This window comes from Paenibacillus sp. J22FR5 (genome assembly GCF_059691975.1).
Genome location: NZ_JCAUAN010000018.1, coordinates 57481 through 140366, shown reverse-complemented (window position 1 = coordinate 140366; position 82886 = coordinate 57481). Strand labels below are relative to the sequence as shown.

The 82886-nt window shown below is 45.9% G+C and carries 76 protein-coding genes, 1 pseudogene, 2 riboswitches and 1 other annotated feature (1 of these 80 running past the window's edge); of the genes and pseudogenes, 47 read left to right on the top strand and 30 right to left on the bottom strand.

The features are described 5' to 3' along the window. Window positions 1–134 precede the first annotated feature (134 nt). The 3 genes from AC58P7_RS21535 to AC58P7_RS21525 are packed head-to-tail and all read right to left on the bottom strand — an operon-like array spanning window position 135 to window position 4049. Window positions 135–1238: a GerAB/ArcD/ProY family transporter gene (locus AC58P7_RS21535; RefSeq protein WP_497346470.1), complete on the bottom strand. Its 1104-nt coding sequence runs from the start codon at window positions 1236–1238 to the stop codon at window positions 135–137. 30 nt (window positions 1239–1268) lie between these two features. Beyond that, window positions 1269–2495 carry a Ger(x)C family spore germination protein gene (locus tag AC58P7_RS21530; RefSeq protein WP_497346468.1) on the bottom strand — a complete coding sequence of 409 codons (1227 nt, stop codon included), beginning with the start codon at window positions 2493–2495 and terminating at the stop codon, window positions 1269–1271. A 24-nt stretch (window positions 2496–2519) separates the two neighbouring features. Further along, window positions 2520–4049: a spore germination protein gene (locus AC58P7_RS21525; RefSeq protein WP_497346466.1), complete on the bottom strand. Its 1530-nt coding sequence runs from the start codon at window positions 4047–4049 to the stop codon at window positions 2520–2522. A gap of 142 nt (window positions 4050–4191) precedes the next feature. After that, window positions 4192–4472, top strand: a binding site (T-box leader). Between the two features lie 96 nt (window positions 4473–4568). Here AC58P7_RS21525 and ilvB point away from each other — a divergent pair. The 19 genes from ilvB to AC58P7_RS21430 all read left to right on the top strand — a co-directional run bounded on the left by ilvB (window position 4569) and on the right by AC58P7_RS21430 (window position 26023). Beyond that, a complete protein-coding gene (gene ilvB, locus AC58P7_RS21520) occupies window positions 4569–6314 on the top strand; it encodes a biosynthetic-type acetolactate synthase large subunit (RefSeq protein WP_497346464.1) in 1746 nt (581 codons plus the stop codon). After that, window positions 6311–6799: an acetolactate synthase small subunit gene (gene ilvN, locus AC58P7_RS21515; RefSeq protein ID WP_056609108.1), complete on the top strand. Its 489-nt coding sequence runs from the start codon at window positions 6311–6313 to the stop codon at window positions 6797–6799. Before ilvB ends, ilvN begins: the two co-directional genes overlap by 4 nt. A 136-nt stretch (window positions 6800–6935) precedes the next feature. Beyond that, window positions 6936–7928 carry a ketol-acid reductoisomerase gene (ilvC, locus tag AC58P7_RS21510; protein ID WP_236291908.1) on the top strand — a complete coding sequence of 331 codons (993 nt, stop codon included), beginning with the start codon at window positions 6936–6938 and terminating at the stop codon, window positions 7926–7928. A gap of 161 nt (window positions 7929–8089) precedes the next feature. Then, complete coding sequence (locus AC58P7_RS21505) at window positions 8090–9637, top strand: 2-isopropylmalate synthase (RefSeq protein ID WP_497346462.1); 1548 nt, start codon at window positions 8090–8092, stop codon at window positions 9635–9637. A gap of 91 nt (window positions 9638–9728) precedes the next feature. Next, window positions 9729–10925: an aminotransferase-like domain-containing protein gene (locus tag AC58P7_RS21500; protein WP_497346460.1), complete on the top strand. Its 1197-nt coding sequence runs from the start codon at window positions 9729–9731 to the stop codon at window positions 10923–10925. 118 nt (window positions 10926–11043) lie between these two features. Continuing rightward, the gene (locus AC58P7_RS21495) at window positions 11044–11499 is read left to right on the top strand and encodes a DUF2269 family protein (RefSeq protein ID WP_497346458.1); all 456 of its coding nucleotides are present in this window, start codon (window positions 11044–11046) and stop codon (window positions 11497–11499) included. Between the two features lie 272 nt (window positions 11500–11771). After that, entirely contained in the window at window positions 11772–13307 is a 1536-nt protein-coding gene (locus AC58P7_RS21490) for a spore germination protein (protein ID WP_497346457.1), read from the top strand. Then, the gene (locus AC58P7_RS21485) at window positions 13304–14404 is read left to right on the top strand and encodes a GerAB/ArcD/ProY family transporter (RefSeq protein ID WP_497346455.1); all 1101 of its coding nucleotides are present in this window, start codon (window positions 13304–13306) and stop codon (window positions 14402–14404) included. The genes AC58P7_RS21490 and AC58P7_RS21485 overlap by 4 nt, the downstream gene beginning before the upstream one ends. Next, a complete protein-coding gene (locus AC58P7_RS21480) occupies window positions 14401–15519 on the top strand; it encodes a Ger(x)C family spore germination protein (RefSeq protein ID WP_497346453.1) in 1119 nt (372 codons plus the stop codon). Before AC58P7_RS21485 ends, AC58P7_RS21480 begins: the two co-directional genes overlap by 4 nt. A 31-nt stretch (window positions 15520–15550) precedes the next feature. Next, window positions 15551–16651, top strand: coding sequence for a GerAB/ArcD/ProY family transporter (locus AC58P7_RS21475; RefSeq protein ID WP_497346451.1), 1101 nt, complete (start codon window positions 15551–15553; stop codon window positions 16649–16651). Continuing rightward, on the top strand, window positions 16648–17766 hold the full coding sequence (locus AC58P7_RS21470) for a Ger(x)C family spore germination protein (RefSeq protein WP_497346449.1): 1119 nt from the start codon (window positions 16648–16650) through the stop codon (window positions 17764–17766). Before AC58P7_RS21475 ends, AC58P7_RS21470 begins: the two co-directional genes overlap by 4 nt. A gap of 149 nt (window positions 17767–17915) precedes the next feature. Beyond that, entirely contained in the window at window positions 17916–18995 is a 1080-nt protein-coding gene (leuB, locus tag AC58P7_RS21465; protein ID WP_497346447.1) for a 3-isopropylmalate dehydrogenase, read from the top strand. Window positions 18996–19212: 217 nt separating this feature from the next. Then, window positions 19213–20241 (top strand): LacI family DNA-binding transcriptional regulator, encoded by a 1029-nt coding sequence (locus AC58P7_RS21460; RefSeq protein WP_497346445.1) that lies wholly within the window; start codon window positions 19213–19215, stop codon window positions 20239–20241. Between the two features lie 214 nt (window positions 20242–20455). Further along, window positions 20456–21733 carry an ABC transporter substrate-binding protein gene (locus AC58P7_RS21455; protein WP_497346443.1) on the top strand — a complete coding sequence of 426 codons (1278 nt, stop codon included), beginning with the start codon at window positions 20456–20458 and terminating at the stop codon, window positions 21731–21733. Between the two features lie 79 nt (window positions 21734–21812). After that, window positions 21813–22682, top strand: coding sequence for a carbohydrate ABC transporter permease (locus AC58P7_RS21450; RefSeq protein ID WP_497346441.1), 870 nt, complete (start codon window positions 21813–21815; stop codon window positions 22680–22682). Then, the gene (locus AC58P7_RS21445) at window positions 22679–23503 is read left to right on the top strand and encodes a carbohydrate ABC transporter permease (RefSeq protein ID WP_497346439.1); all 825 of its coding nucleotides are present in this window, start codon (window positions 22679–22681) and stop codon (window positions 23501–23503) included. Before AC58P7_RS21450 ends, AC58P7_RS21445 begins: the two co-directional genes overlap by 4 nt. A gap of 1 nt (window position 23504) precedes the next feature. After that, the gene (locus tag AC58P7_RS21440) at window positions 23505–24893 is read left to right on the top strand and encodes a glycoside hydrolase family 32 protein (RefSeq protein WP_497346434.1); all 1389 of its coding nucleotides are present in this window, start codon (window positions 23505–23507) and stop codon (window positions 24891–24893) included. Window positions 24894–25085: 192 nt separating this feature from the next. After that, window positions 25086–25634, top strand: coding sequence for a peroxiredoxin (locus AC58P7_RS21435; protein ID WP_028554012.1), 549 nt, complete (start codon window positions 25086–25088; stop codon window positions 25632–25634). A gap of 80 nt (window positions 25635–25714) precedes the next feature. Continuing rightward, the gene (locus tag AC58P7_RS21430; protein ID WP_497346430.1) at window positions 25715–26023 is read left to right on the top strand and encodes a glycine cleavage system protein H; all 309 of its coding nucleotides are present in this window, start codon (window positions 25715–25717) and stop codon (window positions 26021–26023) included. Here the strand turns inward: AC58P7_RS21430 and AC58P7_RS21425 are convergent. The 6 genes and pseudogenes from AC58P7_RS21425 to AC58P7_RS21400 form a co-directional block, all read right to left on the bottom strand. Next, a complete protein-coding gene (locus tag AC58P7_RS21425; protein ID WP_497346428.1) occupies window positions 26020–26307 on the bottom strand; it encodes a hypothetical protein in 288 nt (95 codons plus the stop codon). The two genes, AC58P7_RS21430 and AC58P7_RS21425, sit on opposite strands and share 4 nt — an antisense overlap. Before the next feature lie 165 nt (window positions 26308–26472). Then, a complete protein-coding gene (locus AC58P7_RS21420; RefSeq protein ID WP_497346427.1) occupies window positions 26473–28434 on the bottom strand; it encodes a glycoside hydrolase family 15 protein in 1962 nt (653 codons plus the stop codon). A 179-nt stretch (window positions 28435–28613) separates the two neighbouring features. Then, window positions 28614–30773, bottom strand: a complete 2160-nt coding sequence (locus AC58P7_RS21415; protein ID WP_497346478.1) for a 1,4-alpha-glucan branching protein domain-containing protein — start codon at window positions 30771–30773, stop codon at window positions 28614–28616. Window positions 30774–30905: 132 nt separating this feature from the next. Then, window positions 30906–31601: pseudogene (locus AC58P7_RS21410) on the bottom strand (polysaccharide deacetylase family protein); the annotation flags it as partial. 32 nt (window positions 31602–31633) lie between these two features. Beyond that, the gene (locus tag AC58P7_RS21405) at window positions 31634–32188 is read right to left on the bottom strand and encodes a DUF4912 domain-containing protein (RefSeq protein ID WP_497346425.1); all 555 of its coding nucleotides are present in this window, start codon (window positions 32186–32188) and stop codon (window positions 31634–31636) included. Between the two features lie 168 nt (window positions 32189–32356). Further along, window positions 32357–32569: a hypothetical protein gene (locus AC58P7_RS21400; protein WP_497346476.1), complete on the bottom strand. Its 213-nt coding sequence runs from the start codon at window positions 32567–32569 to the stop codon at window positions 32357–32359. A gap of 193 nt (window positions 32570–32762) precedes the next feature. On the opposite strand from AC58P7_RS21400, the gene AC58P7_RS21395 reads away from it, so the two are divergent. Next, on the top strand, window positions 32763–33185 hold the full coding sequence (locus AC58P7_RS21395; protein ID WP_497346424.1) for a hypothetical protein: 423 nt from the start codon (window positions 32763–32765) through the stop codon (window positions 33183–33185). 145 nt (window positions 33186–33330) lie between these two features. On the opposite strand, the gene AC58P7_RS21390 is transcribed toward AC58P7_RS21395, so the two are convergent. Then, window positions 33331–34104 (bottom strand): LytR/AlgR family response regulator transcription factor, encoded by a 774-nt coding sequence (locus AC58P7_RS21390; protein ID WP_497346422.1) that lies wholly within the window; start codon window positions 34102–34104, stop codon window positions 33331–33333. A 192-nt stretch (window positions 34105–34296) separates the two neighbouring features. Here AC58P7_RS21390 and AC58P7_RS21385 point away from each other — a divergent pair, with 192 nt between their 5' ends. Then, complete coding sequence (locus AC58P7_RS21385) at window positions 34297–34926, top strand: hypothetical protein (protein WP_497346420.1); 630 nt, start codon at window positions 34297–34299, stop codon at window positions 34924–34926. On the opposite strand, the gene AC58P7_RS21380 is transcribed toward AC58P7_RS21385, so the two are convergent. Continuing rightward, a complete protein-coding gene (locus AC58P7_RS21380; protein WP_497346418.1) occupies window positions 34897–35547 on the bottom strand; it encodes a helix-turn-helix domain-containing protein in 651 nt (216 codons plus the stop codon). The two genes, AC58P7_RS21385 and AC58P7_RS21380, sit on opposite strands and share 30 nt — an antisense overlap. A gap of 266 nt (window positions 35548–35813) precedes the next feature. Here AC58P7_RS21380 and sigI point away from each other — a divergent pair, with 266 nt between their 5' ends. From sigI to AC58P7_RS21360, 4 genes are all read left to right on the top strand, one after another. Continuing rightward, a complete protein-coding gene (sigI, locus tag AC58P7_RS21375) occupies window positions 35814–36602 on the top strand; it encodes an RNA polymerase sigma factor SigI (RefSeq protein ID WP_497346416.1) in 789 nt (262 codons plus the stop codon). A 19-nt stretch (window positions 36603–36621) separates the two neighbouring features. Then, window positions 36622–37980, top strand: a complete 1359-nt coding sequence (locus AC58P7_RS21370; RefSeq protein WP_497346414.1) for an anti-sigma factor domain-containing protein — start codon at window positions 36622–36624, stop codon at window positions 37978–37980. 274 nt (window positions 37981–38254) lie between these two features. Then, window positions 38255–39268 (top strand): aldo/keto reductase, encoded by a 1014-nt coding sequence (locus tag AC58P7_RS21365; protein WP_497346412.1) that lies wholly within the window; start codon window positions 38255–38257, stop codon window positions 39266–39268. A gap of 99 nt (window positions 39269–39367) precedes the next feature. Next, the gene (locus AC58P7_RS21360; protein ID WP_497346410.1) at window positions 39368–40876 is read left to right on the top strand and encodes a leucyl aminopeptidase; all 1509 of its coding nucleotides are present in this window, start codon (window positions 39368–39370) and stop codon (window positions 40874–40876) included. Window positions 40877–41026: 150 nt separating this feature from the next. Here AC58P7_RS21360 and AC58P7_RS21355 read toward each other — a convergent pair whose 3' ends face one another. Further along, window positions 41027–41581, bottom strand: a complete 555-nt coding sequence (locus AC58P7_RS21355; protein WP_497346408.1) for a hypothetical protein — start codon at window positions 41579–41581, stop codon at window positions 41027–41029. Between the two features lie 129 nt (window positions 41582–41710). Between AC58P7_RS21355 and AC58P7_RS21350 the strand changes: the two genes are divergently transcribed. From AC58P7_RS21350 to AC58P7_RS21340, 3 genes are all read left to right on the top strand, one after another. Next, a complete protein-coding gene (locus AC58P7_RS21350) occupies window positions 41711–42988 on the top strand; it encodes an MFS transporter (RefSeq protein ID WP_497346406.1) in 1278 nt (425 codons plus the stop codon). A 1-nt stretch (window position 42989) separates the two neighbouring features. Next, complete coding sequence (locus AC58P7_RS21345; RefSeq protein ID WP_497346404.1) at window positions 42990–43913, top strand: Gfo/Idh/MocA family protein; 924 nt, start codon at window positions 42990–42992, stop codon at window positions 43911–43913. A 724-nt stretch (window positions 43914–44637) separates the two neighbouring features. After that, window positions 44638–49059 (top strand): OmpL47-type beta-barrel domain-containing protein, encoded by a 4422-nt coding sequence (locus tag AC58P7_RS21340; protein WP_497346402.1) that lies wholly within the window; start codon window positions 44638–44640, stop codon window positions 49057–49059. Window positions 49060–49166: 107 nt separating this feature from the next. On the opposite strand, the gene gcvPB is transcribed toward AC58P7_RS21340, so the two are convergent. Genes gcvPB through gcvT form a run of 3 tightly spaced genes read right to left on the bottom strand, consistent with a single transcriptional unit; the run spans window position 49167 to window position 53111 of the window. Then, window positions 49167–50624 (bottom strand): aminomethyl-transferring glycine dehydrogenase subunit GcvPB, encoded by a 1458-nt coding sequence (gcvPB, locus tag AC58P7_RS21335; protein ID WP_497346400.1) that lies wholly within the window; start codon window positions 50622–50624, stop codon window positions 49167–49169. Then, window positions 50621–51982, bottom strand: coding sequence for an aminomethyl-transferring glycine dehydrogenase subunit GcvPA (gene gcvPA, locus AC58P7_RS21330; protein ID WP_497346398.1), 1362 nt, complete (start codon window positions 51980–51982; stop codon window positions 50621–50623). Before gcvPA ends, gcvPB begins: the two co-directional genes overlap by 4 nt. 34 nt (window positions 51983–52016) lie before the next feature. Further along, window positions 52017–53111 carry a glycine cleavage system aminomethyltransferase GcvT gene (gene gcvT / locus AC58P7_RS21325; RefSeq protein ID WP_497346474.1) on the bottom strand — a complete coding sequence of 365 codons (1095 nt, stop codon included), beginning with the start codon at window positions 53109–53111 and terminating at the stop codon, window positions 52017–52019. Window positions 53112–53321: 210 nt separating this feature from the next. Beyond that, window positions 53322–53418, bottom strand: a riboswitch (glycine riboswitch). Between the two features lie 165 nt (window positions 53419–53583). Here gcvT and gcvH point away from each other — a divergent pair. The 5 genes from gcvH (at window position 53584) to AC58P7_RS21300 (ending at window position 56000) form a co-directional block, all read left to right on the top strand. Next, window positions 53584–53973, top strand: a complete 390-nt coding sequence (gene gcvH, locus AC58P7_RS21320) for a glycine cleavage system protein GcvH (protein ID WP_497346396.1) — start codon at window positions 53584–53586, stop codon at window positions 53971–53973. A 35-nt stretch (window positions 53974–54008) separates the two neighbouring features. Then, window positions 54009–54605 (top strand): sulfite oxidase-like oxidoreductase, encoded by a 597-nt coding sequence (locus AC58P7_RS21315; protein WP_497346394.1) that lies wholly within the window; start codon window positions 54009–54011, stop codon window positions 54603–54605. A gap of 157 nt (window positions 54606–54762) precedes the next feature. After that, a complete protein-coding gene (locus tag AC58P7_RS21310) occupies window positions 54763–54990 on the top strand; it encodes a spore germination protein (RefSeq protein WP_497346392.1) in 228 nt (75 codons plus the stop codon). Window positions 54991–55117: 127 nt separating this feature from the next. Continuing rightward, window positions 55118–55363 (top strand): hypothetical protein, encoded by a 246-nt coding sequence (locus AC58P7_RS21305; protein WP_497346390.1) that lies wholly within the window; start codon window positions 55118–55120, stop codon window positions 55361–55363. A 109-nt stretch (window positions 55364–55472) separates the two neighbouring features. Then, entirely contained in the window at window positions 55473–56000 is a 528-nt protein-coding gene (locus AC58P7_RS21300; protein WP_497346388.1) for a DinB family protein, read from the top strand. Window positions 56001–56170: 170 nt separating this feature from the next. Here the strand turns inward: AC58P7_RS21300 and AC58P7_RS21295 are convergent, their stop codons facing one another. Beyond that, complete coding sequence (locus AC58P7_RS21295; RefSeq protein WP_497346386.1) at window positions 56171–56599, bottom strand: VOC family protein; 429 nt, start codon at window positions 56597–56599, stop codon at window positions 56171–56173. Between the two features lie 354 nt (window positions 56600–56953). Next, window positions 56954–57097, bottom strand: a complete 144-nt coding sequence (locus AC58P7_RS21290; RefSeq protein WP_497346384.1) for a hypothetical protein — start codon at window positions 57095–57097, stop codon at window positions 56954–56956. A gap of 81 nt (window positions 57098–57178) precedes the next feature. Between AC58P7_RS21290 and sdaAB the strand changes: the two genes are divergently transcribed. Both sdaAB and sdaAA read left to right on the top strand, forming a co-directional pair. Next, window positions 57179–57859 (top strand): L-serine ammonia-lyase, iron-sulfur-dependent subunit beta, encoded by a 681-nt coding sequence (gene sdaAB, locus AC58P7_RS21285; protein ID WP_497346382.1) that lies wholly within the window; start codon window positions 57179–57181, stop codon window positions 57857–57859. Then, complete coding sequence (sdaAA, locus tag AC58P7_RS21280) at window positions 57856–58737, top strand: L-serine ammonia-lyase, iron-sulfur-dependent, subunit alpha (protein ID WP_497346380.1); 882 nt, start codon at window positions 57856–57858, stop codon at window positions 58735–58737. The genes sdaAB and sdaAA overlap by 4 nt, the downstream gene beginning before the upstream one ends. Before the next feature lie 70 nt (window positions 58738–58807). Here sdaAA and AC58P7_RS21275 read toward each other — a convergent pair whose 3' ends face one another. From AC58P7_RS21275 to AC58P7_RS21255, 5 genes are read right to left on the bottom strand one after another with little or no spacing between them, the layout of a single operon-like run. Beyond that, window positions 58808–59740: a TauD/TfdA dioxygenase family protein gene (locus tag AC58P7_RS21275; RefSeq protein ID WP_497346378.1), complete on the bottom strand. Its 933-nt coding sequence runs from the start codon at window positions 59738–59740 to the stop codon at window positions 58808–58810. 24 nt (window positions 59741–59764) lie between these two features. Beyond that, window positions 59765–61108, bottom strand: a complete 1344-nt coding sequence (locus tag AC58P7_RS21270; RefSeq protein ID WP_497346376.1) for an LLM class flavin-dependent oxidoreductase — start codon at window positions 61106–61108, stop codon at window positions 59765–59767. A 26-nt stretch (window positions 61109–61134) separates the two neighbouring features. Further along, complete coding sequence (locus AC58P7_RS21265; RefSeq protein ID WP_497346374.1) at window positions 61135–61971, bottom strand: ABC transporter permease; 837 nt, start codon at window positions 61969–61971, stop codon at window positions 61135–61137. After that, the gene (locus AC58P7_RS21260; RefSeq protein WP_497346372.1) at window positions 61964–62842 is read right to left on the bottom strand and encodes an ABC transporter ATP-binding protein; all 879 of its coding nucleotides are present in this window, start codon (window positions 62840–62842) and stop codon (window positions 61964–61966) included. Before AC58P7_RS21260 ends, AC58P7_RS21265 begins: the two co-directional genes overlap by 8 nt. A gap of 52 nt (window positions 62843–62894) precedes the next feature. Continuing rightward, entirely contained in the window at window positions 62895–63935 is a 1041-nt protein-coding gene (locus AC58P7_RS21255) for an ABC transporter substrate-binding protein (protein WP_497346370.1), read from the bottom strand. Window positions 63936–64115: 180 nt separating this feature from the next. Here AC58P7_RS21255 and AC58P7_RS21250 point away from each other — a divergent pair, with 180 nt between their 5' ends. From AC58P7_RS21250 to AC58P7_RS21240, 3 genes are all read left to right on the top strand, one after another. Continuing rightward, the gene (locus tag AC58P7_RS21250) at window positions 64116–65333 is read left to right on the top strand and encodes a helix-turn-helix domain-containing protein (protein ID WP_497346368.1); all 1218 of its coding nucleotides are present in this window, start codon (window positions 64116–64118) and stop codon (window positions 65331–65333) included. Window positions 65334–65425: 92 nt separating this feature from the next. After that, complete coding sequence (locus tag AC58P7_RS21245) at window positions 65426–67465, top strand: molybdopterin-containing oxidoreductase family protein (RefSeq protein WP_497346366.1); 2040 nt, start codon at window positions 65426–65428, stop codon at window positions 67463–67465. 47 nt (window positions 67466–67512) lie between these two features. Further along, window positions 67513–67755 (top strand): hypothetical protein, encoded by a 243-nt coding sequence (locus tag AC58P7_RS21240; RefSeq protein ID WP_497346364.1) that lies wholly within the window; start codon window positions 67513–67515, stop codon window positions 67753–67755. A gap of 210 nt (window positions 67756–67965) precedes the next feature. On the opposite strand, the gene queF is transcribed toward AC58P7_RS21240, so the two are convergent. Further along, a complete protein-coding gene (gene queF, locus AC58P7_RS21235; protein WP_065858896.1) occupies window positions 67966–68466 on the bottom strand; it encodes a preQ(1) synthase in 501 nt (166 codons plus the stop codon). A gap of 10 nt (window positions 68467–68476) precedes the next feature. Next, window positions 68477–68520, bottom strand: a riboswitch (PreQ1 riboswitch). Between the two features lie 200 nt (window positions 68521–68720). Between queF and AC58P7_RS21230 the strand changes: the two genes are divergently transcribed. Both AC58P7_RS21230 and AC58P7_RS21225 read left to right on the top strand, forming a co-directional pair. Then, window positions 68721–69461: a stalk domain-containing protein gene (locus tag AC58P7_RS21230; protein WP_497346362.1), complete on the top strand. Its 741-nt coding sequence runs from the start codon at window positions 68721–68723 to the stop codon at window positions 69459–69461. A gap of 18 nt (window positions 69462–69479) precedes the next feature. After that, window positions 69480–70262, top strand: coding sequence for an NPCBM/NEW2 domain-containing protein (locus AC58P7_RS21225; protein WP_497346360.1), 783 nt, complete (start codon window positions 69480–69482; stop codon window positions 70260–70262). Window positions 70263–70326: 64 nt separating this feature from the next. Here the strand turns inward: AC58P7_RS21225 and AC58P7_RS21220 are convergent, their stop codons facing one another. Continuing rightward, the gene (locus AC58P7_RS21220; protein ID WP_497346358.1) at window positions 70327–70884 is read right to left on the bottom strand and encodes a DJ-1/PfpI family protein; all 558 of its coding nucleotides are present in this window, start codon (window positions 70882–70884) and stop codon (window positions 70327–70329) included. Window positions 70885–71076: 192 nt separating this feature from the next. Between AC58P7_RS21220 and thyA the strand changes: the two genes are divergently transcribed. Together thyA and AC58P7_RS21210 are read left to right on the top strand one after the other, a co-directional pair. Next, a complete protein-coding gene (gene thyA / locus AC58P7_RS21215; RefSeq protein ID WP_497346357.1) occupies window positions 71077–71871 on the top strand; it encodes a thymidylate synthase in 795 nt (264 codons plus the stop codon). 32 nt (window positions 71872–71903) lie between these two features. Then, window positions 71904–72386, top strand: a complete 483-nt coding sequence (locus AC58P7_RS21210; RefSeq protein ID WP_497346355.1) for a dihydrofolate reductase — start codon at window positions 71904–71906, stop codon at window positions 72384–72386. Window positions 72387–72470: 84 nt separating this feature from the next. Here the strand turns inward: AC58P7_RS21210 and AC58P7_RS21205 are convergent, their stop codons facing one another. The 3 genes from AC58P7_RS21205 to AC58P7_RS21195 form a co-directional block, all read right to left on the bottom strand. After that, window positions 72471–73094 (bottom strand): YcnI family copper-binding membrane protein, encoded by a 624-nt coding sequence (locus AC58P7_RS21205; protein ID WP_497346353.1) that lies wholly within the window; start codon window positions 73092–73094, stop codon window positions 72471–72473. Between the two features lie 195 nt (window positions 73095–73289). Further along, complete coding sequence (locus AC58P7_RS21200; RefSeq protein WP_497346351.1) at window positions 73290–73952, bottom strand: response regulator; 663 nt, start codon at window positions 73950–73952, stop codon at window positions 73290–73292. Further along, complete coding sequence (locus AC58P7_RS21195) at window positions 73952–74761, bottom strand: sensor histidine kinase (protein WP_497346349.1); 810 nt, start codon at window positions 74759–74761, stop codon at window positions 73952–73954. The genes AC58P7_RS21200 and AC58P7_RS21195 overlap by 1 nt, the downstream gene beginning before the upstream one ends. Before the next feature lie 170 nt (window positions 74762–74931). On the opposite strand from AC58P7_RS21195, the gene AC58P7_RS21190 reads away from it, so the two are divergent. The 3 genes from AC58P7_RS21190 (at window position 74932) to phnE (ending at window position 78472) form a co-directional block, all read left to right on the top strand. Further along, window positions 74932–75963 carry a HoxN/HupN/NixA family nickel/cobalt transporter gene (locus AC58P7_RS21190; RefSeq protein WP_497346347.1) on the top strand — a complete coding sequence of 344 codons (1032 nt, stop codon included), beginning with the start codon at window positions 74932–74934 and terminating at the stop codon, window positions 75961–75963. Between the two features lie 164 nt (window positions 75964–76127). Beyond that, on the top strand, window positions 76128–76901 hold the full coding sequence (gene phnC / locus AC58P7_RS21185; RefSeq protein ID WP_497346345.1) for a phosphonate ABC transporter ATP-binding protein: 774 nt from the start codon (window positions 76128–76130) through the stop codon (window positions 76899–76901). Then, window positions 76898–78472, top strand: a complete 1575-nt coding sequence (gene phnE / locus AC58P7_RS21180; protein WP_497346344.1) for a phosphonate ABC transporter, permease protein PhnE — start codon at window positions 76898–76900, stop codon at window positions 78470–78472. The genes phnC and phnE overlap by 4 nt, the downstream gene beginning before the upstream one ends. An 85-nt stretch (window positions 78473–78557) precedes the next feature. On the opposite strand, the gene AC58P7_RS21175 is transcribed toward phnE, so the two are convergent. Both AC58P7_RS21175 and AC58P7_RS21170 read right to left on the bottom strand, forming a co-directional pair. After that, complete coding sequence (locus tag AC58P7_RS21175) at window positions 78558–78809, bottom strand: hypothetical protein (RefSeq protein WP_497346342.1); 252 nt, start codon at window positions 78807–78809, stop codon at window positions 78558–78560. A 214-nt stretch (window positions 78810–79023) separates the two neighbouring features. Continuing rightward, complete coding sequence (locus tag AC58P7_RS21170; RefSeq protein WP_497346340.1) at window positions 79024–80010, bottom strand: phosphate/phosphite/phosphonate ABC transporter substrate-binding protein; 987 nt, start codon at window positions 80008–80010, stop codon at window positions 79024–79026. Window positions 80011–80160: 150 nt separating this feature from the next. On the opposite strand from AC58P7_RS21170, the gene AC58P7_RS21165 reads away from it, so the two are divergent. Continuing rightward, window positions 80161–81756: a bifunctional metallophosphatase/5'-nucleotidase gene (locus tag AC58P7_RS21165; RefSeq protein ID WP_497346338.1), complete on the top strand. Its 1596-nt coding sequence runs from the start codon at window positions 80161–80163 to the stop codon at window positions 81754–81756. 320 nt (window positions 81757–82076) lie between these two features. Here the strand turns inward: AC58P7_RS21165 and AC58P7_RS21160 are convergent, their stop codons facing one another. Next, the gene (locus tag AC58P7_RS21160; protein ID WP_497346337.1) at window positions 82077–82397 is read right to left on the bottom strand and encodes a YbjQ family protein; all 321 of its coding nucleotides are present in this window, start codon (window positions 82395–82397) and stop codon (window positions 82077–82079) included. A 99-nt stretch (window positions 82398–82496) separates the two neighbouring features. On the opposite strand from AC58P7_RS21160, the gene AC58P7_RS21155 reads away from it, so the two are divergent. Continuing rightward, on the top strand, window positions 82497–82886 hold the 5' portion of the coding sequence (locus tag AC58P7_RS21155; protein ID WP_497346335.1) for an alpha/beta hydrolase. It continues 414 nt past the right edge of the window; 390 of the gene's 804 nt are visible here — the first part of the coding sequence; the start codon lies at window positions 82497–82499; its stop codon lies beyond the right edge, outside the window.

Here is an 82886-nt window from a genome sequence, read left to right as displayed (position 1 = left end):
TATAGACATGATGAATATGACCTCATTCGTAGTTGTTATTAGATTAAAACACAAAAACCCGAAAGACGGGCACTTTTTTTCAAAGTGTCTATCTTTCGGGTTACAGTTCACGGGGGGCAGGCTCTTTTTATTTTTTAGATGTCTGAGGAGGTCTGCGGGGCTGGGATCTTTCGAAAGCGGATCACGATAAACATGATAAGTGGAATGATAACCTGGAAGATCGGATAAAGCTTCACGCTGACCTTAAGCCCTAGCCAAACGTGTACCGAATAGTTGGGTTCAAGGAACGAAGTGAAGAAGATAAGGCTGCCCACAATGACAAGCCAAGTGCCTTTCCGCAGGGAAGGGAAAATGCAGGCGAAAGCATACACAGCTCCCCAAAAGAAGGCGGTCATTTTGACAAATAAGCCAAGGAAGAGCAGTAAGGTGACGAGAACGTCCAAACGCTCAAAAATATCACCAACCTCAATGAGCTGCACAGTTTGTAGGAAGGGTAAGGTGCTGTTTGCGGCGAGTGTGGTGCCAAGTACCATAATGTTGATGATATTCATGAAAATCAAGAAAAGGGAGACGATGGTGTAAGCAGTGAGACTTAGCTTCTTCACTTTATTTTGTTCAGGCAACATGTGCCATACCATGAAAAAGATGATCGTCTGGCCGAAGGGGAAAGAAACCATATCAGGAAATGCCGCCTGAAGAACTGGTTTGAAGCCATTTTCCAGGATGGGAAGTACATTATCGAAGTGAATCAATTGTGCGATGCTGATCAGAAAAATAAGTAGACCATAGCTTATGGCTACGATCGGTAGTAGAGCTTCTGTCACTCGAAACAGCGTGTCCACTCCCATCATGATGGCATACGAAGCTAACAGTAGGATAATGAACATGGTAATGTATTTCGGTGTTGTGTTCAGTAAAGTGAGATTCGAGATTTCACCGAAATCACGCACGTTTCTCATGGATTCATAGGCAAAATAAATGGCAAAGAGGACGCCAAGGCAACTTCCGGCGATTTTGCCGAAACAGATCCGAAGGAGTCCAATGATGTCCTGATCAGGTGCTCTTTGTTGAATGGTAACCAACATAAACAGCAAGAGAAATCCAGCCGCTGCTGCAACTAACATGGCAATCCATGAGTCCTGCTTTGCACTGTTGCCTAGCGCGAAAAGCGGAGTGCTCCCGATTTCAAAAAGGATAATCATGACGACAAGTTGATAGTTCGTAATGCGATCTGCCAAGTCCCTCAGCCTCCTTCCTCTGATAACGTATCACTCACCTGAATCTTTGGTCATTTCCTTAAAGGATTTGCCGCTCATGCCGATTCTTGCGATTTTCACCTTGACCTGAGATTCGAATTGAAGCTTAGCAAAATGCTCTTCCCAATCAGGCTTAATCTGCTTCCATAACTTAGGGTCATGCTTATGTATCGAATCTGCGAATTGAAAGACATCTAGATTTTTCTGAACAGCGACCTGAAAGGCATCGGCCATGAGGCGTGTGATTTCGGCGCTTGCGATTTGTTCCAAGGTCTGTAAATCTTTCGGTTGTGTAGGGTCATTCGGACAGGCATTTTCATTGATGGTGCCAACTGCTTCTACATCGACATGCATGATCAGGCTCCCATCACTTGCAAGAATGGGCTTCATTTTACTTTTGCTATGATCGATTCCCAGTGCTACTTTAATATCTTTACTGCCTTTCGTACAACCAAAGTACAAGGTCGTCCGCTTGATTGTATTCCGAATCCAACTGATGCCATATTCTTCTTCGGGTGTAAACCAGCCCGCTAATTTATCTTTTTTGAAAACAGCCATTCTGCCAAGCTTAAGCTTATTGGTGAAGGATGTTTTTTTGAGAGAGGCAATGGTATCGTTTTCTCCTTCTCCAGAGATGATGATTTCGGGGACTAGTGTGAAGGGGGCGTCGCTCGCGATCCCCATCATCATTTGATAAATGGAAACTTGTTTGAAATTAGAGCTATTTTTATCCTCGTTGTGAATCATGTTTTTAATAGCGGCACCTGGCACTTTTTCCAAGGGGACAATTTGTTCCAGAATCTTTCGCCCTTCGCCGCTCGTGACTAATAAGCCGACCGTCTCACGTGAATCTGAATTGCGTAGGTAGACGTCTAATAGCTGAGAAATACCCTCTTTAGCCGCCTTTTCTCCGATGACAACCACACGATTATGAGCAAAAAAAAGTGATCTTGGCATTTCTAAGCTGGATTGCTGAACAGCACCCCGAATCGAACCGCCGCTTGTCGAGAAAACCATAACAGGTGCTTGCTGCCCAGGGCTACCCCCCGTGCTGGAGATGGATTGTGGAATAACAACCTGATACGAAACGGTCCATACTTTCCCATCCCAATCAATGGCCGTTGCCGAGGTAATAGCAAGTTGGTTCAGTTCTTTTCGATCCCAACAACCTGTAAGCAGCAAACCGCATATACTGAGGATCATCAGACACTCCATGCAACGTATGATGTTCTTATTCATGTCGATAACCTCCCAGAGGATGTCTTAGGAACGATCTTTTCTAGGCGGAGAAGGTTTATCATAAGGCACATTTCTTGATGTGTTCGTTCGTGAAAAAGGACGCAAACCAGTTAACCATCTTGGCACACGGATCAGTGTATCCTTAATAGAGCTTACAACCAGTGGAGCGACAGGAGTCAAATAGGGGACGCCAAAGGAACGAAGTGAAGCTAGATGAATCAAGATTGCCATGCAGCCTGTTAAGATGCCGAATAAGCCGAAGGAACCCGCGAGTAACATCAGCCCGAAGCGAATTAATCTGGCAGCAACGGCCATATTCAATGCGGGTGTCACGAAGTTCGAAATCGCTGTGAAGGAAACGATGATAACCATGGCGGCAGAGACTAACCCAGCTTGAACAGACGCTTGACCAAGCACAAGCGCTCCTACGATCGAAATGGCCGATCCGATAACGCGTGGCATGCGTACTCCAGCTTCGCGAAGCACCTCGAAGGTGACTTCCATGAGAAGCGCTTCTAGTAGCGCTGGGAAGGGAACGCCTTCGCGTTGTGCGGCCAAGGAGATGAGCAAGGTAGTCGGCAGCATTTCCTGATGAAACGTCGTGACAGCGATATAGAGGGAGGGGAGCAGCATCGAGACGAAAAAGGATATATACCGAATAGCTCGTATAAACGTCGCGATGTCAAAGCGCTGATAGTAATCCTCACTCGACATCATAAAGCTGAAAAACGTAACTGGTGCCTGTAAAACGAAAGGTGTGCCGTCGACGAGGATCGCAATCTGACCTTCGAGAAGGCCTGCGGCCACCGCATCAGGACGCTCGGAATTCATGATGGTAGGAAAAGGAGAGTAGGTCACATCCTCGATGTATTCCTCAATATAGCCGCTTTCTAAAATGCTGTCCGTATCAATTCGCTCTAATCGCGTTTTGGCTTCCTTCACGACCCGTTCATCGGCGATGCCCGCCAAATAGGAGATGACAACCTCTGTTTGGGTATATCGGCCAATCCGCATGGAAATAAATCGAAGATCTGGTGATCTTATTTTTCTTCGTAATAAAGATGTGTTCGTTCGAATATCTTCTGTAAAGCTTTCTTTGGGACCTCGGACAACGGTTTGCGTTTGCGGTTCATCAATTGCCCTCTTATCCCAGCCTGCGGTGCCAGCAATAATGGCCTCGTCATAGCCATCCGCAATGAGAATGGTATTGCCACCCAGAAGGGCAGTGAGGACGTCAGTTCCTTCACTACTGAAGGATAGTTCACTGATCGTAATTGCTTGACACAGCAAATCATGGAAGCATATATCTTGCTGCCAATATGATTCGTTCTCATGGGCGGTGAGGAGAGGCTTTGAAACATGTTCATTCAAAATATCATATTGGACAAGCCCATCGATGTAAAATAAAGCAACGCTGTTCGTTTCGGGATAAACGCCAATTTCTAATTGTCGATAGTACACATCTGAACTTTGCCCTAATTGATGTTGAAGCCATTTTACGTTGTCTTGTAGAGATGTGGACATGGGGAAAGGGACTTGCAGAGACGGTTTCATTGTAGGCCTCCTCAGAACTTTCCATAGAATTGGTATTATCTTCTCTCAACTCCCATTGTTTTATTCGATCTACCTATTGACTATTGCCCTTCGGATGCATATAATAATCTTTAATCATATTTGATATGGTGAAGCATACGAATGAATCGCTATGAAGAGGAAGAAGTAATAAGGGCACTTATGCGCAGAGAGCGTTGGACTTGCTGAAACCATCGCCTTAATCCCTTACGTACGAAGTCACCTCGGAGCTGTTTTCCTGAAACATGCAGGTTGCCTGTACGTATTAGGGAAAATCGGAAGAGCACACGTTATCGTGCTGAGGGTAATGTTCGTTCATGAACATACCTGCTAAGGTTATGTGCTGTGAGGCATATAGCAAATTTGGGTGGTACCACGGAAGCTTAAACCCCTTTCGTCCCGTTGAACACGCTTTGTGCGTGTGCGGGATGATAGGGGTTTTTCTTATTTTCATGGAAGCTTGACAATGACACGTATTGACTTTTTGAGAGGAGGATCACAATGAATGTTCAAACTGAACCAAAACGCTCTAAAGAAGAACTAATTGAGAAGCTGACGCAGCCAGACCTGATTACAGGCTCCGAAATTTTGCTAAGAAGCTTATTGCTGGAGGGTGTGGATTGCGTCTTTGGATATCCAGGCGGCGCTGTATTGTACATCTATGATGCGATGCATGGTTTTGATGATTTCAATCACTTATTGACTAGACATGAACAAGGCGCAATTCACGCGGCCGACGGCTACGCTCGTTCGACTGGTAAAGTTGGTGTATGTATCGCAACTTCCGGACCGGGGGCTACGAACCTCGTCACAGGTATTGCTACAGCATATATGGATTCTGTTCCTCTGGTTGTTATTACAGGTAACGTAGCGACGAACTTCATCGGTACAGATGCTTTCCAAGAAGCTGACATTACCGGCATTACAATGCCGATTACAAAACACAGCTATTTGGTAAGAGACGTAAATGACCTGCCGCGTATCATTCATGAAGCCTTCCATATTGCGAACTCAGGTCGTAAGGGGCCGGTTCTCATTGACATACCAAAGGATGTCTCCGCTCATAAAACGATATTTAAGCCGGCAAAGGATGTAAGCATTCGTGGTTACAACCCTACGGTTCAGCCTAACAAGCTGCAAGTGGATAAACTGATCAAAGCCATTGAAGAGGCAGAACGTCCGGTTATCATCGCAGGGGGCGGCGTAGTGTATGCGGATGCTTCGAATGAATTGATCGAATTTGTTAATAAAACACGGATTCCTGTCGCAACAACCTTGCTTGGCTTAAGCGGCTTCCCAAGTGCACACGAGCTATGGCTCGGAATGCCGGGAATGCACGGAACGTTTACAGCTAACACAGCGATCCAGAATGCAGATCTGCTTATCTCCATCGGTTCCCGGTTTGATGATCGGGTAACGATGAATTTGAATGGTTTTGCTCCAAGGGTGAAAGTGATCGCTCATATCGATGTGGATCCAGCGGAAATCGGGAAGAACGTGAAGACGGATATCCCTTGCGTAGGCGATGTGAAAGCCGTTCTCGAGTATGCCAATACGAAAGCGAAACCGGCGAATAACGAAGCTTGGATCGCTGAACTGCAAGAAAGCAAAGAGAAGTTCCCGTTGAAATACGGCGAAACAGAGACTGAGCTGAAGCCACAATACGTTATTGAAATGATTAGCGAAACGACCAAAGGTGAAGCGATCATTACAACAGACGTTGGGCAACATCAAATGTGGGCTGCGCAGTTCTACCGCTTCAAAAATCCGCGCTCCTTGGTAACGTCCGGTGGACTTGGCACTATGGGCTTCGGCTTCCCATCCGCGATCGGCGCTCAAATGGGGAACCCGGATAAACTGGTTGTTTCCATCAATGGAGACGGCGGCGTTCAGATGTGTGCGCAAGAGCTTGCGATCTGTGCGATCAACAACATTCCTGTTAAAGTTGTTATTATTAACAACCAAGTGCTTGGGATGGTTCGTCAGTGGCAAGAAATTATTTATGAGAATCGCTATAGTCACATTGATTTGGCAGGAAGCCCTGACTTCGTTAAGCTTGCAGAAGCTTACGGTGTGAAAGGCTTGCGCGCAACGACGAAGGAAGAAGCGAGAAAAGCATGGCAGGAAGCCCTCGATACACCGGGGCCTGTCGTTATTGATTTCGTCGTACCGAAGGGCGAGAACGTGTTCCCAATGGTTAAAGCGGGCGATACAATTAGTGACATGTTAATGGGGGATTCGGAATGACAACTAAACATACAGTTTCCGTACTCGTAAACAATCAGCCTGGTGTCCTGCAACGTGTATCTGGTTTGTTCGGACGCAGAGGCTTTAACATTGAAAGCATCACTGTGGGAGAGTCCGAGGAAAACGGACTTTCCAGGATGGTTATCGTAACCACGGGTGATGACAATACACTGGAGCAAATCTCCAAGCAATTGTACAAGTTGATCGACGTTATCAAGGTTGTTGATCTGAGCTCCAATCCGATGGTAGCCAGAGAACTCGCACTGATTAAAGTAAACGCTGAGCCGATTATGCGTCCTGAAATTCTAGGTATCGTTGAAACGTTCCGCGCAGCAGTTGTTGATATCGGACCTGCTTCATTGATCGTGCAAGTTGTTGGAGATTCAGATAAAATAGATGCTATGGTCGAATTGCTTCGTCCTTATGGCATTCGTGAGCTTTCCCGTACGGGCGTTACCGCGATGATTCGCGGTTCGGTTAAATAAAAGATATACTCATTTTCAACGAGAAGTAAGCTCTCTTTGAGTGGGGGTTTCAGCGGATTACCACGGTAAATCGTTGAAACACCCACTCAAGGGGTAGACAAAACGGATTCATTATATCAAAGGAGGATTTATTCAAATGGCAGTTACTACTTACTATGAAAAAGATGCAGATTTAGCGGTACTTAAAGGTAAAACGATTGCAGTTGTTGGTTATGGTTCCCAAGGGCATGCACAAGCACAAAACTTGCGTGACAGTGGGTTGAACGTTATTATCGGACTTCGTGAAGGACGTTCATGGAACGCAGCTAAAAACGATGGTTTCGAAGTTGTATCTGTAGAAGAAGCAGCACGTCGCGCTGATGTTATCCAAATTTTGATGCCGGATGAAACGCAAGCTCGCGTATACCGTGAGTCCATTCAACCGAACATGAAAAAAGGCGCAGCTATCATGTTCTCCCACGGATTTAACATCCATTTCGGACAAATCGTTGCTCCTGAAGGTACAGATGTATTCCTGGTTGCTCCTAAATCCCCTGGTCACATGGTACGTCGTACGTACGTTGAAGGCTTTGGTGTACCTGGCTTGATCGCAATCGAGAAAGATGCGACTGGCAATGCAAAAGCAATCGGTCTTGCTTATGCAAAAGGTATCGGCTGTACACGTGCAGGCGTTATCGAAACTTCTTTCCGTGAAGAAACAGAAACGGATTTGTTCGGTGAGCAAGCAGTTCTTTGTGGCGGTGCTTCTGAACTGGTTAAAGCTGGTTTCGAAACATTGGTTGAAGCGGGATATGCACCTGAAATGGCTTACTTCGAGTGTTTGCACGAATTGAAATTGATCGTTGATATGATGTATGAAGGCGGACTTGCTTCCATGCGCAGCTCCATCTCCAACACAGCTGAGTACGGTGACTATGTAACTGGACCTCGTATTATCACAGCTGAAACGAAAAAAGCGATGAAAGAAGTTCTTTCCGATATCCAACAAGGTAAATTCGCTCGCGACTTCATCTTGGAAAACCAATCCAACTTTGCATTCATGAACGCAACGCGTCGTAACGAAGCTCAACACCCTATCGAGGTTGTTGGTTCCCAATTGCGCGAAATGATGCACTGGATCAAAAAGTAATCTTTCGGTATTATTAAATCTAATAGCTGTACATTCCACAGGGAGTGATTGAGGAGAATTTCCCAATTGCTCCCTGTGAATACTATAACGACTTGGAAACAAGATCTTAGCAAATGCTTACGAAGCAAGTTTTCTATCGAAAACTTTTAGGAGGTGACATGGTGCGTAAAATTTATATTTTTGATACAACACTTCGTGACGGTGAGCAATCGCCAGGTGTGAACCTGAATACACAGGAGAAGGTCGAGATCGCTTTACAGCTTGAGAAGCTGGGTGTGGATCGGATGGAGGCTGGCTTTCCTGCGGCATCACCAGGGGACTTGGCGGGTGTAAACGCAGTAGCTAGAGCGGTTAAGAATGCTTCTGTCATCGGCTTGTCCCGTTCAAGAGAGAATGATATCGAGGCTGTGCGTGAAGCCCTTCAGGGTGCACAGGATCCTTGTATCCATCTTTTCCTTGCAACGTCTCCGATTCACCGTCAGCATAAGCTGCGGATGGAGAAGCATCAGGTGCTGGAAACGGCTGAAGCGGCGATTAAATATGCGAAGAAATATTTCAGCAAAATCGAGTTCTCTCTTGAAGATGCTGGACGTACGGAGCTGGACTTCATCGCTGAAGTGACAAATATGGCGATTCGCGCCGGTGCTTCTGTCGTGAATATTCCGGATACCGTTGGCTATATGACACCATATGACTACGGTAACATTTTCAAAATGCTGAAGGAAACCGTGCCAGGCATTGAGAAAATCCAACTGAGCGCGCACTGCCATGACGACTTAGGCATGGCTACTGCGAACGCGCTCGCTGCGGTTCTGAATGGTGCTGATCAAATCGAAGGCACCATCAACGGGATTGGCGAGCGAGCAGGGAACACCTCGATCGAGGAAGTCGTCATGGCGCTGGAAACACGCCAAGACTTCTACCAAGCGAAAACTTCGCTTGTGCTGAACGAGATCTACCGCACCAGCCGTCTAGTCAGCAAGCTGACGGGCATGGTGGTTCCAGGCAACAAGGCGATTGTTGGCGCTAACGCCTTCGCGCATGAGTCTGGCATCCATCAGGATGGTATGCTCAAAGAGAAAACGACGTACGAGATTATGTCTCCAGAAACAATCGGCGTTAAGGAAAGTAAGCTCGTTATGGGCAAACACTCCGGACGTCATGCATTCCGTGAGAAGTTAATTGATCTCGGCTACGAGCTCGGCGACGAGCAAGTAAACGTGGCTTTTGCCAAATTTAAGGATTTGGCAGATCGTAAGAAGCAGGTAGAGGACGAAGATATTCGTGCCTTGATCGAAGAGAAATTGATCGAGACGCCGGAAATTTTTGCACTTGGTACGCTTCAAGTTGCATACGGCAACCAAATGACACCAACTGCAACGGTTCACGTTCGCTTCCAGGATGGCAGCGAAGTGGCTGAAAGCGCGGTAGGTAACGGTTCGGTTGACGCCATTTACAACGCGATTGATAAAGCAACGAAGGAAAACGTGGAGCTTGACGACTATTCCATCAAATCCGTTTCGCACGGGAAAGATGCGCTTGGTGAAGTTCACGTGGTGCTGAAGCAGGACACCATTTCTGTGCAAGGACGCGGTATTTCGACTGATATTCTGGAAGCTAGCGCGAAGGCTTATCTGGACGCTGTGAACAGACTGATTGAGAAACGCAAAAACCCTACAAGTAACAGAAGCAACGTTACGTTAATATAATCTCTTAGCGACATGGCAACCCGGATTAGCACCTCACCTCCACGATTAGAGGAGAGGTGCTTTCTACAAATGCGAAAGGATGCGTCCCTGTATGAAATATCGATTTTCTAAATCGTTGGAAGGCTTCTCATCGTCAGCTGTAAGAGAAATTCTTAAGTTGACACAAGGGAGCTCGATTATTTCCTTTGCTGGCGGATTGCCTGCTGAAGAGTTTTTCCCATTAGACGCTGTCAGTGAAGCGTTCACAAGAGTTGTTGGCGGCGGAAAGTCCGCGCTGCAATATGGTTTGACAGAAGGCTATAAGCCTTTGCGCGAATCCCTATGTAAGCGGATGGCTGCGAAAAACATGCTGGTTACACCAGATGAGATGCTGCTCACGACAGGTTCGCAGCAAGCGATCGATCTGTTGACACGCGTGTATATTGATGAAGGCGATGTCATTCTCGTCGAAAGTCCAACGTATTTGGCCGCGATCCAAGTGTTCCAAGCCAAAGGCGCGAAAATCTATTCCGTTAATAGCGACAGCGACGGCATGATTCTTGAGGATTTATCAGCTAAAATTGCTCAGTATAACCCGAAAATGGTATATGTCATTCCAACCTTCTCCAACCCTGCGGGTCGTGCATGGAGCTTGGAACGCCGTCAAGGTTTGCTGGATATTTGCCGCGGCGCTGATGTTCTTATTCTGGAAGATGACCCGTATGGGGAAATCCAGTTTGACGAGAACGAAAGCTACCCGACGATCTACTCGCTAGGTGGTAAAGCGGAGGGCGGAAATGTCGTTTACACGAGCACCTTCTCCAAAACCGTTGCCCCTGCTTTCCGTACAGGTTGGGTGATGGGCGACGAGTCCATCATTCGTCAGGTTGCACGCTTTAAACAATCCGCGGATCTGCATTCCAGTACGATCGATCAGCAAACGCTGTATCATCTGCTTGAGCATTTCGATCTGGACGCTCACATTTCACTCATTCGTGAACAGTACCTGGATCGGATGAAGTTTATGTCAGGTCTGCTCGCTGAGCTGAACTGGCCAGGTCTGAAATGGGAAGAGCCAAAGGGCGGTATGTTCATTTGGGTTGAGCTTCCTGAGCAAATTAACGCCGCGGATTTGTTGAAAATCGCGGTCAAAGAAGGCGTTGCCTTTGTTCCCGGTGCTACCTTTTACGCAGAAAATCCACAGTACAACACGATGCGCCTGAACTACACGCATACCGATCGGGAAACCACGATTCTGGGTATGAAGAAGCTAGCGAAGGCTATGGAATCGTATTTGCAAAACGCATAAGATCGACAACCAGCACTCAATGCCATTGGCTTTGGGTGTTTTTTTGTGCGTAGGCTCGGAAACCGAGCTTAAGTCTTAGCGCCCTGACGATAGGCTCGGATATGCTTACGCGATAGCGTTGACTTGGAATTATTTCATTCATGTTTTATCTGCCATCATCGGGGTTGGCCCAACGTTTTTTGCTCATGTGCTGCTTAGAAAAAATCAAACGTTAGAAGAGCTGCGGATGTCCTTACGCGTGGGAAGTCGGTTGGAGATATTCCCCAAAATCGGCGGCTCCCTTGCCGTACTTACTGGGTTGTTATTGATTTGGTTAGGCGATTACGGATCGTTCATGCAGATCTGGTTGTTCGGTTCACTTGTGGCCTATATCATCATTCAAATTATTGCGATTGGTTTTGCGACGCCTTATCAGAAGAAGCTGGGAGGCTGGGTGCTGGACCCTAGCAATGAAAAGGTGACTGCACTTCCTGGAGAGCAGCTGCTGCAATGGGTGAAGGCGCGTAATTATTTCTATGCGGCTTCGGCTGTCGGTCTCGTTTTATTCGTCTTCATGATTGTAAAACCAAGCTAAGCTCAAGCCCTTCCTTGCCGCAAGGTAAGAGGGGCATTTGTGTATGAGGAAGCTTGCGAAGGAGATGGAAATCGAATTGCAAAACACCTAAAAATAGATTTAAAGCGCCCTAAGCTTATTAGCTTTGGGTGCTTTTTATACCTTGGGTTGAATTATTCTTGAAAATACGATGAGTTCTTTGCATTTGTTTGAAATAAAGTTGGTTGGCGAATAATTTTACCTAAAAGTGGGAAAATATTCTGTACATGTCATATAGGAATGGTGGTGCAAGGATGGTATCGATTCGGAGATGGTTAAAAGGAATAAAATCAGATCCAAGTAAGCAATCCTCCGTTCCTCTACATCAATCGGTTTCAGGAGTCCTTGAACATGACCTCGATACCTTGCAAACATTTTTTACTTTTGCTCCAGATCTTGTTACACGTCAGTTTCAATTAAGAACAGGGGACAATGCCATTCTTGTTTATTTGGAAGGGCTCATTGATAAATCAGCGATCAATAATAACATCTTATACCCTCTTATGTATGAACTCGAGTCGATTAATGATATTTGGAACTCTTCCATTACGATTTCAAAAACAGAAATTATCACCTTATGGACAGATATTGAAAACGCGATTTTTCAAGGTAAAAGCAGCCTAATTATTGAGGGACAGAAGCGTTCACTTATTTTAGATACTCAAGGCTGGCCTCAAAGAGCGATTAAAGAGCCGCAAATCGAATCGACGCTAAAGGGGTCACATCAAGGGTTTGTCGAGACATCGGGGCAGAATATTGCCTTAATCAGACGCTATCTTCCAAATCGCGAACTAAAAATAAAAGAATATTACGTCGGTTCTCGGGGAAATACGCGAGTGTCTATCATGTATCTCGAAGATGTAATACAACCTAATATTGTGAAAGAAATGGAGGATCGATTGTCGCAAATTAATGTGGATGCCATTTTGAATACGGGAGAATTAGCGGAGTTTATTGAAGATCATCCGATAAGCCTATTTCCACAGTTAATTATGACGGAACGTCCGGATTCGGCTGCAGCTCATATTTTGCAAGGGAGAATAGTACTCGTTGTCGACCACTCCCCCAGTGTAATCGTGGCTCCTGTTACCTTCTCGGCGTTCTTTCAAAGTGTTGATGATTACAGCAATCGCTGGCTCATTGCCACTTTCCTACGTTTATTGCGCTTTCTAGCCTTAATTACGACGATCTCTTTATCGGCTATCTATATAGCCATTGTTTCGTTTCATTATGAAGTACTTCCTCTGGCTCTGTTGGTATCGATTGGGGAATCCAGAGCAAAGGTACCTTTTCCTCCGATTGTTGAGGCGTTTCTTATGGAGCTAGCCCTAGAGATGTTAAGGGAAGCAGGATTGCGTCTACCGGGACCCATCGGACAAACGATAGGCGTCGTCGGAGGTATTGTCATCGGCCAGGCGGCTGTGCAAGCAGGAATTGTGAGCAATATAATGGTTATTATCGTTGCCATCACGGCCATTTCCTCTTTTATTATCCCTGATTATGATATGTCCTCCTCACTGCGGTTGCTTCGCTTTCCAATGATGCTTCTGGCTGCTGTGTTCGGTATGGTGGGCATTGTGATTGGACTGATGATTATCGGGGCGCACCTAATTTCAATGGAATCGTTTGGCATCTCCTATGGAAGTCCGGTTGCTCCGATCCGACTGTCTGATTGGAAAGACGTATGGATTCGACTCCCAATGTGGAAAATGAAAAAACGCCCAGTCTCTGCCGATCCAACTCAACTTATAAGACAGGGTACAAACAGAGAAGGTGAAGATCAAGCATGAATAAATATGCGTTTAATCAAATTTCTTTGAACCAATACATTTTGATTCTATTTGAAACGCAAGTCGGGATCGGTGTCTTATCCCTTCCCCGCGATATAGCTAAAACTGCGGGTACGGATGGATGGATATCCATTTTATTGGGTTGGATTTTGTCCATGCTATTAAGTTTAGTCGTCATTCAAATTATGAATAAGAACCCTGGATCTACGGTGTTCGAACTTTTATCTCAATACTTTGGTAAGTGGTTGGGTAAAAGTTTATCTGTTCTTTGGATTCTGTATGCGGCATATGCAGCAAGCGTGGTCATGTTTTCATCGGTCTATATCGTAAAGCTATGGATCGTACCTGATATACGGGAGTTTATCTTGATGATCCTGTTTATCATCCCTGTCTATATCATCACGAAGCATGGGATAAGGGTGATCGGTCTCTTTGCTGAACTCGTTTTTGTTATCTCTTGGTGGATGCCTTTCTTGCTGTTGTATGCATTAAAAGATACCCATTGGTTATTCCTTCTTCCAATCGCTAAAGAAGGCTTGTTTCCCATTCTATCTACCGTAAAATCAACAATCCTTTCTTTCCTTGGGTTTGAAATGGCTTTCATTCTATATCCGTTTCTAAAGGACAAGAAATCCGCGTCGAAAGGAATTATGATTGCAAACTCTTTATCTATGATTGTATTCGTCATGGTGACCGTAATCAGTTTTGTTAGATTTTCTCCAGATGAGATCAAAGATTACACTTATCCCACGCTTAACTTACTGAAGCTGATCCAATTACCGTTTTTAGAACGGTTGGAAATCATTTTTCTTTCCGTATATTTGTTTACGTTGTTTATGACGATCATTCCCTACCTGTATACAGCTGTGCTGGGCGCAAGTCAATTATTTGGCAAGCAGGATCATCGAAATATATTACGAATATGCATGTGCTTATGGCTCCTCTCTTCATTCTTTTTCCTCCCTTCTTCTTCCCAAATAAATCAAATGGGCAGATCGTGGGGGATGGCAGGTACTTATTTCGCGTATGTGCTTCCCATTCTCCTTTGGATCTACGGATGGCTTTTCCATCCCGCTAGAAAGGAACAAAAGCAATGATAAAATGGAGGGGCATTCTTTTGACTTGGGCAGCTTTATCATGTTTAACGGGGTGTGGCAAGGAAGCCTATATAGAGAATCAACGATTTATGTTTGCTGACGGAATAGATGTTGATGAAGATAAGAAGTTGGTCATCTACACAGCTAGTCCTGTCTTCAGTAGAGAAGCCAAGGATAAATATAAAATCACAACCACAACTGCGGATACGCTTCGTATTGGTAAGAAACAGCTCGAGGCGAAAATAAACGGCAGTTTTGGCCCTGGAAAATTGCAAACTATTCTTATAGGAAAAAAATTGCTGCAGCAAACCGATGTATTACCCTACTTAGATGTCTTCTTTCGCGATCCTAAAAATGAAACAAATGCAAATATGATTGTGGTTGATGGGTCTGTGAAAGAGGTGATGTATGCAAATATGAGTGATAAAGGCCAATTGGGAAGCGTGATCAAACAAATGGTAGAAAGCACATATAAAGACAGAATTTCAGTACTAACTACATTGCAGAAATTCCATCAACAAATGATGGATAATGCAATAACGCCAAGCATAACTGAAATGAGAGTAGAGAAGGGTGAACTTGTTATTTCAGGTACCACTCTTCTACATAAAGATGGTACCTACGCTACTTCTTTGAATAATCAAGAAAGTGCTCTACTGTTATTGTTGCAGCGCAATACGAATAATCCCATACCGTTAACGTTTCACCTTCCTCCTGACATATTTCATACGGATGAAGAAATGTCTTATGTGAGTTTTAGTATTAACAAGGTAAAAGTTAACTTCAAGTCAAAATTCGGAGAAAGTCATCTTACAATCGATATCCAGATGAAGGTTCAGATCGATTTAACGGAACGCTTGTTTACTTTAGACATGGAGAAACAGAGAAAACAATTGGAACAAGCAATTGAAGAAGAATTAAAAAAAGAATGCCAGGATGTCATCAAGAAGGCTCAAAAGCATGGAGTCGGCCCCTTTGGTTTTGGGATTTATGTGAGAGCACACGATTATAAAAACTGGAAGAAGATAGAGGATAACTGGGTAAAAACACAATCTGAAGCAACTGTAAATGTTTCTCCTAAAGTTTCTATCAAAAGTATCGGTGTTTCCGAATAAAGCTAAGCCAATAGAAAGGGGAAGATTAACCATGAGCAAATATTCGTTTAATCAAATCTCCTTGCTTCAATATATCCTTATCATATTTGAAACCCAAGTTGGGATCGGGGTCCTATCCCTACCCCGCGATTTAGCTAAAACTGCAGGTACCGACGGATGGATATCGATTATATTGGGGTGGATGGTGTCTACACTGCTAAGCTTAGTCATCATACGAATTATGGAGAAAAATCCTGAGAATACTTTATTCGAACTATTATCTAAATACTTTGGTAAGTGGGTGGGTAAAGGTTTAGCAGCAGTATGGGTTCTGTTTGCGGCATATTCAGCAAGTATAGCTATGTTTGCAACGATTCATATCATGAAAATATGGATCGTTCAGGATATACGGAACTACATCTTAATGATCCTGTTTGTCATTCCCATCTATATGATTACCAAGCAAGGAATAAGAATGATCGGACTCTTCGCTGAGCTTGTTTTGATTGTCACTTTGTGGATACCTATCTTATTGTTATTTGCACTAAAGGATATCCAATGGATGTACCTTTTTCCAATAGGGAAAGTTGGCGTGTTTCCCATTCTGTCTACCGTAAAATCAACCATTTATTCTTTTCTTGGATTTGAACTGGCTTTTATCCTTTATCCTTTTCTTAAGGACAAGAAATCAGCATCCAAGGGAATTGTGATTGCAAATTCATTATCGATGATTGTCTATGTAACGGTTACAATAGCCTGTTTTATTAGATTCTCTCCAACTGAGGTCACAGATTACGTATATCCCGTGCTTAATTTATTAAAGGTTATCCAATTGCCTTTTATGGAACGGCTGGAGATCATTTGCCTGTCCTTTTATTTATTTATGATATTTATGACGATTATTCCTTATCTCTACGCGGCTGTACTAGGAATAAGTCAATTAGTAGGCAAGCAGGATCATCGAAACGCTCTACGAATACTCTTATTCCTTTGGATCTTATTGCCATTCTTTTATATCCCAACTTCTTCCCAAATAACTCAAATGGCCAATTTGTGGGGGATAACAGGTATATATAGCGCCTTCGTATTCCCTATTTTTCTTTGGATTTACGGGTGGATTTTTCATTTCGTAAGAAAGGAACCGAAATCATGAAAAAATTCAAACCTATTTCTTTGACATTGGCTGTTTTAATGTTCGTAGCTGGATGCGGTAAAGCCGTATATATAGAGAATCAACAGTTTATTCTTACGGAGGCTATTGATTTTGATGAGAATAATAAGTTAGTCGTATACACATCAAGTCCTGTTTTCACTAAAGAAGCCAAGGATCGATATAAAATCACGTTCGCAAGGGCTAATACGTTGCGCAAATCAAAAGGGGAAATTAATAGTAAGACGAGCGGTAGCCTTGCTTATGGAAAATCGCAAAATCTTCTCATAGGAAAAAAACTACTGCAGCAAAGAAACCCATTTCCCTATTTAGATGTTCTCTTCCGGGATTCTCGAAATGAGATTAATGCGAATGTGATTGTGATTGATGGGACCGTTAAAGATGTGATGTATACGAACATGAGTGATAAAGGCCGAATCGCCAGCGTGATCAAAGATCTTGTAGAAAGTACTTATAAGAGCAGGGTTACCGTACAAACTTCACTGCAGCAATTTCATCAACAAATAAAGGATAAAGGAATGACACCTGCTTTAACTGAAATGAAACCAGTAAAAAATGAACTCGTCATTTCAGGTTCTGTTCTTTTACATAAGGATGGCACCTACGCGACTTCTTTGAATCCTCAAGAGAGTTCTCTGCTTATCTTATTGCAGGGCAATACGAAAAATAGCATTCCGTTAACGTTTCACCTTCCTCCTGAAATGTTCCATACGAGCAAAGAAATGTCCTTTGTGAGTTTCAATATCAAAAAAGGAAAGCCTAAGATTAAGACGAAATTCGAAGATGATCATTTGACAATCGATATCGAGATGAAGGCTCAGATCGATTTGACGGAGCGATTGTTTGCCTTAGACGTAGAGGAGAAAAAAGAACAGCTAGAACAAGCCATTGAAAAAGAATTGAAAGAAGAATGCCAGGCTCTAATCAAGAAAGCTCAAAAATATCAAATAGATCCCTTTCAGTTTGGCATCCATGTACGTGCACATCAGTATAAAAGTTGGAAGAAGATAGAGGATAATTGGGGAAAAGCCTTATCTGAAGCAACCATAAATGTTTCACCTGAAGTGATCATCAAAAGTATTGGGGTTTTAGAATAGTAATAGAGAAGTGTTAATAGGTGATACCTATAAATGCGATAGCTTTTATATCTAAAGAAGAGAGTCTGCTTATGATACAATGATAACAGGATTGAACGATAAGAATGCTAACGAACAAGGTTTGCTAAAATAAGGAGTGAATGATTGTCATGGCTGATGTAAAAAAAATTGCGGTAATTGCTGGGGACGGTATTGGTCCAGAAGTCGTTGCTGAAGCAGAAAAAGTATTGAAACGTACCGAAGAATTGTTCGGATATCAATTTGAAACAGAACACGCTCTATTTGGCGGAATCGCAATCGATGAGAAAGGTACACCTCTTCCGGAAGAAACATTGAAAGTTTGTCAATCCGCAGATGCTGTACTTCTAGGAGCTGTTGGTGGTCCGAAATGGGACAACAATTCCAAAGAGCTTCGCCCTGAAACAGGTCTTCTAGGTATTCGTAAAGCGCTTGGCTTGTTCTCCAACATTCGTCCTGCATTCATTTTTGATTGCTTGAAAGAAGCTTCCACATTGAAACCGGAAGTTCTAGAAGGTACAGATTTGATCGTTGTTCGTGAGTTGACAGGCGGTATTTACTTCGGTGAGAAATTCCGTCGTGAAACAGCTAACGGTCAAGAAGCGGTTGATACTTGTGCATACAATGTAACTGAAATCGAGCGTATCGCGCGTCAAGCGTTTGACATTGCACGCACGCGTCGTAAGAAGCTTGCTTCCGTTGACAAAGCAAACGTACTTGAAACTTCCCGCCTATGGCGCGAAACGGTTAACCGTATCGCGGTTGACTACCCAGATGTTGAGCTTGAGCACGTATTGGTTGATAATTGTGCGATGCAATTGCTTCGCCGTCCGTCCAGCTTCGATGTTATCGTAACAGAGAACATGTTCGGCGACATCTTGAGCGACGAAGCAGCGATGCTAACTGGCTCCATCGGCATGCTAGCATCCGCTTCCCTAGGCGAAGGCAGCTTCGGCTTGTACGAGCCGGTACACGGCTCTGCACCTGATATCGCAGGTCAAGGTATTTCCAACCCAATCGCAACAATTCTTTCCGTTGCCTTGATGTTCCGTTTGACTTTCGGCTACCACGAAGCAGCAGATTCCATCGAGCGTGCTGTGAAAGAAGTATTGGACGCAGGTCATCGTACAGGCGACATCGCAGTGGATAAGAGCACAGCGATTGGTACGCTTGCAATGGGTCAATTGATTGTAGACGCAATGCGCAAATAAGCAAATTAGCTTGTCCGACGAGGCATTAGATGCTTCGGAGGACAGGCTTTTTTATTTGAAACATGAAAGCGGGAGTGGACATATTTTAGTTGTTAAAACATCTTTGAGGTGAATATTTTTACTTGATAAAAAAATGAAAGGGGTTGCAGAAAAATTTAGAAACTGATATAATTTATTTTAATTAGTAAATAAATTAACTAAATAAGGCGTGATATGAATGGCGACAATTAAAGATATAGCTGAACAAGCCAAAGTATCTTCCGCAACCGTTTCGCGTGTATTAAATAATGACCTCAGTCTTTCTGTGAGTGATGAAACGCGGGATCGTATCTTTCAAGTTGCAGAAGAAATCGGATATAAGCCTAGCCGAGTTAAGCGGTTGAAAAAAGAAAACGAACTATCGAACAAACAGATCGGCTTACTTCTTTGGATCTCATCTGATGATGAGAAGGAGGACCCGTATTTCTCATCCGTGCGACTCAGTGTTGAGAAGCGGTGTGAAGAATTGGGCATCGCCATCGGCAAGGTAGTTAGAGGAAACAATGTAGATCCTTCAGCGTTTCATCAGATGGATGGACTTATCGTTGTGGGTTCTGTGGACATGGAGGATATTGAAAAAATATATCCGAATCGAGCTGCAGTTGTTTTAGTTAATCATTTACTAAATACTTCGAGCTATGACTCCGTCAAACTTGACTTTCAACAAGCAGTGGAAGATGTGCTCGGACATTTGTTTCACTTGGGTCATCAGAAGATCGGAATGATCGGCGGGTTCGAATATGTATATAAACTTGGACCGAACAAAAAAGGACCAACCAATGTTGATATACGACAACTTCATTTTGAACGCGTCATGAAAGATAAAGGATGGTATAACCCGGAGTACATGTATACCGGTGAATGGAATACGGCAAGCGGATACGAATTAATGAAGGAAATGCTGGGCAAATCAGATCGTCCAACCGCCTGTTTTATCAGTAACGATCCGATGGCGATCGGTGCCCTTCGAGCATTACATGAAAACGGGGTGGAAGTGCCAAGTGAAATGGCGATCATTGGATTTGATGATATTGATGTTTCCGCTTACGTGAATCCACCTCTTACTAGTGTGAAAGTATTCCCAGAACAAATTGGCAGATCGGCTGTACAGCTTCTTGTAGAACGATTTGAAGGGCGAGAGCCTGTCCTGCATGTCACGATTGGAACGAGCTTGGTAGTTAGGGAGAGTTGTGGAGGAAAGAAATAATCTTAGCCTTGTTGAACGAGCATTTATATTTTATTAAGGAGGTGATTATGAAAAAGGGACCCTGTCAATTGTCGCACGCAGAACAACGTCGGAAAAAAACAAAAAAAGAACCCAAGCCATAAGGCTATGGGCAAAAAGAAAAACAATTCATTTTAATTGTATCCAAAAGAGAGAGACATTTCAAACAAAATTTGTGAGTTGGGGGATTTATTGAATGAAAAATATTCTTAAAGTTGTTACTGTTTCGTTGACCGCTATTTCTCTCTTGAGTGCTTGCGGGGCGAAAAGTGATACCCAAACTAGTACTTCACCGAATGCAGCGCAGTCCAGCCCGGCTGCCACGGGAAGTGGTAAGAAAGTAGAACTGCAATTCCTTCAATATAAACCTGAAGCGCGTGACACGTTTGATAAATTGATTACAAAATTTGAACAGCAAAATCCGAATATCCATATCGTCCAAGATAACCCGCCTGACGCATCCACTGCTCTCAAAACGAAAGTTGCTGCTGGTGAAGTGCCGGATATCATTGCAAACGGAGGAGACAATGTTTATGCGACTTTAGTGCAAGCTGGCGTCCTAGCTGATTTCACTAACGCTCCTGAACTGAAAAACATTCCTGATGCTTATATCAAGACCCTGCATGACATTTCCAAAACCGATAAGACGTATGCTATTCCTTACGGCGTTAATGCAAACGGCATCATTTATAACAAGAAATTGTTTAAAGAGATGAACTTAACAGTTCCAACAACATGGGACGAATTCGTAGCTCTCTCCAAAAAAATTCAAGATGCCGGTAAACTTCCTTTCTATTTCACTTTCAAAGATTCCTGGACAACGCTGCCGTCCTATAATGCATTTGCTGCAAGTACACAAGGTGACGATTTCTACGCGAAACATGAAGCAAAGCAAGCGAATTACACAAGCAATTATAAAGAGGCTACAGAAAAGTACCTTCAATTTATAACATTTGGCCAAAAAGACACCTTTGGTAAAGCTTACAACGATGGCAATGTTGCTTTTGCGAACGGTGAATCCTTCATGTATGCACAAGGCGTTTGGGCAATCGCGGATATCAAGAAAGCAAATCCAAACGTCGAAGTTGGGGTATTCCCTTACCCAGTCACCAACGATCCGAACAAAAACAAGCTCATTTCTGGCGTAGATCAACTTCTAGCGATGTCGGCGAAAACGAAGTATCCGAATGAATCCAAGAAATTTATTAACTTCCTACTTGATCCTGAAAATGCGAAGGATTATGTCAAGGGTGTCAATACGTTCTCCGCAATCAAAGGGGTTGTGCAGGATGATCCATCTGTAAGCGACCTTAAGCCTATATTCGAAAAGGGCCTGACTGCTGACTTCATCGACCACTATGTGCCAAGCAGCATGAAACTTGATCAATTGCTTCAAGAAGTCATCGTGAAAAAAGACATTCCGGCTTTATTGAAGACGATGGATGACGAGTGGACGAAAGCAAGTAACCGATAATAAGTTAAAGTGATGGGGATGAAATTGAGGGCATTGCTCTTTTCGTTTCATCCCTTTTTCTTTACAAAGGAGCTTTTACATGCGAAAAAATAGGAGTACGTTTTATTGGATGGTCATTCCGGCCGTCATTCTTTTCTTTGCCTTTCATACGTTTCCTGTACTTATGGGTGTATTCTATAGTTTCACTAACTGGAACGGTTTATCACAAACCTATCATTTGGTGGGATTTAAAAATTACGTGAATGTATTTAAAGATAGCAACGTTTATCACGCATACTGGTTTACCTTCAAGTTTGCCATTCTAACAACGATTATCGTGAATATGATCAGCCTTTCGGTGGCTATGGGACTAAATTCTCGCATCAAGCTGAAAAATACATTTCGAGCGGTTTATTTTCTTCCTAATATCCTAAGTATTCTAATTGTTGGTTTTATTTTTAACTACTTTTTTTCCAATATATTGCCGGATATGTTCACTAAAATTGGCATGAGCAACATGGCATTTAATATTTTAGGTCGACAGGAATGGGCTTGGGTGGGGATTGTCATTGTCACAGTTTGGCAAGCGACTGCTTTTAACATTATTTTGTATTTGGCGGGACTGCAGACCATTCCTGCTGATCTATACGAGGCGTCGAGTTTAGACGGTGCGGGAAAATGGAAAGAGTTCTGGCATATTACGTTTCCGATGATTGCACCCTTTTTCACCATCAATATGGTGTTGGCGATGAAAAGTTTTCTGCAGGCTTTCGATCAAATTGTTGCGCTCACCCAAGGTGGTCCAGCAAAGGCGACGATGTCGATCTCATACCTGATTTTCACGGATGGATTTCAAGGCGGTTCCTTTTCTTATCAGTCGGCTAATGCCGTCCTCTATTTTATCGTTATTGTGGTCATTTCGATCATCCAGCTCAAGATTCTGCAAAGAAGGGAGATGAGCTTACAATGAGTGAAAACCGTACAAATTGGACTGTCACTTTCTTAATTGCATTGGGTTCGCTTATTGTCATATTTCCACTATATATGACCATAATGATCGCCGTAAAAAGTCCGCAGCAAATGGCCTCTTCCGTATTGGCATGGCCTACAGAGTGGCATTGGAATAACTTCTCAGAAGCTTACAAGATGACCAACTTCTCACATGCTTTTACGAACAGTGCTATTGTGACGGTAGGTGCAGTAGTTTTTACTCTTCTAACGAATTCATTAGTGGCCTATGCAGTGTCTCGTAATATGGAAAAACGGTTTTTCAAAATGCTTTACTACTATTTCATTAGTGCATTGTTTGTTCCATTTCCCATTATTATGCTGCCAATTGTTAAAGAAATGTCAAAGCTACACTTGAATAATCCATATGGCCTTATCATTTTGTATGTCGTTTACGGTATCTCATTTAATATGTTTTTGTATGTTGGTTATTTAAAGAGTCTCCCAATTGAATTAGAAGAAGCCGCTGTGATGGACGGCGCTAGTATTTGGAGTACGTTCTGGAAAGTCATTTTTCCGCTCCTTAGTCCGATTAATTCGACTGTAGCCATCTTGACTTGTATTTGGGCCTGGAACGACTTTTTGCTGCCGCTTATTATCCTTAGCAAACCATCGATGGCCACTTTGCCGCTGGTTCAATATGTGTTCCAGTCTAAATTCAGTGTGAATTATAACTATGCCTTCGCATCGTATCTCATGGCCTTGCTTCCGATGATTGTCGTATATGTAATTGCGCAGCGTTGGATTATTAGCGGCGTCATTCGAGGAGCAGTGAAATCCTAATATGAATGCATATAAACCAACGTATCATTTCACGGCGAAGAGTGGATGGATCAACGATCCGAATGGGCCTATTCACGTAAATGGGGAGTATCATATGTTTTACCAGCATAACCCGTATGGAGATGAATGGGGGACTATTCATTGGGGGCATTCGAAGAGTAAGGATCTCGTGCATTGGGAGCATATGCCGCTTGCGCTATACCCCTCTCTTGAACAAGGAGAGGAGCATTGCTTTTCAGGATGTACCGTCATGGTTGGAGGTAAGCCTGCAATCCTTTATACCAGCATTGGAGTGGGAGAGCGGAATGCCAGAACAGGTGCTCAGCAATGGTTGGCTTTCGGCAGCGATGATCTCATTCATTGGGAGAAATCCCCGGCTAATCCGATTCTGAAGCCGGAAATTCATGGAGACATGGTTATCGAGGAATGGCGGGATCCTTACGTTTGGGAAATGGACGGATCATGGTTCATGGTCTGCGGAGGAACTCAAAACAACAGAGGATGCGCGGTTCTTTATCGCTCGAACGATTTGTTGTCATGGGAATTCTTAGGCATTATGGCTGATGGACCGGAGAGAGTCTGGGAGTGTCCCAATCTATTTCAACTAGGCAGTAAATGGGTTCTTACTTATTCTCCGGATGAAGAGGATAATCGGGTACGATATAAACTGGGTGTCTTAACAAAGGAGTACCGGTTTATTGAGGAGTACACGGGTATTTTGGACTATGGTGGTCGAGAGGGATTCTATGCCGCGACTACGTGTAAAGACGAAAATGGTAGAAGAATCTTGTTCAGTTGGATGCCGGACAGTGCAAGAGGAAGCAGTAAGGTGATCAGTGGCTGGTCGGGAGTTCATAATATCCCACGATTGTTGTCTTTGAATGAGGAGACCAAACGTCTTCAAATTGAGCCTATCCCAGAACTTCAATCTTTGCATAGTGAGCATTGGTCGCTTGGTTCGGGATGGATTGAAGGCGAAATGGCGATAGGGATCCAAGGAAAAGCGTTGGAGCTTTCCGTTATCATTGATCGACAGCAAAGCAGCGGCATCTTCGGTATGTCTTTATTCGGTTCACCGGATGGCGAGGAAGAAACGTTGCTTGAAATCGACTTCACGAAGTTGATGGTCGTGTTGGACCGTTCAAGATCAAGCAAGGACCCGGATGTACACCGGCATGAATTGACTGCTAACTTTTCTCAGATCAATGGTAATGATCTATTAATACGAGTGTTTGTTGATCATTCAACGATAGAGGTGTTTATTCAGAATGAGATTGCCATGTCTGCACGTGTGTACCCTATACGTGACGATAGTGAGCATGTACGCATATATGCGAATGATGGGACTGTGTATTTAAAATCTTTAGATGCTTGGCAAATGAGATTATAGTCGTCAATAACGGTTGTAAAGTGTCCCAAAAAGCAGGAAGAGAAGCAAATTCAGCGAAGTTCATCAAGCCTTCATATTTTATAATAATTATTACCTAGTATACGATCTAATTATTGACTTTCAAGTAGGGGGATGATACCATTTTATACGGATCATATAGAATTAAGATAGATTTGAGGAGGAATTATACCCATGGCAGAACGTTTAGTTGGTAAACAAGCTCCTGATTTTACAATGGAGACAGCTACAGGTGACGGTACAGCATTTGGTAAAGCATCTTTGTCCGATTACAAAGGAAAATGGTTAGTTCTTTTCTTCTACCCATTGGACTTCACATTCGTATGTCCAACAGAAATCACTGCACTTAGCTATGCAGCTGATCAATTCAAAGCATTGGACACTGAAATCCTTGGTGTTTCCATCGACAGCATCCACACACACAAAGCGTGGATCAACACGCCGGTTAACGACAATGGTCTTGGCAAATTGGCATTCCCACTTGCTGCTGACATTACGAAATCCGTTGCTCGTGACTACGGCGTTCTAATCGAAGAAGAAGGTATCGCGCTTCGCGGTCTTTTCATCATCGATCCAGAAGGCGAATTGAAATACGAAGTTGTTAACCACAACGACGTAGGCCGCAGCGTAGAAGAAACACTTCGTGTACTTCAAGCGCTACAATCTGGCGGATTGTGCCCAATGAACTGGAAACCAGGCGACAAAAACTTGGTTGTTAAATAAGCTTTAACTACATAGAAAGGCCCCTCAGGTTAGCATGCGAATGCGGGTAGAGGGGCCTTTCTTCTTGAAGGAGAACTTACATGGATGTCATAACGACCGAAGATCTTTATTGGGTACGACAAGAGGGGAATGAAGCCGTTATTGGGCTTACCGAACATGCCTTGGAGAAATGGGGTATGATCCTGTTCATTGAGCTGCCAGAGAAAGGTGCCGAGTTAACCAAAGGAGCATTCATGAGCTCACTCGAAACCGCTGTCGATGAGGTTGATCTATTTTCCCCTGTAACAGGGAAAGTGCTTGCTGTGAACATGTTGCTTGAACGTGCCACGATGCTGCTGTATGAGTCGCCGTATGAGAAAGGCTGGCTATTTCGGGTAGCGTTGGCTTAGTCCCCGCCTCCGCCTCCACCATCTCCACCGCCTGAATCTCCGCCACCGCTATCCCCACCACCATCGTTGGAGTGACCATGACTGCCATGATCGCCATGATGGTGGCTTCCGTGATGATGCCCCTTATGAGAAGAGGAATCGCTGCTGAAGCCGCTGAAATTACTAGTTTCGAAATAGTCATCTCGGTGTCTTCGCCGACTCTTCTTGCGAGACTCATGAGACAAGCCCGAAATAAGGAATAAGATGGCTATTGCGAAAATGAAAATAGTGATTAAACTTCCCATGGTACACGCCTCCTTAATAAATAATTCCAGAGAAAATAGATACATGGTTTACATTTAAATGTAGCTGGGTTAATAGTTACAAGTATCGTACCACATGATCTTCCACAAGGAATAGGCAAACACGAATTAAAAAAGCCGCCCTCTATAGAGAACGGCTGACGTGCATTATTTGTTCAGCAATTTATATTTGTTAAGGTATTTGACTACGGTAAGCACATAGGTTGCATGTGACCACGTAAGTGGAGCTACGGATACAGGCTCGCCAGAGAATGGATCCAATTGCTCCGACAATACGCCGCTTTCCATCGCATGCTTGACGACCCACTCCAGTGTCCGGCGAGGCGCTTCAAGATCAGCAATCGTTTTGGCATATTCAATTTCCCATTCAGCGATCCAGAGCGTACAGATAATCCAAGGATTACCCGGTACCTTCTCAATATCGGTGGAGCGTTGGAAGTAATAATCATGATGGTAACGGGCGGAGCCGCCGACTTCGGTTTTGATCATAAGGCCATTTTTGTTAGCTTGCATCGTACTTACCACACGTGGATCGTCAGCAGGCAGCACGCCAAATTCGAAAATGCCATACACGGAGCTTTCCAATGTCATATCCTTAACCCATTCGCCATCTTCCATATACAAGCCACGAACGAATCGTTGTTCACCTTCATCCCAGAGATGCTTCAGGATACCCGATTTTATTTTCTCCGCGGTATGCTTATAGCGATTGCTTCGCTCCTCATCGCCAAACAAATTGCTGAAGTTGGAAGCAGCGATCAACCCGCCATAAACAGCTGAAGCCGTAAAGGTATAAATCCCGTATCGTTCTTCCCATAAATCGTAGCTCGGCTTCGGTAAATTCAATTCTTGATCGATGTAGGTGGACATGAATCTGGCCGCTCTACGGATGAGATTGCGATACAGCGATTGCGCAAATTCGAGGCTACCATTTTTCTGGAAATCCTGCCAGAGGGCAAATAAGACAAGCGCGGTTTCATCTTCCTGAATCGGAAGCTGTACGCGGCCGGAATGAATATAGGGATGCCAACTGGAGCCTACGGTGCCGTCCGGATTGTATTTGTGATGCAAGTAACCTTCGGGTGATAACACGTTCGCACAGAAGTTAAAGAAAGGAATAATCATTCCTTGGTAGCCAGCCATGGACATGGAGTAAGCGATTAACGCGCCATCACGGGGCCACATGTAGCTGTAATGATCGCGGTTGCTTTGCATAATGTCGGAATCGTTCGCTGCAATAATAGCACCGTTCACATCGGTTTGCGTGCGAACGAGCAGGAGGCTTTGTTTAAATAGTCGTTGAACTTCAGGTGTAAGATCGTAATAATCGCGTTCGATTTTGTTCGCCCAACGCTGCCAATACACAGTCACACGATCAAGCAGCTTGCCTGGGTGGCTGTCTTTGACATAGGAATCGAGCTTTTTAACTTCCTCCAGCGTTTTGCCAGCGCCCATCCAGTAGTAGAGCGTTTGGTTTCCGTTAGGCGGGACGAAGAGGCGGAAGGAGATAGTGCTATCAACGGAACCTTGTGCGATGGCATTGCCCATGAGATGGCCATCTTCGGCATCGCGCCATGTGCCCTCGGCGTTATAGAACCGTTTGACACCGGTAGAATATTGATAAATACCCTCCGTACCTGTGCTGCCGTTAAACATGAAGTAACGATCTTTTTTATAATGAAAGACGGTATTTGTTGAAGGGTAGTAAGCGGCTGTATCGCCAACTTCCGTCTCATTGATTAGTAAATCTTGATTGAAGAACATGCGTACTTCACGAACTGTATTCGTGTGATTCGTAATGTGAATCCGTTTCAAATAAATATCCTCACGCTGGTGAACGCCGTCATTCATAAGCAGAGTAACACCGAGGCCGGGATGTGTAGCTGTCACTTCGGTGACAAGGGAATCTTCCACATAGGCGAGCTTGAATTGCCACTCAGGGGCATTCAGCCATGCGAAGTCACCATCTACCCATACACCAACACGGCACTGATAACCGCCAATATGGTTAAGCTGGCCTACGAAAGGATAGTACAGATCTCGCATGTAGGAATGCTGATCGAGGTTAATAAGGAATTTTCCATTTCCGATGACCAGATGTCTTGGCAATACAATCACTTCCCCACTCTTTTGTTTGATCGCGCATTCAGATCAGGCCAGGAGGTCTGAACGATGGAGCACAAGTCTTGCCAATAGGTTACCTAATTATAACAAAGGAATCAATGATTCTTTGAAAAAATTCTGAAAATTCTTACTGGTCACGCTTTCATTTGGTACGGATATCCAAATTACTTGATTATTTCCTTTTGCTGAGGGGAGATACTGGTTGGTGAAGCTAGATTGGAAATAACAGTCTCGTAAATGTCAGTTGTCAAAGATTCGATTTTCGCCCAGTCATACACAGAGTGAACGGTACGTAACGCGGTGGAAGCAAGCTTAGATGCATAGTTCGGTTGTTCTAAAAGCTGACCGATTTGCTGCGCTAGAGCTTCGCTATCGCCTGTGGGAAATGTACACCCGTTGATCCCATGGTTGACGATCTCAACGAGCCCTCCGGTATCAGAGACGATGAGAGGCGTACCGCAGGACATGGCTTCCAAAGCGACCAACCCGAAGGGTTCGTACAGGCTTGGAAATATACATAATTCTGCCGAGTGTAAAAGCAAGCTTTTGTCCGCCTCATCAAGAAAGCCTGTGAAGCGTACCTGATCTCCGAAGACTAAAGCTAGCTCTTCTAATGAGTCACGTTCAGGTCCGGTGCCAGCGATGACCAGTTTGGAGTCAGGGAACCTTGCGAGCACAAGCGGCATCGCAGCAAGAAGGGTGTGCACGCCTTTCTCATAGACAAGTCTCCCGAGGAAGGCTAGGATGCGTTGCGGCGGCTTATCCGTGGTAGAAAGCGCGTCAGCAAGCAGCGGATTCATCGTGGTAAACGATGGATCGGGTTTACGTATAGGTGCAACACCGTTGGGAATGGGTGTTATTTTATGAATAGGGACATGAAAGAGCGTCTTGACCTCCTGCTGCATAGACAGACTGCAAACGATGAGATGTTCGGCGGCTTCTGTTAATTTACTTTCTAGGGTATGAATGCGTTTCTGTAAGGGTGACTCCAGTTTTCCTTGATTTCTCCCCATCTCTGTTGCATGAATCGTAGCCAGAAGAGGAAGTCGAAGTTCTTGCTTGGCGACATGTGCAGCGTAATAGACAAGCCAATCATGCGCATGCACGAGATCGAAAATAAGCCCCTGTCTGGATAACCCAAGTAAAATATCCGCGAAGGCCATGTTCATTTGGAAAACGCGGTCTAGGAAATGAAGGGAATCTGTCGATGGGAGAACCTGCGCACGATGAATATGGACACCTTCTGACACTTCATAGGGAAGACATTCGGGAGACTGGCAGGTAATAACATGCACGGAATGTCCCGAGGAAGCGAGTTGTCGTGATAAGTCGTAGACTGCCCTAGCGAGACCACCAATCACGTATGGCGGATATTCCCAAGCGAGCATGAGAATACACAGTCCAGAACCACGGAGCTGAGAGGCAGTCGTCATTGTTGAGGTGACAGCAACTTCGTTCAAAGGAAAGCCTGTATAAACGTTCGTTGATGAGCGATCTGTAGAGCTTCTATAAGAAGCAGGCTGAAAAAGTTGATAGTGCAGTTCAGGTAAAAAAGGAGAGTTCTTTTCCAAAGAATGGACGAGCGTGGAAAGCTCTTTGTCAGAGCCCCCCTTGTCTAACGTGTTCAAAAGGTTATGAAAGTGGGAAAGATGCGTTTCGATTCGCTTCGTTGCATACGAGGTGACCGTCTCCGCATCCAAAATAAACGTCCAGTCACTGCTTTGCGCAAGCATGAGCTCCCGCGCGGCTTGATTCAGCGCCCGCAGCTGAAGGCTGCTGAGCTGTGCAGGGTCACGGTGCTGTTGCGCCGCCTGCACCATGCGATCCTCCGCCGCGTGCAGCCGCGGCGTGACCCACTGGCTGCGCGGCTGCAGCCAGACCTCGGCATAGCCGCCGCGGCCCCAGCTCGACACCGGAAGCGCAGCAATGGTGGTCGGCGCATGGGCGGCGGCGTAGCCGCCAAGCGTAGTCGTGTTCACGACTACGCTGTCATCGCTGCGCGCGGCTAGGCCGCGCAGCACGGCTTCAAGCCACTGGTGGCCTTCGTACCACCAGTGCCCAAACAGCTCGGCATCGTAGGGACATACGATGACCGAGGGCTCCTTTGGCGCAGATGCAGCTGCTGCGCCGTCAACAGCGCGCCGCTCCGCGAGGCGGCGCACCTGCGCCACCCGGCTAGCGATGAAATGCTCAGCATGCTGCTGAGCTTTCTGAGCGGCGCGCGCCGGGTGGTAGGGCACCTTGGCGTCACCATCGCCGGTGACGCTGTAGTACTTGAAGCCCGTGTTGATGCGTGCGCCGTCCGGCAGCACATAGGGCTTCAAGTAGGCCCACTCGGCCCCGCCGTGGAGGCCGAGGTCGTAGCCGATATCGCGATAATATTCGCGATAGTCGGGGTCGCCGGGGTACCCGGCCTCGGCGCTCCATACGTTGGCGCCGGCCTCGGGATCCCGGGCGAACGCACAGGCGCCGCCTGGCGTGCGCAGCGGCAGACCTGCGATGTCCCTGTCCGAAGCGCCATCGCGGCGCGCTAAGGTGTGCGCGTGTGTGTCAACGACGAAGTAGCGCAGATCAAGCGCTTGCAGATGAGGCTCAAGCGCAGGCGAGTAGCCGCACTCTGGCAGCCAGATGCCAGCGGGAGCAACACCAAAATGTCGGCGGAATTCTTGCACCGCCGCTTCAAGCTGAGCGCGCAGCGTGGCATCGTTCTTTACCAGCGGTAAGAACGCATGCGTTGCCGCGCATGTCATTAATTCTAAGCAGCCTGTTGTGCTGAGGCTGCGAAATTTCGCAATGAGATCGCCGTGCAAGCGATCGTATAAAAGGCTGAGCCGATGATAACGATCAGCATATAATTTAGCAAGGGGGCCGAATGCTTCATCGCCCCATAGGCGAATGACTTCACGCTGTCCCAGCTCGCAAAGCGAGGAGAGGTGTTTGCGAAGTCGCAGATGTAAACGTGAATCCTCCAGCATGGCAAGCAGAGGCGGAGATAAGGACAACGTAAGGCGGAACGGTACTTGATCTTCAAGGAGCCTCTCCATCATGTCGATGAGAGGCAGATACGTATCAACAACTGCTTCGAAAAACCAACGTTCTTCTAACGTAATTTCAGACGCATTATGCCGAACATAGGGGATATGGGCGTGCAAGAGCAAAGCAACATAGCCTTGTACGTTAGTGCTCAATCAGTATCGCCTCCGGATTCCATATCTACAAGGTAAGTGTTCTTCGGGACATACACCGAATAGGCCGAGAAATGCTCATGTGCATCGGGCGTTACTTGCGGTAATAAAATGGTCGTTGGCTGGTAGATGAAAGGCTGATCAGACTCAGCAAAATGACGCTGGATGTTGGATTCTATTGCTGGAATCTGAATGGTATTGGACTGTAGGAGCGGAAAGAAATGACCTTGCTCATTCCGAATACCGAGAGTTGCGAAGTACATTTGGCCGGCGTTTAATCCGCTTAGAAAGCAGGATTCACCGGGGGGAAGTAAAAGCTCTGTGACACGCTCGGCAGGTAGTGTTTGCTTGGTACCAGGCAGATCCCCAACTTCATGAAACCGTAATGTGGGTGTTAATGACCGCCAGTCCTTCAGGAAATGCTCCTGAAGTAGCATTTGCTTACTGGTTGAGAGCTGCCAATAAATAAACTGAACGTGAGGGGACTGTGCCAGTAAATGAAGCCTATCGCAATCGATGGCAAAGTGGTGTGCAGGGATAGGGATCAGACTCACCTTTTCTCAAAAAATCAGAATTCATAGGATTCACGCGATAAGATGGTTATATTTCTTGATAAATAAGAAGGACCTTTTGTGCTAAACCTAAGTTCAATTGTAGCATATGCGCCATATAAACCAAAAATCTCCACCCATAAAGAAAGGGGGGAGATTGCTTGCGTATGCTTACTTGGTTGGAATGTTTCCTTCCATGAACCTACTTTCCGTAAGTCTCATTAGAGAATCATACCGATTCGCCGATGTGAAAACCAAGAGATACTCATCTTGTTTTACATTGGTGTAGGAGGCTCTGAATCCGGTATGATACTGAACTGTCATGCTGGAGGATTGATCGTCATACTGCACAAAGGCAATCTGTCTGGAAACACTCGGAATCATGTTCAACGCCGCTCTCCCCTTCATCTTAAGAATTCGGAAAACACGTAATGTATCGATCATTATTATCATTATGCTTATTCAAACACATTTAGAATGATTTGACATAAGCTAACTCTCTATATGAAAAAGGAATTTCACACATTTGTAACGAATATATTAAAAGAATCCGGTTTGACGATTAGGAGGGAATCCCATGAGTTTTTGCTGTGGAGCCAGTATGATTGGAACAAAAGGTACCTTGAAACACATACGTACACAAATTCACAATGTGCCCATTCTCTTCTGTCCGGTATGTCACCATATTGAGGTTCATTATTTGGTGGAGAACGAGTACGAAATTCTTGCCGAATATGCCCATGGAGATGGGGCTGCAGAAGTCGATTTTGTTGAATACGTAGATGGCAAAGATCATCTGTTGCACGACAACTGTGTCAACCACGAAGGTGAAGAGCCGCTGGATATCGTGCGCTGTCAAATTGACATGGCGTTAGATCTGCTAGGTTTCGCGAAATCCATTGCCGACCTTGAATGGGAAGAGCAGCTCATGAAACGGTTGAAAATGCTTAGCGCGCGTCGTGACAAGCTGAAAAATAAAAAGACCTCTAAGAACTCTTAGAGGTGCCAATAGATGTGGGGCTAATTTGTTGATTTTTTGTTGAATATCCCGATTAAATGGAAAACCTCCCGTTAATTTTCTGGTTTCTGCCACTTTCGCAGAATTACCAGAGATTAGCTGGAGGTTTTCCTGTTATTTTCAACACTCATTTTATTTCCTGCAGCAGTCGGGCAAAATCCTTTTGCAAATCCCGGCTCAATGGAATCTTGATGGAGGTATGCTTCAAATGAATCAAGAATCTGCGAGAGGTAGGAAATCCACTTTCTTTCACAAAGGAGACGACATGACGTAAATTAACCAGAAAACCCTTAAAAGGACTGAACATATGGGGCGTGCTCTGAGCTAGTATCTCAGATAAATTGGAGCTGGATTCCATTTGAGAACCGTTCACCAGATGAATTCTAGATAGACGTTTGTCTTCCTTCTCGACGAAGAGAATGGCGTCCTCGGAGATAGGCAAGTGTGATTTCTGATTTTTAACTGTGATCCAAGTTACTGTGGTTGGCTTTGGTTCTTGCATAGAGCGGCTTCGCTCTAATTGAATTTCGGCTATGGCTTTCTGGATGGCAGCCTTAAATTTCGGGAGCATCACTGGTTTGGAGAGAAAGTAGACAGAATCGAGCTCGTGAAAGGCGGTAAGAATATGTTCCATATTCGTTGTCCCGCTAACCATAATTACTTTCTGGTGATAGCCAGCCTTACGCAAGGATTGAACAACACTGATTCCGTCCAAATTACCTTCAAGGCCAATATCCATGAGCATAATGTCTGGTTGCAGCTGGTCGTAATCTTTAAGAAATTGTTCACCATCTGGAACAATGGAAATGACGTGCAATCCACATTGTTGACAATAGCTTTCAAGTAATTGACCTACCCAATAGTTATCTTCTACAATGGCGACTGTGAAGCGGTGTTCCATTCGTTAAACTCACTCCAATCCTTTCCAAACATGTTAAGTTCTGAAGTCATGTCATCTTATACACAGAAACAGCCAACTTAGTCCACATTGAAGGCAAAAGTACAATTCTCTTGTATACTTCTATATGTGATTATCATAATGTCACGCTGCTCGAAGAATGATGACGGCGGCTAGAAATGAGGGAAAGCGCATTTGTTTACATGGGTGAAATTGATACTTGGCATCATTCATTTTGTTCCCATGCTCTTATTCTCATTATTGCTATTTCGAATTCGAGTTAAGTCGTATTGGAAACAAATATCGCTAGCTGTGCTGGCAGGCTCGATGATCACATTAATAATCGACTCTCCATTAATATTAGTGAGTACGATCTGTGTCTTACTAATGGTCGTTTGGAAATATCGATTCGTACCCGCATTGCTCATTTCACTTTCGGGCTACATTATGCCTGTCCTTGTATCAACGACTGTGATTGTTTGCATAAATTTCACACAAGAAGATGCCTATATAGAAATCAAAGATGACCTAATCATTTCTATTGTAACACGTATTGTTATTTTATTGGCAAAATGTGGAATTCTTCTGATTCTCTACAAACGGAGATTGGGGTTTACTTTTCTCTCGAATTATACGCGTATTCCGTTCGTACGAGAGAATGCAGGCATATACCTATATATAATCGTAGTTCTTATAGGAATGGTCTACCGAGATTCATTTCGCGATAGCGTGTTCAGTGCAGTGATGCCAATTCAGATGTTGAGTATGGCAACCGTTTTATTTATTTGTATCATTCTACGTAAAGAACTTAGCATTCAAAGGTGAGGCGCAGGTAGATGATACGGAAGAGATAGATTCTATAGCGTGTCCATTATTAAAAGCGATGTAATCAAGAATGGTTTGATGGTATTTCTTCTGTGGAATTGCTGCGGCAATGACGAAAGGTGCACTTTCATAGGTATCAAAATAAAGTTTGCCTTCTGAGGAGGCATACTTTTTTATTTTTTTTAGATTTACGAATAAGTGCATATCCAATTTAACAAAGTGATGCTCTGTTAATGTTTCAATGAAGTGAGTGAAGGCTACAAGAGATTCGACCTGTTCTTCCTTCATTCCGTCTTCCGAAACGTAAAGAATCGTTTGAATTCCAAACTCCACGTACCAGACGGTATCTAGATCCACTGAAGCCGGTTTAGACCAGGTGGAAGCTTCTTCTAAATATCCTGCCTTTTTAAGTAAATCTGTATACGGATATTGATACGCTTGCGCCAACTTTCTCAAGGTCTCGGGCGAAGGTTTGATGACATCGTTAGTCGTTCGATTACGACCGAGCTCGAGATCCCTAATATAGGCGTGAGATAAGCCGCTCTTATTAGCTGCTTTACGCAATGATGCTTTGCCTCTTAACGTTTCCAGAAACTTACCAAAGTGATTGCTTGCTTCCATATAAAACACCCCCCTATCTTTCCATTGCAATAATACCTACAGCTCAGCGTGATCGCTCATCCATGAAACGCATTGATATATGTTTTCTTAATATTATAAAGGATTGATAAAGTAATTGAAACCGTAACCAAGGGTTTATTTGCCAGTAGGTGCTCATTTAGAGATCTATGTTATAATGAATCAGCAAATTATTTGTAATTTTAATCATGTGTACCCCCCGAATTGCTATACATAGGGACGAAACTACTATACTGTGAGGTGGAAAGGTGCTACTGGTACTATTCAAAAAGTTTCTGGGAAAGAATGAGTCCCACGGAAAAAATGAACCGCAAGCCTCTTCACTCGAGGTCACTATACATCAAATTCAAGCAGGAGACCTACGACTAAGGAATCAATTTATTGCGGACTATCAGCCATATGTAGCAAAAGTTACGAGCAGGTTTTGCAAACGATTTATAGATCCCGCCAGGGACGATGAATTCAGTATTGCATTAGCCGCTTTTAATGAAGCTATTAACCAATACTCTTCGGTCATGGGAAGGTCTTTCCTAGGTTTCGCAGAGACGGTTATCAGGCGGAGGCTAATTGATTTTATTCGTAAGGAGCAACGCTTCAAAGGGCAGATCCCTTACAGCTCGTTTGATCAGGAAGATGATGAAGATAACCTAATGAATCCAATTGAGGTTCATCAAGCGATTGAAGCCTATGAGAAGCAGAAGGGTTTAGAAGAAAGACGAAGCGAAATTATTGATTTCAATCGCTGTTTAAGTGATTTTGAAATTAATTTCTCAGAGTTGACGGAAGCCTCCCCCAAGCACGACGACTCAAGGCAGATGCTGTTTGGTATTGGCCGCACACTTGCACAGGATTCAGAGCTTATGCGCACTCTGTTGACGAAACGACAGCTACCGATTAAAGAGCTGCTCGAGCAAGTTCAGGTATCTAGAAAAACTTTGGAACGAAATCGTAAGTATATCATTGCAATTGCACTTATTTTTAACGGACCATATCCGTATTTACGGGATTACTTACATATTCGTGATGAAGAAAGTTGAATGAAAGGAAGAACAGCGCATGAACAAGGGGATCGTAATGGAATTAAGCGAGAGCTCCATTATTGTTATGAATTCAGAGGGGCGATTTGATAAGCTGCCAAGGGGGACACGTAGCTGTGAGTTGGGAGAAGAGATTCTTTACGCACCAGTGAAACGTCGATTACGGATACCGCAAATGGCCATCGTTTCAGGTTTAGCTGCAGCGATTGTGGTATGCTTCGTTCTGGTCTCAACGTTGTCAGGAGGCGTACCAAGCAATAGTGTTGTAGCGTACGTGACCATAGACATTAACCCAAGTATTGAAATTGGGATTGATAATAATGAGATTGTTCGTGACCTGCACGGACTAAATACAGACGGAGATAATTTAATTCAATCCTTAGTGTTTGAAGGTAAATCGTTAGAGGACGTAACGTCTGATATTCTGGATAAAGCCGAACAGGGGGCACTGGCTAAGGGGGAAGGGGATATTATCATTTCCTCAACAGTCGTAGGGTCTAAGACAACGGTCAGCGACGAAGCCATCGCAACGAAGCTGAAGGCCCAAGTAAATAAACATATCGAGGAAAGCCACCCGGACCAAGTGAAAAATTATGAGGTTCAAGCCTTCGCTACTCCGCAGGAGGTAAGGCAGGAAGCACAAGCAAGCGGTGTTTCAGCAGGGAAATATGCGATCTATTTAAATGCCATTGATAACGGGGCGAAAGTATCGCTGGATGACATTAAAAGTACTTCGATTCATCAACTTGCGAAGGAAAATGGCGGTATTCAAACATTCGTTAAACCAGACAAACCGATTGATAAGTCTTCCTTGCAAAGACTGCTTGCTGACGAAAAATCTGGGAAGTTCACTGAACGAGTACAACAGGCTCAAAATGAAAAATCCAGTGCAGGTAGTTCATCGAATAAAGATGATGATAAAAATAATAAAAATAACAATGGCAAAGGTAATAATTCGGGGATCAATACGCAAGGCAAAGTGACGAGCAAACCAACACCAACGCCAACCTCGAAAAATGATCGAGACAATAATAGCAAGAATGGCAGTAACGATAGAAATAACGGCAATGATAAAAACAATAAAGATAACAATGATAACAATGATAACAATGATAAGGATGATCAGAAATCGACCCCAAAGTCAGATCGTAAGGATGATGACGACGATGGGAAGAAACCATCCTCTACGAAGAAGCCAACCCCAACACCAAAGGCAACCGCAAAGCCTACAGTGAAGCCGACAAGTACAAGTAAATCTACGGCGAAGCCAAATCAGCAATCCAGGGATGACAGTAAGAGATTCTTTGGACTTCCATGGGGCTGGGGGAACATTGATCGTGATGACAGTGGTAATAACAATGAGGAAAGAGGGCAGTAATCTCTTGTCATTATGGACTGAAGGATTGATTTAGCAGAGCACCTGAGGCGAATGCCTTAGGTGTTTTTGTATGTAAGCATCCTGTTACGCAGCATGGAAAGTGGAACCGAGTTGTATTACAATAGTTGCTAGTGGTAGTTGACGCGTTGGAGCAAGAGTAAGAGCAAGATGAGTGCACAGGAAAAAGTAAGATAAAGAGTAGAAATTGTGGGAGAGTATGTTGAAGTGGAAGTTAATCTGGTAGGATAACAGCAACCTAAGGGGGAAATTGGGCTTGAGATATTCGACGTTTGGGAAATCAGGCTATAAAGTGTCGTCGTTAGGATTCGGCGCAATGAATCTGCCAAGTGTTCCGTTAGAGCAAGCAAGAGAAGCACTTAACTATGCCTTGGATCATGGCATTAACTATATAGATACAGCCGCAGCTTATAGGAACAGCGAAGAAATTATAGGTGAATGTATCTCGCATCGGAGACAGGAGTATTTCCTAGCAACGAAAACAGGTGCACGCGATTATGCAACTGCGAAAGCAGAAATTGAGCGAAGCTTGGTGCGCATGAAGACTGATCATGTTGATTTGCTGCAAATTCATTATGTGAATAATGTGACGGAATACAAGAAGGCCATGGAAGTTGGCGGTGCCTATGAGGCTGCTTTGGAAGCTCAGCGAGAAGGAAAGGTACGATATATCGGCATTTCCGGACATAGGCCAGATTTACTTGTGAAGTGGATTGCGAAGGGGCAATTCTCGCAAATCTTATTTCATCTGAATTTGGCGCAGCCATTCGCACTGGACGAATTGATTCCCAAAGCGTCCGACATGGACTTGATGAGGGTTGCGATGAAACCATTATCGGGTGGATTCATTCAACCCGTGGATCGTGCGATCCGCTATCCGTATAGCCAAGATGTGCATGTGACCATTTCTGGCATGGTTAGCATCAAAGAAGTGCAAGAAAATTTGGCTGCACAAGAGATGGAAGTTGGGCCTGAGGAACGTCAAGAGCTGGAGCAACTGGCTCGCGAGCTGGGTGAGCATGATTGCAGGCGCTGTAACTATTGCTCATGTCCACTGGAAATTTCGATTCCTGATGTGATGATCGCAAGCAAGTTCAGAGAGAAATTTGGGTTGTTGCCGAAGGGTGATGGATTTTTTCAACGGCAAAAGGATAAAATAACAGGCTGTGCAGAGCATGACCCTTGTAAAGTGATTCCGCTTTGCGAAGCGAAATGTCCGTACCAATTACCGATGCAATCTGTGGTGCAGAAGGCAGCGTCGTTTTATTAGGGAAGAACAGTTGGCGACAGCTTAATTAGGTAGATGGAGATCGAAGCTGGGGATCAAAAATAAGACTCGAAATTTGGATGAGGGCAGGGACAAATTCCTATGTTTACAAAAATAACCGACATCACAACGCGTGTTTATACCTCGTTGATGGATAACACGACAGGGGCAGACGCAATTCTCGTCTGCCTCACGGAAGCGGAGCTGCGCCAGGACGGCGTCCTCGGCCAGCCGCAGCTCGACCAGGCCCTTGAGCGCATGCGCGCAAAGGGCCAATTCACGGGCGCCTCAGGCGAGCTCGAGGCGCTGCCGACCCACGGGCTGCTGCCGTACGCGTACGTGCTCGTTGCGGGGCTCGGCCCCGCAGGCACGCGCGATACGCTGCGCGCAGCCGCGGTCTTTGCAGCGCGCCAGATGCTCGCGCTGCAGTTCGAACGCTTGGCGCTGAAGCTGCCAAGCGGCTTGGACAGCCGGTCAGCCGCCTCAGCGCTGACCGAAGGGCTGCTCCTCGGTACGTACCGCATCGCGGCGTACCGCAAGAACGAGCCGGCGCGCGCGGAGCTGCGCCAGGCGGTGTTGCTCACAGAAGCGGCTGCGGATGCAGCGCTTCTGAGTAGTGCGATCGCAGCCGCAGAGGCGGTTGCGGAAGGCACGAACTATGCCCGGGATCTCACGAACCTCCCGGGCAACAGGCTTGTTCCGGCTTCCCTCGCAGAGGAAGCCGTCCAACTCGCCCAGCACTATGGCTTCGCCTGCGAAGTGCTGGATGAGCACGAGATCGCCGCCCGCGGGATGGGCGGCCTCACAGCGGTGGGCGCGGGCAGCGTCCACCCGCCTCGCATGATCACCCTGCGGTACACGGGTGATCCCGATAATGCTGACGTGCTGGGCCTCGTCGGCAAGGGTGTGACCTTCGATACCGGCGGCATCTCGATGAAAAAGCCCGACGGCATGGAAGAAATGATCAGCGATATGGGCGGAGCCGCCACCCTGCTAGGAGCCATGCATGTCGTTGGCCAGTTGAAACCAAAGGTAAATCTCGTTGTCGTGATTCCATCAGCGGAGAATATGACGTCGGGTACGGCGTACCGTCCGGGCGATATTGTCACGATGCTCAGTGGACATTCCGTGGAGGTTCTCAACACGGACGCGGAAGGCCGCATTATTTTGGCAGAGGGAATTACCTACGCGAAAGCGCAAGGAGCGAACCGGCTGATCGACGTAGCCACATTAACGGGCGCGATCCTGATTTCTTTTGCGGATATTGCAACAGGCGCTGTAACGAATGACGACGAGTTCTTGAAGCCATTTCTTCAAGCTGCATCAGCAGCAGGAGAGAAAGTGTGGCAGCTTCCTAACTACCCCGAGTATCGTGCGATGCTGAAGAGTGATGTAGCTGACATCAAAAACGCGACCTCCTCCGACCGCTGGGCAGGAGCGATAACAGCTGGTCTGTTCATCGGCTATTTCGCCGAGGAAACACCGTGGATTCATCTGGATACAGGTGGTACAGCCTGGCTTTGGTCGGCCAAAGGCATTGAGCCCAAAGGTGCAACGGGTGTTATGGTCCGAACGTTAGCCGAGTACTTGTGTTGCGAACAGCTCGTTTAGTCTTTTTCATGAAGAGTTGTTTCCCTTAAAATCTGTTAGTCTTTTCTGAAATCAAAAAAATCACCCACGATTGAGCATCCTCTGTCCTACCTGAGTGCATGTAGGCGGAGAGCTTAAACGTTGGGTGATTTTATACTTTCCAGCTATCTGCTAAGCGCCAACCTGTTGCCCCATGGAGGCAGGTTGTTTAAAATTGTTCTGCTGGAGATCTTGAATATCGGAAATACGAATAATTAGACGGTTTACTTCATTGGTTGTATAAGAGAGCTGTTCCGTGCGCTGCTGCAGTTGAGATAAGGAAATGCCGATCCAATTCTTCTTGCGGCGATGCGTGAGCAGATCATATTTTAAAACGGTAAGCGTTGCCGCATAAGGATCCGGCTTCACGTAGACATCTTTCATTTTATCTGCCAAATTGAAGTAAAGGTTGCCGCCGTTCCATTTGACATAGCCTGGATCAAAAAGAATAACGATAAAGTCGGAATCTCCGCTGTCCTTATTTTCCATCGAAATGAGGCGTACGCCGCCGCTAGCCTTAGGCTTAATATATTGATTAGCGCGTATATCAGGTAGAAACGGAACAACCAGAAGCGGGCAAACACTAGCAATATACAAATAAGTAGTTGACTGAAACATAAGAGAGAGTACAATGAAAGTCAAAAAGAGCAACAAGGTTGCAAGTAGACCCAAAAGTTTAGGTTTCATAAGTTTACGATGATCCCGCCTGACATGATAGATTAGGTTATCCCTACTATTTTACCATAAGCGACCCATAGGTTGTAAACTATTAGATCCTGCTAACCTTGCTAGACAGACAAAAGGAGGTTTATGCCTATGAAATTATTCGATCCGAACGTGCGTAAGCCAAAGAAAAAAATGTCCACGTACCGTAAAAGCTTACTTGTGGCGACATTTGAAGGCTTTCCTGCCGTTATTATTTTCCAACTGTTGGGCGGACCGTTCTTAACAGGTTATTTGATTTACTTGGGAGCAAGCTCAACAGAGATTGGCTTCATTCTAGCGATCACTACCGTCGTAAACATCGTTCAAATTGCAATGGCGGTCGTCATGCAAAAATTCCGAAATCGTAAACGCATGCTGATCATTTTCGGATCCTCTCATCGAATATTATGGGCCTGCGTAGGGTTAATCCCATTTGTCTTACCGCAAGAGTATTGGGTCGTCACGTATATGATATTGTACACGGCCGCTCATCTGGGAAATGCCGCTGGGGGGATTGTATGGACCTCCTTAATCAGTGATGCGGTGCCTGGACCGATTCGCGGACGTTATTTTGGATTGCGCAACACCATACTGGGGGGAGTAAGCTCGCTGGCTCTTTTTGTAGGCGGACAAATACTGGATCAGTACCCTGGTGAACAGGGCTTCAACTACATCTTTATGATCGTCAGTGTATGTGTGGTTTTCAACGTAATGGCGTACTTTATGTATCCGAATCCGCCTTTCGAGCCGTCGACTGCAACGAATCCTGTGGGTATGATCCGGAAGCCATTAATGGACCGTGCGTTTCTAAAAGCAATTATTTTTCTGGCCTGTTTCCTCTTCGTTCAAGGGTTGACGGTACCGCTCTTTTCCTATGTCATGCTCAAGCTGATGAACATTTCCTATGGAACTGTTTCCTATATAACGGTTGTACATACCTTAGTTATGATGGCTAGCTATTATGTTTGGGGAAATTTGAATGCGAGATTCTCTGCTCAAACACTGCTCCTATGGTCCTTGCCGATTATTGCCTTAGCCTGTCTATTATGGGGAGCGATCGCCTTCATTCCGGCAGTCGTAGTGCTGTATGTCGTGCATATTGTACTGGGCATTGGCTTAGGCGGCTTCAATCAAATGGTATTTGCATTTACGATAGGGGATACGCCAAAGAGTGAGCGTCCGATGTATATTGCGACGTACTCGGCGATTACTGGCTTCGCCGCTTTCTTGGGACCTGTTGCAGGTGGGAAGATTTATGCCCTCATTGCTAATCAACCCATGTGGGTGCAGGTGTATGGCGTCTCCACGTTGGTTGGTGCTATTTTGCTCCTACTTGGGTTATGGGTAGGGCGTTTCGTATTACGAACTCAAATTAGGAGTGGCGTTTAACATGTCTAAAAAAAGAATTGGCCTTATCGGCTTAGGAGATATCGCACAGAAAGTATATTTACCGCTGTTGTCAGTGAGTGAGCAAGTGGAACTCGCAGGGATCATGAGCTCTACGCCTGCAACCGTTGAACGAATGAAAATGAAATACCGTATTCCCTTTGGGACGACACAGCTCGAGGAGCTACTGGCGCTAGGATTAGATGCTGTATTTGTACATAGCCCGACGTCGACGCATTTTGATATTGCGATGAAGTGTATGGCTCATGGCGTAGCCGTTTATGTTGATAAGCCGCTCTCGTATGCGTGGGCGGAATCGGTGGAGATGGCTTCGTATGCGGAGCGAAAAGGTGTGCTGCTCGCAGCAGGATTCAACCGTCGCTACGCGCCTCTATATATCGAAGCGAAGCAATGGTTGCAGGAAGCGGGCGGGTTTGATGCAGCCTCGGCTGTGAAGCACCGGACAAAGCTGCAGGGTCATGGTGCCAAAGAAACGCTGTATGACGACTTGATTCACATGCTGGACACTTTGCTTTGGTTGGGTGAGAGTCCTTACGAGGTACGGACTTCTCATCAACAGGTGGATGAGAGTGGGAAGCTGCTCCACGCATCGGGGACGTTGGGATTCGGTTCCGCCATGGGTACCTACAGTATGGTAAGATTAGCTGGCGTTGATTTGGAGAAAGTGGAGCTGCACGGCAGTGGAAGATCCGTCGAGGTTACGAACCTAGAGTCAGCAGTCTTCTATGAGAAAAATGCCGCTCCGCGCCTGCGCACCTTCGGCAGCTGGGACACGGTGCTGGAGCGCAGAGGCTTCGCCGGTGTTGTTCAGCATTTCTTGAACTCGCTGGATGATCCGAATGCTTGCGACATTCGGGGGGATCTCGTGCTGGCTTCGCATCAATTGGTGGAGAAGCTGTCGGTGTAGGGTGTGATGAACCCGACCCCGAACCCAAAATCCCTCCCCCGCCGGCCTCGGCCACATATAACGGAACGTCAGTACGCTATTTGGTCAAATTCGCCTGATTTCAGCTTGAAACGGAACGTAGGTGCGCTATTTCGGCTTTTTACCGCAAAAAGCACATGAAAGCCAAAAAATAGCGCACACACGTTCCGCAACCCGGCCAAATCGTGAGAAATTCTCGAAATAGCGAATCCTCGTTCCGTTAGCGTATGGCATGAGCGGGGTTTTCGGTACAATATCATACACGAAGAAGAAGAGGCAGTTCCCACAAATAGATTCGTCTACTCGGGAACAGCCTTTTTTGGCTATGAGGGAAGGTCTGAACGGCTGACCACATTATGTGCTCGTATCATGAATTTAAGCCCTCATCTTGGTGACGAGATGGGGGCTTTTTGTCATCCTTGCAGGACTTTGGTAGACGGTTTTTCACGACCTCTTTGTGTTTGCAAAAAAGTCCAATGATAGAATCCATGACTAATTTCATAAGGAGGACGAGAGAGTTCATAAATGTTGGTTTTGTTCATCCGACGAAACCAAGGTTTGTTCAGTGTTATACGGTATGTTGACTACACATGGAAGGAATTCACTTCTAAAATTGAAGCTACAGTGATGAAATCAAGTTGCCAAATTCGATGTAAGGGAGGATCCAACTCATCACTCAAGTCAACCATAAAGGAGACGGAAAATGATGCATAAAAAGCACAAACTGTTAGGATGGCTTTTGCTGTTGACTTTCATCATGCTTCTTAATCTTACACATCAAACAATCGTTTCAGCGGCACCTGCAGCACCTGTGGTGTATTTCCAAGATGATTTTACGGATGGAGATTATACGGCGAATCCGACATGGACAGCAACCTCCGGAACATGGAAAGTGGGTACAGATCCGACTGATGCCAGTAATAAAATGTTGAATCAGACGGACGCCGGGGAAGGCATCATAACGGCAGGAGATGCTTCATGGACGGATTCTAGTGTTACCATGCGTTTCTATACAGGTGCTGGCGGAGCTTATCCGGGAATTCTGGCACGTGTTCAGGACTATAGAAATTTTTATTATTTTCAAATGCAAACGACCAATACGTTGGTTCTGTCAAAAAGGATCAACGGTACGGATACGGTTATAAAAAGTCTTACTTATGCCATGAACCCAAACACATGGTATACACTTAAGATGACATTGGTAGGCAATAACATTACCTGCTACATCGTAAACAATGGAAGTGACAAGCTTGTTTTTAGTGCGACGGATACGACTTTCTCAAGTGGCAAAATAGGCATCAGAAATAAATGGCAGTCTGTTTATGTGGATAATGTTAAAGTAACAGACGCGCCGGCTGTAAATACTTCCGTCGTTCAATCTAACGCCCAAACCAATTCTACGATCTCATTAAATTGGTTACCGGTAGATGGAGCAACAAGTTATAATATTTACCGTTCAACGACATCAGGCAGCGGTTATACCTTTGTTTCCAATAGCACAGCCAACAGCTTTGTGGATACGGGGTTACTTTCTGATACTGCTTACTATTATAAAGTAGCATTTGTATATGGCGGACTGACGGAATCACAATGGTCACCTGAACTAAGTATTCGGACTACACCAGCGCCACCTGCAGCACCTACGGGACAAACTGCCCTAGCCGTAAATGCTTCAAAAATCAATTTGAGCTGGACAGCAGCTCTTAAAGCTACCAGTTATAGGGTATATAGGTCAGCTGATGCAGGTCAAACGTTCTCCTTGGTGTATGATGGAGCAGCTTTAAGCTACTCAGACACAGGGTTAACAGCTAACACAGCCTATAAGTATCGTATAACAGCTTATAACACGATTGGAGAATCAACACCAGCGTCTGTACAAGCGACTACCTACCAGTATGATGCTCCTGCAAGCTTTGCAGCTACTTCAGTTTCTGATACATCAGCAGCATTAAGCTGGAACAACGTGGAAGGAACAACAGTTACCTATAAGATTAGTAGATCCTCAAGTTCTACAGGAACCTATAACCAGATTTACAGTGGTACGAATACAGTGTTTGTCGATACGGGCTTAACGCAAGGCACAGGGTACTTTTATAAACTAGTTGCGGTAATAGATGGCATCACATCAGCCTTATCCGATCCACTGGGTGTAGGTACGGTGAGAACTGCGATTACGCCTGATACGGTTTGGGCAGATCGCAGTGGCAATCCGATTGATGCCCATGGATCAGGTATCATGTTTGATCAGCACACGCAGAAATACTACTGGTATGGCGAATACCACAAGGGAGCATGGCCTTCAGCGGGAGTGAGAGTTTACTCTTCTACGGATCTTTACAATTGGACAGATGAAGGTATGGCACTAACGATGGTAAAATCGATGGACGATTTTACGAACGATCCTTTGATTTCCGCGCTTTATACCGGTAGAACCGATACGTTAAACATCTGGGCAGATATAAGAACGGGCAGAATTATTGAAAGACCAAAAGTAATTTATAATGATAAAACCAAGAAGTATGTGATGTGGGCTCATATTGACGGAGATAAAGACCCGTATAATAACAATGCTAACTACGGAAAAGCGCAAGCAGGTTATGCAATAAGTGATTCGCCTACGGGTCCATTCATCTACCAGAAGAGCTATCGAATGGATCAAAGCCCACCGGGTCAAATCGATTATCAACCTGGCAACCCGGGTATGGCACGTGATATGAACGTGTTTAAGGATGATGACGGAACGGCATACCTCATCTATTCCAGCGAAGAAAACTTAACGATCTACATTTCCAAGCTTTTGGATGATTATTCAGACGTTGCTGGTTGGCACAAGGACGGCCATGTAGACGCAAATGGCAATCCTGTCCGCGATACAAGCTATAAGGCCGTTTACGGCGTAGATTATGTAAGAGTATTCCCGGGTACTCAGCGCGAAGCTCCGGCCGTATTCAAATTTAATGGAAAGTATTACCTGTTAACCTCCGGTGCAACAGGATGGTCTCCGAATGAAAATAAATTCAGTGTTGCAGATACGATGTTTGGTCCATGGTCAACACCGGTTAATCCATTTGTCAGAACATCGTCATCGGATCCTGACCCACAGACCGCCTTTAAATCTCAAACGACCGCTGTTATCCCAGTTGACCCTGCGAAAGGAAAATTCATCTATGTAGGGGACGATTGGAATGGCGGGCAATTTACTACAAATGGAGGTGCCAAATATATATGGCTGCCTATTGAATTTGGTCAAGGTACGGATATATCCATAAGATGGTACAGCAGTTGGAACACAGATTTATTAAACAGTATGGGTAAGATGGACATCAATGTTAAATTACCTGAGGTTGTTGCAACTGGATCCCTACTGAATTTACCGAACCAGGTAGACGTTATACCAACTGGTGCTGCAGCTGCAACCACAACATCTGTCACCTGGTCAGTCAATTCACAGCCCATAACGGCGAGTACATTTGCCCTTCCGGGTGTCTATACGTTACAGGCTATACTTCCGCAGTTTAACAACAAAGCGTTACGTTTTAAAATTTATGCCGTTCCTGATAAGACGATCTATTTCGTAAACAGCGGTGGTTATGCGACGAGTGATTATATCCTAATAACCTCGTACCTGCAGGATACACTTATGAATAAGGACGCTGTTGAACAGGCGTATAATTCAGGAGATATAGCTCCTTGGGGTTATGTAGGAACGAATTCAAATCCAGCAGGTTCAGCCAGTGGAGATATGTTCTCAACACTCCGATATCTAAATGGTGGAAATGTAAGTAATTCTCCTGCAGGTACGGACTTGACCTACAAGTTTACGGTGAAAAATGGTTCCTACACGGTGTATACAGGCTTTAATGATATATGGAATAATGCCTCCAGAAAGGCAGACTTATATATCAATGGGGTTAAAAAGAATGCGATCACGTTTATATCCAATACGGTCTATGGCAATTCTGTTGACGTAACGGACGGCACGATCACGATAACGGTGAGAAATACGGCATCACAGGATCCTTTGATCAACTGGATGATGATAGTTGACAATACACAAACGCATGATCCTTTGATGGGGCTGCATATCGTTTCAACAACATCTAATTCTGCTGCGCTATCGTGGAACAAAGCTATCGGAGCTACCTCCTATACGCTGTACAGATCGACTAGTGCAGAGGGAACCTATGCGCCTGTTTATCAGGGGGGAGCAACGACCTTCACGGATAGTGGAATTGACCCGGCAGTAAGATATTTTTATAAGGTCACTTCAACCAGCGTATCCGTAGAATCACCTAAGTCAGATTCCGTCAACATCCTATTAGATCAATCCAAACCGGTAACCGAATTTAGTTTGGCAGGTATGGCTAACAATGGATGGTACACGACGAATATCGTAACGCTGAATGCTGCGGATGATTTATCCGGCGTCGTCAAGACGGAATACACACTAGGGGATACGGCAGATTGGAAGGATTACTCAGGACCGTTTACACTCCCTCAAGATGGAACGTATACAATCCAGTACCACTCAACGGATAGGGCAGGCAATGTTGAAGAAATTAAACAGATGTCATTCCAAGTTGACGCAACACTTCCAAGCTTTAAGCTTATCGTAAATGGTAAAGAGTTAAAGGAGGGAGACTCCTTTGATGACAATCTGCCTTTAACCTTCCAGGTCTCCGATAATCTATCAGGATTAGCTTCTGCACAGATTACAGTTAGCGGTGCTGTCTATGCCCTAGATTTGACAAAGGGATCGAGCGTAGTTATCGATTTAGTGGGAAAGGTTGGCATTTATACAGCAACGATAACAGCTCAAGATATAGCTGGGAATACGCTGCAAAAGAATTTCCAAATCCATGTGACAACCAGCATAGACGCCATGAATCAGTTGCTTAATCGCTATCAAGCTCTATTAAGCAACGCAATAACATCTCAATTGAGCAATGCCCTCAAGCAAGCGCAGCATAAACTGGATATGAACCGACCAGATCAGGCAGCTAAGCATATGCAGGACTTTGTGAAACATTTGAATAATGCAGCTGTGGGAAAAGATGTAGATAGCAGTGTAAAAGCTATTCTTAATGCAGATGCAAATGCCTTGATTGTGCAATGGTCAGGTTTGTGAAAACAAACAGGTACGCTTAAAACGAAATAAAGGCTGATCTCTGAAGTAGAATCTTCTACTTCAGGGACAGCCTTTTCGCATGTCATTGATAAAATCAGATTTACTATTTACCCGCAGGTACAGTTGAGAACAGGCTTCCGTGCAGCCAACGCTTCATCCATACGGCTGACAACCGTTGTGTAAGGGGCATTTTTAACCAGTTCCGGATTCTCTTCCGCTTCTTTAGCGATCGCAATCATCGTGTCGATAAAGCTATCGAGGGTTTGCTTGCTTTCGGTTTCCGTAGGCTCAATCATGATGCATTCTTCCACGCTGAGCGGGAAGTAGATGGTTGGCGGGTGGTAGCCGAAGTCGAGCAATCTTTTGGCAATATCGAGTGTACGAACGCCCAGCTTCTTCTGCCTGTTACCAGACAGCACGAATTCATGCTTACAGAAGCGAGGATGCGGTACATCGAAATAAGGTGTTAACCGAGCCAGCATATAGTTCGCGTTGAGCACGGCATACTCAGATACTTTGCGCAAACCTTCTGGACCAAGGGTACGAATGTACGTGTAGGCACGGACAAGGATGCCGAAGTTGCCGTAGAAGCCTTTGACGCGGCCAATTGACTGCGGATAGTTGTAATCGAAATAGAAGCTGTTATCCTCCCGTTTAGCCACAAGTGGCGTCGGTAGAAAAGGAATCAAGCGTTCTTTGACCCCTACTGGTCCTGCGCCAGGGCCGCCGCCGCCGTGCGGGGTGCTCATCGTTTTGTGCAGGTTAAGATGGACAACATCGAAGCCCATGTCCCCTGGCCGCGTGATGCCCATAATGGCGTTCGCGTTGGCTCCATCATAGTAGAGAAGGCCGCCTGAGGCATGCACGATTTCGGCAATCTCGACGATTTGTTCTTCGAACAAGCCGAGCGTGTTTGGGTTCGTGAGCATGAGCGCAGCGGTATCTGAGCCGACGGCACGGCGCAGCTCGTCAAGATTCACGAGGCCGCGCTCATCGGATTTGATCGTCACAGTTTGGAATCCAGCAACCGTTGCACTGGCTGGATTGGTGCCATGTGCCGAATCTGGACAAATGACTTTGGTGCGGTGCTCGCCGCGGCTTTCGTGGTAAGCGCGGATCATCATAAGCCCGGTCCATTCCCCATGTGCACCAGCCGCAGGCTGCAAGGTGACGCGGTCCATACCAGTGAGAGCTTCAAGATCATGTTGGAGATTGTACAGCAGCTCCATCGCGCCTTGCAGCGATTCTTCCGGCTGATAGGGATGGATATGAGCGAAGCCGGGGAAGCGGGCAACGTCTTCGTTGATTTTGGGATTATATTTCATCGTACAAGAACCGAGCGGATAGAAGCCATTATCCACGCCGAAGTTGCGGCGAGAAAGCGCCGTGTAATGGCGGATGACATCGACTTCATACACTTCTGGTAGATCAGGTTCGACTTGACGGCGGAATTTAGCAGGCAGAAGCTCATTGATGTTCACGTCTGGAACGTCCGATTCTGGTAAGGAATAGGCGACGCGACCTGGATGGCTCATTTCGAAAATGAGTGCTTTGTCGTTGCTCATACAAGTTCCTCCAATGCAGCTGCGAAGGTATCGATATCTTCGCGAGTTCGTTGCTCGGTGACGGCGATTAGCATATGGCCAGCCAGCTCTGGGTAGTCGCGGCCAAGGTCATAGCCGCCGATGATACCTTTATGAAGGAGCTGACGATTCAGCTCCGCGATGTTCGTGCCGTCCGGCAGCTTGACGGCAAATTCATTGAAGTAGCTGCCTGTAAAAGGCAGCTCCAAACGGCCGGACGCGGTGAGACGATTCGCCGCGTAGTGGGCTTTCTGGACGTTAAGCGCGCCAACGTCTTGAATGCCCTGCTTGCCCATCGTGGACAAATACACGGATGCGCAAAGCGCGAGAAGCGCTTGGTTGGAGCAGATGTTCGACGTGGCTTTCTCACGCCTTATATGCTGCTCCCGCGCTTGCAGCGTAAGCACGAAACCGCGCTTGCCATCGCGGTCTACGGTCTGACCCACGATGCGCCCCGGCATGCGGCGCATCCAGCTCTCCGCGACGGCGAAGTAGCCGCAGCTCGGCCCGCCCAGCGCAGCTGGGATGCCGAGCGGCTGGCAATCGCCGACGACGATGTCAGCGCCGAGCTTGCCCGGCGCTTCGAGCAGCCCGAGCGTGAGCGGATTGGCGCTCACGACGAGCAGTGCGCCCGCGCCGTGCGCGAGCGGCTCCACGGCCGCGATATCCTCCAAGCAGCCGAAGAAATTTGGCGATTGGAGGATGACGGCTGCGGCAGGGTCGTCGCTCTCGAGCCCCGCCTTGAGATCGTCCAGATCGGTTACACCTTCTGGTGTAACCGAGATCTCGACGACCTCAAGGTTCAGCCCGCGGGCGGTCGTGCGCAGAACGGCACGCGCCTCCGGGTGCACCGCGCGGGACACAAGCAGACGGCTCCGCTTCGTCGCACCGCTTGCCAAGGCGCCTGCTTCCGCTAGCGCCGTTGCTCCGTCGTACATCGAGGCGTTCGCAACGGCCATGCCGGTGAGCTCACAGATGTACGACTGAAATTCAAAAATCGCCTGCAATTCCCCTTGGCTGATTTCCGGTTGGTAAGGCGTGTACGCGGTGTAGAATTCGGACCGCGAGATCACATGATTGATCACCACCGGAAGGTGATGATCATAGATGCCAGCGCCGAGGAAGCTGGCATAGCGCTGGAAGTCCGCGTTGCGACCCGCTAACTCGCGCATATACCTCAGTAAGCCCTGCTCACTGAGGGCATTCCCCACGTTCAATTCACCTTGAAATCGAACGGATTGCGGTATGTCACTAAACATCTCTTCCATGGAGGAGATGCCGATGGTTTCCAGCATTTCCTTTTGATCCTGTTCCGTAATAGGTAAATAACGATGTTTCATAACAAGGGTGCTCCTTCCAACCCGGATTCGGGAATTATTTCTTTTTATGAAAAGGGGTAGTAACAACTCGGGCTTTCACTTGCGCGCCTCTGATTTCAACATACACGTCCGTGCCCAAGGCGCTGTACGCGGTATCGATCAAAGCCAAGCCTACATTCGTTTTGTACGTTGGAGACTGCGTACCTGTTGTAACTTCACCAATCTGCTTACCCTCGGCGAATATGGCGTAATGCGGACGAGGAATGCCGCGTTCTTGCATTTCAATGCCTACTAGCTTGCGTGGGACGCCGTTTGCCTTTTGCTCCAGCAGGGCATCCCGCCCTATGAAATCACCTTTATCGAGCTTCACAAAATAGGAAAGCCCCGCCTCAAGCGGCGTTATGTCGGCGGATAGCTCCTGCCCATACAGAGGGAGCCTAGCTTCAAAGCGCAGCGTATCCCGAGCACCTAGTCCAGTGGGAATGAGCCCATGCTCCTCACCAGCTTCTAGCAGTTTTTTCCAAAGAGAGATCGCATCCTTCTGATCCACGTAAAGCTCGAAGCCATCTTCACCTGTGTAGCCAGTTCGGGAAAGCAATGTAGTCACGCCAGCGACGTTCACATCGGGGAGGAAATGGAATGTTTTCAATGTTTGAATCGGTGCGTCTGTCAGTTTAGCTAAAATATCAACCGCCCGAGGCCCTTGCAGCGCAAGCATGGCGGTTTCCTCGGAAATGTTGGTCAGTTGAACATCACCTGCGAGGTGCTGTTGTAGCCAAGCGATGTCTTTCTCGATGTTGGAAGCATTGATAACTAGCATATAGTCGTGATCACTCAGTTTGTAAACGAGCAGATCATCCACCACACCGCCACTCGGATAGCATAAGAGGCTGTATTGGCATTGACCTGGTGCCAGTTTGGTAACATCATTCGTCGTGAGACGCTGCAAAAATGCAAAGGCATCCGAGCCTTGGACGCGTACCTCGCCCATATGCGAGACATCAAAAAGCCCCGCCTGCCCCCTGACGGCGTCATGCTCCTTTTGAATGCCAGTGAACTGCACGGGCAGCTCCCAGCCGCCAAAATCAATGATTCGCGCGCCATACTCCGCGTAAATTGGGAAGAGCGGTGTTCGTTTCAACATGCTTATAACCTCACCTTCAATCGTCTTATTGTCCGTTGGCCCATTTCGGAAATGCAAAAAGGAGCAAAAGGTATGCAACACAAACATACCTTTTGCCCCTGTCCTTTATACCTGAGAGTTGCCTAGAACGGTAGAAAATATACATTCAACCGTTAAGTTTCCCCTTGGGTGTCCGATTCGTCGTGATTAACGAGTTCTCGAAGCTCTCCAGAGTCGCGTCCGATACAGGTCCTTTTGCCTGAGAGATTCACCACTATGGGCTTACTCCTTCGGCGCTGCAAACGTGCTCCGCAGTCTCTCCCTGTATCCTCATTCGCCAATATTCAATTAGCATTATTATATTCATTATGCGCCTAAATCGGTGTGAATTGTCAACAGTAACTTTTGGGTCACATCTTCTAGAACGAGCATCTTGACTTTGATGTTCACAGTAGATTAAGCTAAAAGCAAAATTTGTAAGTAAGTGAGGCGTGGACTGATGAGCAACGTACAAGCCAATTTGTTATACACCAAAGAGCACGAGTGGGTAGAGAAGCTATCGGATACAGTGGTTCGCATAGGGATTACAGATTTTGCACAAGATCAATTGGGAGATATTGTATTCGTGGAGCTTCCGAAGGTTGGTGCTTCCGTTACAGCGAACGAGAGCATTGGCAGCGTGGAATCGGTCAAAACGGTTTCCGATATTTTCTGCCCTGTATCAGGCAAAGTGACGGCTGTGAACAGTACATTGGAAGGCTCACCTGAGCTTGTGAATAGTGCGTCCTTCGGTGAAGGCTGGATGGTCGAGGTTGAAATCTCAGGGCCAGAAGCCTTGGAAGGCTTGTTGACCGCAGCGGAATACGGATCTTACATCGGTAACGACTAGGGTTCGATGAAGGTAGAACGGATGGAGGGTTTCTCATGCAATTTGGGCAAAAGCAGCCCCAAGAGCCAAATGATCGTGTTCCTCCTGGGCAAACGCTGACGCAAGGCTGGCCTGTGCTGCACTATGGGTCCGTGCCCTACTATAACGACATGGGCAAATGGGATTTGCGTTTGTTCGGTTTGGTGGAGGAAGAGTTCACCATTTCGTACAAGGATTTTATGGCGCTGCCTCGCAAGGAATTCGCGAATGACATTCACTGCGTGACCACGTGGTCCAAGCTGGATAATGTGTGGGAAGGCATTGCGGTATCTGAGCTTATGAGCAAAGTGAAGTTGAAGCCAGAGGCAACCCATGTGATGCTGCATGCCGAGCATGGTTGGACGACGAATCTTCCACTGGAAGATTTCCTGTTGGAGACGTCATTTCTGGGCATTAGACATAATGGCGTGCTGCTAACACCAGATCATGGAGCGCCTGTGCGGATGGTTGTGCCGCATCTGTATTTCTGGAAAAGCGCCAAATGGTTACGGGGCATTGAGTTTATGGCGAAGGATAAGCCTGGCTTTTGGGAGCGGAATGGCTACCATATGTATGGAAATCCCTGGAAAGAAGAACGCTACGATTTCGACTAAGTATTTCAGAAATAAGTCTAACGAAAGCTCACTCATCGTCATTTGAGTGGGCTTTTTGCGTTGAAGTCACGCCCACCAACTGCCATCTCATCTATAAGTGACCAATAGGCACTTGAACACATACAATGGTTTAGAGTTGGAAGGGAGTGGCTGGAGCGTGCCTGCAATTATTAATGGTGGTATCAAAATCCTCAACGTCGCTCAGGGCTCCAATGTCCAGATAGGCGACACCTTTGCTATTAACCTAACAAGCAGCTCCAAAATCTTTGCGGGAGCCAACTCGTTTTCGCCTGGAGATAGCTTTGGAAGTATTCAGAACGTGCTCAATGGAAGCACTAATACAGTTGATCCCGATATCGTGGATACGCCGAATACGACGATCTAATTTTGGGTTGTCCATTTCCATAAATTGGACGAAAATTGAGACGGAGTTGACGGTCCTAAAGTGAAATAGCGCTGCGAAAGCTATACGGAGTATGAAACCATTTCAGATATATAGGGGATAGAATAACTTGTTAAAGCGAAAAGCGATTCGGGTTTATATTGAAAATCTAATGTGGTTCTTCCCAGTTCTGATCTTGATCATGGGTGCCAATCCATCTATAGCAGGCAGTGTATGGTGGAAAGTGATAGGTTTTCTTCTACTGGCAGGAATCGTTGCCGTCTGCGTGAGTTCATGGAAGCAAGTAACTCGTGAAGAACGTGAAGTTGAGGAAAAAAAACACTTTGACTCTGTTGCACTTCGCCAGTTTTACTAATACAAATAGCAAAGGAAATACCCTGACATAATGCTGTCAGGGTATTTTCTTTATTATCAGGATATAACTGGAAATGGTCACTTTTATGATAAAGGGAGAGATGATATGTATGACACAAACTGCGAAACGCATGTATGACTTTCACGTATGGGCCAATCAAACCCTGCTTAATCGATTGAAGGAGCTTCCACAGGAGGTATTTAGGCAAGAGATCCAGAGTGTCTTTCCGACGATATCGAAGGTCATTGCTCATATCTACCTCACGGATGCCTGTTGGCTCGACATTCTTGGAGGGCGGAGCATGAAGGCTGCCATGGCAGCCTCCACGCAAATTACAGCAGCGATAGAGAGCAAAAGCCTAGATGAATTAGTGACGATGTATAACGAGTTGTCGCAGCGGTTTAAAGCTTTTTTGAATGAGCAGGAGGATCTGGAGGTGAAAATCGTACTCGATAATCCGTATGCGGGAATCAGGGAAACGAGTCTCGCAGAGATGGTCTTGCAGGTTGTCAATCACGCTACGTACCATCGTGGGAATGTAACAGCCATGCTGCGTCAAATGGGCTATGCCTCGGTCATGACGGAATTTGCACTGTTCTGGTATGCTGGCGCAGAAGAGGCGTCGACAACTTTATAGCGTCGAAGCTTCGTTTCACAAGCACAATCGCTTGCTCACGAGTTGTATTCCCTAACGATCGACTTTGTTATCGCCAAACCCCTTCATAATGCCGTCCCAAAGGGAGTCTAGTTTCTCAAAAAAACGGCCCTGTCGCACAAACTGCGAACAGAGCCGTTTTTCATGTTTACTTACATCGTAGCCCCTTCTGTGAACAGATGGAATGTCACGCCAAACTTATCCTTCACTTGTCCGTAAGCAGGGCTGAAGAATGTTTCATGCAGGTCCAGAATAACCGTACCGCCCTCTTTGAGCGCATTGAAAAATTGCTTGGATAGGGTAGCATCCTTCGTTGTAATACAAATCGTCACGTGATCTCCCTGTTGAATCGGTTGACCTGGGAACGTGTCCGAGAACATCAGTTGACTTTCACCTACTTGCAGCATAGCATGCCCAACGAGCCCTTTATGTTCATCAGCTAGTGGAAAGTTAGGGTCTGAAGGCATCTCACCAAAGGTTTGTTTAAATAGAACTTGCGCATCCAACGCTTTCTCATAAAATTGAATTGCTTCACCAGCAGTGCCGGGCAGAACTAGATAGGGGGTTAAACGTACAGACATGAATAAACAGCTCCTTAGAAAGAATTAGTTAGATGTGAAAAGATCCACATCTTATTATTACCACATTTATCCGAAAAAATAAAGAACGTATGTTCTATTTTAAAATGAAATAGTAAGAAAATTGCCCTCCATCTTGAATTTTCCCGACCCCGACCCCGACCCCGACCCCGACCCCGACCCCGACCCCGACCCCCGCCACCGGCTAACGGACATAGGAGACGCTATTTCTTTGTAATCAGGGTTTTTGAAAAGCTAACGGACACAGGAGCCGCTATTCACCTGAATTTAGGCATCAATTGGCTCAATATGCCACAATAACGACTATGGGGTCCGTTAGATTCCGATAAGAGCTTTTCAGGCAGAAATAACGTCCGTGGTGTCCGTTAGGGGATGTAATCTTCCGACTAGCAACCAGACAATAAGCAGCAAAATGGCAATCGTTTTTCTAAATACAGCATCCTCACTAGAACTCCGAAATAATATCTCTATATCGTCCATTTAAAGACTTGTCTTTTATAGATCCCCTTCATACAATAGGATAAGATAGTAAGTAAGACCTCAGGATTGGAGCGCTGTGTGATGCGTTTTAAAGATGTGTTTTCCATCATCGGTCCCTCGATGATCGGTCCCTCCTCCTCGCATACCGCCGGTGCGATTCGCTTAGGCCGTGTCGCTAGACAGCTGCTGGGCGAACTGCCGCATAAAGCGGAGATCACGCTATACGGTTCCTTCGCGGATACATATCGGGGGCATGGCACGGATCTCGCACTGATCGGCGGGCTTTTGGATTATGAAACGGACGATCCACGTATTCCTCGTGCGGCCGAAGAAGCGGAAGCGCTAGGAGTAGCCATAGCTTTTCACATAAGTAAAGATAAAGCAGACCATCCAAACACTGTGGGCATTGTACTTACCTCAGAAAAGCGGCAAGTTAGCATGAAGGGGGCTTCAATCGGTGGTGGCAATGTTGAAATTATGAATGTGGATCAATTTGATGTGAAATTCACTGCGAATTATCCGACATTAGTTATTTCACATCATGATCGTCCAGGGATGATCGCGGATATTACAACACTTTTAGGCAGCAACCTGATCAATATCGGATTCATGGATTTGGACCGGAAGGGGCGCAATCAAGAAGCCATGACGGTCATTGAGACGGATGCAGCGATCCCAGATTCGCTAGTTGAACAAATGTTGAGTTTAAGTATGATCACCGGCGTTAGAAAAGTGGATCTTGCGGAAAGAGGCGACGAATGAGATTCCGGACATTAAAGCAGTTAGAAGAACTGTGTACGTCGGAGGGCTTAACCATCGCGGAAGTCATGCTAGCTGATCAGAGCCATGAGTCAGGAAAACCGCCAGAGTATGTGTTTGATAAAATGCGTGCCTATTATCAGATCATGAAAGAAGCTGTGACCAAAGGACTGACCGAGGACACGACTTCTCGGAGCGGGTTAACGGGGAAGGACGCGCAACGCGTGGCCAGTTATATAACAACGACAGAAGCCTCACTCGGTGAAGAGGCTTGTAAAGCGATGGCCTATGCCTTAGCGGTCTCGGAAGTCAACGCCTCGATGGGACGCATCATCGCTACGCCAACGGCGGGTTCTTGCGGGATTATTCCAGGTGTTTTTATCAGCTCTCAGCAGCGTTTTGGCTGGGAGGATGATCATTTAGTGAACGGATTGCTATGTGCAGGGGCGATCGGGTATGTGATCGCCAACAATTCTTTCGTTTCTGGCGCAGAAGGCGGATGCCAGGCTGAAGTCGGCTCTGCCATCGGGATGGCGGCAGGAGCACTCGTCGAGCTGCGCGGCGGGACGCCGGAGCAAGCGATGCATGCGGTAGGGCTTGCACTTAAGAACACCCTGGGACTTATCTGTGATCCTGTCGGTGGTTTAGTTGAAATACCGTGCATCGTTCGCAACGGATTCGGAGCAGTAAACGCCATGGCAGCAGCCGATATGGCATTGGCTGGCGTTAGATCGGTCATCCCTTCGGACGAGGTCGTCCAAGTGATGTATGAAGTGGGCACGGCGATGCCGGAGAAGCATCGGGAGACGGCCAAAGGCGGCTTGGCTCAGACACCTACGGGACGCAAAATTATGAAAGAACTTAACCTCAGTAAGAAGTGATAGAAGAAGTACAAAACAAACGACCCCTCATGGCTTCAATGCCAGAAACGGGGTCGTTTATTATTTTTTACTAAGCCCCTGCTTGGGCGATGGATTCATTAGGCTGCTTTTTGCGTGTTACGCTTTGTCGACCATCAATGCTAACTGGGATATCCCCATCTACAGTAACACGACGCACAATGCGATGTTGATCTCCATAGTCATTAATGGCATAATGCTGCGTTGCGCGATTATCCCAAATAACGACATCGCCGGCAGCCCAGCGCCAACGAACGGTATTTTCTAACTTGGTGATATGTCCCTGAAGAAGAGATATTAATTGCGCGGAATCCGCGGAAGAAAGACCTAGTATTTTCTTTGCAAAATGTCCAAGAACTAGCGTGCGTTCACCTGTCTCTGGATGAACACGAACGAGAGGGTGTTCTGTTTCATACACCGTGGAGGCAAACACTTCCCGATGATGTCGTTTCGCATCTGGAGAAACTTGTGGACGATGTGCAGCATAGTCGTAATCGTTGCTATGAAGCGCCCATAGCTGATCAACCAGATTGCGGAGCTCAGCAGGCAGGTGCTCATACGCGGCAGCAGTATTTGCCCAGACTGTGTCCCCGCCAGAGAGTGGAACAACGACGGCGCGGAGGACGGATGCTTGCGGATAAGCATCAACGAAGGTCACATCCGTATGCCATGAATCAGCTCTACCCCCATGATTGGAGTCCAGCTCGAGCACATAGTCGGTACCTGATTTAATCGGAACCGTGGGATGTGCTACAGGCGTACCTAACAGACGGGCGAAGGCTTCCTGTCCGGCATCATCCAGTTGATGCTGATCACGAAAGAAGATGACTTTATGCTGCAATAAGGCTTCTCGAATCGTTGCTACCGACTGAGTGTCTAACTCAGCATGAAGGCTTAGCCCTTTAATTTCTGCGCCAATTCTTCCACCAATCGGCAATACCTCAATTTCCCCAGCTTCTCGGTTAATTTGCTCATTTTTACTCATCGTCATGACCTCCAAAGGATATAGTTATGCGCCTTCTACGGCAACAGTCGCATACTGATTAACGGGTCTTGCTAATCCCAGATGTCCGCGTAGTGTGGATCCCGAATATTCGGTTCGGAACAAGCCTCTGCGCTGCAGTTCGGGTATTACGAACTCGGCGAATTCTTCGATACCTGCGGGTAAATACGGCGGCATCACATTAAAGCCGTCACTGCCCCCATGAAGGAACCATTCTTCGAGTTGATCGGCAATTTGGATAGGGGTACCTGCGAATGTGCGATGTCCACGACCGCCAGCGAGACGGTGAAGCAGGGCGCGAATGGTTAAATTCTCGCGTTTTGCAAGGTCAACTACAAGCTGAAAGCGGCTTTTATTGCCGTTGATGTCTGACAGGCTTGGTAACTCAGGTAAAGGACCATCCAAGGGATACGAGAATAGATCAACATTTAACATCGCTGACAGCTGATTGAGCCCATATTCAGGAACGGTTAATTCGTTTAGTTCTTGTTCTTTCTCTTTGGCTTCCGACTCAGTTCTACCGATGATGGGGCAGATGCCTGGGAGTATTTTCAACTGCTCAGGAGAGCGGCCATACTTCACTAATCTAGCTTTGACATCGGAGTAAAATTGCTGGGCTTCAAGGAGGGTTTGCTGTGCGGTAAATATCGCCTCCGCATACTGGGCTGCGAATTCTTTGCCATCCTCGGAGGATCCGGCCTGAACGAGTACAGGATATCCCTGTGGAGATCTTGGAATGTTCAAGGGACCACGAACTTTGAACGTATCGCCGATATGATTGATTTCACGGACTTTACTACGATCAGCGAAAGTGCCAGACGCACGATCGATGATGAGTGCTTCATCCTCCCAGCTATCCCACAAGCTTGTTGTTACATCTAGGAATTCTTTCGCGCGCTCATAGCGCTTGCTATGCTCTAAATGCGTATCTTTGCTGAAATTGCTGGCCTCGAAGGAGCTGCCGGACGTAACGATATTCCATCCAGCGCGACCTTTGCTGATATGATCCAACGAAGCGAATTTGCGAGCGACATGAAAAGGTTCGTTATACGTCGTCGAGACGGTACCAATCAGTCCAATATGCTCTGTAACGGCGGCCAATGCCGAAAGTAGCGTAAAAGGCTCGAGGCCTACAAACGCGCCATGCTTAATATTTTGACTGACGGCCAACCCATCTGCGAGAAAGAGAGAGTCGAACTTGGCCTTCTCCGCAATTTGGGCGATGCGCTGAAAATAACGAATATCCGTAATGTTCTCAGGCTCCGTATTTTGGTGTCGCCATGAAGCTTCATGATGTCCGGTGTTCATTAGAAAAACATTTAAATGCAGCTGTCTCTTGGATTGACTCATGGTCATTCACGCCACCTTTTTTTATATTATTCACTGTACGTTTGCTTCCAGCCTGTCAATCTTTTCTCAAGCGTAACGAGAAGATAATTGATAATGACACCGATCACGGAAATTGAAATAATACCTGCGTACATATTCGTAATCTGAAAGCTAAATTGTGTATATTGAATTAAGTAACCAAGTCCTGATTTGGCGCCGACCATTTCAGCGGCTACGAGCACGAGAATAGAGCTAGCACCTGCCTGCCGAATACCTACGAAAATCGTGGGAATTGCAGCGGGGATGATGACCTTGCGAAATAGCTGTATAGAAGACAGACCCATAGAACGTGCCGATTTGATTAAAAGAGGCTCCACATTTTTCACTCCGCTAATGGTGTTCAAGAGAAGCGGGAAGGCACATGCATAGAGTACGATGGCGATTTTAGAGGTCTCACCTAGACCTAATAAGAGGATGAATACGGGAAGAATAGCCAGCGCTGCGGTATTCCGAAGCAACTCAAGCAAAGGATTGAGATATTCGGATACTGGCTTCCACCAGCCAATCGCAAGGCCGAGAGGAATACTGAACAAGATAGCTAATACAAATCCGCCGAGTGAGCGCGATAGGCTTGCTGTCGTATGCTCAGCTAGATCACCGGAGAGTAGCAGCTGCCACCAGGCCGCAGCGATTTCGGAGATCGGAGGGAAGAATGTGGAATCGACGAGTCCGAGGCGTGGTGCAAATTCCCATAAGAACAGTAAGGCGAGAATGACCACGGATTTTTTAAAAGCTTTTCGCAGCTTTGTTATCAGCCAACCAATGGCATCAAAGCTTTCTTTTCTACGCAGGATCAAGGCTTTACCGGCATTCACACTAGCCATTTATAACGCCCCCTTTTATTACTGATTTATTAGGCTCAAAGCTATCCAAGCTCTTGCTTTTTTCTTGTTCCTGTGCTTTGCTCACTTCATCTTTGAGTAAATCCCATATTTCATGACGCAGCTTGACGAAATCAGGGTGGGCTCTCAAATCCTCTTCACTTCTCCGCGATTCAAAAGGAATATCAAGCACCTTCTTGATGCGCCCGGGACGCGAGGTCATGACAGCGACTCTCTGCCCCAAATAAACCGCTTCTTCGATGCCGTGCGTGATGAAAATGATCGTTTTCTTCGTGGCTTCCCAAATGCGCAATAGCTCGCTTTGCAGTGTTTCCCGCGTTTGTGCATCTAGCGCTGCAAAAGGCTCATCCATCAGCAGCACTTCAGGGTCGTAAGCTAAGCTTCTTGCGATCGCAACGCGCTGCTTCATGCCGCCGGAAATCTCGTGGGGGTACCTGTTTTCAAAGCCGGATAGGCCTACTAAATGTATAAATTCTAAGGCAATTTTACGTCGTTCCTTACGAGGTACGCCTTTCGCTTCCAAGCCAAATTCCACATTGGCAAGCGTTGTTTTCCAAGGAAATAGCGCATACTGCTGGAAAACAATCCCCCGATCTAGATTAGGCCCTGTAATGGGCTTCCCATCTAACAGAATTTGTCCGCTGCTAGGTTTCGTTAATCCTGCGAGAAGATCCAACAGTGTTGATTTACCGCAGCCGCTGGGTCCGACGATGACCATAAATTCTCCTTGTTTCACCTCCAAATTAATATCCTGTAAGGCGGAGATAGGCTGTGAATCTTCCTTCAGGTGTCCCAGATTCCGCTTTATTCGAAAAGATTTCTGCACATGCTGAATGCTGATTTTAGCGGTCATTCGACGTTGCCTCCTTCACGTTATAGTAGACCTTTGGCAGTGAGCGAAATGCTTAACTTTTCTCATTGACATATGGGTTGAATTCATTAGTATATAAGCCTTTAACCTTCAACTGCCCCTCTTTGATGACACCTTCGTTGACAAGCCAATGGATCCAAGTGTCGAATTCTTTGTCAGAAATCAGCCCACCTTTACCTGCAATTCCAGTACTTTTCCAAAACTTAACGGTAGAGGCGTCTTCCTTGCGACCGCGTTCATTGATGATTTTCTCATAACGAGCCACGACTTGTGCCTGCGGTGTTGTACGAGCCCATTCAATGGCTTTGGCTGTCGCTTCAACAAATTTATGTGAGGCATTCGGATTGTTCTTGATGAATTTGTCTGTCAGTACATAGCTTCCAGCACTAAAAATGCCAAACAAATCTTTATCCTTGAATAAAGGATGAATACCGCCTCGTTCTTCAGCTTTATCACGTAGAACTCCGCCCAATGCAGCTACATCAATCTGTGCAGCGCGCAAGGTCTGTTCAGTCGTAACGGGAGGCACGACAACGAGGGTTACTTGCTTGATTTCATCTGCGGTAAGACCAGCTCTGTGCAAATATTCCTTGATCACGAATTCATGATGTGCGCCTAAGGTATTTACCGCAATTTTTTTGCCGATAAGATCTTTTGCTGTTTTAATTGGACTGCCATCCAGAACGTAATATCCCGTCCACGTATTATCATCAACACCATAATAAGCAATGACAGGCTTAATAGGTGCCTTGGCAGCGATCAGCTTCACGATGGCACCATTGAATGCTCCGCCAAAATCCGTATCGCCGGTTACAACAGATTGAATATCTTGAGGGCCGCTTATGGTGTTGCCGATAAACTTCAACTTCAAGGGTGCGAGGTATCCTAAATCTTCAGCTAATTCGGGATACGTAACGGAACCAACGCTACCTTGGTAGCGAAGCTCTGTCACTTCAGGGACACTCTCTTTTGCAGAAACAGCCTGATTTTTGGTGCCGCAAGCGGTTACGACTAAGGATGAGGCAAGAACGAAAGATAAAGCTGTAAGATAACTTCTTTTCACTGGTATAGTCATTTTCCAAGTCCCCCTTAATGATAAATCCCTAATCTTAAACTTATAATTCCTATAGACTTACTGTGTATTAGTTTCTATAATGAAATATACGATTAGCCCCATTATCTGTCAATAAATTGGCGACACGTGAACAGGAATGACGATGAATGACCATTTTGAACCCATTCGGAGGTGATTTTGATGTCCATGCAGCGATTTAATCTCATTACTTTGCAGGAAGCGATTGATTTGCTCGGTATAAGTCGATCGACCTTCGACAGATGGCGTAAATTAAAGCAACTCCCATTTTTGAAAATTGGCAAAGAAATATTAATTGATAAGAAGGAATTAGAGCAATGGGTGCGTCATCATGCGGTTAGTCTTCAGAATCCTGTATTTACAGCAGGAGCGGCATTTACGGTTTCTTCAGAAGCACAGTCTACAATAACCGTTGGGTATCAGAGCGGAACAGCTCATATGTGGACATCACTGATCATGAAAGAGCTGGGTTGGTTGGAAGAAGAGCTCGCCTTAGCCAATCCAAGTCGTGTGGTTCATGTGAAATGGTTTGATGGTGCTAACGGTACGGTGCTTCTGCAAGGGATGATTGGCGGCAGCATTCAGATTGCTTCGTTGGGAGACTATCCGATTGTCCTATGTGCATCGCTGCGTCAGACGTTCCCCGCTTTTAGTCCTGTACTTTTAGCTTTCGATGGTAAAACGTCCGGTGGGCAAGGGATTTCTCTGATTTTGCGCAAAGGGCTGGAGCTCAATGATATTTCGGAAATTTGCGGGTGGTCACTCGCATCGGCCGCACAATCAAGTGCGGGTCGGCGGTTATCGAAGCTAATCCAATCACTCGGCGGCCATGAAGGGCAGGTTATACATCAAGAGATGGATGAAAGTATGGCGGGGATTGTGAAACGAAAGCTTGCAGGCTGTGCCATGTGGGAGCCCTATATCAGTTTGGTTCACTACCACGGAGTCGGTCGGGTGCTTTTTCCAGAAGGAATTGGCGAAGATTACCTTACTGGTGTAGTCGCTGACGAGAGGTGGGTTCGTCAGCATGAAGGAGACACAGTCGCTTATTTAAAAGCACACCTCCGAGTGCACGCATTTATTCGCAATGATCCAGATGCAGCAGCAGAGCTTATTTCTCGAATTAAAGGAATTCCGGCGGAGATTGCAGTTCGAATTATTACAAAAGTAAGATGGGATGCCTCTTTTTATGTGAAGGATATGAATTCGCTCACGCAGCTTCACCAAGAGAAAGATGCTGCTCACGCAGTCACATTGTCCAAATCACAGGAAATTCGCTTGAATAGTGACTATTTACAGCAAGCGATAAAGGCTTTAAAGCTACCCGATTTCAGTAGTAATCCGTTAGAGGGAGATTGGTCGGCCGAACAATTGTACTAAAAGCCTGAGGTTTCCCTTCCATTCCTTTTCGGTATATAGTTAAAGAAATGATGTATGTGGAAGGGAGCCAGGATGAAGATATGACTACGACAATGACCCAAAAACAACAAGGTATTTTTCCAGCCGTTTGTCCTCTAGACTGTCCAGATCAATGCGGCTTGCTGCTTCATAAGGAAGACGGGAAGATCGTTAAAATAGAAGGAGACCCTGATCACCCTGTGACACAGGGGGCCATTTGTAACAAAGTTCGCAACATGACAGCACGTATTTACGATGATAAAAGATTGCAGTATCCGATGAAACGCATCGGACCTAAAGGTGAAGAGAGCTCTTTCCAAAGGATTACCTGGGAAGAGGCATTGGACACGATCACCACTCGTTGGAAGGAGCTTATCGCCAAGGAAGGCCCAGAATCCATCTTGCCTTACAGCTTTTACGGCAACATGGGGCGAATCGGAACAGAAGGCATGGATCGCCGCTTCTTCCATCGCATGGGCGCGAGCCGTCTGCTGTATTCGATCTGTGAATCAGCGGGCACCGTGGGCTATAAATATACGATGGGCGGCAGCTTTGGAACCGATCCTGAGGATACGGTGCATGCGAAGCTGATCATCATGTGGGGCATCAATGCGGTCAGCACGAATATGCATCAGGTAATGCTCGCGGAGAAAGCCCGCAAAAATGGCGCACAAATTATCGTGATTGATGCGCATAAGAACCAAACAGGCCGCTGGGCGGACTGGTTCATTCCTATTTTGCCTGGAACGGACACGGCTCTGGCGCTTGGCATCATGCACATTTTATTTGCAGAGAATCTGACGGATGAGGCTTTCCTGAAGCAATATTCCGTTGGGCATGAGGAGCTAAGGGAGCATGTCAAGCAATATGACCCTGCTCGGGTATCCGAGATTACAGGGGTGCTTGTGGAGGACATCTATCGCCTCGCCCGCTTATATGGTCAGACGTCCCCATCGTTTATTCGCATCGGGAACGGCATTCAGCATCACGATAACGGCGGCATGTGTGTGCGAACGATCGCATGCTTGCCTGCGCTAACGGGACAATGGCTTCATCAAGGCGGCGGCGCGATTAAAGGAAATGGCGGCCACTTGGAGCATAACATCGAGGCATTGCAGCGCCCTGATTTGCGTTCGAAGGCAGCACGCCAAATCAATATGAACTTGCTTGGCAGCGCCTTGCTTGAGCTGGATCCGCCTATTCATGCGCTGTATGTGTATAATTCCAACCCGGCGTTGGTCGCTCCCCATGCGAATAAAGTGAAAGAGGGGCTGGAGCGGGAGGATTTATTCACCGTCGTGCATGATCTGTTTCTGACAGAGACAGCCAAGTATGCGGATATTGTGCTGCCAGCGACGTCTTCTTTTGAAAATACGGACTTCTATCGCTCATATTGGCACCACTATGTTCATCTTCAGTTACCTGTTATCGAGCCTTATAGCGAAAGTAAAGCGAATGTGGACGTATTCCGTTTGCTTGCAGAGAAGATGGGGTACGAGGATGAATCACTTCGTGACAGTGATGAGGACATGATTCGTCAGGCTTTGAATCATCCGGGAAATCCGGCTTTAGCTGACATATCGTTCAATGCCTTGTTAGATTCCGGATTCATGAAGGCGGAGATTCTACCTTTATTTCCTGGAGAATTGCGGACACCTAGCGGCAAAATCGAACTGTATTCGGCCGAAATGGCGAGTAAAGGGTATCCTGCACTTCCGACGTATGTGCCGCTTGTGGAAGACAGCGATTTGCCTTTTATGTTTATTCCGGCGCCGAATCATAACTTTTTGAACTCAACCTTTGCGCATAATGAGAAGCATGTCCGAATGGAGAAAGTGCCAAAGCTGCATATGCATGATGACGATGCGGCTGCTTTAGGCTTGGTGAGCGGCGATCTCGCACGCGTGTGGAACGAGCGCGGCGAGTGCAAGCTAGTGGTTATGGCAGGGCAAGATGTTCGTCGCGGCGTTGTTGTCAGTCAAGGGCTGTGGGCGGATGCACCAGGGAGCCAAACCCGCGTTAACGTGTTGACGCCAGATCGTGTGGCCGATATGGGCGGAGGGGCAACCTTTTTCTCAGGAAGGGTCGGAGTGGAAAAGTCAAAAGAAGCTTGAACCTTTGGGCGCTTAGCGGCATAGGGTACTTTAGGAGATGATGACCTATGCCCATACAGCAAAAAGCTTACGCCTTCATTGGAAGACCCGTCGGAATATCCTTGATGGATGGTACCGGTGTATCCGGAATTCTATGCAGTGTACAAGGTGGCTCTATCTACGTAATTGAATATTTATACCATACACAATTTGCTACCAAGCACTATACGTTTAATCAAGTGAGAGATATTTTGCCATACCCATATTGTCCGCAGCCGTATCCACCACACCATCCACATCCACTATATTAAGCGAGTGCGAGCGGAACTTAAACCGATCCGATATGGATCGGTTTTTTTTCTGTGAAATCCTAATTTTGTCATACCTTGACCTAAATAAGGACAAAGATCGAAAAGACGAGTAACACAGGAAAGCATACGTGCATCATTTGCCAATCGGCATGAAAAAAAGCTTAGTCAATTCCCAGCAAACTCCTGGGATTGATTAAGCTTTAATCATTGTTACCGGTTATCAATTTTCTCCGGGTACAGATCATGATTCATCAAGCGATGCTCGGCCATAGCTTCGTACTTCGTGCCTGGTTGGCCCCAGTTACAATACGGGTCAATGGAGATGCCGCCGCGAGGCGTGAACTTGCCCCATACTTCGATATAACGGGGATTCATGAGATCGATGAGATCATTCATAATAATATTGACGCAATCCTCGTGGAAATCGCCGTGATTGCGGAAGCTGAATAGGTAAAGCTTCAGGGATTTGCTCTCTACCATTTTGATCGTCGGAATATACGAAATGTAGAGTGTGGCGAAATCCGGCTGTCCTGTTACTGGACATAGGCTGGTGAACTCAGGGAAGTTAAATTTGACGAAGTAAGCGCGGTCCGGATGCTTGTTATCAAATGCTTCTAAGAGCGTAGGGTCATAGTTGAAAATGTACTTCGTGCCTTGATTACCTAGTAAGGTAATCTCTTTCAAATCCTCATTGCTTCTGCCTGCAGACATGGTAAATCCTCATTTCATAGTTTTTTAGAGAGGGAGTTTGCGAACCTCTTCTATAAGCAGGTAGGTGCGCTCATAGAGATGACTTCCTATTTCATGAAAAATGTATCATATTCTGCAGGAAAAAGCATCTTGCAACGAGGTGGCAATTATTACAGTTCTGTGGATAGGTGTTTACAAAGATTTCATAAAGTTACTGACAATAGGTGCAGATTCTTATACTATAGAACTATCTTTTTACAAAATCAGGGGGAATTATGAGAAAACCGACTACTTTAGTACTAACTGGTTTGCTTATTTTCAGTTTTTCGACAGCCGTCTATGCCTCAACGAGCATTAAAGAAGTCTCTGTCTATGTGAACAAAGGAATCAAATTTATGCTCAAAGGGGAAGTTTGGACACCTTATGATGCCAATGGTATCAAACAAGATGCACTTACCTATGAGGGCAGCACCTATTTGCCGCTACGTTCTGTTGCAGAAGCAACAGGATTGAAAGTCGATTGGAATGATGCTACCAAAACAATTGTCATGTCAAAGAAAGAAACGACAAGAGAATTTGATTTGTTAACCACTCGGACGATTAGCCCTTTTCGAGATTCTGATCTTTCAACAGCACTAACGATTGTTAAAACACCTGTCACGATGTTCAATAAACCGTATTCTTCTGGGATTCAAATGTCACTAAGCCCATATACGACGTATGCGCCTGATTGGGATAAATTTGTGAAAAATATGGAGATCGATCTAGGCGGACAGTATCGGAAACTAGAAGCGATTGTCGGTGTAGATGACAGCGCCGCAGCAGATGCCAACTATAGTCTATTTGGCGTTTCAAGTCTGTACGGCACGCTAAACCAGTATAGGATTAAACCAGGAGATAAACCGCGCACTGTGTTTATAGATGTTACAAATGTAGATAAGCTTTTTATATCCTTTAGCAATGGTGCGCACTCACCTCAAAAAATCAATCTACTCGATGCCAAACTTTATCGATAACATTAGGAGGAACATTCAATGAAAAAAATATTAATTTGTGCGGGCCTCCTATTTGTAAGTGTTAGTACAGCCGTTGCAGCACAGTCAAGCTTGGAAGAAATTAAAGGATACTTGAACAGTGATATTCGATTTACCTTAAATGCAGCACCATGGACACCAAAGAGCGCGGATGGCCAAGTGCTGAGCCCTCTAATTGTTGACGGTTCTACCTATTTGCCCGTACGTGCAGTGGCTGAAGCCGTTGGTTTGGAAGTAGGTTGGCTTGAAAAAGAGCAAACCGTCGAGCTTAAGAGAAAAGTAGCTGCCATTGATCCATCTGTTCCCTATAAGGATGCTTCTCAAAATAGTCCTGATATCTTAGCCGACTTTGATTTCACTCAGAAATCAAGCGATCCCAATGGGCCGTATATCTATATGAATGAATCTATCGTCGGGGAAACTCTTCGCGTAGGCACAAGAACAGCTATTCATGGGCTAAGCAGTACCGTTCATGTGCGGAACGGACAAGCGCCGACAGAAGCATCCATTGAATTCAATATACAAGGTGCTTATAAGAAATTAACTGGATTTGTTGGGATGCATAAACGTATTAGTAAGTATCAAGATGGAGAAGTCGGTATCCTTCAAGTTTTTGGAGACTATAAGCTCTTGGCTACTTTTCAAGTGAAAGATGAGCAAGATGCGCAAGATATTACGGTACCAATTGCACAGGTTGAGAAACTTAAACTCGTGTTTACGATGGAAAAAGGGAAAGGCAGCGTAGCTACCATAGACTTTGGTAATGCACTTGTTTCTAAATAAATAATAGGGAAACAACGAGGCTGCCGAATAAGCAGCCTCGTTTCTTTCACTTTATGTAGGCAGATTAGGCCAACAATTTTAAAAACTCGCGCATAAAGCCTGGTAAATCGGGCCAAGCGTGACCGCTGACATGCTTCCAGTCGACATGAAGTGTATCGGTTGTGTACTTGGCTCCCAGTGCTTCAACATCCAAGCGGCAAGCGTTATATGCCGTCATCGTACGGCCTTTAAAGAAAGAATTGTCTTTCAACGCGGCGAAAACTTGCACGCCATGACAAATCGAACCGATGGGTTTATCGGCTTCAAGGAAATGACGAAGAATGCGTGGAACATCCTCATTCGAACGAATGTACTCCGGGGCTCTGCCGCCAGGAATGAGGAGTCCATCAAACTGGCTAGGATCAACATCTGCGAAAGCGATGTGTGATGGCAGCAAATGTCCGGGTTTTTCGGTATACGTCTCCCAGTCCTCAACAAAATCGTGAACCACCGTACGAAGGACTTTCTTCGTAGGTGAAGCAATAACGGCGTCAAATCCTTCCTCTAACACACGGAAATAGGGATAGTACACTTCCAAAACCTCTACAGCATCACCAGTTAGAATTAAGATCCTCTTGGACATGAAATCACTCCTTGGAAATAGATGGTAATCCACAATTAATTATGAACAAACCTGGATTTCTTGTAAACGGGTGGAAATTGGGATGAATTGTCGAATTGGATGTTCAATAATGATGTTCAAGGATAAGGATAATGTTTATAATAGATAAATAAATAACGAAGCGTACTAACGTATGAGGTGAATAATTGAATTATGAAAGCTTATTTAGATCTGCTTAAGGATGTTTTAGATCAAGGCGTACAAAAAGGTGATCGCACGGGTACCGGTACGGTTTCCGTTTTTGGAAGACAGATGCGAATTCCTTTGAAAGAAGGCTTTCCTCTTTTAACAACGAAGAAGCTGCATATCAAATCCATTGTTCATGAACTGCTGTGGTTCTTGAGCGGGAGCACGAATGTTCAATACCTACGCGACAATGGTGTTACGATTTGGGACGAATGGGCAGACGAAAATGGTAATCTTGGCCGCGTGTATGGCGCACAGTGGCGTACATGGCTTGCGCCGAACGGGCAGATCATCGATCAGATCGAGAAACTGATTCACCAAATCAAGACGAATCCCGATTCACGCAGACATTTGGTCAGTGCATGGAACCCTGCTGAGGTGGATAACATGGCTCTGCCGCCATGCCATTATGCGTTTCAATTTTATGTAGCGAACGGCCAATTATCTTGTATGTTCCAAATGAGATCCGTCGATACATTCCTAGGTCTGCCGTTTAATCTGGCGTCGTATGCCCTATTAACGCATATGATTGCCCAGCAGTGTGATCTAGAAGTAGGGGATCTGATCTGGAACGGTGGCGATGTTCATATTTATCAGAATCATGTGGAACAAGTGAACAAGCAGCTGCTGAGGGAGCCGCAAGAGCTGCCAACTCTCCAGATCAAACGGAAGCCAGCTTCCATTTTTGATTATCAATTCGATGATTTTGAGTTTCTTAACTACACGCCACAGCCAGGCATTAAAGCGCCCATAGCGATTTGAGGACAGTGTAGTAACGAAAGGAGAACGCCTAAATGAGTATCTCATTTATATTTGCAATGGATCGCAATCGAGCCATTGGCGTTAATAATAAATTACCGTGGCACCTGCCAGGGGATCTAAAATTTTTTAAAAACGTGACGATGGGGCATCCCATCCTTATGGGACGCAAAACGTACGAGTCCATCGGCAAGCCGCTTCCTGGCCGCCGCAACGTTATTCTTACGCAAAATACCGAGTTCCGTGCAGAAGGCTGCGATGTCATTCATTCGGTGGATGAAGCGCTAGACGTTTTCCGTGATCAGGAGTTGTTTGTTATCGGCGGTGCGGAGGTCTTCAACCTTTTTGCCGGTAGCGTGAATCGCATGTATATCACTTTCATCGAGCACGAGTTCGAAGCCGACACATTTATGTCAAGCTTGGACTTGTCCGCATGGACGCTGGTATCGAGTGAACAAGGTGAACGGAATGAGAAAAATCCGTACGAGTACTATTTCCGGATATACGAAAGAAATTAGTTCATCTACGAAAAAAGCCCTGAGCCCTCTTCTTGTATAGAAGAGAGTGTCTCAGGGCTTTCTCATTCAGGAAAGAAGTACGCTTTATGCGCGTTTTCTAACCAACGAAACGATCAGTGCAAGTGCGCCAAGCACCACACCAACAATAGAGAGGTACAGCGGGGTGTTCGATTCTGAAGCCGCAGCCGCCGCGCCAGCCGTCACATTCCCGTGGCTGTCCGTCGTGGCACCAGCTGCTGCTTTGGCTTTAACTGTTGTCACGGAAGCAGGCTTGTCAGATCCAGCTGCGCCAACCCATTCCACGACAGAGCCGTCCTTGTAGGTTTGGTACGCTTTCCAAACGATTTGAGTAGCTGTATCAGCTACTTTACCCTGCATGCTGAAATTGCCAAATTCGGTTGCTCCTAAACCATCTCCTGTTGCTGTCCAAATCACGCCTGAAATTTTGCCAGCGGCATCCTTCGAGATCTCATACTTCCAACCTGCTTTAGGCTCGAAACGAGAAACAGCTACCGAATCAGTAGGGAATTTAACCTCGACTTTAACAGTTGCGCTATCTTTCTCTGATGGTACACGAACAGTGAATACTTCATATCCGCCTTGTGTGGCTTCTTTCGGATAAACGACTACGTGTGCACTTGCTATTCCTACTAGCAGCATGGAAGCGATCATCATCGAACTTGCCGTTAACATCAACTTCTTGAACATAGAATTATTTTCCCCTTTCAAATTCAACTCTTACCATGTTGTCCATCTTACCTGATAGACAAGCATAAGAGTATGACTCGACTGGGCTATTTTTTCGACTAGTTTTGTCCAAATAGTAGCATTTATGTGTTTCACATTATAAGTAGTCTCTATTTTTGGATAAGCCGTCCTATTAGGACGGCTTATCCAATTATTTCATTTTCGTGTCAGTCCGTGCTTGATGGCGAAAGCGGTGAGCTGGACACGATTCTCCAGTGATAGCTTTACGAGAATATTTTTCATGTGGTTTTTCACGGTATGCTCAGAAATGAGCAGCTTTTCGGCAATCACCCGATTATTATCCCCTTGTGCGACATAGCCGGTAATTTCTTGTTCACGCGAAGTGAGCATATGAGGACTTGGACCTTCTGTATGCGCGCCTACCGGTGAACGGAATCGCCCAAAGAGCTTGTCGGCCATTCCTCTGGCCACCTCCGAATTATCGTCGAGCAGGGCACGAAGATAGGTAAGCCATTCATCGGGATCCATGTTTTTGAGCAAATAGCCTTGTGCGCCGAATTGCAAAGCCGTGAAGAGATCGGCCACATCATCAGATACCGTGAGCATAACAATGCGTATGGAGCCATATGCTTGTTTGATGTGCCGTGTGGCTTGTAATCCATCCATCGGGGACATGTGGATGTCCATGAGGACGACGTCTGGCGCAAGCTCACCGCAAAGTCGAATGGCATCTTCTCCCGTGCTTGCTTCCCCAACAATGAAGAAATCAGCGCATGAGGCCAGCATGCTTTGTATCGCTTTACGAGCTAAGGGATGATCATCAACAATAAGAACGCGAAATGGCATGAGATCGGGCATCAGCTGTTCCCCTTTCTTTCGGCTTGTACGATCAGTTCCGTGCCGGAGCCTTTCTCGCTCTGAAGCGCAAGCGTTGCTCCAAGCTCGGAAGCCCGTTTCTGCATGAGGTCGATGCCATAGGTTGTTCCCTTAGCTTTAGCCTTGGCCGAGCCCAGCTGCAGTCCGCACCCATTGTCTGTAATGTGTAGTCGCCAGCGATCGTGTTCAGCTTCCAAATGAAAGGTAGCATCTGTTGCCATAGAATGCTTGCGAATGTTCGTAAAAGCCTCCTGCATGATGCCGAATAGCTGAACTTCTTCACTGGGTGAGAAGCTGTCTTCTTCGATTTGCACGGTCTCCTGTAGGTCAATGCCTGTTACCAAGCGCCAGTTCTCTAAGAAAGTATGAATGCGTTGCCCAAACAAAGTGCCTTCTTCTGGCGGCGTTCTCAGATTGAAAATAGCCTGACGAAGCGAATTGTCGATCTCGGAAACAGCCGCTTTCGCTTCTTCGATGTCACCTTGCCGCAGCTTGACATTCAGGAAGAAAAGGGTTTGTGCCAAATCGTCATGCAGCTCGCTAGCCAAGCGCTCACGCTCTTCAAAGACCGCTCTGCGGGCTTCACTGCGTAGGATTTTCTCATTGCTGCGTTCAATACTGGTAAACATCCAGGAAGCGAAGAGGTACGAAAGGAACAACGTAATCACCGTAATCGTGAAATTACCGGCTTCCATGGTTAAATAGCGTAGCAAATATTCATGACGGATATATTCAAAACCACCAATAATAAGGACGGGCACCAGCACTGTAAAAAGCTTATACTTACGCATAGACATGCAGCGGATCAGCTCCCTTTCGAAAATTTGGAACGGTTTCTATTATATCAGATCTCATTTAGAATACTGCACAAATAATCGACTCGGGACTTCTCAACTATGCACACGTGTGCTACATTATTAATAAATCGTAACACGAATGGGAAAGGTGTGGATGTACCTACATGTGGAAATCTTTACTGCAAGATAGAAAAAGCTGGGGTGGATATGTAGGCTTCATTATCCTCCTTCATGTACTGGGTCTGATCGGTCTATATACCGTTGCCAAAACATCTCCAGCTTTCTGGGGGATTGGACTCCTGGCGTATACCTTAGGCATGCGTCATGCGTTTGACGTTGATCATATTGCAGCTATCGACAACACTGTTCGGAAGCTTGTTGGGCAAAAGAAAAATCCGCTAGGCGTTGGATTTTATTTTTCGCTGGGTCACTCGTCTGTCGTGTTCATCATGGCGATTGTTACTGCTTTCTCAGTGACATGGGCAGAACGAGAACTTCCTTGGATGCAGCGCTTTGGCGGCGTAATTGGGGCATCCGTTTCCGGGCTATTCCTCGTCATTATCGGAATCATTAATTTGTTAATCCTTATTAGCTTGTATAAAATGTTTCTGAAGTTTCGCGGCGGTAAGTACGACAACAACGAGTTTGAAGAGCTATTAGAGTCACGCGGGTTCATTGCACGACTGATTAAACCGCTATTCTCGTTCATCGGCAAAAGCTGGCATGTATATCCGTTAGGCTTCCTCTTCGGTTTAGGCTTTGATACCGCGAGCGAAATCGCGCTGCTGGCGATTTCCGCGCATGCAGCGAAGAATGCGATTCCTTTTATCGGGGTAATCTCACTCCCGCTCTTGTTCGCAGCTGGGATGAGTCTATTCGATACGGCGGACGGTATGTTCATGACGAAAGCATACAAATGGGCATTTCATACACCTGTCCGCAAGCTTTACTACAATTTGACGGTAACGGCCCTTGCGGTCATCGCCGCATTAATCATCGGTGTGATTGAACTCGGACAGGTGCTTTCCGAAGAATTCAGCATGGAGGGTACGTTCTGGACGTGGCTGCAGGAGATTGATTTTGGTACATTAGGCTTTATTCTGGTTGGGATGTTCGTCATCGCATGGATCATTTCGATTGCCGTTTGGAAGGGCATGAAGATTGAGGAGCGCTGGGGTGCAAAGTACAATTCATAGAAGAAATTGGCCTCTGCGAAAGCAAAAGAGGCCCTTTTTTTGTGATGGTGAACAACGGCATATGAATTTTTTCTAAAGGTAATGATAGAAAAAAGGATTTTTCATCTATTCGTTGAAAGTAGTCAGTCTAGCACTTGAAATTGTGTAAAGAAAGTAGGACGAATATGATTGAGTTTAAACATCTTTCTAAAGTATATCCAAATGGTACTGTTGGCTTAAATGACATTAACCTTACCATACACCCAGGGGAGTTTGTTGTTATCGTAGGTTTATCAGGAGCTGGGAAGTCCACGCTGCTTCGTTCGATTAATCGTCTGCATGAGACAACAAGCGGGGAAATTCGAATCGATGGGAAATCCATTACAACAGCGAACGGCGCACAGCTTCGTCGGATGCGAAGAGACATCGGGATGATTTTCCAAACCTTTAATCTAGTCAAAAGATCCACAGTACTTCGTAATGTCCTTTCCGGTCGCGTAGGGTACCATTCAACACTCCGTACGATGTTCGGTTTGTTCCCTAAAGCGGACATTGACCTTTCACTCAAAGCGCTGGAGCGGGTGAACATTCGGGAAAAAGCGTATTCACGCGCCGATGAATTGTCCGGCGGTCAACAGCAGCGCGTTTCCATTGCAAGAGCGCTCGCGCAAGAAGCCAAAATCATTCTCGCAGATGAGCCGGTAGCATCGCTCGATCCGCTCACAACCCGTCAGGTTATGGATGACCTGAAACGGATTAACAAGGACCTCGGTATAACAACTGTCGTTAACCTTCACTTCATTGACTTAGCTCGTGAGTACGCAACGCGCATCATCGGGCTGCGAGCTGGTAAGGTCGTCTACGATGGACCTGTTGCCGATGCGACGGACGATGTGTTCTCCGAGATTTACGGCCGCGCCATCAAGAAAGATGAACTGCTGGGGGTGCAGGAGGGATGAGTGTAGCAACCGTCAAAAAGCCTCCGCATACGAAGTTTTATATGATCATCGCCATCATGGTATTATTCTTGATTGGCAGCATTTATCAGACGGATGCAACGCTGACAAGATTAGCTTCGGGGACGCCGGAGATCTTGAAATTCATCGCAGAAATGTTTCCGCCAGACTGGCTATTCTTCGCAGACATTTGGAAGCCGATGGCACAAACAATTCAAATGTCTATCTTGGGTACGGTAATTGGAGCCTTGTTCGCGTTTCCGATGGCGTTGCTTGCTGCTCGTAACGTAACAACGTCACCATGGCTGTACTATCCGGCTCGTTTTATTATGAATTTAATTCGAACAATCCCTGATTTGCTCTATGCGGCCTTGTTTGCAGTATTAGTGGGCTTTGGCCCAACAGCAGGTACGTTAGCGTTAATTTTCTTTACTTTCGGTATTATTTCTAAGCTTTCTTTTGAATCTACGGAAGCGATCGATCCAGGTCCGCTTGAGGCGATGACCGCGGTTGGTGCTAATAAGCTGAAGCTGATCCGATTTGGTGTCCTTCCACAGGTTGCACCTACGTATCTGGCGCATTTTCTTTACACCTTTGAAGTCAGTATCCGTGCTTCCGCTATCCTCGGTTTGGTTGGCGCAGGTGGTATCGGATTATTGCTCAAAAATACACTAGATCTATTCCGCTATGATCAGTCTTGTGCCATTGTTATTTATACGTTGCTCATCGTCGTCATTATTGATTTGGTGAGTACACGCTTTCGTACGTATTTGTTAAAAGGTAGTGCCAAGCCGATGACGGCAATACGCGCGAACACGTATAAAATCATTGGTTGGGCAGCTGTGATCGGTTTACTTATATGGGCGTTAACTGGTCTGGAATTAACCGGATTTCAACCGACCACTTGGATTCTGACCAAAGCGATGATCAGTGGATTATTTCACCCAGATTGGGCGTATGTCTATATCCCGGAAGGTGAAGATTTGCTGCGTTCCTTGCTTGAAACCTTGTCCATTTCCTATTTAGGAAACTTCGTCTCAGCGATTGTTTGTCTGCCCTTCGCATTCTGGGCAGCAGCGAATATGAGCCGATACCGCGCTGTTTCTGGCACAGGGAAACTGTTCCTCAGCGTCGTGCGGACAATCCCAGAAATCATTATGGCTCTCATCTTTATTAAAGCAGTTGGACCGAACGCATACGCGGGTGTTATGGCGCTTGGACTTCACTCGGTGGGGATGTTAGGCAAGCTCTATGCCGAGGCCATTGAGAACATGGACATGGGGCCTACAGAGGCCATGACGGCCGTAGGAGCGAACTTCTGGCAGCGGATGTCGTTTGCCGTGATTCCACAGGTCATTCCAGATTTCATCTCATACACGCTGTACCGCTTTGAAATCAACGTCCGTTCCGCGACCTTGCTTGGGGTCATCGGTGCGGGCGGGATCGGGACACCGCTGATCTTCGCACTCAATGCAAGGCAGTGGCCGCGTGTGGGTATTATCTTGATTGGGATTATCGTCACAGTCTCTGTCATTGACTATATCTCAGGTACTTTGCGGAAACGGATCGTATAAAAAGCAAACATTCATGACAAAGAAAAAGGCATCTCCTTAAGGTCGTAGACCTTAAGGAGATGCTTTTTATTCGTTTAAGAGCCAGCTACTTACTGATGGCCCCGCCTTGAGTAACCAGATGGAGGATACGAGGCTCACGAAGACGGTGGGAAGCTTGCAAGAGAGGTTCGTCAGGCCCTAAGATTTCAATTTGTTCAATTAATGCGATAGGAATCATAATGTTGTTTATTTTTAAAAGCTGGAATTCGGGATAATACTGCGAAATAACGCCTTGAACTTCATCGGTGCCACACCGAATAATAACCTTTGTTTTCCGGATAATCAGCATTTCGTACATCCTGTTATTCACCCCACAATGAGTTATGACACGACCGACTTAGTAAACGTTTGATAGCTTTAAGTAAACGATGAGCTTGGACGGGCGTGCCACATTCATAATATGCAAGGAAAGTCTGGTATAGAATGTAAAATTAGAAGGAAAAAACCACCGCGTCATGGATGTAAGGCTCATGCTGCGGTGGTTGTGTATGCTTAGATCGAAGAAGGAAGTCTTATTTCAAGCCCATTGCTTTGTTAGCTTCACGAACGATATCGAATTTCTTATCGTCGGTAGCAACATAGCCTTGGTGTGTGTATACATCGATGATAACTTTCTTACCTTCTGGATCGTTACCAATCGCGATGAAAGCATCTTGAATTTTCTTCTTCCAAGCCGCATCCATATCGGAACGAACAGCAATGGTATCATTTGGAATTTTATCTGAGAAAGCAAGAACTTTCGTTTGTTTGAAGATATCAGGGTAATCCTTCAACATGTTGGTACGGATATCTTGGAACACGCCTACTGCATCAACTTGACCGTTAAGAAGCGCGATTACCGCTTTATCATGTCCTTGGAATTGAACGCCTGTTACATCTTTAACTGGATCTACACCAGCATTTTTCAATACAAGACCTGGGTATACGTAACCAGCTGCGGAAGTAACACCTTGCCAGCCCATTTTCTTCCCTTTCAAATCTGCAACAGATTTAATAGGGGAATCTGCTTTAACAAGAATTTCGGATTTGTAGAAATCTACAAGCTCAGTTGTTGGTTTTCCTGTAGCATCGTCAACGCCAAAACGTTGAGCTTGTACAAGAAGATCAGCAGCTTTACGATTATCATGAGCAACGACATAGTTACTTGGAGGCAAGAAACCAACATCAACTTGTTTGGAAGACATAGCTTCGATAACGACGTTGTAATCTGTTGAAACGGAAACCTTAACCGGGATACCTAGTTTATCTCCAAGCAATTTCTCAAGCGGCTTAGCTTTTGCTTCAAGTGTTTCTGCATTTTGGGAAGGAACGAATTGTACGCGAAGTTCTTTTGGAACAAAACCTGCTGCTGCCGCTGGTGTAGCCGTAGCCGCTGCAGTAGCTGCTGCTGTTGCTTTTGCAGTAGATGAAGCCGCTGGTGTTTCGTCTTTCTTTGCGCAACCAACAAGAGCACCCGCAGCTACGACCATGGATAAACTAAGTACGGTTAATTTTTTCATGTTTTTTTGACCTCCGTTTAAATATTTACTTTTTATCTATGTTGTACTATAACATTATCATAAGAGATATGGAAGATAGTGTGAAGTATTTGTTAATCTGTGACAATTGGCATGTAAAACTTTACAAAAAAATGGAATGGAGTGAATCGCTTGGCGCAGACGGGGCAAGGACAAACAAGTCACATTACAGTTTTAGAAACGAGCGACCTCCACGGGAATATGCTTCCGATTCATTATGCAAATAACTATCCCAATAATGTGGGATTGACGAAAATTGCTGCACTAATTGCCGAGGAGCGAACCAAAGAAGCTCATGTCATTGTGATCGATAACGGAGACCTTATTCAAGGTACGCCGCTTGCTTATCATCATGCACGTTTGGATAATGAACCTATGAACCCAATGGTGCTGGGTCTGAACTATTTGAACTATGATGGGGCTGTAGTGGGAAATCATGAATTTAATTATGGCATAAACGTGCTGCAGAAGGCGGTCAGAGAATCCAATTTCCCTTGGTTATGTGCCAATATTGTGAGCGCAGAAACGGGGGAGCCTTTTTTCGGAAAGCCTTATCTCATTAAACAATTTCCTGAAGGGGTGCGTGTAGGGATCCTAGGATTGACAACCCCTTACATTCCAAATTGGGAAGATCCGAAGCATATTGCGGGCTTGCGTTTCGATGATCCTGTTGCGACAGCTCGTACATGGGTGCAGCTCCTCAAGGAGCAAGAGCATGTAGATGTGGTAGTCGTCGCCTACCATGGCGGATTTGAAAGAGATATAGCAACTGGAGAGCCTACCGAACCGCTAACAGGCGAGAACCAAGGTTACCAGTTGTGTATGGAAGTAGAGGGCATCGACGTTCTATTGACGGGCCATCAGCACAGGAGCATTGCTGGAGCTAGCATTAATGGCGTAACCATCGTTCAACCTGGCACAGCAGGCGTTACACTTGGGAAAGTGGCGATTGCGCTTGAACAAGTTGATGGGAGCTGGCGAATTGTTTCCAAGCAATCAGAGCTGCTATCTGTTGCGAACGTTGAGGCAGAACAGATTTTAGTAGAACAGATTAGCTCATACGAGGCGAAAACACAATTGTGGCTGGATCAACCCATCGGTAAGCTAACGGGTGACATGCTTGTTAGAGATCCTATGGAGATCCGTACGCGAGATAATGCACTAATCGAATTCATTAATAAAGCTCAGATGGAGCTGTCGGGAGCTGCCATTTCCAACACTGCGTTATTCGATAACGTTTCTCCTGGGTTCCCAAGCGATATTACGATGAGAGACATCGTCTCCAACTATATTTATCCGAATACATTGAAAGTCATTCGTATCTCAGGTCAAGATATTAAGGATGCGTTGGAGCAGTCTGCAGAATATTTTGAAATGACGGAAGCCGGAGAACTTGTGGTAAGTAAAGCGTTCATGGAACCGAAGCCTGCCCATTATAACTATGACATGTGGGAGGGAATATCCTACACGTTAAACATTTCCCGTCCTGTCGGCGATCGCGTTGTACAGCTGGATTATGAGGGGAAACCAATCCATCTAGAAGGCTCTTTTGATGTGGTCATGAACAATTACCGTGCTGCTGGCGGGGGCAACTATGCGATGTTCCAGGACAAGCCGGTGATCAAGGATATACCTACGGACGTAGCGGAGCTGTTGGCAGGATATATCATGGAGCGAGGTACCATCGAGGCTAATGTAAACCATAACTGGAAAGTGATTTGGGATTAGTTCGTGTTATATCGAAAAAGCCTGACAACAATGAGAGATTCATAGGATCTCTGCTGTTGCAAGGCTTTTTTTGTTTTTGAAAAAGCTATTTTTCCCGAATATAAGCACGATCTCCCGTTCGAGGATTGTAATAGACCCGATAGGTGAAACCATCTTTGGGATCAATGAACACTTCTGTTGTAAACCGTTTGGAGGAGATTGGGGTGTCGCGGCACCTTCCGTTTTGTAGCGTTTGTCATAAATTAGATAGCCAAGAAGAAATAAAATAATAAGTCCAACAAGCCATAAGCTGTAAACGAGCACTATCGGTAAAATTCCACTCATAGCCTTCGCGCACGAACGGCTGTGCCATAGGCAACGATTTCGCTCATATTTTGACCGATATCCCCGCTATCAAAGCGCATCATCACAATGGCATCAGCGCCCATGGCAGCTGCATTTTTAACCAGTCGGTCCATGGCTTGCCTGCGTCCATCTTCAACCATTTGCGTATATTGCGTAACTTCTCCGCCAATTAAACCTTTCAAAGAGGCCATAATATCCCCGCCAATGCCTCTAGCTCGCACGACGACGCCAAATGTACTGCCCAAAACTTCGGTTACCTCATAACCCGCAATATTCTCTGTTGTAACTACAATCATTTCAAATCGCTCCTTTATTGTTGAAATAGATGCTTTTCTACTCGATAAGGATTGGATATTATTAACTTAGTACGAGAATCGCATGAGGGGGTTTCAATTTTGAGCGCAAGGACAACGATTGAATTATGGCCAGGAGCTACCCAAGATAGTCAAGGTGAGGAAAATCAAGGCTGCCCAAGTTTAACCTTATATCCTGCAGAGGGAGATGGCCTGCGTGCAGCAGTCATTATTTGTCCAGGTGGAGGCTACGGCAGACGGGCTCATCATGAAGGAGAGCCAATTGCAATGTGGCTAAATGGGCTTGGCATTTCTGCCTATGTGTTGAACTACCGTGTAGCACCATATAAACACCCTGTGCCTTTGCAAGACGCGAAGCGAGCTATTCGAACCGTGAGACATCATGCCGAAGCATGGGGAGTCGATGCGAACCGCATTGGTATTCTTGGATTTTCTGCAGGTGGACATCTGGCAGCGACGACGGGCACTCAC

Coding starts and splice junctions, on each gene's coding strand:
- AC58P7_RS21530 (WP_497346468.1), bottom strand. CDS start 2,495: ATGAATAAGAACATCATACGTTGCATGGAGTGTCTGATGATCCTCAGT.
- AC58P7_RS21525 (WP_497346466.1), bottom strand. CDS start 4,049: ATGAAACCGTCTCTGCAAGTCCCTTTCCCCATGTCCACATCTCTACAA.
- ilvB (WP_497346464.1), top strand. CDS start 4,569: ATGAATGTTCAAACTGAACCAAAACGCTCTAAAGAAGAACTAATTGAG.
- ilvN (WP_056609108.1), top strand. CDS start 6,311: ATGACAACTAAACATACAGTTTCCGTACTCGTAAACAATCAGCCTGGT.
- ilvC (WP_236291908.1), top strand. CDS start 6,936: ATGGCAGTTACTACTTACTATGAAAAAGATGCAGATTTAGCGGTACTT.
- AC58P7_RS21500 (WP_497346460.1), top strand. CDS start 9,729: ATGAAATATCGATTTTCTAAATCGTTGGAAGGCTTCTCATCGTCAGCT.
- AC58P7_RS21490 (WP_497346457.1), top strand. CDS start 11,772: ATGGTATCGATTCGGAGATGGTTAAAAGGAATAAAATCAGATCCAAGT.
- AC58P7_RS21485 (WP_497346455.1), top strand. CDS start 13,304: ATGAATAAATATGCGTTTAATCAAATTTCTTTGAACCAATACATTTTG.
- AC58P7_RS21480 (WP_497346453.1), top strand. CDS start 14,401: ATGATAAAATGGAGGGGCATTCTTTTGACTTGGGCAGCTTTATCATGT.
- AC58P7_RS21475 (WP_497346451.1), top strand. CDS start 15,551: ATGAGCAAATATTCGTTTAATCAAATCTCCTTGCTTCAATATATCCTT.
- AC58P7_RS21470 (WP_497346449.1), top strand. CDS start 16,648: ATGAAAAAATTCAAACCTATTTCTTTGACATTGGCTGTTTTAATGTTC.
- leuB (WP_497346447.1), top strand. CDS start 17,916: ATGGCTGATGTAAAAAAAATTGCGGTAATTGCTGGGGACGGTATTGGT.
- AC58P7_RS21460 (WP_497346445.1), top strand. CDS start 19,213: ATGGCGACAATTAAAGATATAGCTGAACAAGCCAAAGTATCTTCCGCA.
- AC58P7_RS21455 (WP_497346443.1), top strand. CDS start 20,456: ATGAAAAATATTCTTAAAGTTGTTACTGTTTCGTTGACCGCTATTTCT.
- AC58P7_RS21450 (WP_497346441.1), top strand. CDS start 21,813: ATGCGAAAAAATAGGAGTACGTTTTATTGGATGGTCATTCCGGCCGTC.
- AC58P7_RS21445 (WP_497346439.1), top strand. CDS start 22,679: ATGAGTGAAAACCGTACAAATTGGACTGTCACTTTCTTAATTGCATTG.
- AC58P7_RS21440 (WP_497346434.1), top strand. CDS start 23,505: ATGAATGCATATAAACCAACGTATCATTTCACGGCGAAGAGTGGATGG.
- AC58P7_RS21435 (WP_028554012.1), top strand. CDS start 25,086: ATGGCAGAACGTTTAGTTGGTAAACAAGCTCCTGATTTTACAATGGAG.
- AC58P7_RS21430 (WP_497346430.1), top strand. CDS start 25,715: ATGGATGTCATAACGACCGAAGATCTTTATTGGGTACGACAAGAGGGG.
- AC58P7_RS21425 (WP_497346428.1), bottom strand. CDS start 26,307: ATGGGAAGTTTAATCACTATTTTCATTTTCGCAATAGCCATCTTATTC.
- AC58P7_RS21400 (WP_497346476.1), bottom strand. CDS start 32,569: ATGATTCCGAGTGTTTCCAGACAGATTGCCTTTGTGCAGTATGACGAT.
- AC58P7_RS21395 (WP_497346424.1), top strand. CDS start 32,763: ATGAGTTTTTGCTGTGGAGCCAGTATGATTGGAACAAAAGGTACCTTG.
- AC58P7_RS21390 (WP_497346422.1), bottom strand. CDS start 34,104: ATGGAACACCGCTTCACAGTCGCCATTGTAGAAGATAACTATTGGGTA.
- AC58P7_RS21380 (WP_497346418.1), bottom strand. CDS start 35,547: ATGGAAGCAAGCAATCACTTTGGTAAGTTTCTGGAAACGTTAAGAGGC.
- AC58P7_RS21370 (WP_497346414.1), top strand. CDS start 36,622: ATGAACAAGGGGATCGTAATGGAATTAAGCGAGAGCTCCATTATTGTT.
- AC58P7_RS21360 (WP_497346410.1), top strand. CDS start 39,368: ATGTTTACAAAAATAACCGACATCACAACGCGTGTTTATACCTCGTTG.
- AC58P7_RS21355 (WP_497346408.1), bottom strand. CDS start 41,581: ATGAAACCTAAACTTTTGGGTCTACTTGCAACCTTGTTGCTCTTTTTG.
- AC58P7_RS21350 (WP_497346406.1), top strand. CDS start 41,711: ATGAAATTATTCGATCCGAACGTGCGTAAGCCAAAGAAAAAAATGTCC.
- AC58P7_RS21345 (WP_497346404.1), top strand. CDS start 42,990: ATGTCTAAAAAAAGAATTGGCCTTATCGGCTTAGGAGATATCGCACAG.
- AC58P7_RS21340 (WP_497346402.1), top strand. CDS start 44,638: ATGCATAAAAAGCACAAACTGTTAGGATGGCTTTTGCTGTTGACTTTC.
- gcvPB (WP_497346400.1), bottom strand. CDS start 50,624: ATGAGCAACGACAAAGCACTCATTTTCGAAATGAGCCATCCAGGTCGC.
- gcvPA (WP_497346398.1), bottom strand. CDS start 51,982: ATGAAACATCGTTATTTACCTATTACGGAACAGGATCAAAAGGAAATG.
- gcvH (WP_497346396.1), top strand. CDS start 53,584: ATGAGCAACGTACAAGCCAATTTGTTATACACCAAAGAGCACGAGTGG.
- AC58P7_RS21315 (WP_497346394.1), top strand. CDS start 54,009: ATGCAATTTGGGCAAAAGCAGCCCCAAGAGCCAAATGATCGTGTTCCT.
- AC58P7_RS21300 (WP_497346388.1), top strand. CDS start 55,473: ATGACACAAACTGCGAAACGCATGTATGACTTTCACGTATGGGCCAAT.
- AC58P7_RS21295 (WP_497346386.1), bottom strand. CDS start 56,599: ATGTCTGTACGTTTAACCCCCTATCTAGTTCTGCCCGGCACTGCTGGT.
- AC58P7_RS21290 (WP_497346384.1), bottom strand. CDS start 57,097: ATGGACGATATAGAGATATTATTTCGGAGTTCTAGTGAGGATGCTGTA.
- sdaAB (WP_497346382.1), top strand. CDS start 57,179: ATGCGTTTTAAAGATGTGTTTTCCATCATCGGTCCCTCGATGATCGGT.
- sdaAA (WP_497346380.1), top strand. CDS start 57,856: ATGAGATTCCGGACATTAAAGCAGTTAGAAGAACTGTGTACGTCGGAG.
- AC58P7_RS21275 (WP_497346378.1), bottom strand. CDS start 59,740: ATGAGTAAAAATGAGCAAATTAACCGAGAAGCTGGGGAAATTGAGGTA.
- AC58P7_RS21270 (WP_497346376.1), bottom strand. CDS start 61,108: ATGAGTCAATCCAAGAGACAGCTGCATTTAAATGTTTTTCTAATGAAC.
- AC58P7_RS21265 (WP_497346374.1), bottom strand. CDS start 61,971: ATGGCTAGTGTGAATGCCGGTAAAGCCTTGATCCTGCGTAGAAAAGAA.
- AC58P7_RS21260 (WP_497346372.1), bottom strand. CDS start 62,842: ATGACCGCTAAAATCAGCATTCAGCATGTGCAGAAATCTTTTCGAATA.
- AC58P7_RS21255 (WP_497346370.1), bottom strand. CDS start 63,935: ATGACTATACCAGTGAAAAGAAGTTATCTTACAGCTTTATCTTTCGTT.
- AC58P7_RS21250 (WP_497346368.1), top strand. CDS start 64,116: ATGTCCATGCAGCGATTTAATCTCATTACTTTGCAGGAAGCGATTGAT.
- AC58P7_RS21245 (WP_497346366.1), top strand. CDS start 65,426: ATGACCCAAAAACAACAAGGTATTTTTCCAGCCGTTTGTCCTCTAGAC.
- AC58P7_RS21240 (WP_497346364.1), top strand. CDS start 67,513: ATGCCCATACAGCAAAAAGCTTACGCCTTCATTGGAAGACCCGTCGGA.
- queF (WP_065858896.1), bottom strand. CDS start 68,466: ATGTCTGCAGGCAGAAGCAATGAGGATTTGAAAGAGATTACCTTACTA.
- AC58P7_RS21230 (WP_497346362.1), top strand. CDS start 68,721: ATGAGAAAACCGACTACTTTAGTACTAACTGGTTTGCTTATTTTCAGT.
- AC58P7_RS21225 (WP_497346360.1), top strand. CDS start 69,480: ATGAAAAAAATATTAATTTGTGCGGGCCTCCTATTTGTAAGTGTTAGT.
- AC58P7_RS21220 (WP_497346358.1), bottom strand. CDS start 70,884: ATGTCCAAGAGGATCTTAATTCTAACTGGTGATGCTGTAGAGGTTTTG.
- thyA (WP_497346357.1), top strand. CDS start 71,077: ATGAAAGCTTATTTAGATCTGCTTAAGGATGTTTTAGATCAAGGCGTA.
- AC58P7_RS21210 (WP_497346355.1), top strand. CDS start 71,904: ATGAGTATCTCATTTATATTTGCAATGGATCGCAATCGAGCCATTGGC.
- AC58P7_RS21205 (WP_497346353.1), bottom strand. CDS start 73,094: ATGTTCAAGAAGTTGATGTTAACGGCAAGTTCGATGATGATCGCTTCC.
- AC58P7_RS21200 (WP_497346351.1), bottom strand. CDS start 73,952: ATGCCCGATCTCATGCCATTTCGCGTTCTTATTGTTGATGATCATCCC.
- AC58P7_RS21195 (WP_497346349.1), bottom strand. CDS start 74,761: ATGCGTAAGTATAAGCTTTTTACAGTGCTGGTGCCCGTCCTTATTATT.
- AC58P7_RS21190 (WP_497346347.1), top strand. CDS start 74,932: ATGTGGAAATCTTTACTGCAAGATAGAAAAAGCTGGGGTGGATATGTA.
- phnC (WP_497346345.1), top strand. CDS start 76,128: ATGATTGAGTTTAAACATCTTTCTAAAGTATATCCAAATGGTACTGTT.
- phnE (WP_497346344.1), top strand. CDS start 76,898: ATGAGTGTAGCAACCGTCAAAAAGCCTCCGCATACGAAGTTTTATATG.
- AC58P7_RS21175 (WP_497346342.1), bottom strand. CDS start 78,809: ATGTACGAAATGCTGATTATCCGGAAAACAAAGGTTATTATTCGGTGT.
- AC58P7_RS21170 (WP_497346340.1), bottom strand. CDS start 80,010: ATGAAAAAATTAACCGTACTTAGTTTATCCATGGTCGTAGCTGCGGGT.
- AC58P7_RS21160 (WP_497346337.1), bottom strand. CDS start 82,397: ATGATTGTAGTTACAACAGAGAATATTGCGGGTTATGAGGTAACCGAA.